The 115,343-nt window shown below is 65.4% G+C and carries 99 protein-coding genes; 41 read left to right on the top strand and 58 right to left on the bottom strand.

Annotated features, from left to right (window positions below; genetic code table 11):
• The first annotated feature begins 89 nt into the window (after positions 1-89).
• Entirely contained in the window at positions 90-1,271 is a 1,182-nt protein-coding gene (locus BDW41_RS11870; RefSeq protein ID WP_074547831.1) for a trypsin-like peptidase domain-containing protein, read from the top strand.
• On the opposite strand, the gene BDW41_RS11865 is transcribed toward BDW41_RS11870, so the two are convergent.
• Complete coding sequence (locus BDW41_RS11865) at positions 1,257-2,366, bottom strand: lytic transglycosylase domain-containing protein (RefSeq protein WP_233496852.1); 1,110 nt, start codon at positions 2,364-2,366, stop codon at positions 1,257-1,259. The genes BDW41_RS11870 and BDW41_RS11865 overlap by 15 nt on opposite strands.
• Before the next feature lie 501 nt (positions 2,367-2,867).
• Between BDW41_RS11865 and miaB the strand changes: the two genes are divergently transcribed.
• The 7 genes from miaB to BDW41_RS11830 all read left to right on the top strand — a co-directional run bounded on the left by miaB (position 2,868) and on the right by BDW41_RS11830 (position 9,709).
• Positions 2,868-4,220, top strand: coding sequence for a tRNA (N6-isopentenyl adenosine(37)-C2)-methylthiotransferase MiaB (gene miaB / locus BDW41_RS11860; protein WP_074547833.1), 1,353 nt, complete (start codon positions 2,868-2,870; stop codon positions 4,218-4,220).
• Positions 4,217-4,711 (top strand): GNAT family N-acetyltransferase, encoded by a 495-nt coding sequence (locus tag BDW41_RS11855; RefSeq protein ID WP_074547834.1) that lies wholly within the window; start codon positions 4,217-4,219, stop codon positions 4,709-4,711. Before miaB ends, BDW41_RS11855 begins: the two co-directional genes overlap by 4 nt.
• A 4-nt stretch (positions 4,712-4,715) precedes the next feature.
• Complete coding sequence (locus tag BDW41_RS11850; protein WP_074547835.1) at positions 4,716-5,702, top strand: PhoH family protein; 987 nt, start codon at positions 4,716-4,718, stop codon at positions 5,700-5,702.
• Entirely contained in the window at positions 5,699-6,175 is a 477-nt protein-coding gene (ybeY, locus tag BDW41_RS11845; protein WP_074547836.1) for an rRNA maturation RNase YbeY, read from the top strand. The genes BDW41_RS11850 and ybeY overlap by 4 nt, the downstream gene beginning before the upstream one ends.
• 43 nt (positions 6,176-6,218) lie before the next feature.
• Positions 6,219-7,481, top strand: coding sequence for a hypothetical protein (locus tag BDW41_RS11840; protein ID WP_199535328.1), 1,263 nt, complete (start codon positions 6,219-6,221; stop codon positions 7,479-7,481).
• A 113-nt stretch (positions 7,482-7,594) separates the two neighbouring features.
• Entirely contained in the window at positions 7,595-8,443 is an 849-nt protein-coding gene (locus BDW41_RS11835) for a transporter associated domain-containing protein (protein WP_074547837.1), read from the top strand.
• 39 nt (positions 8,444-8,482) lie between these two features.
• Positions 8,483-9,709 (top strand): DUF4105 domain-containing protein, encoded by a 1,227-nt coding sequence (locus BDW41_RS11830; protein ID WP_074547838.1) that lies wholly within the window; start codon positions 8,483-8,485, stop codon positions 9,707-9,709.
• Positions 9,710-9,720: 11 nt separating this feature from the next.
• On the opposite strand, the gene BDW41_RS11825 is transcribed toward BDW41_RS11830, so the two are convergent.
• Complete coding sequence (locus BDW41_RS11825; RefSeq protein WP_074547839.1) at positions 9,721-11,688, bottom strand: acyltransferase family protein; 1,968 nt, start codon at positions 11,686-11,688, stop codon at positions 9,721-9,723.
• Positions 11,689-11,830: 142 nt separating this feature from the next.
• Between BDW41_RS11825 and corA the strand changes: the two genes are divergently transcribed.
• On the top strand, positions 11,831-12,826 hold the full coding sequence (gene corA, locus BDW41_RS11820) for a magnesium/cobalt transporter CorA (protein WP_233496851.1): 996 nt from the start codon (positions 11,831-11,833) through the stop codon (positions 12,824-12,826).
• Between the two features lie 260 nt (positions 12,827-13,086).
• Here corA and BDW41_RS11815 read toward each other — a convergent pair whose 3' ends face one another.
• Positions 13,087-15,171 (bottom strand): S9 family peptidase, encoded by a 2,085-nt coding sequence (locus BDW41_RS11815; protein ID WP_074547841.1) that lies wholly within the window; start codon positions 15,169-15,171, stop codon positions 13,087-13,089.
• A 563-nt stretch (positions 15,172-15,734) separates the two neighbouring features.
• On the opposite strand from BDW41_RS11815, the gene BDW41_RS11810 reads away from it, so the two are divergent.
• The 6 genes from BDW41_RS11810 (at position 15,735) to BDW41_RS11785 (ending at position 22,559) form a co-directional block, all read left to right on the top strand.
• Positions 15,735-16,193: a pilin gene (locus tag BDW41_RS11810; protein ID WP_074547842.1), complete on the top strand. Its 459-nt coding sequence runs from the start codon at positions 15,735-15,737 to the stop codon at positions 16,191-16,193.
• A gap of 131 nt (positions 16,194-16,324) precedes the next feature.
• Positions 16,325-16,759: a pilin gene (locus BDW41_RS11805; protein WP_074547843.1), complete on the top strand. Its 435-nt coding sequence runs from the start codon at positions 16,325-16,327 to the stop codon at positions 16,757-16,759.
• A gap of 59 nt (positions 16,760-16,818) precedes the next feature.
• Entirely contained in the window at positions 16,819-18,768 is a 1,950-nt protein-coding gene (locus BDW41_RS11800) for a hypothetical protein (protein ID WP_074547844.1), read from the top strand.
• 97 nt (positions 18,769-18,865) lie between these two features.
• Positions 18,866-20,851: a hypothetical protein gene (locus BDW41_RS11795; RefSeq protein ID WP_074547845.1), complete on the top strand. Its 1,986-nt coding sequence runs from the start codon at positions 18,866-18,868 to the stop codon at positions 20,849-20,851.
• 75 nt (positions 20,852-20,926) lie between these two features.
• Positions 20,927-21,718 carry a class I SAM-dependent methyltransferase gene (locus BDW41_RS11790; RefSeq protein WP_074547846.1) on the top strand — a complete coding sequence of 264 codons (792 nt, stop codon included), beginning with the start codon at positions 20,927-20,929 and terminating at the stop codon, positions 21,716-21,718.
• A 76-nt stretch (positions 21,719-21,794) separates the two neighbouring features.
• Positions 21,795-22,559 carry a TylF/MycF/NovP-related O-methyltransferase gene (locus BDW41_RS11785; protein WP_074547847.1) on the top strand — a complete coding sequence of 255 codons (765 nt, stop codon included), beginning with the start codon at positions 21,795-21,797 and terminating at the stop codon, positions 22,557-22,559.
• Between the two features lie 7 nt (positions 22,560-22,566).
• On the opposite strand, the gene BDW41_RS11780 is transcribed toward BDW41_RS11785, so the two are convergent.
• From BDW41_RS11780 to BDW41_RS11750, 6 genes are all read right to left on the bottom strand, one after another.
• Positions 22,567-23,460: a lysylphosphatidylglycerol synthase domain-containing protein gene (locus BDW41_RS11780; protein ID WP_158536997.1), complete on the bottom strand. Its 894-nt coding sequence runs from the start codon at positions 23,458-23,460 to the stop codon at positions 22,567-22,569.
• Between the two features lie 4 nt (positions 23,461-23,464).
• Positions 23,465-24,571 (bottom strand): glycosyltransferase, encoded by a 1,107-nt coding sequence (locus BDW41_RS11775; protein ID WP_074547849.1) that lies wholly within the window; start codon positions 24,569-24,571, stop codon positions 23,465-23,467.
• 4 nt (positions 24,572-24,575) lie between these two features.
• Positions 24,576-26,417, bottom strand: coding sequence for an asparagine synthase (glutamine-hydrolyzing) (asnB, locus tag BDW41_RS11770; protein ID WP_074547850.1), 1,842 nt, complete (start codon positions 26,415-26,417; stop codon positions 24,576-24,578).
• 5 nt (positions 26,418-26,422) lie between these two features.
• Positions 26,423-27,628 carry a glycosyltransferase gene (locus tag BDW41_RS23020; protein ID WP_083337609.1) on the bottom strand — a complete coding sequence of 402 codons (1,206 nt, stop codon included), beginning with the start codon at positions 27,626-27,628 and terminating at the stop codon, positions 26,423-26,425.
• Between the two features lie 21 nt (positions 27,629-27,649).
• Entirely contained in the window at positions 27,650-28,504 is an 855-nt protein-coding gene (locus BDW41_RS11755; protein WP_074547852.1) for a glycosyltransferase family 2 protein, read from the bottom strand.
• 213 nt (positions 28,505-28,717) lie between these two features.
• Entirely contained in the window at positions 28,718-29,164 is a 447-nt protein-coding gene (locus tag BDW41_RS11750) for a DegT/DnrJ/EryC1/StrS family aminotransferase (RefSeq protein ID WP_074547853.1), read from the bottom strand.
• A gap of 227 nt (positions 29,165-29,391) precedes the next feature.
• Between BDW41_RS11750 and pilB the strand changes: the two genes are divergently transcribed.
• The 4 genes from pilB (at position 29,392) to coaE (ending at position 34,077) form a co-directional block, all read left to right on the top strand.
• Entirely contained in the window at positions 29,392-31,113 is a 1,722-nt protein-coding gene (gene pilB / locus BDW41_RS11745; protein WP_074547854.1) for a type IV-A pilus assembly ATPase PilB, read from the top strand.
• A gap of 158 nt (positions 31,114-31,271) precedes the next feature.
• The gene (locus BDW41_RS11740) at positions 31,272-32,534 is read left to right on the top strand and encodes a type II secretion system F family protein (protein ID WP_074547855.1); all 1,263 of its coding nucleotides are present in this window, start codon (positions 31,272-31,274) and stop codon (positions 32,532-32,534) included.
• Positions 32,535-32,599: 65 nt separating this feature from the next.
• Positions 32,600-33,457 carry an A24 family peptidase gene (locus BDW41_RS11735; protein WP_074547856.1) on the top strand — a complete coding sequence of 286 codons (858 nt, stop codon included), beginning with the start codon at positions 32,600-32,602 and terminating at the stop codon, positions 33,455-33,457.
• Positions 33,454-34,077 (top strand): dephospho-CoA kinase, encoded by a 624-nt coding sequence (gene coaE, locus BDW41_RS11730; RefSeq protein ID WP_074547857.1) that lies wholly within the window; start codon positions 33,454-33,456, stop codon positions 34,075-34,077. The genes BDW41_RS11735 and coaE overlap by 4 nt, the downstream gene beginning before the upstream one ends.
• Before the next feature lies 1 nt (position 34,078).
• Here the strand turns inward: coaE and BDW41_RS11725 are convergent, their stop codons facing one another.
• The 4 genes from BDW41_RS11725 to lgt form a co-directional block, all read right to left on the bottom strand.
• Positions 34,079-35,032, bottom strand: coding sequence for a Nudix family hydrolase (locus tag BDW41_RS11725; RefSeq protein ID WP_074547858.1), 954 nt, complete (start codon positions 35,030-35,032; stop codon positions 34,079-34,081).
• A gap of 12 nt (positions 35,033-35,044) precedes the next feature.
• The gene (locus tag BDW41_RS11720; protein WP_074547859.1) at positions 35,045-35,533 is read right to left on the bottom strand and encodes a dihydrofolate reductase; all 489 of its coding nucleotides are present in this window, start codon (positions 35,531-35,533) and stop codon (positions 35,045-35,047) included.
• A 151-nt stretch (positions 35,534-35,684) separates the two neighbouring features.
• Positions 35,685-36,479: a thymidylate synthase gene (locus tag BDW41_RS11715; protein ID WP_074547860.1), complete on the bottom strand. Its 795-nt coding sequence runs from the start codon at positions 36,477-36,479 to the stop codon at positions 35,685-35,687.
• A gap of 3 nt (positions 36,480-36,482) precedes the next feature.
• Positions 36,483-37,373 carry a prolipoprotein diacylglyceryl transferase gene (gene lgt, locus BDW41_RS11710; protein ID WP_074547861.1) on the bottom strand — a complete coding sequence of 297 codons (891 nt, stop codon included), beginning with the start codon at positions 37,371-37,373 and terminating at the stop codon, positions 36,483-36,485.
• A 353-nt stretch (positions 37,374-37,726) separates the two neighbouring features.
• Here lgt and BDW41_RS11705 point away from each other — a divergent pair, with 353 nt between their 5' ends.
• Positions 37,727-40,600: a TonB-dependent receptor gene (locus BDW41_RS11705; RefSeq protein ID WP_074547862.1), complete on the top strand. Its 2,874-nt coding sequence runs from the start codon at positions 37,727-37,729 to the stop codon at positions 40,598-40,600.
• 193 nt (positions 40,601-40,793) lie between these two features.
• On the opposite strand, the gene BDW41_RS11700 is transcribed toward BDW41_RS11705, so the two are convergent.
• The 4 genes from BDW41_RS11700 to BDW41_RS11685 all read right to left on the bottom strand — a co-directional run bounded on the left by BDW41_RS11700 (position 40,794) and on the right by BDW41_RS11685 (position 43,348).
• On the bottom strand, positions 40,794-41,297 hold the full coding sequence (locus BDW41_RS11700; RefSeq protein ID WP_074547863.1) for a TPM domain-containing protein: 504 nt from the start codon (positions 41,295-41,297) through the stop codon (positions 40,794-40,796).
• Between the two features lies 1 nt (position 41,298).
• Positions 41,299-42,186: a TPM domain-containing protein gene (locus tag BDW41_RS11695; RefSeq protein WP_074547864.1), complete on the bottom strand. Its 888-nt coding sequence runs from the start codon at positions 42,184-42,186 to the stop codon at positions 41,299-41,301.
• A 1-nt stretch (position 42,187) separates the two neighbouring features.
• The gene (locus BDW41_RS11690) at positions 42,188-42,802 is read right to left on the bottom strand and encodes a LemA family protein (RefSeq protein WP_074547865.1); all 615 of its coding nucleotides are present in this window, start codon (positions 42,800-42,802) and stop codon (positions 42,188-42,190) included.
• 174 nt (positions 42,803-42,976) lie between these two features.
• On the bottom strand, positions 42,977-43,348 hold the full coding sequence (locus BDW41_RS11685; protein WP_074547866.1) for a diacylglycerol kinase: 372 nt from the start codon (positions 43,346-43,348) through the stop codon (positions 42,977-42,979).
• 234 nt (positions 43,349-43,582) lie between these two features.
• On the opposite strand from BDW41_RS11685, the gene BDW41_RS11680 reads away from it, so the two are divergent.
• The 3 genes from BDW41_RS11680 to BDW41_RS11670 all read left to right on the top strand — a co-directional run bounded on the left by BDW41_RS11680 (position 43,583) and on the right by BDW41_RS11670 (position 47,295).
• Positions 43,583-45,124, top strand: a complete 1,542-nt coding sequence (locus tag BDW41_RS11680; protein WP_074547867.1) for an oligopeptide:H+ symporter — start codon at positions 43,583-43,585, stop codon at positions 45,122-45,124.
• 234 nt (positions 45,125-45,358) lie between these two features.
• On the top strand, positions 45,359-46,633 hold the full coding sequence (locus BDW41_RS11675) for an ATP-binding protein (RefSeq protein WP_074547868.1): 1,275 nt from the start codon (positions 45,359-45,361) through the stop codon (positions 46,631-46,633).
• Positions 46,634-46,731: 98 nt separating this feature from the next.
• Positions 46,732-47,295, top strand: a complete 564-nt coding sequence (locus BDW41_RS11670) for a response regulator transcription factor (protein ID WP_074547869.1) — start codon at positions 46,732-46,734, stop codon at positions 47,293-47,295.
• Positions 47,296-47,396: 101 nt separating this feature from the next.
• Here the strand turns inward: BDW41_RS11670 and BDW41_RS11665 are convergent, their stop codons facing one another.
• Positions 47,397-48,380 (bottom strand): isoaspartyl peptidase/L-asparaginase, encoded by a 984-nt coding sequence (locus BDW41_RS11665; RefSeq protein WP_074547870.1) that lies wholly within the window; start codon positions 48,378-48,380, stop codon positions 47,397-47,399.
• A gap of 243 nt (positions 48,381-48,623) precedes the next feature.
• On the opposite strand from BDW41_RS11665, the gene BDW41_RS23890 reads away from it, so the two are divergent.
• Positions 48,624-49,982, top strand: a complete 1,359-nt coding sequence (locus tag BDW41_RS23890; RefSeq protein ID WP_074547871.1) for a 3-oxoacid CoA-transferase — start codon at positions 48,624-48,626, stop codon at positions 49,980-49,982.
• A gap of 115 nt (positions 49,983-50,097) precedes the next feature.
• Here BDW41_RS23890 and BDW41_RS11655 read toward each other — a convergent pair whose 3' ends face one another.
• The 3 genes from BDW41_RS11655 to BDW41_RS11645 all read right to left on the bottom strand — a co-directional run bounded on the left by BDW41_RS11655 (position 50,098) and on the right by BDW41_RS11645 (position 52,571).
• Positions 50,098-51,078 (bottom strand): HAMP domain-containing sensor histidine kinase, encoded by a 981-nt coding sequence (locus tag BDW41_RS11655; protein ID WP_074547872.1) that lies wholly within the window; start codon positions 51,076-51,078, stop codon positions 50,098-50,100.
• A gap of 21 nt (positions 51,079-51,099) precedes the next feature.
• Positions 51,100-51,831: a response regulator transcription factor gene (locus BDW41_RS11650; RefSeq protein ID WP_074547873.1), complete on the bottom strand. Its 732-nt coding sequence runs from the start codon at positions 51,829-51,831 to the stop codon at positions 51,100-51,102.
• A gap of 122 nt (positions 51,832-51,953) precedes the next feature.
• Entirely contained in the window at positions 51,954-52,571 is a 618-nt protein-coding gene (locus BDW41_RS11645; protein ID WP_074547874.1) for an arylesterase, read from the bottom strand.
• On the opposite strand from BDW41_RS11645, the gene BDW41_RS11640 reads away from it, so the two are divergent.
• Genes BDW41_RS11640 through BDW41_RS11630 form a run of 3 tightly spaced genes read left to right on the top strand, consistent with a single transcriptional unit; the run spans position 52,570 to position 56,935 of the window.
• The gene (locus BDW41_RS11640; RefSeq protein ID WP_233496849.1) at positions 52,570-53,316 is read left to right on the top strand and encodes an ATP-binding cassette domain-containing protein; all 747 of its coding nucleotides are present in this window, start codon (positions 52,570-52,572) and stop codon (positions 53,314-53,316) included. The two genes, BDW41_RS11645 and BDW41_RS11640, sit on opposite strands and share 2 nt — an antisense overlap.
• A 25-nt stretch (positions 53,317-53,341) precedes the next feature.
• Entirely contained in the window at positions 53,342-55,825 is a 2,484-nt protein-coding gene (locus BDW41_RS11635) for an FtsX-like permease family protein (protein WP_074547875.1), read from the top strand.
• Positions 55,826-56,935 carry an SLC13 family permease gene (locus tag BDW41_RS11630; protein ID WP_074547876.1) on the top strand — a complete coding sequence of 370 codons (1,110 nt, stop codon included), beginning with the start codon at positions 55,826-55,828 and terminating at the stop codon, positions 56,933-56,935.
• 21 nt (positions 56,936-56,956) lie between these two features.
• Here the strand turns inward: BDW41_RS11630 and BDW41_RS11625 are convergent, their stop codons facing one another.
• On the bottom strand, positions 56,957-57,721 hold the full coding sequence (locus tag BDW41_RS11625) for a DUF4097 family beta strand repeat-containing protein (RefSeq protein ID WP_074547877.1): 765 nt from the start codon (positions 57,719-57,721) through the stop codon (positions 56,957-56,959).
• 127 nt (positions 57,722-57,848) lie between these two features.
• Between BDW41_RS11625 and BDW41_RS11620 the strand changes: the two genes are divergently transcribed.
• Positions 57,849-58,391, top strand: coding sequence for a hypothetical protein (locus BDW41_RS11620; RefSeq protein ID WP_074547878.1), 543 nt, complete (start codon positions 57,849-57,851; stop codon positions 58,389-58,391).
• A 201-nt stretch (positions 58,392-58,592) separates the two neighbouring features.
• Here the strand turns inward: BDW41_RS11620 and mazG are convergent, their stop codons facing one another.
• Genes mazG through BDW41_RS11590 form a run of 6 tightly spaced genes read right to left on the bottom strand, consistent with a single transcriptional unit; the run spans position 58,593 to position 62,729 of the window.
• Positions 58,593-59,411: a nucleoside triphosphate pyrophosphohydrolase gene (mazG, locus tag BDW41_RS11615; RefSeq protein ID WP_074547879.1), complete on the bottom strand. Its 819-nt coding sequence runs from the start codon at positions 59,409-59,411 to the stop codon at positions 58,593-58,595.
• Positions 59,408-60,235 carry a 3'(2'),5'-bisphosphate nucleotidase CysQ gene (cysQ, locus tag BDW41_RS11610; protein WP_074547880.1) on the bottom strand — a complete coding sequence of 276 codons (828 nt, stop codon included), beginning with the start codon at positions 60,233-60,235 and terminating at the stop codon, positions 59,408-59,410. Before cysQ ends, mazG begins: the two co-directional genes overlap by 4 nt.
• Positions 60,232-60,789, bottom strand: a complete 558-nt coding sequence (nudE, locus tag BDW41_RS11605) for an ADP compounds hydrolase NudE (protein ID WP_074547881.1) — start codon at positions 60,787-60,789, stop codon at positions 60,232-60,234. Before nudE ends, cysQ begins: the two co-directional genes overlap by 4 nt.
• Positions 60,790-60,808: 19 nt before the next feature.
• Positions 60,809-61,153 (bottom strand): hypothetical protein, encoded by a 345-nt coding sequence (locus tag BDW41_RS11600; protein WP_074547882.1) that lies wholly within the window; start codon positions 61,151-61,153, stop codon positions 60,809-60,811.
• 17 nt (positions 61,154-61,170) lie between these two features.
• Positions 61,171-61,947 carry an inositol monophosphatase family protein gene (locus tag BDW41_RS11595; protein WP_074547883.1) on the bottom strand — a complete coding sequence of 259 codons (777 nt, stop codon included), beginning with the start codon at positions 61,945-61,947 and terminating at the stop codon, positions 61,171-61,173.
• Positions 61,944-62,729: a type II secretion system protein N gene (locus BDW41_RS11590; RefSeq protein WP_074547884.1), complete on the bottom strand. Its 786-nt coding sequence runs from the start codon at positions 62,727-62,729 to the stop codon at positions 61,944-61,946. The genes BDW41_RS11595 and BDW41_RS11590 overlap by 4 nt, the downstream gene beginning before the upstream one ends.
• 62 nt (positions 62,730-62,791) lie before the next feature.
• Between BDW41_RS11590 and bioA the strand changes: the two genes are divergently transcribed.
• Positions 62,792-64,153 carry an adenosylmethionine--8-amino-7-oxononanoate transaminase gene (gene bioA, locus BDW41_RS11585; RefSeq protein WP_074547885.1) on the top strand — a complete coding sequence of 454 codons (1,362 nt, stop codon included), beginning with the start codon at positions 62,792-62,794 and terminating at the stop codon, positions 64,151-64,153.
• On the opposite strand, the gene BDW41_RS11580 is transcribed toward bioA, so the two are convergent.
• On the bottom strand, positions 64,147-64,476 hold the full coding sequence (locus BDW41_RS11580; protein ID WP_110301591.1) for a hypothetical protein: 330 nt from the start codon (positions 64,474-64,476) through the stop codon (positions 64,147-64,149). The two genes, bioA and BDW41_RS11580, sit on opposite strands and share 7 nt — an antisense overlap.
• A 172-nt stretch (positions 64,477-64,648) precedes the next feature.
• Here BDW41_RS11580 and BDW41_RS11575 point away from each other — a divergent pair, with 172 nt between their 5' ends.
• Positions 64,649-65,383: a 16S rRNA (uracil(1498)-N(3))-methyltransferase gene (locus tag BDW41_RS11575; RefSeq protein ID WP_074547886.1), complete on the top strand. Its 735-nt coding sequence runs from the start codon at positions 64,649-64,651 to the stop codon at positions 65,381-65,383.
• 520 nt (positions 65,384-65,903) lie between these two features.
• Here the strand turns inward: BDW41_RS11575 and BDW41_RS11570 are convergent.
• The 7 genes from BDW41_RS11570 to BDW41_RS11540 all read right to left on the bottom strand — a co-directional run bounded on the left by BDW41_RS11570 (position 65,904) and on the right by BDW41_RS11540 (position 77,929).
• The gene (locus BDW41_RS11570) at positions 65,904-66,380 is read right to left on the bottom strand and encodes a chemotaxis protein CheW (RefSeq protein ID WP_074547887.1); all 477 of its coding nucleotides are present in this window, start codon (positions 66,378-66,380) and stop codon (positions 65,904-65,906) included.
• On the bottom strand, positions 66,377-68,170 hold the full coding sequence (locus BDW41_RS11565; RefSeq protein WP_074547888.1) for a chemotaxis protein CheB: 1,794 nt from the start codon (positions 68,168-68,170) through the stop codon (positions 66,377-66,379). Before BDW41_RS11565 ends, BDW41_RS11570 begins: the two co-directional genes overlap by 4 nt.
• Positions 68,163-74,345 carry an Hpt domain-containing protein gene (locus BDW41_RS11560; RefSeq protein ID WP_074547889.1) on the bottom strand — a complete coding sequence of 2,061 codons (6,183 nt, stop codon included), beginning with the start codon at positions 74,343-74,345 and terminating at the stop codon, positions 68,163-68,165. The genes BDW41_RS11565 and BDW41_RS11560 overlap by 8 nt, the downstream gene beginning before the upstream one ends.
• Positions 74,346-74,431: 86 nt before the next feature.
• Positions 74,432-76,462 (bottom strand): methyl-accepting chemotaxis protein, encoded by a 2,031-nt coding sequence (locus BDW41_RS11555; protein WP_074547890.1) that lies wholly within the window; start codon positions 76,460-76,462, stop codon positions 74,432-74,434.
• A gap of 115 nt (positions 76,463-76,577) precedes the next feature.
• The gene (locus BDW41_RS11550) at positions 76,578-77,117 is read right to left on the bottom strand and encodes a chemotaxis protein CheW (protein ID WP_074547891.1); all 540 of its coding nucleotides are present in this window, start codon (positions 77,115-77,117) and stop codon (positions 76,578-76,580) included.
• Between the two features lie 7 nt (positions 77,118-77,124).
• A complete protein-coding gene (locus BDW41_RS11545) occupies positions 77,125-77,496 on the bottom strand; it encodes a response regulator (protein WP_074547892.1) in 372 nt (123 codons plus the stop codon).
• 31 nt (positions 77,497-77,527) lie between these two features.
• Positions 77,528-77,929, bottom strand: a complete 402-nt coding sequence (locus BDW41_RS11540; protein WP_272942656.1) for a response regulator — start codon at positions 77,927-77,929, stop codon at positions 77,528-77,530.
• A gap of 422 nt (positions 77,930-78,351) precedes the next feature.
• Between BDW41_RS11540 and gshB the strand changes: the two genes are divergently transcribed.
• The 6 genes from gshB (at position 78,352) to BDW41_RS11510 (ending at position 84,144) form a co-directional block, all read left to right on the top strand.
• Positions 78,352-79,332, top strand: coding sequence for a glutathione synthase (gshB, locus tag BDW41_RS11535; protein WP_074547893.1), 981 nt, complete (start codon positions 78,352-78,354; stop codon positions 79,330-79,332).
• Positions 79,329-80,195 carry an energy transducer TonB gene (locus BDW41_RS11530; RefSeq protein ID WP_233496848.1) on the top strand — a complete coding sequence of 289 codons (867 nt, stop codon included), beginning with the start codon at positions 79,329-79,331 and terminating at the stop codon, positions 80,193-80,195. The genes gshB and BDW41_RS11530 overlap by 4 nt, the downstream gene beginning before the upstream one ends.
• A 117-nt stretch (positions 80,196-80,312) precedes the next feature.
• On the top strand, positions 80,313-80,888 hold the full coding sequence (locus tag BDW41_RS11525; RefSeq protein WP_074547894.1) for a YqgE/AlgH family protein: 576 nt from the start codon (positions 80,313-80,315) through the stop codon (positions 80,886-80,888).
• Positions 80,885-81,310, top strand: a complete 426-nt coding sequence (gene ruvX, locus BDW41_RS11520; RefSeq protein ID WP_074547895.1) for a Holliday junction resolvase RuvX — start codon at positions 80,885-80,887, stop codon at positions 81,308-81,310. The genes BDW41_RS11525 and ruvX overlap by 4 nt, the downstream gene beginning before the upstream one ends.
• Before the next feature lie 31 nt (positions 81,311-81,341).
• Entirely contained in the window at positions 81,342-82,268 is a 927-nt protein-coding gene (locus BDW41_RS11515) for an aspartate carbamoyltransferase catalytic subunit (RefSeq protein ID WP_074547896.1), read from the top strand.
• A gap of 112 nt (positions 82,269-82,380) precedes the next feature.
• Positions 82,381-84,144 carry a hypothetical protein gene (locus BDW41_RS11510; protein ID WP_074547897.1) on the top strand — a complete coding sequence of 588 codons (1,764 nt, stop codon included), beginning with the start codon at positions 82,381-82,383 and terminating at the stop codon, positions 84,142-84,144.
• Between the two features lie 71 nt (positions 84,145-84,215).
• Here BDW41_RS11510 and BDW41_RS11505 read toward each other — a convergent pair whose 3' ends face one another.
• Positions 84,216-84,959: an MHYT domain-containing protein gene (locus BDW41_RS11505; protein ID WP_074547898.1), complete on the bottom strand. Its 744-nt coding sequence runs from the start codon at positions 84,957-84,959 to the stop codon at positions 84,216-84,218.
• Positions 84,960-85,020: 61 nt separating this feature from the next.
• Complete coding sequence (locus BDW41_RS11500) at positions 85,021-85,809, bottom strand: hypothetical protein (protein ID WP_233496847.1); 789 nt, start codon at positions 85,807-85,809, stop codon at positions 85,021-85,023.
• 418 nt (positions 85,810-86,227) lie between these two features.
• On the opposite strand from BDW41_RS11500, the gene BDW41_RS11495 reads away from it, so the two are divergent.
• On the top strand, positions 86,228-86,653 hold the full coding sequence (locus tag BDW41_RS11495) for a BON domain-containing protein (protein ID WP_074547900.1): 426 nt from the start codon (positions 86,228-86,230) through the stop codon (positions 86,651-86,653).
• A gap of 87 nt (positions 86,654-86,740) precedes the next feature.
• On the opposite strand, the gene BDW41_RS11490 is transcribed toward BDW41_RS11495, so the two are convergent.
• Together BDW41_RS11490 and BDW41_RS11485 are read right to left on the bottom strand one after the other, a co-directional pair.
• Positions 86,741-87,907 carry a PilT/PilU family type 4a pilus ATPase gene (locus tag BDW41_RS11490; RefSeq protein ID WP_074547901.1) on the bottom strand — a complete coding sequence of 389 codons (1,167 nt, stop codon included), beginning with the start codon at positions 87,905-87,907 and terminating at the stop codon, positions 86,741-86,743.
• A 121-nt stretch (positions 87,908-88,028) separates the two neighbouring features.
• Entirely contained in the window at positions 88,029-89,069 is a 1,041-nt protein-coding gene (locus tag BDW41_RS11485) for a type IV pilus twitching motility protein PilT (RefSeq protein ID WP_074547902.1), read from the bottom strand.
• Positions 89,070-89,377: 308 nt separating this feature from the next.
• On the opposite strand from BDW41_RS11485, the gene proC reads away from it, so the two are divergent.
• From proC to BDW41_RS11470, 3 genes are all read left to right on the top strand, one after another.
• Entirely contained in the window at positions 89,378-90,202 is an 825-nt protein-coding gene (gene proC, locus BDW41_RS11480) for a pyrroline-5-carboxylate reductase (protein ID WP_074547903.1), read from the top strand.
• Positions 90,199-90,774, top strand: a complete 576-nt coding sequence (locus BDW41_RS11475; RefSeq protein ID WP_074547904.1) for a YggT family protein — start codon at positions 90,199-90,201, stop codon at positions 90,772-90,774. Before proC ends, BDW41_RS11475 begins: the two co-directional genes overlap by 4 nt.
• A 105-nt stretch (positions 90,775-90,879) precedes the next feature.
• Positions 90,880-92,952, top strand: coding sequence for a M13 family metallopeptidase (locus tag BDW41_RS11470; RefSeq protein ID WP_074547905.1), 2,073 nt, complete (start codon positions 90,880-90,882; stop codon positions 92,950-92,952).
• An 89-nt stretch (positions 92,953-93,041) separates the two neighbouring features.
• Here the strand turns inward: BDW41_RS11470 and BDW41_RS11465 are convergent, their stop codons facing one another.
• The 18 genes from BDW41_RS11465 to BDW41_RS11380 all read right to left on the bottom strand — a co-directional run bounded on the left by BDW41_RS11465 (position 93,042) and on the right by BDW41_RS11380 (position 114,981).
• Positions 93,042-93,488, bottom strand: a complete 447-nt coding sequence (locus BDW41_RS11465) for an NfeD family protein (RefSeq protein ID WP_074547906.1) — start codon at positions 93,486-93,488, stop codon at positions 93,042-93,044.
• Between the two features lie 7 nt (positions 93,489-93,495).
• The gene (locus BDW41_RS11460) at positions 93,496-94,449 is read right to left on the bottom strand and encodes an SPFH domain-containing protein (RefSeq protein ID WP_074547907.1); all 954 of its coding nucleotides are present in this window, start codon (positions 94,447-94,449) and stop codon (positions 93,496-93,498) included.
• Positions 94,450-94,532: 83 nt separating this feature from the next.
• Complete coding sequence (locus BDW41_RS11455) at positions 94,533-95,912, bottom strand: ATP-binding protein (RefSeq protein WP_074547908.1); 1,380 nt, start codon at positions 95,910-95,912, stop codon at positions 94,533-94,535.
• 28 nt (positions 95,913-95,940) lie between these two features.
• The gene (locus BDW41_RS11450; protein WP_146217340.1) at positions 95,941-96,249 is read right to left on the bottom strand and encodes a hypothetical protein; all 309 of its coding nucleotides are present in this window, start codon (positions 96,247-96,249) and stop codon (positions 95,941-95,943) included.
• 57 nt (positions 96,250-96,306) lie between these two features.
• The gene (locus BDW41_RS11445) at positions 96,307-97,644 is read right to left on the bottom strand and encodes a sigma-54 dependent transcriptional regulator (RefSeq protein WP_074547910.1); all 1,338 of its coding nucleotides are present in this window, start codon (positions 97,642-97,644) and stop codon (positions 96,307-96,309) included.
• A gap of 166 nt (positions 97,645-97,810) precedes the next feature.
• Positions 97,811-99,622 carry a DUF885 family protein gene (locus tag BDW41_RS11440; RefSeq protein ID WP_074547911.1) on the bottom strand — a complete coding sequence of 604 codons (1,812 nt, stop codon included), beginning with the start codon at positions 99,620-99,622 and terminating at the stop codon, positions 97,811-97,813.
• A gap of 211 nt (positions 99,623-99,833) precedes the next feature.
• Entirely contained in the window at positions 99,834-101,084 is a 1,251-nt protein-coding gene (locus tag BDW41_RS11435; RefSeq protein ID WP_074547912.1) for an FtsX-like permease family protein, read from the bottom strand.
• Between the two features lie 10 nt (positions 101,085-101,094).
• Positions 101,095-102,426, bottom strand: coding sequence for an ABC transporter permease (locus tag BDW41_RS11430; protein WP_074547913.1), 1,332 nt, complete (start codon positions 102,424-102,426; stop codon positions 101,095-101,097).
• 80 nt (positions 102,427-102,506) lie between these two features.
• Positions 102,507-103,718: an FtsX-like permease family protein gene (locus tag BDW41_RS11425; RefSeq protein ID WP_074547914.1), complete on the bottom strand. Its 1,212-nt coding sequence runs from the start codon at positions 103,716-103,718 to the stop codon at positions 102,507-102,509.
• Between the two features lie 8 nt (positions 103,719-103,726).
• Positions 103,727-105,049 carry an ABC transporter permease gene (locus tag BDW41_RS11420; protein WP_074547915.1) on the bottom strand — a complete coding sequence of 441 codons (1,323 nt, stop codon included), beginning with the start codon at positions 105,047-105,049 and terminating at the stop codon, positions 103,727-103,729.
• Between the two features lie 20 nt (positions 105,050-105,069).
• On the bottom strand, positions 105,070-106,293 hold the full coding sequence (locus BDW41_RS11415; protein ID WP_074547916.1) for an FtsX-like permease family protein: 1,224 nt from the start codon (positions 106,291-106,293) through the stop codon (positions 105,070-105,072).
• A 12-nt stretch (positions 106,294-106,305) separates the two neighbouring features.
• Positions 106,306-107,610, bottom strand: coding sequence for an ABC transporter permease (locus BDW41_RS11410; RefSeq protein ID WP_074547917.1), 1,305 nt, complete (start codon positions 107,608-107,610; stop codon positions 106,306-106,308).
• 31 nt (positions 107,611-107,641) lie between these two features.
• Positions 107,642-108,871, bottom strand: coding sequence for an ABC transporter permease (locus BDW41_RS11405; protein ID WP_074547918.1), 1,230 nt, complete (start codon positions 108,869-108,871; stop codon positions 107,642-107,644).
• Positions 108,872-108,882: 11 nt separating this feature from the next.
• Positions 108,883-110,196, bottom strand: coding sequence for an ABC transporter permease (locus tag BDW41_RS11400; RefSeq protein WP_074548038.1), 1,314 nt, complete (start codon positions 110,194-110,196; stop codon positions 108,883-108,885).
• Between the two features lie 68 nt (positions 110,197-110,264).
• The gene (locus BDW41_RS11395; protein WP_074548040.1) at positions 110,265-111,494 is read right to left on the bottom strand and encodes an FtsX-like permease family protein; all 1,230 of its coding nucleotides are present in this window, start codon (positions 111,492-111,494) and stop codon (positions 110,265-110,267) included.
• Positions 111,495-111,507: 13 nt separating this feature from the next.
• Complete coding sequence (locus BDW41_RS11390; protein ID WP_074547919.1) at positions 111,508-112,821, bottom strand: ABC transporter permease; 1,314 nt, start codon at positions 112,819-112,821, stop codon at positions 111,508-111,510.
• A 59-nt stretch (positions 112,822-112,880) separates the two neighbouring features.
• Entirely contained in the window at positions 112,881-113,603 is a 723-nt protein-coding gene (locus BDW41_RS11385; RefSeq protein ID WP_074547920.1) for an ABC transporter ATP-binding protein, read from the bottom strand.
• Between the two features lie 106 nt (positions 113,604-113,709).
• The gene (locus BDW41_RS11380; RefSeq protein WP_074547921.1) at positions 113,710-114,981 is read right to left on the bottom strand and encodes an efflux RND transporter periplasmic adaptor subunit; all 1,272 of its coding nucleotides are present in this window, start codon (positions 114,979-114,981) and stop codon (positions 113,710-113,712) included.
• 164 nt (positions 114,982-115,145) lie between these two features.
• On the opposite strand from BDW41_RS11380, the gene BDW41_RS23685 reads away from it, so the two are divergent.
• Positions 115,146-115,343, top strand: a 198-nt coding sequence (locus tag BDW41_RS23685) for a hypothetical protein (protein WP_233496846.1), incomplete at its 3' end; no start/stop codon positions are given.

The following is a 115,343-nucleotide window of genomic DNA, read 5'->3' as shown; positions in this document are numbered from 1 at the left end:
CATGGCATGGCTCGTACAATAAAAGCGCCGCGCCTGCGACACCTGTACACACCCCTCTCTAACACCTTGCCGCGAAACGCTTTAACGACATGAAACATGCCGCCGGCACGCTCGCATTCATCGCCCGCTTCGTCGTGCTCGGGCTGGCGGCGGCCTTCGTCATCAGCCTGGCCTGGCCAAACGTGGGCAACCGGCTGCGGGAACATTTCGGGGTGATGCACGCCACCACCGAGCCCGTGAGCACGCCCGCGCCGACGCGTTCGAGCGGCCCGGTGTCCTACGCCGATGCCGTCGCCAAGGCCGCGCCGTCGGTGGTGAACATCTACGCCAACAAGATGGTCACCGAGCAGGCTGTGCAGATGTACACCGACCCGGTGCTGCAACGCCTGTTCGGCGGGCGCCCCGCCGGCCCGGCCTACAAGCGGCGCGAGCAGAGCCTGGGCTCGGGCGTGATCGTGCAGCAGGGCTATGTGCTGACCAACAACCACGTCATCGCCAACGCGGACGACATCCAGGTGCTGCTGTACGACGGCCGCGTGGCCAAGGCCACCGTGGTCGGCGCCGACCAGGAGACCGACCTCGCCGTGCTGCGCATCGACGCCGGCAACCTGCCGGTGATCCACATCGCCGATCAGCGCCCTGCGCGCACCGGCGACGTCGTGCTGGCCATCGGCAATCCGCTGGGCCTGAACCAGACGGTGACCATGGGCATCATCAGCGCTATCGGCCGCCAGTTGAACACGTCCAGCCCTGAGGACTTCATCCAGACGGATGCGGCGATCAACCTCGGCAATTCGGGCGGCGCGCTGGTCAACACCGACGGCGAACTGGTGGGCATCAACACCTTGCTGATCGGCAAGGCCGCCAACGCCGAAGGCATCAGCTTCGCTATTCCCGTGGCCAGCGCCAAGCGCGTGCTCGATCAGATCATCGATTCGGGCCACGTCGTGCGCGGCTGGATGGGCGCCGACTACACCTTCGTTCCCGTCGCGGCCGACAGCGGCCTGCCAGCGGCGGCGCGCGGCGCGCAAGTCACCGATGTCTACCCCGGCGGACCCGCGGCCCAGGCGGGTATCCAGCCGCACGACATCCTGCTACGCATCGGCTCGGAGTACATCGTCGATCCGGCGGACCTGCGCCGGCACGAGGCCGCCATCAAGCCCGGCAGCAAGGTGGAAGTGTCCGGCCTGCGCAACGGCGCGCCGTTCCATACCGAGGTGATCCTGGCCCAGCGTCCGCCGATGACGCCGACGGCCTCACTGGATGGCTGATATGCCGGCCGCCGCCACCGGCGTACGGCCACCGGAGGGACGGATGGCCACCCCGTAGCGCTTGCGCAGCGTGCCGACACGCTCGACGTACACCTGCGTTTCGGCAAAGGGCGGCACGCCGTTGTACTTCTGCACGTTGCCGGGGCCCGCGTTGTAGGCCGCCGTAGCCAGGCGCTCGTTGCCGTTGAAGGTGCGCAGCAGCAGCGCGAGATAGCGCGCGCCGCCACGAATGTTCTGCGCCGTGTCGAAGGCGTCGCTCACGCCCATGTTGGTGGCGGTGGCCGGCATCAGCTGCATCAGGCCCTGCGCGCCCTTGATCGACAGCGCGCGCGGATTGAACGCGCTTTCGGCATGGATGATCGCGCGCAGGAAAGCCTCGTCCACGCCCGATTCCCTGCTCGCCAGCTGGATCACGTCGCCGTATTCCTCCAGGTGCAGGGCGACCGAATCCCAGCGGACATTCGAATGCAGATCGCAGGCTGTGCAGGTCTTGATCACCTCGTAGTAGCCGAACAGCGCGGTCACGGCAGGGCCTTGCTCGCCCGCCGGCTTCACGTTGGTGTATTCGACCGTGCCGTCCTTGCCTTTCACCTTGTAGACCGTGCCGCTCAAGACTCGCGTACCGGCGCTGGCGACCGGCCGTTCGGGTGCCGGCGCGCCCTGCTCGGGCTTGAACTCGCGATAGCCCCCTTGCTCCGGCTTGGCCGCAGGCAATGGGGACGGCTGCGCGGGAGGCACCACGCGCGCGGTGGTATCCACGGAATCCTTCACCCAGGCCACCGACGGGGGCTGGGGAGGCTCAGGCGCGGTCGCCTTGCTTGCCGAGGTACTGACCGAAGCCTTGACCGCGCCCAGCGACGGAGCGGCCGGTGCAGCCGCCTTCTTGCGCGCCGGCTCCGGCGCTCCCGCGATGCGGCTGCATCCCTGGTAACCCGCGGTATTGCTGCTGAAAACCACTTCGCCGGATGAACCCGTGCAGCGGTAAAGCGCGCCCGCATGCCCCGCGCCGGGAAGCACCAGCCAACCCGCCAGGATGGCGCAGGCGGCCACCAGTCGCATCGGCGCAGACAGCCGCGGTGGGGGCAGCCCGGTCACGGACTTCCCTCGGGCCGCCCAGCCTTGGCGACGGCCTCATCCCGGTCAAGCACCGACATCCATCCCCCTTCCTCCACGCCCGGCACGGGTCACAACGGCCGGTCCGCCGGGAAGTGTGCTCCGGCGCCCGTCGCGCGCCAAGCAGGACGAGGCCGATTCGTGCGTCAGCGCCCGTTCTCGGGGCCTGTTCAAAACCTCTCCGGGACACGCATCCCTTCGCCGTCATCCCCGCGAAGGCGGAGGTCCAGCGTCTTTCGCACTTGTCGACGCGCATCAAAAGGCCCTGGATCCCCGCCTTCGCGGGGATGACGGTGAGGTTGGGCGAAGCGATGACGGAGCCGACACCCCGGAAACCTTGAGCAAACGGCAGCGTCGAAGCCGCCTCACGGACACGCAAGTGATTGATCCGGCACGCCCGTTGCAGTGGCGACGGGGCCGCCGAGCGCGTAAACTGTGCGGTTCGGCAAGCACCCAGCCGCCCATGAACCACGGTACCAGCCCATGACCGGCAAGCTTTTCATCAAAACCCACGGCTGCCAGATGAACGAGTACGACTCCGCCAAGATGGCGGACGTGCTCAAGGCCTCGCACGGTCTGGAACTGACCCAGGACGAGTCCGAGGCGGACGTGATCCTGATCAACACCTGCTCCATCCGCGAAAAGGCCCAAGAGAAGGTGTTCAGCCAGCTCGGCCGCTGGAAGGAGCACAAGCAGGGCGGCAAGCCGGTGCTGATCGGCGTGGGCGGCTGCGTGGCCTCGCAGGAAGGCCAGGACATCATCAAGCGCGCGCCGTATGTGGACCTGGTGTTCGGCCCGCAGACGCTGCACCGCCTGCCCGAGCTGATCGAGGCGCAGCGCGCTTCCGGCAAGCCGCAGGTGGACATCAGCTTCCCGGAGATCGAGAAGTTCGACCGCCTGCCCGAGCCGCGCGCGGAGGGCCCGACCGCCTTCGTGTCGATCATGGAAGGCTGCTCCAAATACTGCTCGTATTGCGTGGTGCCTTACACCCGTGGCGAGGAGATCAGCCGTCCATTCGACGACGTGATCGTGGAGATCGCCCAGCTCGCCGAACAAGGCGTGCGCGAAGTCACCCTGCTCGGCCAGAACGTCAACGCCTATCGCGGCCCCACGCACGATGGCGGCATCGCCGACCTTGCCGTGCTGATCCACGCCATCGCGCAGATCGAAGGCATCGGCCGCATCCGCTTCACCACCTCGCACCCGCTGGAGTTCTCCGATTCGCTGATCGAGGCGTATGCCAACGTGCCGCAGCTGTGCAACTTCCTGCACCTGCCGGTGCAGGCGGGTTCGGACCGCACCCTCACCGCGATGAAGCGCGGCTACACGGCGCTGGAATTCAAGCAGAAGATCCGCAAGCTGCGCGCGGTGCGCCCGGACATCTGCATTTCCTCCGACTTCATCGTGGGTTTCCCCGGCGAGACGGACGAGGATTTCGAAAAGACCATGAAGCTGATCGAGGACGTGGGCTTCGACCAGAGCTTCTCCTTCATCTTCTCCGCGCGCCCCGGCACGCCGGCCGCCAATCTCGCTGACGACACCTCCTCGGAAGTGAAGCACGCGCGCCTGTCGCGCCTGCAGGCCAAGCTCAACGACAACGCCCGCCAGATCAACGAGGCTATGGTCGGCACCGTGCAGCGCGTGCTGGTGGAAAAGGTGAGCAAGAAGAACGCGAACGAACTTACCGGCCGCACCGAGAACATGCGCTTCGTGAACTTCCCCGGCAGCACGCGCATGATCGGCCAGTTCGTCGACGTGGTGATCACCGAGGCGATGAGCAACTCGCTGCGCGGCCGCGTCAAGCTGGCGGACGAAGACGTCGCCCTGGCCTCGTGACGCCGGCGCTTTCGATCCGCGAAATCGGGCCGGACGAGTTCACCCTCGTCTGGCCGCTCTTCCGCAGCGTGGTCGCGGCCGGCGACACCTACAGCTATCCACCCGACCTGAGTTTCGAACAGGCACGCGACTGGTGGACCTCGCCGCCCACGCGCTGTTTCGTCGCCGAGCGCTCGAAACTCGTGCTGGGCTACTACATGCTTCGCCCGAACCAGCCAGGGTTGGGCGACCATGTCGCCAACGCGGGCTACATGGTGTCGCCCGCGGCGCGTGGGCAAGGCGTAGCGTCGGCCATGTGCGAGCATTCGATGGCGCAGGCCCGCGACGCGGGCTTCACCGCCATGCAGTTCAACTTTGTCGTCTCGATCAATACCACCGCGGTGCGCCTGTGGCAGCGCCACGGTTTCCGCATCGTCGGACAGGTGCCGGGCGCGTTCCGCCACGCCGCACATGGCCCGACGGACGTCTACGTGATGCACCGGCATCTTTGACCCTATGACCAACGGCCTCAATCAACGCGATTTTTCCCTCGAGCCGGAAGACAATGCCCGGCTGTCCAACCTCTGCGGTCCCTTCGACGAACACCTGCGCCAGATCGAGCTGCGCCTGGGCGTGGAGATCAACCATCGCGGCAGCCTGTTCCAGGTGATCGGCGAGGAAGGCGCCTCGCGCGCCACCGAGAAGGTGCTGCGCGCGCTCTACGCCACGACAGAGCACGAGTCGCTCACCGGCGCGAAGATCAACCTGCACCTGGCCGAATCGGGCATCGACGCCATCGTCAATGACGCGGCCGAAGGCGCGCAGGAAGTCACCATCAAGGTGAAGCGTGGCGTGATCAAGGGACGCGGCCCCAACCAGGCCCGCTACCTGCACGCCATCACCACGCACGACATCAGCTTTGGCGTGGGCCCGGCCGGCACCGGCAAGACCTACCTGGCCGTGGCCAGCGCGGTGGAGGCACTGGAAGCGAACCGCGTGCAGCGCCTGCTGCTGGTGCGCCCGGCGGTGGAAGCGGGCGAAAAGCTGGGCTTTCTGCCGGGCGACCTCTCGCAAAAGGTCGACCCCTACCTGCGCCCGCTCTACGACGCGCTGTACGAAATGCTGGGCTTCGAGAAAGTGGCCAAGCTGATCGAGCGCAACGTGATCGAAATCGCGCCGCTCGCCTATATGCGCGGACGCACGCTCAACGATTCCTACGTGATCCTGGACGAAGCGCAGAACACCACGGTCGAGCAGATGAAGATGTTCCTGACGCGCATCGGCTTCGGCTCGGTGGCAGTCATCACCGGCGACGTCAGCCAGGTCGACCTGCCGCGCAACGTGCGCTCCGGCCTGCGCCACGCCATTGAAGTGTTGCGCGGCGTGGACGGCATCAGCTTCACCTTCTTCACCTCGCGCGACGTGGTGCGCCATCCGCTGGTGGCGAAGATCGTGCGCGCCTACGAGGCGTTCGAGCAGTCGTCCGAGGAGTCGCCGAAGTGAGTGCGGAGCTGAGCCTTTCTGTCGGCTATGCCGCCTCGCGCAAGGGCGTTCCCACCTCCGCCAGCTTCCGCCAGTGGGTGGAGGCCGCGCTGCGCGGCGCGAAGCGACGCAAGGCGACGGAGCTTTCCATCCGCATCGTCGATGCGAAGGAAGGACGTACGCTCAACCGCGACTACCGCGACAAGGACTACGCCACCAACGTGCTGTCGTTTCCCGTCGAGCTGCCGCCGGGCGTGAAGCTGCCGCTGATCGGCGACCTGGTGATCTGCGCACCGGTGGTGGCGCGGGAAGCCGCCGAACAGGGCAAACAGGCGCGTGATCACTGGGCTCACATGACCGTGCACGGCGTGCTCCATCTGCTCGGCTACGACCATATCGAGGACGATGAAGCCGAAGCCATGGAAGCGCTGGAAACGCGCATCCTTGCCGGGCTGGGCATCGACGATCCCTACACGGTCGTTGACGACCGCTGAGTACGGCACGATCGCGGCGCTGATCAGCGCGATGGAGGCAGGCATGCGTAGGCAATGGCGTCTTCTGCTGGGCCTGGGACTTCTGTTGGCGATGGCCGCATCGCTTCCTGCGATGTCCGCCGACACCGCCCGACAGTCGCTGGCCCAGACCACCTGCGGCGCCCTGCATGCCGCGGCCGCGTCGGCGCCGGGCCAGGGGCCGATGCTGCTGCCGAGCTATCCCGGCCTGCCACCGGGTACGGTGCGCGCGCTGGAGAACGTCGCCTTCGTCTACGACAACGCGCTTGCCGGCATTGCGCTCACCGCCTGCGGCGAGCCGGCGCAGGCGCGTCGCATCGCCGACGCCCTGCTGCTCGCCGCATCGCATGACCCGAGCTTCAAGGACGGCAGGCTGCGCAACGCCTACCGCGCTGGCGCCATCACGGACGGAAAGGTCGAGCTGCCCGGCTACTGGCAAACCCAGGGGAATTACTGGAGCCAGGATCCTTATCAAGTCGGCACTGCCACCGGCAATGTCGCCTGGGCCGCCCTGCTGATGCTTACCGTCTACGACGACACCCACGACCGGCGCTACCTCGATGGCGCGGTCGCGCAGTTGCGCTGGATCCAGGCGCACACCCTCGGCACCGCTCCAGCGGCCTATGAGGGCGGTGTGTTCGGTTACGACAACGCCCAACGTCCGCAGCACTGGAAGGCCACGGAACACAATCTGGACGTCCATGCCGCCGCCACCTGGGCAGCGCGCGACAGCGGCGATGCCGCCTTGATGCAGCAGGCAAGGACCGCAGGCGACTTCGTGACGTCGATGTGGGACCCGCGCCAGCATCGCTTCCTGGTCGGTACGCTGGATGACGGCAAGACGCTTTCCCGCGACAAGTCGGCCATCGATGCCCAGGTATGGCCCCTGCTCGCCTTCGACCCGCATCCGGCCGAATGGGACCAGGTGTGGCCCTGGATCGAATCGCAACACCGCAGCGGCGAGGGCTACGGCTATCGGCGCCAGCCCGATGGCATGTGGACGGAAGGAACAGCCCAGGTCGCCACCGCCCTGCTCGCCAGCGGCAAACCGGTGCCCGACACGTTGTGGCGCTTGCTCCTGGCCCAGCGCAGCCCAGGCGGCATGCTCTACGCCACGCCACAGGCACGCATCGCCACCGACTTCGCGATCGGCCCTACCTCCACCTACGCCGACTTCTTCTACTACCACCAGCCACACCTCGGCGCGACGGCCTGGGCGGCCCTGGCCGCCAAGGGCTGGAACCCGTTCACCGGGCGCCCCATCGCCCCGGCGAAGACGGCGCCTTGAACCCTCAGCCGGCCCCGGCTTCCCGGCCCTCCCCCGCCCTTGTTCCTGAATCGTCACGAATTTTCCGCTAGACTGCCCCTTCCGCCCGGTACCGGGCAGCACCCGCACGAGTAATGAACGAGGACCCTGGCAGTACCAGCGGCCCGGCCCACCGCAGTTGGTGGGATCGACTGGGCCACATGTTTTCCGGCGAGCCGCGCAACCGCAAGGAGCTCATCGACGAGCTGCGCACCGCCCAGGCCAACGGCCTGATGTCTCCCGACACCCTGACCATGGTCGAGGGTGCGATCAAGGTCACCGAGCTGAGCGTGGACGACGTCATGATCCCGCGCGCGCAGATCGTGATGCTCTCGGCCGATGCGCCGCTGCGCGAGATCCTCGACACCGTCGTCGAATCCGGCCACTCGCGCTTCCCCGTGCACGGTGAAGACAAGGACGACATCCTCGGCATCCTGCTCGCCAAGGACCTGCTCCGCTTCGTCGGCAACGGCGACCATTTCGACATCGCCAGCGTGCTGCGCCCGGCGGTGCTCATTCCCGAATCCATGCGCCTGAACGTGCTGCTGGCGGAGTTCCGCCACACGCGCAACCACATGGCGCTGGTGGTGGACGAATACGGCGGCGTCGCTGGCCTGATCACCATCGAAGACGTGCTCGAGCAGATCGTCGGCGAGATCGACGACGAGCACGACGACGAGGAAGAACCCTCGCTGATGCACGAACAATCGGGCGGCGGCTGGGCCGTCAGCGCCCTCACGCCGATCGCCGATTTCAACGAACAGACCGGCGCCCAATTCTCCGACGAGGAATTCGACACGGTGGGCGGCATGTGCACCTCCGAATTCGGCCACCTGCCGGAAGTGGGCGAGGAAATCGCCATTGGCGACTACCTGTTCCACGTCACCGAAGCGGACGACCGGCGCGTGCAGGCCTTCCGCGTCACCCGCCTGCGGGAAGGCTGATCGATGCCCCCTCGAGGCAGGACGCCTGTAGCGTCGCTGATGCAACGCCTGATCACCGGTTTCGCCGCGCTGGCCCTTTGCTGCGTACTGCTCTGGCCATCGCACGCCCAGGCGGGCGTGGCCAACGCGCCGGGCAGCAACCTGGAAGTGTCACTGATCACCTACGGGCCGGGCGACACCTACTGGGAGCGCTTCGGACACGACGCCATCGAACTGCGCGACACCGTGAGCGGCGAAGCCGTCACCTTCAACTACGGCGTGTTCGATTTCGACGAGAGCGGCTTCCTGCTGAACTTCGCGCGCGGCCAGATGCACTACCTGATGGACGCCGCGCCATCGGACGTCGACCAGCGCTACTACACCGAAGTCGGCCGCTCGGTAACGCGCCAGCACCTGGCCTTCAGTCCGGCGCAGGCGGCTGACCTGCGCGACTATCTGCTGTGGAACCTGCAGCCGGAAAACGTGCGCTACGAGTACGACTACTACGTGCGCAACTGCGCCACCCGCGTGCGCGACGCGCTGGACAAGGCCCTCGGCGGCACCCTGAAACCCCAGCTCGAAGCGCGCCCGGGCGGCATGACCTACCGCCAGCAGACGGCCCGCCTGATGAGCCAGCAGGCCTGGCTGATGCTGATCCTCGACCTGGGGCTGGGCCCCTACGCCGACCAGCCGCTCAACGCGTGGCAGGAGAGCTTCCTGCCGGAAGTGCTGCAGCAGGAAATCACCCACGTCACCGTCACCGGCAACGATGGCAAGGCGCAGCCGCTGGTCCTGGACCAGCAACTGCTCTCGCCCAACCGCCTTACACCGCCACCGGCCACGGCACCCGACCTTCGCCTGCCGCTCGCACTGGCAGGAGTGATCTTCGCTGCACTGCTGTTCCTCGCCCACCGCTACGCGCCCGCGGTCTACGCCGTGCTGGGCTCGCTCTATCTCGTGCTGGCCGGTTTTGTCGGCGTCGCGCTGCTGATCCTGTGGGGCCTCACCACCCACCACTCCGCCTGGGCGAACGCCAACCTGCTGCTGTTCAACCCACTGGCGTTCTTCCTGCTGCCGGCGCTATGGCGCTCACGCAAGGCGCTCGCCGCATCGCGCTTTGCCAACGCGCTGATCGTCCTGCAACTGGCCGCCGTACTGGTCGCCTGCGCGATGCATCTGCTTCCCGGCGTGGTGCAGCAGAACCAGCCGTGGTTGCTGTTCGCGCTGCCGGCTTGGTTGGCTGTGGCGTGGAGCACGCGCCAGCGACCAATTCCATCCAGTTATTGAGTCGAGCAATCCTAAAGTCCAAGTCGAGCAGACAGCGCCGGTCCCAATGAAGTCGCAAAGCTGGCGGTCAGATGCTGGGCATCGCGGAATACGACCTGGCCGTTACGCTCTGCGCTACAACGCAGCTCCGGACATATCATTCCATTCATGTCTACTATCTGGACATTGGGGAAGCGCGCAGCAGCCTGCTGCAGCCATTGGTAAACCTGTCGCTCGCGCGCGTCGTCGACTACCGATTCACAACCGGCTGCAGAGCCTAACCACTTGGGCCGACCTGCCCGCGAGGCAAGGCAACTTGGACCGTCGAAATCGAGGTGAGGCGTGGTGCGCAACAAATAGACCCGACCAGCCTGTCCACTCAATGCGCTCAAAGAGCGTGCCGTGCCTTCGATCCACTGCGTTTGAGAGAACGATTGTGTGCCGCCCAACCCCATACTGAGCACAACGACATCCGGGTGAAGCGATGCGACCTGATCAACCGCCTGATGTCGCCAGCTTGCGCACTCGGTATATTCCCGGCCAATGCGCGCATAGAAATAAGGCTCATCGACCATGGGGCACGATGACTTGGTCGCGACGACTAGTCGCCAACCAGGCTTCGTCGCCAATGGTAACAATGCAGAAAACCACTGCCCGGCGATACTGTCACCCATCAGCACAAGTGTATGTGCGGCATCGCTGGGACCATAACTGCACAACATTACCCGATCGCTGTAATACCAATCATCGCAACCTCGGGAATAGATTGAAGGCGCATCGAAACGTGCATGGCTGTAACGCTGCATGATCGGGCTCTCGCTATACGCGGCTGCAACGTTGAACCAATGCATAGACACCAAACAAACCGCCACCGTTATACCAAGCGTCCCATACATGGCGGTACGTCGATGCGAAAGCCAGAAATCCTGTTGGCGGATAGGCGTCTCCACAAACCGGTATGACGCCATCGCAAGCCCCAGAGACAACAGCACGGCAACCAAACGGCCACTTGGATCATGGCTCCAATTCAGCGCGTGCCCAAGCACCAGGACCGGCCAGTGCCACAAATACCATGAATAAGAAACGCGACCGACGGCCTGCATCCACCGATACGACAGCAGGCGCGACACACTATGCGTATCATCGGCCCACCCTGCTGCAATGACGGCCATAGTCCCTGCTACCGGCAACACCGCATGCCAACCCGGATACGACATCTGTGTGCCGTAGCTCGCAGCCGTGCCAATGATCATCACCATTCCGGTCCAGCCAAGCCACCGCGTGAACACGGCGCCTTTTTCCCTGGCTACTTCACCAGCACGCATCTTCCCAGAGAACAGCCAGATCAACGCTCCGCCAGCAAACTCCCAGGCGCGCACAGGCATCATGTAAAAAGCGAACTGTGGGGAACGCGGTGTAGCGAGAACGCACACCCCTAGACTGATCGCAAAAATCCCCAACATGATGCTTTTGAGCCGTTGCAACGGAAGTTCACGATGTCCTCGACCGAGCGACCAAAGGAGCAGCGCTGGCCACACCAGATAGAACTGCTCTTCTACGCCCAGCGACCATGTATGCAGAAAAAGGCTGTTCTCCGCACTCGGCGCAAAGTAGTCCGTTTGCGTCAAAGCAAAGGACACATTGCTCAACCACAGAGCCGCCAAGCTCGCCTTGTTGGCTTGCGGCAACTGCTCCTCTGGACCAAGGAGTAGATACGCACTAAGCGATATCAGCACGATCATTAGGATCAATGCCGGCATAAGGCGCCGAAGTCGTCGCAAATAGAAACACGCAAAATCAATCTGGCCGGTGTCTGCCATTTCGCGTAGTAGCAGGCCGGTGATCAGAAAGCCGGAGAGGACAAAAAACACGTCCACGCCAATGAAACCGCCGGCGAGCCAAGGGACACCTGCGTGAGCGGCGATGACAAGCAGTATCGCAACCGCCCGCAACCCCTCTATATCGCCACGGTAGCCCAGCCGATAGTCATTCGACTTCATGAAACGTCATCCCCTGCCCCGTTCAATACCCAACAGTACTGACGGCACGCCCCCCGACCAAAGATCGCTCATACTTTTCAATTGCGCCCGGGCTCCCGTCAAGGCCATCATGAACACCATGACGTCTTCCCGCACCATATCCATGACGACCCCGCCCCCCTCTGCCTCCATGGTCGTCAACTGCGTCGCCTATCGCTTCGATGGGCAGCGCACCGGCGATATCAGCGTCGACGACATCAGCGAAGTGCTGAAACAACCGGACACCTTCGTCTGGGTGGGCCTGCACGAGCCGGACGAGACGCTGCTGGAAAAGCTGCAGGAAGAGTTCGACCTGCACGATCTTGCGATCGAGGACGCGCAGCAAGCCCACCAGCGCACCAAGATCGAAGCCTACGGCGATTCGCTCTTTATCGTCGTGCAGACAGCGCAGCTGGTGAGCGGGCACATCGCCTTCGGCGAAACCCACGTGTTCCTTGGCCCGCGCTACCTGGTGACCGTGCGCCACGGCGCCTCGCTGTCCTACGCACCGGCGCGGCGCACCTGCGAACACACGCCGGAATTGCTGGCCCTGGGGCCTGCCTATGGGCTGTACGGCGTGCTCGATTTCATCGTCGACAACCTGCTGCCCATCGTGCGCGATTTCCGCGAAGAGCTGCAGGAACTGGAGAAGGACATCTTCTCCGACACCTTCAAGCGCAGCACCATCCGCCGGCTGTACGACATGCAGCGCGACCTGATGACGCTGCGACTGGCCGTGGCGCCCATGCAGGACATCATCAGCCAGCTGGTACGCCAGCACCCGCAGCTGATTCCGGACGAATTGCGCGCCTATTTCCGCGACGTGTACGACCACGTGTTCCGCGCCAACGAGTCCATCAGCGCCATGCGCGAAATGCTCGCGGCGGCGATCAACGTGAACCTGTCGCTGGTCACCTTCGGCCAGAACGAAGTGATGAAGCGCCTGGCCGGCTACGCGGCGATGCTCGCTGCGCCCACGCTGATTACCAGCTGGTATGGCATGAACTTCACGCATATGCCGGAGCTCGCCAAGCCGTGGGCGTATCCGGTGATTATCGGGTTGGTGCTTACGATCGTCGTGACGATCTATATCACGCTCAAGCGCAATCGCTGGCTCTAGACGTCTGTTCACGGCCCTGCGAAGTTTATCTCCCCTCACCGTCATTCCGGCGCAGGCCGGAATCCAGTGACGGAAGTGATCGGTTGTCGCATGGCGTCAAAGCATTTGGCTCTCCGGCGAAAACCGGACCAAGCGGTCGCTGGATTCCGGCCTGCGCCGGAATGACGGTGAGGAAATAGGGTACCGCTCGAATATTTTGTTCGGAGCCACAAAAAAACGGCGACCCAAGGGCCGCCGTTTTCAAACCCACTCAGCTGGCTTTATTTGGAGCCCGAAGCAGCCCCACCCTTCGCCGTCCACTCCTTCAGCCACGCATTCACCGTCTCATGCCACTGCACGCTGTTCTGCGGCTTGAGCACCCAATGGTTCTCATCCGGGAAGTGCAGCAGCTTGCTGGGAATACCGCGGCGCTGCAGCGCGGTGAACGCGCCCAGGCCCTGGGTATCCGGAATGCGGAAGTCCTTGGCCGAATGGATCACGAGCATCGGCACGCGCCAATCCTTGACGTGGTTGATCGGGTTGAACTTCTCGTAGTTTTCCGGGTGCTCGTATTGCGTGCCGCCGTTCTCGCGCTCCTCGAACCAGAGTTCTTCGGTGTCGTAGTACATGGCGCGTGCGTCGAACACGCCGTCATGGTCGACCAGGCACTTCCATGGCTGGTTCCACACGCCGGCGATCCAATAGATCATGTAGCCGCCGTAGCTGGCGCCCAGTGCACAGGCGCGATCGCCATCGAGGAAGCTGTACTTGGACAGCGCCGCGGCCCAACCGGCCTTGAGGTCTTCCAGCGGCTTGCCGCCCCAGTCGCCCGAGATCGAGTCGGTGAACGCCTGGCCGTAACCGGTGGAACCGTGGAAGTTGATGGTGACCACGGCGAAACCCTGGCCCGCGTAGGTCTGCGGATTCCAGCGGTAGCTCCACGCGTTGTTCATCGCGCCCTGCGGACCGCCGTGAATGATGAAGGCCACCGGATACTTCTTGCCGGACTTGTAGCCCACCGGCTTCACCACGTAGCCCTGCACCGTCTCGTTGTTCCAGCCCTTGAAGGTGAAGAACTCCGGCTCGCCCATCTGCGTCTTCTTGAGGCGCTCGGCGTTGTAGTGCGTGACCTGCTTGAGCCCCTTGCCCTGCAGGTCGGCCGTGTACAGGTCGGCCGAACGCTTCAGGTCATCGCGCTGCACGAGCAGCGAGGACTTGCCCAGCGAATAGCCGCCCACTTCGCCATTCGTGACGAGCGTGGTGACCATGCCGCTGGCAGCGTCCACGGCGAACAGCGGGCGCTGGCCGTTGTCGTCGGCCGTGACGTAGAGCGTCTTGCCGTCCGCCGACACCTGCATGCCACCAGCGGAGCGGTCCCAGTTCGGGGCCACTTCACGCTTCTCGCCGCTGGCCAGGTCCAGCGCCATGATGCGGAAGCGATCGGCCTCGGACACCGGCACTTTCATGGCGAGGTAGTACAGCGTCTTGCCATCCGGCGACGGCACCGGGGAGGCATCCCACGCCGGGTTGTCGGCGGTCAGGTTGCGCGGCGCCGCCGAACCATCCGCCGGCACGCTGTAGACATCGAAATTGGTCGACCACGGCTCGCTCTTGCCCGCGATGCGCACGTCGAAATACACCGTCTTGCCATCGGGCGAGAAGCTGAATTCGCCATCGTCACCGAACGGCTTGCTCGGCACGTCACCATCGATGCCGCGGGTTAGCAGCACTGGCTGTTCGGACGGGTTATCCAGGTCGGTAATGAAAAGCTGCGCACGGCGGCCGTCCGCCCAGGTATCCCAGTGACGCACGAACAGCTTGTCGTACACCGTGCCCGAGGCCTTGTCCTTCTCGCGGCCGTCCAGGCGCTCCTTGGTGCAGGCCAGATCCGCGCAATCGGTGAACACGCCCAAGGTGAGCAACGCCTTCTTGCCATCCGGCGAGAGCTTGTAGCCATCCACATCGATCGGCGCATGCGTCACCTGCACTGCGACGGCCGACGCCCCGAGCGGGCGACGCCACAGCTGCGACACGCCATCCTTCTCGGCCACGTAGTAAACGGCCGAACCATCCGGCGCCCAACGCGGCGAGGAGGCCTTCTCCACCAGCTTCACCGGCGCACCGCCTTTGGCGAGATCGAGCACGTAAATCGACGTGATGCCCTTGTTCGCGGCGTAATCGGTGGCGCGCACGGTATAAAGCGCCTGGCGGCCATCCGGCGACAGCTGCGGGTCGCCGACGCGATCCATCATCACCAGATCGCGGATGCCAAAGGGATGGGTACCGTGATTTTCGACCTCGGCCGCCACGGCGGAGGTACCGGCCAGCGCGAGCGCCAGCGCCAGCGCGACAAACAAGGGTTTCATGCGTGGGTTTCCTGGGTGTTGCGAAAGGGGTGACGGTAAGTGGCGCGAGGGGCCTGGCGCAAGGCACGGTGCGGCAAGGGCGGAGCCCAGACGGGCGTTTTGAGCCGGTTCCAGTCTCATGCCGCCGAGGTATTTGGCGATGCCGCGAGTACGTGCTTCCCGCCGAAATCCCGGGAAAACACCTTCCCCGCCCCGCCTGCCCGAGCCCGAAAGAGTGACCAACCAGAGCACTTCGAGACGGGCGTCTCACAAATCTGCTGACGCACAGCGTCACTTATTGCCCTGCAAGAGCAGACGGCCCAGGCGCACCGAGACATGCTCGACAATCCTGCAAGAACGTAGGCCGTATCCGGTTGTCGGGGCCCGTGACCCTATGCACAATCCTCACACCCGCATCGCTGCGGGTAACCACCACATGGCAAACGTGGCATAGAACATGCTGCAGATGCCGGGAGCTTCCTGGTCGTTCCAGACCGCGTGAGGGGTCCGTTCCCGCCTAGGGGGATACGGGACCGGGGCTCAGGGGGCACTACCGGTTAGCTAACCAAAACAGAGGAACCACCATGAAGAACGTGCAGAAGGGCTTTACCCTGATCGAACTGATGATCGTGGTTGCGATCATCGCGATCCTGGCGGCTATCGCCATCCCGCAGTACCAGAACTACATCACCAAGTCGCAGTTTTCCGAGTCGCAGACCATCGCTGACGGCATGAAGACCGCGATTGCCGAGTACTACACTCAGGCTGGACAGTGCCCGACGCTTGGCACTACGCCTGGTTTCCCGACTGGCGTCAGCTACGCGGGCAAGTACGTGGCCTCTGCCGCGGTGGCTGCCGGCACCGCCGCCACCAATCCCACCTGCGACATCACGATTAATTTCAAGAACACTGCGGGCTCGATTTCGACCCCGCTGCAGGGTGGCAAGAATGCGGTCTTCAAGGGTGCGAACGTTGGTGGAAACTTCACCTGGGCTTGCACTTCGAACGTCGACGTGAAGTACCTGCCACAGGCTTGCCAGTAAGGCCCGTCTAGTACGCGTTCAAAAAGCCCCTCTACGGAGGGGCTTTTTTTTCAGCTCAGCAAAGAATTGGCGTACCGTTTGCTTGGCCAAGCGATGCGACCCAGGATTGGATTGCCTAAAGGGGGAAGGCAATGAAACGCATAAAGGGCTTTACGCTCATCGAGGTAATGATCGTGGTGGCGATCATTGCAATTCTCAGTGCATTAGCTATCACGATCTATCAGAATTCAGTGGCCAAGGCACAATTGAGCGAGGCATTTACTCTTACCGATGGCCTCAAAACCGACGTCTCCACGTACTACGCCCAAGCCGGGAGCTGCCCGACGCTTGGAGCAAACGGTTTCGCCGCAGCCGCCAGCTATAACGGCAAATACGTGGATAACGTCAAGATCTCCAACAGCGGAGCGGGTTGCGTGATTACAGCCTTTATGCGAAACCATACCGTCGCACCCAGGCTACAGGGCAAACAGGTCATACTCACGATGGGGGGAAGCACGGGCGGCGCCATAAGCTGGCAATGCAGTAGTGATGCAGATCCGGTTTACCTCCCCCAAACCTGCCAGTAGCCTGCGCCCGATATAGCGTCTGGATGGCTACGCCATCTTTCGATCTTCCAGGATTATTGATGTCTGCCCGAATATTTGCCCTGCTCGGGCTAACGGCCGCCTTACTCGTCTGCGCACTTTTGTACTGGCCGGCCATGCACGGCCCTTTTCTGTTTGACGACTTTCCCAATCTAGCAGCGCTAGACAGTATCGATCACGTATCAAGCTGGCGCGACTTAGGCATCTATCTTTCGCAGCCACGCAGCTTCCCTGGCAGGCCGGTGGCCATGCTGAGTTTTCTGCTGCAGAAATCCTCGTGGCCAAGTCATCCGTTCCCGTTCCGCCTGATCAACGTGAGCATTCACTTGCTGAATGGTGCTCTGGTCTTCGCCTTGGTCCGACGTGTTTCGCATCATTGGCTGTCTGGCCGGCTCACGGCAGATTCCCTGGAGGGCCGCGCCTGCCTGACTGCATGCATAGCTGCTGCAGCATGGTTGCTCAATCCTATCCAGCTTTCGGGCGTGGTGCTGGTGGTGCAACGCATGACTTTGCTCATGGCCATGTTCATGCTGCTTGGGCTTCTGGCCTACACGCGAGGCTTATTGGCGGGCCAAAAGCCTATATGGCAACGCGGCGCATGGATGGTACTGGGTTTAGGTGTATGCATGGGACTGGCTTTCTTGAGCAAGGAAAACGGGATCCTGCTACCAATCTATGCGCTAGTGCTTGACGCTACGTTGTTGCGTACAGACGTGCAACGTTTGCCCTCCACACTGTCTTGGCTGCGGCGCCTGTTGATCTGGCCTGCCGTGCTGTTTGTATTAAGCTACTTGCTTTGGACACTCTTTAGCGAGTGGGAGCACACTGGCACGCGAGATTTCACGATAGGCCAGCGTCTGCTGACAGAGCCGCGCATTCTGCTCGACTATCTTGGCAAGATTTTTCTACCGAGATTCGGGCTATATGGCCTATATCACGACGGTTACCCGGTATCACGTAGCCTGTTTTCACCCTGGTCCACGCTACCTGCACTGCTGACAACGATCGGAGCGCTGATCGCTGCCTTGGCGAGCTACCGACGGTGGCCACTCTTTGCGCTGGCTGTACTCTGGTATCTCGGCGGTCAGTTGCTCGAAAGCTCCACCGTGATGCTGGAGTTGTATTTCGAGCACCGCAACTACATGCCACTGATCGGCCCCGTGATGGCTCTGGCACTGATCGTTGCGCGTCAGCCTCAAGGGCGACAGCAACGCATGTTGTATATGGCTTCCTGCATCTGGCTAATGGCGTGCTGTATTACCACGGCGCTGAGCGCAGGCGCGTATGCATCCGAAGACCGGCTTGCCCTGGTCTGGGCCAACACCCAACCAGACTCAGTGCGCGCGCAGACGTATCTCGCTGAGCGGTTGTACAAGCACAGGCAGCTGGACGCTACCCGGCAAGTGTTGGATAAGGCTATTCAACTACACCCGAACACCCCTTCGCTTGCAGAAGATCGCGTTTTGGTTCAATGCGCTCAAGGCGACCTTACACAGAACGATCTGGACAAACTGATCGTGCTCCTTCGCACCGCGCGTTTCGACCAGAGCGGGTTAGAAAGCATAGAAACGCTACGCGCGGCCGCAACCCAAGGCTCGTGCCCAGCACTTACATCCGACGCTTGGTTGAGCATCACCAGCGCATTGCTTTCCAATCCACTATACGTTAATAACCGTTTCGCGACCGGCTATCTTCACTATCAGAGGCACTTCTGGGCCGTCAGCCAAGGCGACCTTAACATGGCCATACACGAACTTGAGGCCACTTACCAGAATGATCCAGACGCCAACATCCCGCGTCTGGAGGCCCAATATCTGGCTAGCGCTCACCTGTATGACCAAGCCGTCGATGTATTGAGCAATACCGATTACCACCGTTTGCCGCTGCTGCGGCGCCTACTTGTGGACGATCGCAGCATAAACGCAGCGGATATCGCCGCAATCAGCCAGATGCGCAAGGATGAACGTAATGCCAGAGGGGAGACTGAGTAGCCTAACCATGGCGCCCCATACGGCACAATAATCGCCCAACTCTCTCAACGTCTATGAAATGAATTCCGCCTGGAAAATACCTGCTGCGCGATGGCTCATGCCCATCTCGCTGCTTATCGTCACAGCGGTCTATTGGCCTGGCCTACAGGGCTACTGGCTCTTCGACGATAACCCCAACATCGTGGACAACCCTGGAGTGCAACCGCGCGAATTAAGCGTACCGGCATTGGTACGTGCCGCGCTGTCCTCGCCGGCCAGCGATTTCAAGCGGCCGCTGGCTTCGCTGAGCTTTGCTGCGAACTATCTGGCGGGAGGCTTAAATCCGTTCGGCTGGAAGCTATTCAACCTCATCATTCACTTGTTGAATGGCATTCTGGTATTCGTGCTCACTCGCCGCCTGCTCGCCATAGCAGGAACGGCTTCATCCGCTCCCAGCAACCATCCGAGCAATGGGTTGGAAGCTTCTTCTATTTCCATCGTTGCAGCTTTGATCGCCACCGGGTGGATGCTGCTGCCCATCAACCTCACCGGCGTGCTGTACGTGGTCCAGCGCGAGGAGAGCATAGCCAACCTGTTTGTACTTCTGGGGCTGACAGGTTACGTGGCAGGGCGTCAATGGATGCAGGCCCGTACCATTCCGGGCAATGAGAGATATTCCGGTTGGGGAGGTTTCTGGCTTTGTGCTGCAAGCCTGACCATCCTCACAACTATTGGTCTGCTCGCCAAGGAAACGGCGGTAATGTTGCCGCTTTATGCTTTCCTTATTGAATGGATCATGTTCGATTTTCGGCGCCAGCGCCAAGCATGTACTGATGGCCATGTGACGCGAAGTCGATACATCATCGGCCTGTTTTTGCTGGTGCTGATTATCCCCATGATCGCTGGGCTAGCTTGGCAAATTCCACAAGTTCTGAATCCAGCCAACTGGGCTACGCGCGATTTCACGCTCGGCCAGCGACTGCTCAGCGAGGCACGGGTCGTTTGCGACTACCTCGTATGGACGTTGCTGCCCACATCGCATGCTCTCTCGTTCTACCATGATGATTTTCACATTTCGACCGGACCGCTTTCGCCTTGGACCACGCTGACCAGCATGCTCTCTTTGGCCACGCTGGCCGTGATGGTTTTCTGGTTGCGGAAGCGGGAATCAATAGCAGCTCTTGGTATTGCCTTATTCCTCGGATGCCAACTATTAACCGGCACGATCCTGCAATTGGAACTGGTGTACGAACATCGCAACTATTTCGCCAGTTTCGGTGTGTTGCTGACCGTTGTGCCCTGGCTTGCCAAGGCGGACAGCTACTCGATAGCCCGATTGTGGATACGCCGCGGGATATTGGCCATTTTGATACTCTGGTGGGCAGCTCTCACGGCTCTCACCGCCCATGTCTGGGGTGACCCCTTACGCCTTGCGCAAGAACTTGCAGAGCGAGCGCCTGGCTCACCACGTGCTCAGTACGAGTTAGGGCGCACTTACATTATCTATTCTCATTACGACCCAGCATCGCCTTATACGAGATTGGCTTACGCCCCGCTGGAAAAAGCGGCGAATCTCCCCGAATCCTCAATCCTGCCCCAGCAGGCGCTGATCTTCATGAATTCACGTATGGGTCTGCCTCTCAAGGCAGATTGGTGGGATAGTATGATCGCAAAACTCCACGCCCGAAAATCGGGCGTGCAGGACGAAAGCTCGCTCGCCGCGCTAGTCGACTGTGCTCGGGACGGTTCCTGCCCTCTTCCCTGTGACCGGATGACACAGGCGTTCGAGGCAGCACTGTCTCATCCCAATCCCAGCGCCCGGCTGCAGGCCACGTACGGCAACTACGCTTGGAACGTGCTAGACAATCATGCGCTTGGGCTTCGCATGATCGAAGGCGCGGTGAACTCTTCGCCCAATGAGCCAAGCTACCGCGTCACACTGGTGCGCATGCTGGCAGCTAGTAGAGAGAACGAAAGAGCACGCAAGGCCCTGGCGCAACTGCAAACCATGAATTTCGGCGGAAGGTTGGACACCACCATTCAATCTTTGGAAACGCTTCTCAGCAAACCTGCGTCGCCGACGTCAGCCGACGGACTGCGATAGCGCTCGTGAACGCAGGCAGAAGCATAGACACCGGTCATAACAAGCATTACGGCACCTTTCGGAAGAATACGATTCATGCGCTTCGCCTTCGGAAAAAACTGGCGCTCCTTCCTGTCCTTGCTGGATGACCACAGGATCGATCAATCACGCGTCGCCATCAGTAAATTACTGGACCGAGAGAATCTGCAGGACTGGCGCGTGCTGGATATTGGCTCTGGAAGTGGTTTATCCAGCCTGGCCATGTATCAGCTCGGCGCGGAAGTAGTCTCCTTCGATTACGATTCTGACTCTGTAAGCTGCACCCAGGAACTGCATCAACTTTACGGCGCGGATGACAAACGTTGGACTGTGATGCGAGGCTCTGTGCTCGATCCGGCATTCATGGAATCGCTGGGAACATTCGATCTAGTCTATTCGTGGGGTGTACTGCACCACACCGGCGCCATGTGGACAGCAGTTGACCTCGCACAGCAAGGGGTGACTCCCAACGGAATACTGTTGATTGCGCTTTATAATGACCAGGGCATGCGCTCCCGGATCTGGCGTGGTATCAAGCGTTTCTACTGCAGCAGCACCCTTGGACGATGGCTGGTAAAGGCAACCTTCTTTCCGCTGTTCGGGTTTTACACGCTGGCGCTGGACATTCGCCAAGGAGAACTTCCGGGCAACCATATCCGCAACTATCCACGCAGGCGTGGCATGTCAATCACACATGACTGGAGCGACTGGCTGGGCGGATACCCGTTCGAAGTCGCCAAACCAGAGGACGTCGTGAACAGGTTGTCCACAAAGGGTTTTGAATTGCAGCGACACGTCCTCACCCACGGACTTGGCTGCAATGAATTCGTGTTCAAGCGGCGCGGTTGACACCGATGAAAGATCCCGCAGTGGCAACGCGCCCTTCCTCCACCAACAAAACATTATCCGAGAGCCGGAACTACTAATGGCGATGATCACCCCTAGCCGCCTTGGCAGAGCCGTAAAATGGTTCATTACGGGCAACCCAGCTCAGCGCAGACGTGTACGCCAAGAATTGGCGCGTGTCGCGGCCGCTGCATTCGGAGATTTCCCAATCAGCGATGACTATAAGCTTTGGCGGGAGGATAAGCAGTTCCTGGACGACTTCAATCGCATGTCGCCCGGCAATCCTTACTCGCAAGATAGAAAGTGGACGCTTCGTGAATACGTGAAGCTTAGCAATGCGTTACCAGGCGATCTGGCCGAATGTGGTTGCTATGTTGGCACTTCCGCCTTCTTTACTGCCCAGGCTTCGACCCACGGGAAGCTTTATCTTTTCGACTCGTTCGAAGGACTATCCGATCCCGACGCAACCGACAAAGACATCGACGCAGACGTCATGCCATGGACTGCCGGAGATTTGTGTACGAGTGAGGCGGTGCTACGAAACAACCTTGCTCCCTACGGTGATTCAATTGTGGTGCTGCCCGGGTGGATCCCTGACCGGTTCCACGAGGTTGCGAATCGTCAATTCCGTGTCGTGCACATCGATGTGGATCTTTATCAACCAACACGCGACAGCCTTGAATTTTTTTACCCTCGCCTTGTAAAGGGAGGCGTGATCGTGATGGATGACTATGGGTTCAAAACCTGCCCGGGCGCCACTCGCGCTGCCGAAGAGTTGGCAGCCACACAGGGCATCAGCATCTTGCATCTGGCTACTGGGCAGGGTGTTATCACCAAGGTTTGACTTGTCCCTAGCCTTCCCGACTTGGCTTGACTACTCCGCAAAGAGCGAGCAGCACGCTACTGGCGACGTTTGAGACCCGTAAAAGCAGTGCAAGCGCGCCCGTCTCGGCCACACTAAGGCCGAATCCATGTCCACCGAACATGTAGATCGCCTCCACCACTCCAAGGTTTCCCGGTAACACGGAGATCATTGACGAGACGTACACTAGGCAGGTCAGCACAAGCGCTTGCCCTATACCAATGTCGGCACCGAATCGGCCATAGACCCAATACAGTACCAGTGTACCTAACACATATTGCGTGACGACCCCCGCCAAGCCACTCGATACAATGCCAGTCGCGGCACGCTGCAATAATTGCTTTCGGTGCGCCAACCATGCGGGACGTGTCCATCGATCCAATAACCGTAGACATAAGCTACGCAGCAAATATATCGCCACCCAAGCCACCCCAAGAAATAGGGCCGGCCAGCGGCCGCGCGAGTCGCCTGTTAGTAATAGTCCGACAGCCAATCCGACCAACGAAATCCAGACGCTGGCAACCAGCTGGCGCCAAGTCGCCAGCAGCCCTTCCGACACGTTCACGCCACAACGCGCCAGCCAAGCGACTCGTACTGCAATGCCAGGCTGCAATGGGGCCACGTAATTCGCAAGTGAGCTCAAGGCCCAGACCTGCGCGAAACGCCAAAATCGCACCGAATGCCCCACGTTAAGAAACACCAAAAAGTTGCGTGTCTGCACCAGCGTGCCGCACATCATGATCACGATGGCGCCCACAAAAGTAAGGGCCTGTTTGCGCCAGATCGCTGCAAGCTCTGGCCACCAGTGGACGACCAACACTATCGCAACGACCACAAGCGCAAAGTACGCGACGTTTCGCACTACTCGCCACGGCCGATTCACGACTTCAATCCTCCAGTTTCCCATCAAGTAAATCGAGGTAGCGCGAGGCGATCATCGGTGAACTGTGGGCGGCGATCACCGCATCACCCGGGGAAGACGGCCGCTCCAATTCCGCATCCATCGCGCCTGCTAGCGCGCCCGCGTCCCCCACTGGCACAAGCCTGCCGTAACGTCCACCATCAAGTATTTCACGTGGACCATGTGCGCAATCCGTGCATACCACTGGAACCCCCAATGCCAGCGCCTCCAGTAGAACATTCGGGCATCCCTCCCAGCGAGAAGAGAGAACGTGCAGCTTAGCTTCTGCAAGCACACGATAAGGATTATCGAGAGCACCCGTGAGCAGGACGCGATCCCCTAGCCCCAAATCATCAATCAGGGCTTCCAGGCTCAAACGCTGTTCACCGGCCCCGACGATGACTAGGCAGTGACTCTCCATCAACGCACTGAGTGCATAAGCTCGCAACAAGGTTGGAAAATCTTTCGCCTCGGTCAAGCGCCCTAGCGAAACAATATATGGCGTTCGACGCTGGACCGCTGGCACCAAACCAGTCTTTGCAAGGTGGCGCAGCCGCTCAACATCAACTGGATTGCGTATGATGTGGATGCGTTCGCTTGCAAGGCCAATCCCTCGTAGGTCTTGCGCCACCCCGGCCGACACGGCGACCACCCCGTAAGCACGCCTGTAGAGCCAGCGCATCGCTTGTCGCTTCATTGAACTTCTGGTGTTGGCGAGACTGGAGGCTTCTCGCAATATAAGCCGTGCACGAACTCGCGCTCGCATGAGCGTCAACGCAACCAACAGATTTGTGCCTGTCATCGTGCTCAACACGGCTTGCGGCTTGATCACACGGATGAGGGACGCCAACCTCGGGAAAGCTTTCCGCGCCAGCGCAAGGCTCTTAGGCGCCTCGCTAACATCGACCAGCTCATGCAACTTTACCGAACCTGGAACGGCGGAGCGCAGCGGACCACCGCCTAACAAGGCCGCTACATGCACTTCACGCCCAGCAGCCTGAAATGCCCCGGCTAATTGCAGAAGTACACGCTCGCCGCCCCCTCGTTCGAGGCTCGGCAAGACCAGCAGGATGCGATCAGCGCGCGTGGCCATCCGGTCAGCCCATGCGCCAGCGAAGGTACGCGTAAGTCAGCCATAGGGGCTGGGAGTGGTCGGCGCGCCCAGCGCGATGCTCATTCAGAAGCTTGCGCACACCTGCTGCATCCACAACGCCGGTATTGTCCGAATCCGTCATGGCCAGCAGGTTTTCTCCCAGCCAGCCGCTCATCCAGTGACTGACCGGCGAGGCAAATCCTTGCTTGCGGCGAGCCCAGATAAAGTCTGGCACGCGGCCGCGCATGGCAGCGCGCAACACGCGCTTGCCTTGCATTCCGGAGAAGTGCCATTGCCAGGGCAGGCGAATCGCGAATTCAAACAGCGCCTTGTCCAGGAAGGGGCTGCGGGCTTCGAGCGAGTACATCATCGTCGCGCGGTCGACTTTTTGCAGGATGTCCTGGGGTAGATAGACCAGACAGTCCATCAGCAGCATGTGCCGCAATTCCGCCGGATCATCGGGCCATGGCCGATCGGGCATCGGATTTCCCACACCCAGCCCGGGTACCAATTGCGCCAACGTTTCCTTGCGAATGGCCGGGGGGCCGATATAGGTATCCCTGTCCTCGCGTGCCAGGCGCACGAAAAGATGTGCACGCTTCAGAAGGCTGCCACTGTGATGCGCATAAGGTTCCGGCGTGGCCAGTACGGCGCGTTCGACGACCGAACGCAACGGGGCGGGCAGCCGATGGTATCGCTGGCGAAGCAGTCGACCCATATAGCGCGCATAGCCACCGAAGATTTCGTCGCTGCCATCACCGCTAAGCACCACCTTGACGTGCCGTGCGGCCACGGAAGCGACCAGTGCGCTAGGGACCAGCGAAGAATCACCGAACGGCTGGCCCATGCGACGCGGAAGCTCGGTGGCGAGCGCCGCGGCCATGTCCGGCTTGATCTCTTCCGCCGTGTGCAATGTATCGAGCTCAGCAGCTGCCCGCGCAGCCGGCGCGCGTTCGTCGTAGGTCGGCTCTGCGAAGCCCGCGGTGAATGTTCGCAGTTTGCCGAAACCCGATTCCTGCGCGAGCGCGCAGACGGTGGTCGAATCGACGCCGCCGGAGAGAAACGCGCCGACCTCAACGTCAGAGGCCAGCTGGCGCCGGCGCACGCCCTGCGTCAACAGCTCGCGAACCTGCTCGGCGGCTTCTTCAAAGCTTCCCGTCCAGGGCTCGACCGAGGGCGACCAATAGCGTTCCTGAACGGCGGAGCCGTCTGCGCGCAATTGCAGCATATGCGCCGGCAGGACTTCGCTTACACCGGACACGCAGGTCGCTCCCGGCAGCGCATAGCCGTAGCGAAAATAATCTGCGATGCCGGCGGCATCTTCGGTAATGGCCACATCCGGTGTCAGCACTTCCAATGCGGGCAATTCGGAAGCGCAAGCGAATATCGCTCCGTGGCGACGATAATACAGGGGCTTTTTGCCGAAGCGATCCCGCGAAAGCAGCATGTCGCCGGAAGCGCGATCATGCAGCACGAATGCCCACATGCCATCCAGGCGCTCGACAAACCTTGCGCCTTCGATGATCAAGCCTGCCAGCAACACCTCAGTGTCGCTGTCGTCCCGAAAATCCCACCGCCCCTGCAACTGGGCGCGCAGTTCCCGGTAGTTGTAGATCTCCCCGTTGAACACCAACACCCAGCGCCCAGCGGGATCGTGCATGGGTTGATGGCCGCCCTTGAGGTCAATGATCGCCAACCGTGTGTGCCCGGCCACGAAATCGTCACCGACAAAACACCCGGTTTCGTCTGGGCCGCGGTGCTTGAGCCGTTGCAGTGCTGCGTCCATGCGCTCGCGACGCTCGCCTGACGATACGGTTGGGGCTCGAAGAAAGGCTATTCCACACATGAAGGTTATTGCCTCTCGTCTGCCGTCAAAACCGCGTTGAACAGCGCTCCATAACAGCGCGCGGTATCCGACCATGTTCCGATATGAGCGCGGGCAAACGTCCGTGCACGTTCGCCACGACGCTGAAGCTCAACGCGATCAATCACAGCATGATCCAGTGCAGCGGCCAGGCCAACGGGATCATCGACGTTGACCAGCCAACCGTTGTCGCCGTTGTCCACCATTCCCTGCACACCGTCCAGATCGGTGGAGATAACCGGCAAGCCACTAGCCAGCGCCTCCACCACGACATTGGGCCGACCTTCCGAACGGCTGGAAAGCACAAACACGTCCGCTTCCGACATGCGTTTGGGCATGTCACTTGCGGGTACGGCCCCGGCAAAGTTAAAGCAGGAAGACACGCCACGGGATGCCGCCAGGGCCAGCAACGGTTCCCGTTCCGGTCCGCTGCCGACGATGGTCACCCGCACCTGCTCGCGGTGACGCGCGCGCGCGACGGCCTCGATCAACACGTCGAAACCTTTCAGCCGAATCAGGTTGCCCACCGCCAGCACCCGCAAACTGGCATCGCCTGAAATCGCTCTATCCACCCGAAAGAATGCCTCATCGGTCCCGTTGAGACAGGCGTGGATATCGGAAGCCCGGCTGGGGAATTGTTCGCGCAGCCGCTCGGCCATCGGTGCCGACACGCATATCAGGGTGCTGCTGTAGCGCACCGCCCGCCCGAGGATCATTCGATCCAGCCGCGAACGCGTCGAGCGCGCCACGTCACTGCCACGCAATGTCGTGACGACAGGCTTTCCCCGCAAGCGTCCGACCACGCCTGCCATGGCCCCGCATATGGACCAGTTGGCGTGGATCAGGTCCGCATCTCCCGCGAGCCGCAGGCAGCGCCAAAACAATCCAAGCAACAAGCATGGCAGCAACCATGCACGCCATGGCGCACGTTGCAGTCCGGTCATCACGCCACCGGCACCCTGCGCGAGGGTACGCCATGCACCGGGCGCATAACGCACGGCATGAACGCGAATATCGGGCGCGACGTCATCAGTAAACGTCGCTTTCAGCGTCTTTGAATCGGCGGGACAGACCACGTCTATCGTGCATACAGCAGCCAGCTGCCGATAAAGGCTTTGCACGAAGATGCCGGCGGAACTCTCGGGTCGCAACGGATAGGACGTCGTCAATGCAAGCACGCGCATCTTTTTCATGACTGCAACACGCAGGTCAGGTCACGCATCGCGCCGGTAGATCAACGACGTGATCTGCTCGGAAACCAAACCGATCAGGAAGACGATCACCGCCGCGCTCCACATCAGCGTGCTCATGTTCGTCAGCCGTCCATCCACGAGGAACGTTCGTGCGTAGTTGACGCAACCCAGCAGGAAGAACAAGGCGCTTGCAGGCGCGAACAGCTTCAACGGCGAGTACAGCGTCGCGATCTTGAAAATGATCAGCAAGAAACGCACACCATCCTTCAGCGGCTTGATGTGGCTCTTACCCACACGCTGCGACGCCGTGATTGGCACGTAAGCCACGGGGTACGCGCTTCGGAAAAACGCCATGGTGCTCGTGGTCGGATAGGAAAATCCGTTGGGCAGCAGGTGCAGGAATTCGCGGAATTTGTCGGCGTGCACTGCGCGATAACCCGACGTCAGATCCGCCACAACGTGCCCGGTCATGCGTGTGGCCAGCCAGTTGTAGATGGTATTGGCCACTCCGCGACCCACGCCCGCCTGGCTGCTCCAGTCGCGGGCGCCGACGACCATGTCGTAGCCCTGATCCAGCTTTTCCAGGAGCCGAGCGATGTCCATCGGGTCATGCTGGCCGTCGCCATCCATGAATACCAGCACGTCGCCGCTGGCGGCGCGGGCGCCGCGCTTGATCGCTGCGCCATTGCCCATGGAGTAGGGCGAGGACAGGCAGCTCACGCCGGCTGCCGTGCAGATGTCCCGCGTGTCGTCGGTCGAACCGTCATCCACCACGATGATCTCTGCCGCGGGTTGAGCCTGGCGCAGGCGTGGCAACAAATCCTTAAGCGCCGCTCCTTCGTTTTTGGCGGGCAGGATGATGCTTAGGCGATTCAAAAGCGTGTCCCCGAGAGTGAGCCGGCATCATAACCTGAGTGTTGCGCCAATCCGCGGCCAACACGGGCCCGCGTGAAATTGCGGGCTCTGGGTCACATCACGCTGTGTCGTGGCAGCGCTCTTTGGTCTTCCCTGGCGCCTTAAAGTCGCGGGATTCCAGGTTTCGCCGGATGACGGTGAGCGAACCCGGGACGCCCGGCGATTTTGACGGCTTCAGGCCAAAAGGACAGAGCGAACCGCCTCGATGACCCGCTCCACGTCACCATCGGACATGGCCGGAGACAGCGGCAAGCTCACGGTCTGTCGCCCCAGGCGCATGGCTTCCGGCCACTGGTCGGGCCGCCAGCCGAAGCGCTGCTGGTAATAGGGATGCTCGGGCACCGACAGGTAGTGGACGCCCTTACCGATGCGATGGGTATTCATGGCCAGGAAGGATCCGGCCATGCCTACGTGCAGGGCCGCGGTGCAGGAATTGACCGCCACCACCTGTGAGGCCTGCACGCCGCGCCAGCGCGCGAAATCCTGCTCGAACTGGGCCACGCGCGGCCCGGTGCCCAGCCAGCCCGAGCGCAGGCAGGCCTCGACCTCGGCGATCTCATCCTCTTCGATACGAGGCGCGCCAAAGACCAGAAAGGGCGTGGAAGTGTCAGGCTGCGTCACGAACGATCCGGTTCTTCGAGGTGGCCGGTCTTTCTATCCCAAGCCCACGGCGGCGTCCACGCCAGTGATCGGAAGGCACATGTGTTGCATGCCCAAGCCTTGGCGCCGGATGCATTAGTGATCTGTGCGCCCCATCACTCCCGGGCCCATGCCCTGATCCCGGCAGGTGACCCACCCCCGCAACTGGGGTAAATTCCCTTCCCATCAGGGGGCTGGACCGTATCGCCATGTCAACGCTAATGCAACCGTCGCTCGCGGGCCTCACCGGCCTCGCGCGCAGGCTGGTATCGGAAGATGTGCTGCCCGAGGCCGACGTGCGCCGGGCAGTCGCCGAATCGACCCAGAGCAAGACCTCGCTCACGGCCTGGCTGCTGGATAACAACCTGGTCGAAAGCGCGCGGCTCACCCGCATCGCATCCGACGAGTTCGGCATGCCGATGATGGATGTCAGCGCACTGGCGACCGCCAACATGCCGGTGAGCCTGATCAGCGAGGCGCTGATCAACAAGCATCATGCATTGCCGCTGTTCAAGCGCGGCAAGCGCCTGTTCGTCGGCATCGCCGACCCCATGCAGTCGCATGCACTGGATGAAATCAAGTTCCACTCCAACTGCATGGTGGAGCCGATCCTGGTCGAGCGGGGCCAGCTGCTGAAGGTGATCGAAACCGCGCTTACCGCCCTGGGCAATGCGGTGCCTGACATGGGCGGCGGGGAGTTCGACGAGCTATCGCTGGAGGGCGGCGACGACGAGGCCGAATCCACCGGTATCGATGCTACCGCGAATGACGATGCACCTGTCGTCAAGTTCGTCAACAAGATCCTGGTCGACGCCATCAAGCGCGGCGCGTCCGACATCCATTTCGAGCCGTTCGAGACGCAGTACCGCGTGCGCCTGCGCATGGACGGCATGCTGCGCGCCGTTGCCAGCCCGCCGATGAAGCTCGCCTCGCGCATTGCCTCGCGCATCAAGGTGATGTCCGGCCTGGACATCGCCGAGCGCCGCGTGCCGCAGGACGGCCGCATCAAGCTCAACCTGTCCAAGAGCCGCTCGGTCGACTTCCGCGTGAGCACCCTGCCCACGCTGTTCGGCGAGAAGATCGTGCTGCGTATCCTCGACGGCTCGGCGGCCAAGCTGGGCATCGATGCCCTGGGCTACGAGGACGAGCAGAAACAGCTTTACCTCAGCGCCATCCACAAGCCCTACGGCATGGTGCTGGTCACCGGCCCCACCGGCTCGGGCAAGACGGTGTCGCTGTACACGGCGCTCAATATCCTCAACACCGCCGAGCGCAATATCTCCACGGTGGAAGACCCGGTGGAAATCCGCGTCGAGGGCATCAACCAGGTTCAGCAGAACACCAAGCGCGGCATGACCTTCGCCGCCGCCCTGCGCTCGTTCCTGCGTCAGGACCCGGACGTGATCATGGTGGGCGAAATCCGCGACCTGGAAACCGCCGAGATCGCCATCAAGGCGGCGCAGACGGGCCACATGGTGCTCTCCACCCTGCACACGAATGACGCTCCGCAGACCATCTCCCGCCTGATGAACATGGGCATCGCGCCCTACAACATCACCTCGTCGGTCACCCTGGTGATTGCCCAACGACTGGCCCGCCGCCTGCACGACTGTAAGCGGCCGATGAACCTGCCGCCACAGGCCTTGCTGGACGCGGGCTTCACCCAGGCGGATATCGACGCCGGCCTTACCATCTACGAAGCCGTGGGTTGCGACAACTGCAACGAAGGCTACAAGGGCCGCGTGGGTATCTACCAGGTGATGCCCATGCTGGAGGAGATCCAGAAGATCATCCTGCAGGGCGGCAACACGCTGCAGATCGGCGAAGCGGCCAGGAAAGCCGGCGTGAACGACCTGCGTGACTCGGCACTGCTCAAGGTCAAGAAGGGCGTGACCAGCCTGGCCGAAATCGACCGCGTCACGAAGGACTGAAGCACCGACGGCGGTCCGGCCGCCGCGGGGATGGGCTGTCCGTCGCACCGAAGTTGCGTCAGGTGCCACGAATTGACCTAGGGGAATGACTTAAGCTGTATCGATTAGACGGTCGCCATCCTGAGGCGGCCCGACCGTACCAGCAGGGGGAAAATGCCATGGCTGCGGCCACCGCTAAAAACGTCAAGTCGATTGGCGCCCAGCGCGCGGAGATCAGCAAGCTGACCACCTACGACTGGGTGGCGCTGGACAAGCGCGGCAAGCGCATGAAGGGCGACATGGCGGCCAAGAACGCCTCGCTCGTCAAGGCCGAATTGCGCCGTCAGGGCATGAACCCGCAGACAGTGAAGGAACGCGGCAAGCCGCTGTTCGGCGCCTCCGGCAGCACGGTCAAGCCCCGCGATGTCGCCATCTTCAGCCGCCAGATCGCCACCATGATGGCCTCCGGCGTGCCGATGGTGCAGGCCTTCGACATCATCGCGGACGGCCAGAAGAACATCCGCTTCAAGAACATGCTGACGGACGTCAAGCAGACCATCGAGGGCGGTTCCGCGCTCCACGAGGCGCTGGGCAAGTATCCCGTGCAGTTCGACGAGCTGTATCGAAACCTGGTGCATGCGGGCGAGGCTTCCGGTGTGCTCGACTCGGTACTGGACACCGTGGCCACCTACAAGGAACGCACGGAAGCCATCAAGGCCAAGATCAAGAAGGCCCTGTTCTATCCTGTCATGGTGTTGGCCGTGGCGCTGCTGGTCAGCATGATCATGCTGCTCTTCGTGGTGCCGGTGTTCGCGCAGACCTTCAAGGACGCCGGTGCCGAGCTTCCCGCACCCACGCAGATCGTCATCAGCGCCTCCGAGTTCATGAAGTCCTATTGGTGGCTGGTCGTTGGCGGCATCATCGGCAGCATCGTCGCGCTGGTGATGGCCAAGAAGCGCTCCGTCAAGTTTGCGCACTTCCTTGATCGCGTGATGCTGAAAGTGCCGGTTATCGGCAGCATCCTCCGGCAGTCCGCCATTGCCCGCTTCGCGCGCACCTTGGGCGTGACATTCCGCGCGGGCGTGCCCCTGGTGGAGGCCATGGACGCGGTAGCCGGCGCGACGGGCAGTGTGGTCTACGGCGATGCCGTCAAGCAGATGCGCGAGGACGTGGCGGTTGGCCATCAGCTGCAGCTGTCGATGCGGCAGACTGGGCTGTTCCCGAACATGGTCGTGCAGATGACGGCCATCGGCGAAGAATCGGGTGCACTCGATCACATGCTCTTCAAGGTCGCCGAGTTCTACGAAGAAGAGGTGAACAACGCGGTCGATACGCTCTCCACGCTGCTCGAACCGCTGATCATGGTGATCCTAGGCGTGCTCGTCGGCGGCATGGTGATTTCGCTCTATCTGCCGATCTTCAAGCTCGCCAGCACCGTGTAAGCTCTTGGACGTCAGGCCCCTCTCCCGCCGGGAGAGGGGCTTTTTTATAGCCTTCGGATGTTCGCATGCTCGCACTTCCCCTCTGGGCCTGGATCCTTGCCGCCGGCGTGCTCGGCCTGCTGGTGGGCAGTTTCCTGAATGTGGTGATCCTGCGCCTGCCCGCGCGCCTCATGGCGCAATGGCGGCTGGATGCCTTCGATACGCTGGCCATGGAGCCCGACGGCCAGAGCCTGCCACCCGGCATCGTGCGTGAGCCGTCCCACTGCCCGCACTGCAAGCATCCGCTCGCGATCCACGACAACATTCCCCTGTTCGGCTGGCTGCTGCTGGGCGGACGCTGCCGCTATTGCAAGGCGCCGATTTCCATCCAGTACCCGCTGGTCGAGCTGCTGAGCGGCGTGGCCAGCGCGGTGATCGTCTGGAAGTTCGGCCCAACCTGGATGGCGCTCGCCGGTCTGGTCTTTACCTGGATGCTCATCGCGCTCGCCGGCATCGATTTTCGCACCCAGTACCTGCCTGACCAGCTGAATTACCCGCTGCTGTGGCTGGGCCTGCTGCTCAGCCTGTTGCCGATGTTCGTGCTTCCCGGCACGGCCATTCTCGGCGCCGCCATTGGCTACCTCAGCCTGTGGAGCGTGTATTGGCTGTTCAAGTTGCTCACCGGCAAGGAGGGCATGGGCTACGGCGATTTCAAGCTGCTCGCCGCATTGGGCGCATGGATGGGGCCGACGGCTCTGCTGCCGGTGATCCTGCTTTCCTCGTTCATTGGCGCCATTGTCGGCGGCAGCCTGATTGCGCTGCGCAAGCACGGTCGCGACATCCCCATGCCCTTCGGCCCCTTCATCGCCGCGGCGGGCTGGGTGTGGTTTGTGGCCGGCGGTTGGCTGATGCAGCAGTACATGCAGCTGACCGGACTGTCATGACCTCGCCCCATCCGGGTTACGTTGTCGCGCTGACCGGCGGCATCGCCGCGGGCAAGAGCGCGGTCTCCCGGCGGTTCGAAGCATTGGGCATCCATGTCTACGACGCTGACGTCGCCGCCCGTGAGGTCGTCGCGCCGGGTTCGGAAGGGCTGGCCGCCATTGCAGCCCACTTCGGCCCCGAGGTGCTCGACGCCGGCGGCGCGCTCGATCGCGCCTCGATGCGCCAGCGCGTGTTCGGCAACGACGCGGAACGACTTGCGCTGGAAGCCATCACGCACCCGCGCGTGCGGGCATGGTTGCGCGAGCGCGTGCAGGCGGACGATGGCCCCTACTGCCTTCTCGCCATTCCCCTGTTCGCCGAGAACCACGATCACTATCGATGGGTGGATCGCATCCTCGTCGTTGACGCGCCCGAATCGCTGCAACTGCAACGCCTCATGCAGCGCGATGGCATCGACGAGGCCCTGGCCCGCCGGATGATCGAACGCCAGGCACGGCGCGAACAGCGGCTGTCGCTCGCCCACGACGTGATCGAGAACAGTGGCGACGAATCCGCTCTCGACCGGGCCGTGGCCGAACTGCACGCGCGCTATCTGGCGTTCGCGCACGCGAAACGCTGAATCACCAGAAGCCGCGGATACCCGCCACGCCCTGCCCGCCCGCCGCTCTCGCCGTGTCGAGCAACGCCAGGCTCATCCCGCCTAGCGCATAGACCGGCAAGGCCGACCCGCTGACCCGCGCCTCGAAGGCCGCCCAGCCCATGGGCGTGACGCCAGGATGTGTCGCCGTGGCGGCGACGGGCGACAAGGTGGCGAAGTCCGCGACTTCCTGGGCCTGCTCAAGCTCATCGTCGCGGTGGCAGCTCGCGCCGACCCATTGCGTGAGTGGCAGCGGCCGGGCGTGGAAAGTCGCCAATTGCGCGGCCTTGAGCTGTACACCCACGCCCTCGCCCAAGGCCAGCGCGCCGTCGACATCGCCGCTCAGCAGCAGATGCGTGCCGCGGTCGCGCGCCTCGGGCAACAGTTCGGCAGCCAGCGCCCGCACCTGTGCCACAGGCCATTGGGGAAAGCGCAGGAGGATCATCCGCTCGCCGGCGGCGATGGCGCCGCGAATGCGCCGGCTCCACTCCCCGGTTTCCTCCACGGGCACATCCGCCGTGATGGCATAGCGTGCCGGCAGCTGAAGTGCGCGCAGGATGTGCCGATCCGCCGGCGCAAGCAGGTTCAGGTCGACGGCGGCAGGGGCGCACCATCGCAGCGCCTGCCCGTCCAAGGAGGCCGGCTGGCCCCGCCAGGAGCGCACTACACGCGCATCCAGCAGCAGCGAGCGCTCGCCGTAGCGCCAGGGCACGCGAATCAGTGGCTCGCCGATGGCCGCATCGATGCCAAGCTCTTCCTGAAGCTCGCGCACCAGGCCATCGGCGGGCGCCTCGCCCGCCTCCAGCTTTCCGCCGGGAAATTCCCACAGGCCCGCCAGGTGCTTGCCCGGGGGGCGTTGCGCCAGCAGCACGCGCCCCTGGGCGTCCAGCATGACGCCGGCCATGACGTGCATGGCGCCGGCCGTCGGAGCGGTCATGCGCTGATCCGCTCAGTCGTTGCGGATGTATTCGACCATGTCGAAGTCGTAGGCGTGGGTCTCGTCCTTCTTGTGATGCACGCGGGAAACCTCGGTCCAGTCACTGAAATGCACGCCAGGGAAGAAGGTGTCCGCCCCGTCCACCGCGGCGTTGACCCAGGTGAGGTACAGGCGTCGCGCCTTGGGCAGGGCCTCGGTGTAGACCTCGCCGCCGCCGATCACCATCAGGCCGGTGCCGCCGGCGCGGGCATAACCCTCGGCGAGGGAGCGCACGGTGATCTGGCCGGGAAACGGCGCCTCGTGCTTGCGGCTCAGCACCAGGTTGGTGCGATCCGGCAGGGGCCGGCCGATGGCCACGGCCGTGTTGTAGCCCATCAGCACGTACTTGCCGAGCGTGAGCTCCTTGAACCAGCGCAGGTCGTCCGGCAGGTGCCAGGGCAACTGGCCCTTGCGGCCAATGGCGAAGTTCTCATCCAGCGCGGCAATCAGCGAAATAGCCATGGAAATCCTTGAATCATCGACGGTATTGACCTCGCGCCGTCCGCCAGGGCCGCCGCGCGGCGCCGATCTTAGCAGGATGCGGGCGCCGCCCTCGCCAGATGACAATCGGCGGGGCACGCGTCCTTCTGTCAGCGCAGGCCCCGTCTTGCCTTTATACCGCCACGGGGGCCTTGATGGCGCCGTGGGGCTCGTAACCCACGATGGCGACGTCCTCGTAGCGGAAATCGAAGATCGAGCGCACGTCCGGGTTGAGCTGCAGCCGGGGCAGCGGACGCGGCTCGCGGGTCAGTTGCAGGCGCGCCTGCTCCACGTGGTTGTTGTAGAGATGCGCGTCGCCCAGCGTGTGCACGAAGTCGCCCACGCCCAGACCGCACACCTGGGCGATCATGTGGGTCAGCAGCGCGTAGCTGGCGATGTTGAACGGCACGCCCAGGAAGATGTCGGCGGACCGCTGGTACAGCTGGCAGCTGAGCTTGCCGTTCGCCACGTAGAACTGGAACAGGGCATGGCACGGCATCAGCGCCATTTTCGGCAGCTCGCCGACGTTCCAGGCGCTTACCACCAGCCGGCGGGAATCTGGGTTGCGCTGGATCTCGTCCACCACCCAGCGGATCTGGTCCACCACGCCGCCGTCGGCGGTCGGCCATGCGCGCCACTGCTGGCCGTAGACCGGACCAAGGTCGCCATGCTCGTCGGCCCACTCGTCCCAGATGCTGACGCCGTTGTCCTTGAGATAGGCGATGTTGGTGTCGCCCTGCAGAAACCAGATCAGCTCATGGATGATCGACCGCAGGTGCAGCTTCTTGGTCGTGACTAGCGGAAACCCTTCCGACAGGTCATAACGCATCTGCCAGCCGAACACGCTGCGCGTACCGGTGCCGGTGCGGTCCGCCTTCTCCGTACCGTGGTCAAGCACGTGCTGCAACAGGTCGAGGTAGGCGCGCACGGCTTACTCCTTGGTCGGCATGGCGACGTTGTACAGGCGCAGGGTCGGCGCGTTGCGCGACATCACCAGCAACACCACGCCGATCACGATCAATGGCAACGACTGGATCTGGCCCATGGTCAGCCAGCCCCACGCCAGGTAGCCCAGTTGCGGATCGGGCACGCGCACGAACTCCACGCCAAAGCGGAAGCAGCCATACATCAGCGCGAACAGGCCGGAAACGAGATAGCGCGGGCGCGGCTTCAGCGACACCAGGAACAGCACCGAGAACATCACCACGCCTTCCAGCAGCATTTCATAGAGCTGCGAGGGGTGGCGCGGCAACCCGCCGAACTGCGCCAGCGCCGCCTGCCACTGGGGATGCGTGGCAGCCCAGTCCACATCGGCGGAGCGTGCATTCGGGAACAGCATCGCCCAAGGCACCGTGCCAGGTTTGCCCCACAGTTCGCCATTGATGAAATTGCCCAGGCGCCCCAGGCCCAGCCCGATCGGCACCAGCGGCGCGACGAAATCGACCGTATCGAAGAAATGCATGTGGTTGCGGCGCGACCACCACAGGCCCGCGGTAAGCACGCCAAGCAGCCCGCCGTGGAAACTCATGCCGCCATCCCATACGCGGAAGATCGCCAGCGGGTCCTGCCAGATCCAGTGGATGTCGGCGTAGAACAGCATGTACCAGATACGTCCGCCGATGATCACGCCCATCATCACGTAGAACGCCAGGTCGCCCAGCGCATCGCGCGTCACCGGCAGGCGTCCGCGCCGGCGGCGGTACTCGGCAAGCAGCCAGGCGCCGAGGAAGCCTCCCAGGTACATCAGGCCATACCAGTGAATCTGTAGCGGCCCCAGCCTGAAGGCGATGGGGTCGAAGGCAACGGTGAAGGGCTGCGTCATGGGCAAGCGGGTAGCGACAAAGCGCCAGTGTAGCCGGCCACGCCATGCTTAGACATGGCGGCGACGATCACCCGCGAACAGGTCCGGATATTCGCGCCCGCGCCGCCTCAACCGGCCTTTTCCGCCCTGCGCGGGCAGTTCTCTCACTCTAAAACCTACTATCACCTGACTGTTGCAGCAGGCTTGCACCTACACGTCACTTTGTTTTAACTTCGGGATTACATCGCCTGTCCCCCAAGCCTGGCGATGCCACGGCACGCCCCCTTTCCCCAAGGCCGGACGCGCCATCCCCATATCCAGATGCCCAGCTCTCGCCGCTGGCTGATGGCTATTTTTTGTTCGGAGTTCCAACAATGAAGCAAAAGACACTGCTGGCTACTGCCATCGCCGCAGCGCTCGTGCTGCAGACGTGGTCGGTGGCCGCACAGGACGCTGCCCCCGCCCAGGCCGATCAGTCCTCGGCCAAGAGCCTCGAGACCGTCACCGTCACCGGTTCGCGCATCCGCAGCGTGGACGTGGAGACCTCTCAGCCCGTCTTCACCATGGACAAGGCCGCCATCAAGGCGACCGGTCTGACCAACGTCAACGACATCCTGGCCCGCATGCCGTCCGCGGGCACGCCGGACATCACCCCGCAGGACACGCTGTCCTCCGGCGCTGACGTCGGCGGCCGCTACGTCAACATCCGCAACCTCGGCTCGCAGCGCACCCTGGTGCTGGTCAACGGTCGTCGCTGGAGCACCAGCCTGAACGGCCTGACCGACCTGTCGACCATCCCGGTCGCGATGATCGAGCGCATCGACATCCTCAAGGATGGCGCCTCCTCCATCTACGGCTCCGACGCCATCGGCGGCGTGGTGAACATCATCACCAAGGAGAAGTTCGACGGCGCCGAAGCCAACGTCTACTACGGCCAGAACGGCAAGGGCGACGGCGAAACGCAGAACTACGACTTCACCTGGGGTCACAGCACCGAGAAGAACTCCATCATCCTCGGCGCGTCCTACCAGAACGTCGACTCGATGTGGAACAAGGAGCGTCCGGAAACCTCCTACGCTCAGGGTCCGCGTCACCCGAACGCCGGCCTGGGCCTTGGCCCGTACGGCCGCGTGGTCGATCCGGCCACGGACGACCAGTACGTGTACAACCACGGTTCGCAGACGACGACCGCCGGTGCGCCCGCGGGCTACCACCTGTACGACCCCAACAGCACCGCCGACAAGTACAACACGCAGAAGGACATGACCTTCCGCGCCGGCACCAAGCTGAAGAACCTGTACCTGCAGGATCGCTACAAGCTCACCGACAACATCACGCTGCACGCTGCCGCCAGCTACAGCACGCGCGACACGTCGAGCCAGCTCGCCGGCTACCCCTTCCAGTCGGGCGCGGCCGATGAGCCGATCCTGATCAGCGGCCAGAACGCCTACAACCCGTTCCCGGGCCAGGACGTCGAGTTCTTCCGTCGCACGGTGGAAATGCCGCGCGTCACGGACACCCAGTCCAAGCTCGCTCACATCGACCTGGGCGCCGAAGGCTACTTCCAGTTCCTCAACCACGACTGGTCGTGGGACGCTGGCTTCACCTACGACGCCAACAAGATCCGCATCCGTGGCACCGGCAACATCTACCTGCCGAACGCGCGCGCGGCCCTGGGCCCGACGACCATGATCGACGGCCAGGTGGCTTGCGCCAGCGCCGCCGACCGCGCTGCCGGTTGCGTGCCGTGGAACATCCTGGCCGGTCCGGGCGCCACGCCGCAGTCGGTGTGGAACTACCTGAACTACCGCAGCACCGATCGCCAGGCCAGCTACACCTCCGACTGGACCGCCAACGTCTCCGGCGGCCTGTTCGACTTGCCGGCCGGCACGGTCAACCTGGCAGTGGGCGTGGAACACCGCGGCGAGAAGGGCAACTTCCGTCCGGACGCCGCCGACTCCGCGGGCCTGACCACCAACCTGGCCAGCGCCCCGACCTCCGGTGCGTACAACACCAACGAAGCCTACCTCGAGCTCGACGTACCGCTGCTGCGTGACCTGCCGGGCGCGCAGGAGCTGGGCGTGAACGTGGCCAGCCGCTACTCGCACTACAGCAACTTCGGCAGCACCACGAACAACAAGTACAGCTTCCGCTGGCGTCCGTTCGCGGACCTGCTGGTCCGCGGTACCTGGGCGCAGGGCTTCCGCGCTCCGACCATCAACGACCTGTACGGCGGTGTCGGCCAGAGCTTCGAAACGTTCCTCGACCCGTGCGATTCCCAGTACGGCGCGGCTGCCACCAATGCCAGCGTCAAGGCTCGCTGTACCGCCGCTGGCGTGCCGGCGAACTACCGCCAGGTCGATCAGACCGGCCAGCAGATCACCAGCACCAACGGTGGTCAGACGCCGGTGGCGTTCCTTTCCGGCTCCAACCCGAACCTGAAGCCGGAAACGTCGATCACCCGTACACTGGGCCTGGTCTACAGCCCGCACTACGTGGAAGGCCTGGACTTCACGGTTGACTACTACAACATCTACGTGAAGAACATCATCTCGTCGGTGCTTGCGCAGAACATCGTTGACTACTGCTACATCAACAACGACCAGAACTTCTGCAACAACTTCAGCCGCACCGGAACGGCCACCTCGAACCTGGCAGCCGGCTCGATCGACTCGCTCAACGAAGGCCTCGCCAACCTCGGCACGCTGAAGACCGAAGGCTACGACGTCGGTATCCACTACCGTCTGCCTGAGACCTCGATCGGCCGCTTCCGCATCGCTTCGGACAGCACCTACCTGACCAAGTACGAGACCGTGTCGGGTCCGGGCGCCGTGGCCAACACGCCGGTCGGCTTCATGAGTGGCGAAGACGGCCTGTACCGTCTGCGTTCCAACCTGCAGGTGGATTGGGACTTCAAGCAGTTCGGTGCCAGCTGGACAGTCCGCTACTACTCGGGTCTGAAGGACAGCTGCTACACCGCGACCGTGGAATGCTCCTCGCCGAACTACACCAACCCCTGGTGGGGCACCTACGGCATGAGCCAGAAGGGTTCGGTGGCGTTCAACGACGCGCAGTTCCGCTACACGGCTCCGTGGAAGGGCACCTTCACTGTCGGTGTGAACAACATCTTCAACAAGAAGGGCCCGTACTACTACTCCGTGACCACCTCGGGCACCGGCAGCGCGCCGTACAACCCGGCGTTCGACATCGACCGTTACTGGTACGTGTCGTACAACCAGAAGTTCTAAGCTCGAAAGAGTGCGGTACTTCGAAAAGCGGGCCTTCGGGCCCGCTTTTTTATGAGCGGCTGCCGTGAAGGGTCGCACGGGCGACACGTATTCCGCGCGACGCCAGACACAAGCAACCTTCCGACATGGACCGGATTATTGGTAAGCCATGCGGATGGAAGTGAGCGGCCGACATACAACGCCGATCCTGTGCTCAGAGCAATACCGGCCTGTCCGGCAACTCGTCCGGCGCATCCTTGTCATTGCCTGGGAAGTGCTTGAGCAAGAGCGCATGCGCCTCGGCAATGCCCTCGAGGCAGCCCTTGCGCCACTCGCCTCGTGCGAAGCTGGCCAGCATGTGATCGCGAATGGCATCCCACTCGGTCTGGGTCACCGCTGCCGCGACGCCGCGGTCGGCGATGATCACCACGCGATGCTCGGCCATCAGCACGTAGAACAGCACGCCGCTGTTGTGCAGCGTGTCCCATACGTGCAGTTGCGCGAAGACCTGGCGCGCGCGATGTTCCGCGTTCATGCCGGCCAGCACGGCGCCGGGCGCAAGCCGCGACTCGATGGCAAAGCACACTTCGCCGCGATGTTCGCGCTCGCCCTGGGCAATCGCGGTGGTCATCTCGTCGAGCAGGCTCTTGGGGAAACGCCGGCGCAACTGGAACCAGCCGTCGAACAGATTCATGAAAAGGCGTTGCGTGCGCGACATGTCACCAGCTCCCTGACGATCCGCCACCACCAAAACTGCCGCCGCCACCGCTGAAGCCGCCACCCCCAAAGCCTCCGCCACCGCCGCCGCCGAAGCCACCACCGCCCCAGCCACCGAAGCCGCCCCAGCCACCACCGCCAATCGAGCGCCCGCCACCGCCGGGCAGCAGCATCATGACGCCGCCGATGATCGCCGCCAGAATGCCCGCCCCTACCGATGCCGCCAGCAGCCACACGATGCCGCCGGCGACCGCCGCGCCCAGGGGCGTGCGCAGCCATACCGTCGTGCCGCCAAGGAAGCTGCGCAGGAAGATCCCGATGAATACGCCGATCAGCAACACCTGCCCGAAGGGCACGCCGCGGCGTTCGCGGTTGCCGCTCTGCACCGGCGGCGGCAACGCCTCGCCGTTGACCAGTTGAGTCAGTGCGCCGACAGCGTCGCTGATGCCGCCGTAGTAATCGTTGGTGCGGAATTTCGGCGCGATGTATTCGCGGATGATGCGCGCCGTGGCCGCATCCGGCACGGCGCCTTCCAGGCCATAGCCGACCTCGATGCGCACGCGGCGATCGTTCTTCGCCACCACCAGCAGCAGGCCGTCGTCGGTGCCCTTGCGGCCGATCTTGTTGGCTTCGGCCACCGCCAGCGAGTATTCCTCGATCTCCTGCGGCTGCGTGGTCGGCACCATGAGGACCACCAGCTGCGCGCCCTTGGTCTTTTCCAGCGACACCAGTTGCGCGTCGAGCTGGTCGACCTGCTGGGGCGTCAACGTGCCGGTGAGGTCGGTGACGTGGCGCGTGAGGGTGGGTAAGGCTTCATCCGCATGCAGCCATGCCAGCGGCAGCAAGGCCACCGCCAGCACGAGCAGCAGGCGCGCAACGCGCCGGGTCACGTCAGTGCGCCGAGGAGGCGGGCGCCGGGCTGCCGAAATCCACCGTCGGCGCCGTGGAAATGGCCTTTTCGTTCTCGACCGAGAAATTCGGCTTCACCTGGTAGCCGAACATCTTGGCGGTGAGGTTGTTCGGGAAGGTGCGGATCATCGAGTTGTATTCCTGCACTTCCTTCACGTAGCGGTTGCGCGCCACGGTGATGCGGTTCTCGGTGCCTTCCAGCTGCGCCTGCAGGTTCTGGAACAGGCCATCGGCCTTGAGCTGCGGGTAGTTCTCGCTCACCACCATCAGGCGGGACAGCGCACTGGACAATTCACCCTGCGCGGCCTGGAACTGCTTGAGCTTCTCGGGGTTGTTCAGGTCGTCGGTGGTCAGCTGCGTGCTGCCCACCTTGGCGCGTGCGTTGGTCACTTCGGTCAGCACGCGCTCTTCGTGCTGGGCATAGCCCTTCACCGTGTTGACGAGGTTGGGCACAAGGTCGGCGCGGCGCTGGTACTGGTTGAGCACTTCGGACCAGGCCGCCTTCACGGCCTCGTCCTGACGCTGGATGGCGTTGTATCCGCAGCCCGACAGGCCGACGGCAACCAACAACACGGCGAGGACGCGAAGAAATTTCATGGGGAAGTGCTCCAATCCGGTGGAGGCGCCATTGCAGCATTCCGTTGTGAATGGCGCAATCTTGCGAAGTCTTAGGAACCTGTTGAGAGGCCTCAACCCTAGCCGCTCGTCATTCCGGCACAGGCCGGAATGACGGAACAGGCTCCTGCGGCAGAGCCAGTCAGGACTGTCGCCTCAGAACCACCGCGGCCACAGGATCAGCCCCCAGGTCAGGGCGGTCATGGCCAGCAGCAGGAACACCGCGGCCGAGCCCATGTCCTTGGCGCGCCCGGCCAGTTCGTGGAACTCCGGGCTGACCTTGTCGACCACCGCTTCCACCGCCGAATTGAGCAGCTCGGCGGAAAGCACCAGTACCGGCGGCAGCACCAGGGCAATCTTTTCCAGCGCGCCATTGCCCACCCACAGGCCCAGCGGCACCAGCACCACGGCGATGCACACCTCCAGGCGGAACGAGGCCTCATGGCGCCAGCCGGCCTGCAGCCCCTTCATGGACCACTTGAACGCGTTCCAGATTTGCCGGGGCCCGCGAAAACCGGTGGCGGCCATGGGTGTCGTCCTCTGTGAGATTGCGGCGCGGCCGCCCCGCGTGCCGCGGGCATAAGTCCGCAATTTTGCCATACCCGCCCCGAGGCCGGCAGATCGCAGTTTCCTGCTTGCGGCAGCGCAACGTTACCTGAATGACGGATAGGTTACGCTTTGCCACTTTGTGACCGATTTCCCAGGTCACGCGAGCCGGCCGCTGCGTGCGGCCGTTGTATGAACCGCAGTACGGACAATTGAATGGCAATCCAGAATCCACCGGTCTCACAGGCCCGCTCGTTCAGCACCGTGTTCCTGATCGAGATGTGGGAGCGCTTCGGCTTCTACGGCATGCAGGTGCTCATGGTCACCTACATGATGAAGAAGCTGGGCTTCGCCGACAGCAAGGCCAACCTCGTGTGGGGCGCGGCCGCCGCGCTGATCTACGCCACGCCCGCCATTGGCGGCTGGGTGGGCGACAAGCTCATCGGCACCCGCCGCACCATGGTCACCGGCGCCGTGGTGCTGGCGCTGGGCTACGCGATGCTGTGGATCCCCTCCAACAATCCGACGCTCACCTACCTGTCGCTGGGCGTGATCATCGTCGGCAACGGTTTCTTCAAGCCCAACGCGGGCAACCTCGTGCGCAAGATCTACGAGGGCGACGATGTGCGCATCGATAGCGCCTTCACCATCTACTACATGGCGGTGAACATCGGCTCGATGGTGTCGATGACGGCCACGCCGTGGATCCGCGACTACGTCGGCGCGCACATGGGCGACGCGATGGGCTGGCACACCGCGTTCGGCGCCTGCGCCGTGGGCCTGGTGCTCGGCCTGATCAACTACTCGCTGATGCATCGCACGCTGGCGCACATCGGCTCGCCCGCGGACGAGCAGGCCCTGCAGGCCAAGCGCGTGCTCGCGCTGGCCGGCGCGTCGCTGGCCATCGTGGCCGTTGCGGCCTTCATCCTGCAGAGCCTGCTGGCCGCCAAGATCTGCGTGTACCTGGCCGGCATCGTGATCCTGGCGATCTTCGTGCACCTGATCCGCAACGCCGAGAAGAGCGAGCGCGCCGGCCTGATCGCTGCGCTGGTGCTCACCGTGCAGACGATCTTCTTCTTCATCTTCTATGCGCAGATGGCGACGTCGCTGAATCTGTTCGCGCAGAAGAACGTCAACCTGCAGCAGGACTTCAACCTGGGCATCACCCAGTTTCACATCACCTGGATCCCGGAGCAGTACCAGAATCTCAATGCGATCTGGATCGTGATCCTGAGCCCGGTGCTGGTGGCGATCTACAACACGCTCGGCCGCGCGGGGAAAGATCCCTCGGTGGCCACCAAATTCGCCTTCGGTTTCGCCGCCGTGGCGCTGGGCTTCTTCATGTACGGCTTCGGCGCGATGAGCGCGGTCGATGGCCAGGTGTCCTCCTGGACCATGATCTGGGGCTACGGCCTCTACTCGCTCGGCGAGCTGCTGGTGAGCGGCCTGGGCCTGGCGATGATCGCCCGCTACGTGCCGGCCCGCATGGGCGGTTTCATGATGGGCGCGTACTACGTGGCCGTGGGCATCTCCCAGTACCTGGGCAGCGTCGTGGCCAACCTGGCCGCCATGCCGGAGAACATCAGCAGCCCGGTCGAATCGCTCAACATCTACGTGAGCCTGTTCAACAAACTCGGCTTCGTGGGCATTGCCTGCACCGTGGTCGCCGTGGTCATGCTGCCGTTGATGAACAAGCTCTCGCGCAGCCATTCCGAAGCGCACACACCGCTGCCGGCGGTGCATAGCGAAGAAGTCTGATCGACCACTGCTCGCCCCGCTCGCCGGGGCGAGTTTTTTTGGGCCTACGCCGCCGCAGCCCATCGCCGTCAGGTCGGCAGTCGCTGAAGGGCTGACCAGCTTTTCGCGACCATCGCCACGCCTCGCATCTGGATTCCGGCCTGCCCCGGAATGACGATAAAAACCGGGACCCATAGCGACGCACCTGCGTACCCTATATCGGGGATGCCGAACAAACCGGCTAGTATCCCGCCCATGAAACGCCCCTCCACGCAGCAACGCATCGGCCCACGCACCCTTTTCCGCAGCCTCGCCTGGCTGCGCATCTGCGCCATCGCCGGGCAGAGCACCGCCGTGCTGGTCTGTGCCCTGTGGATGCACATGGACATCCCGCTGCTGCCCTTGATGGTCGGCATCGGCCTGCTCGCCGTGTTCGCAGTGTTTGCTGCCTGGCGACTCACCCAGCCCTGGCCCATCCGCCAATGGGAAACCATCCTCCACGTGGGCGTGGACACGCTGGTGCTGGGCTATCTGCTGCATTTCACCGGCGGCGCGAGCAATCCCTTTATTTCGCTATTGCTGATTCCCATCGCGCTGAGCGCGGCGGCGCTGACGGTCAACGCGGTGCTCGCCGTCGCGGCCCTGGTGGGCGCGGCCTACGCGGTGCTGTTGTTCTGGTACGTGCCGTTGCCGGTGCCCATGCATTCCACCGCCGAGTTCTCGCTGCACGTGCTCGGCATGGGCGTGAACTTCGTGATCATGGCGGTGCTGCTGGGCTTCTTCATCAACCGGCTGGCGCGCGCCGTGCGCCTGCAGCAGCTGGAAATGCAGCGCGTGCGCGAGCGTGCCTTGCGCGACGAAGGCATTCTCGCCATCGCCACGCAGGCGGCGGGCGCCGCGCACGAACTCAACACGCCCCTGGCCACCATGCGCACGCTGCTGCCCGAGCTGCGCCGCGAGCACGCCGGTGACACCGCACTGGCCGACGATCTGGCATTGCTGGAAGGACAGGTCGACCGCTGCCGCACCATCCTTCGCGAGATGGTCGCCTTCGGCAAGGCGCAGCTCTCGCAGGAACCGGAACAGCTCACCGTGGACAGCTTCATCCACGGCTGCCTGGAACGGTTCCAGCTGTTGCGTCCGGAAGCGGACCTGGCGCTTGCGCTCGACCAGGAGGCCGCGCGCACTGTTTTGCGCACGCCACCGGGCCTGCGCCATGCCCTGCTGAATCTGCTGAACAACGCCGCGGATGCTTCCGCGCTCCATCACTCACAGGCCGTGGCACTCACCGTGCGGCGGGATGGCGGTTGGCTGGAGCTGATCGTGGCCGACCACGGACCCGGCTTTGCCGACCCCACTGGGGAATTGTCTGAACTTGGCCGCTCGCACAAGCAGACCGGACTGGGCATTGGGCTCGCGCTGGCCGAAGCCACCGCCGAACGCCTGGAAGGCGAACTGATCGCGCTCAATACCGGGCATGGCGCCCAGATGCGGCTGCGCCTGCCGCTGGCGGTGATCGCTGCGCCATAATCCCTGCGGCGGATAGCCACAGTGGCACGTGGCCACATAGGCATGCGTTGTCGCAGCGGCGAAAATGCCTACATCGGCACGATGCCGAGGAGAACACCATGAGCGATCAGCAACTACTCATTATCGATGACGACGCCACTTTTGCCCGCGTGCTTGCGCGTGCGCTGAGCTCGCGCGGCTTCGAGGTCATCACCGCCAGCAACGCCGATGAGGCCCGCGCGCTCACCCGCCGCCACCAGCCGCGCTACTGCGTGCTCGACCTGAAGCTCGGCGAAGAGAACGGCCTGCGCCTGATCCCGGAACTGCAGGCCCTGGTGCCCGAAATCCGCGTGCTGCTGCTGACCGGCTACGCCTCCATCGCCACCGCCGTTGAAGCCATCAAGCGCGGCGCGCACGACTACCTCGCCAAGCCCGTGGACGCCGATGCCGTGGTGCGCGCCCTCCTCGACGGCGACACCGCCGCCAGCGAAGACGACGTGATCGACGCACCGGAAGCACCGCTGGCCCTGCGCCGCCTGGAATGGGAACACATCCAGCGCGTACTGACCGAATGCGACGGCAACATCTCGGAAACCGCCCGCCGCCTGGGCATGCATCGCCGCACGCTGCAGCGCAAGCTCAGCAAACACCCGGTACGGGAAAGGCCGGAGAGCGAGGATTGAGAAGCGAGAAGTGAGTGAAGAGAAGTGAGAAGTGAGAGAAAGCCGGCCCGTGCCACGCTCTTCTCTCACTTCTCACTTCTCTTCACTCACTCCTATGTCTTTCACTCACCCTTGCTCTCGGGCAAGGGCTCCGAAGTGCCGTCGTCCTCATCGCCATAAATGGCCACGTGCGGCACGCCATCGGCGCCGATCCAGCCGCGATACATGCCATCGGTATTGAACGGCATCGATACGGTGCCGTTCGCGTCCAGCGCAATGGCGCCGCCATTGCCGCCCATCGACGGGATTTCCTGATTGATCACCTCGGCCGCCGCACGACGCAGCGGCACGCGCATCTGCGTCACACGCATGCAGATCTCATGCGCCGCCACGGTGCGGATGTAGTACTCGCCCCAGCCCGTGCCGGATACCGCGCAGCCTGAATTGGCATAGGTGCCCGCGCCGATGAGCGGGGAGTCGCCGACACGTCCCCAGCGCTTGTCGTTCATGCCGCCGGTGGACGTGCCCGCCGCCAGATGCCCTTCGGCATCGAGCGCAACAGCGCCGACCGTACCGAAATGCCTGGCCGTTTCCGGGTCGGAATGCTTCTCGTGGTTCTCGTCTTCCTTGAGCGCCTTCTGCAACTGCTGCCAACGCTCGTCCGTGCGGAAGTACGCGGGATCGACCAGAGTGACGCCTACTTGCCTGGCGAACTCCTCAGCGCCGTCGCCTACCAGCATCACGTGCTGCGATTTCTCCATCACCGCGCGCGCCAGCAGGATCGGGTTCTTCACGCGATGCACGCCGGCCACCGAGCCCGCCTCCAGAGTCGCGCCATCCATGACGGCGGCGTCCATCTCGTTCTTGCCATCGTGCGTGAAGACCGAACCCTTGCCCGCATTGAAGTTGGGGTCATCCTCGAGCACGACGATCGCCGCCGACACCGCCTCCACCGCGCTCTTGCCGGCCTTGAGCTGCGCATAGCCGCTCTGCAGGGCCTGCGTCAGCGCGGCGCGCACGGCCTTCTCCCTGACCGGTGTCATGTCACGCTTGATCACGCCCGCCCCACCATGGATCACCAACACCGGCGAAGCGGCATGGCTCATGGACGCTATCCCCAGCGCCGCGACAGCGGCGACAAGACGGCTGGACTTCACGGACGGCACTCCCCACAACGTTGGCGGGAGTATAGCCAGCCATTTCCTCCATGCTCATCCGGATGGTGCGACGTCAAGGCTCAAGCCGCTTCACGGCGCCATCCATCCGCCTTGCGACCTTGGTACAGCATGTGCGGTCACCATTCCGTCGTATCCTTGGCAGCTGGCTCTCCCCTGCAAGAAGGCATCGCAATGGACAAGGTTTATGCAAGCGCGGCGCAAGCTCTCGACGGCCTGCTGTTCGACGACATGACCATCGCCGCCGGCGGCTTCGGCCTGTGCGGCATTCCCGAGAACCTCATCGCTGCACTGCTGAAGGCGGGCACCAAGGGGCTCACCATCGTGGGCAACAATGCCGGCGTGGATGACTTCGGCATGGGCCCGCTGCTCAAGACCCGGCAGGTCAAGCGCGTGTATGCCTCCTACGTGGGCGAGAACAAGGAATTCGAGCGCCAGGTGCTGGCCGGCGAACTGGAGCTGCACCTCGTGCCGCAGGGCACGCTGGCGGAGAAGCTGCGCGCCGGCGGCGCGGGCATCCCGGGCTTCTACACGCGCACGGCGTTCGGCACCAAGCTGGCCGAAGGCAAGGAAACCAAGGTCTTCAACGGCAAGGAATACGTGCTGGAAGAGGCCATCCATGCCGACCTGTCCATCGTGAAAGCCTGGAAGGGCGATCGCCTGGGCAACCTGGTGTTCCGCGAAACCGCGCGCAACTTCAACCCGATGATCGCCACCTGCGGCAAGGTCTGCGTGGCCGAGGTGGAAGAACTGGTCGAAGTGGGTTCGCTCGATCCGAACAACATCCACGTGCCGGGCATCTACGTCGATCGCATCATCCAGGGCCCGTCCTACGAGAAGCGCATCGAGTTCCGCACCGTGGCCGGCGCCAACACCGGCAAGGAAAGCCCGATCCGCACGGCCATGGCGCAGCGCGCCGCGAAGGAACTGCAGGACGGTTTCTACGTGAACCTCGGCATCGGCATTCCCACGCTGGTGGCCAATTACATCCCGCCGGGCATGGACGTCACGCTGCAGTCGGAGAACGGCCTGCTCGGCATCGGCCCGTTCCCGGATGAAGCGAACGTGGATCCGGACCTGATCAACGCCGGCAAGCAGACCATCACCGCCCTGCCCGGCTCGAGCTTCTTCTCCAGCGCCGAATCGTTCGCGATGATCCGCGGCGGCCATATCGACCTGTCCATCCTCGGCGGCCTGGAAGTGTCCTGCACCGGCGACATCGCCAACTGGATGGTGCCGGGCAAGATGGTGAAGGGGCCCGGCGGCGCGATGGACCTGGTCAGCGGCGTGAAGCGCGTGGTCGTGCTGATGGAGCACACCGCGAAGGACGGTTCGCCCAAGATCAAGAATCAGTGCGACCTGCCCATCACCGGCAAGGAATGCGTGGACCTGATCATCACCGACCTGTGCGTGTTCTCGGTCGACAAAGGCAAAGGCCTGACCCTGATCGAACTGCACGACGGCGTGACGCTGGATGACGTGAAGGCGAAGACGGGCTGCGCGTTCGCGGTGAGCCCGTCGCTGAAGCAGTGAACCCCTGCTCCTCACCGTCATTCCGGCGAAAGCCGGGATGACGGTGAGGAAGTTGGATACGGCTCGAAGATTTTGAGGTAGGCAGGCGCCGAAGGAGACGCAGCGCCAGGCATGCTCAGGCAGGCAGCGGCGTCGATTCCGGAAAGCGGATGCGCGCTATGTGGCGGCGTCCGTCGTGCGTCTGCAATTCCAGGGGCCACTGGAAACGCTCGCTGATGCGCTGCGCGATGGCCAGTTCGAAACCATGACGGTTGGCGCGGCCGTGCGAGTCGTCATAACGGTGCGTCACCGTCACCATGCCCGGCATCACGGTGATCACTACGGTGCCGCCTTCCGCCTGCTGGCAGGCATTGCGGATCAGTTGCCAGCACAGCACGGCGAATACGCGTGGCGAGCCGTGCAAGGCGAAGCGCGCGGGCTCGTCGAGTTCCAGCGTGATCGGGCGCCCTTCCAGCATTTCCATCACATCCGGCAGCTCGTGGCGGATCACGTCGTTGACGACGAAATCCTCTTCGGTGAGCCCGTTGTCCGATTCGCGCGCCAGGATCAGCAAGGCCTCGACCAGTGCTTCCATTTCGCGCGTGGAGCGCTTGATGCGTTGCACGGAGCGCTGGCCGAACTCGCCCAGCGAGGCGTCGTCGGCCAGCATGTCGGCGGACATCTTGATCACGGTGAGCGGGCTGCGCAGTTCGTGGCTTGCGTCGCGGGTGAAGTTGCGCTCGCGCTGGTTGTATCCGGCGATGCGGTTGGCAAAACCGTAGAGGCTGCTCGCTAGCGTAGCCACGTCGGCGTCGGTGCGGCGCGAGATCTGGTCGGGCCGCCAGCCATCCAGGCCGCTGGATTGTTCGTCCCACGCGCTGACGGCCTGCGCAAGACGGCTGACCGGCGTCCATTCGCGCCGCGCGGCCAGCCATGACAGCGCGCTGATGATGACGATGAGCGCGAGCACCGCGCCCATCGGCGCGACGTCGTAGAAACCCATCAGGCACACGATCACGATGGCCAGCAACTGCAGGCCAAAGATGATCGCCATGCGCCGATGAAAGCGCCCGCGCGGGAAGATCCGCGCGGGCTTGGAACTGCCCCTGCTGGCCATAATCAACTCATGCGGACACGATCATGCCGGCTGCGAGGCCGAGGCCACCTCCGACTCAAGATCGGCAAGGCGATATCCGGCGGAGTGGATGGTATGCAGCAGCGGGCGATCGAACGGTTTGTCGATGACGCGGCGCAGATTATAGAGATGGGACCGCAAGGTGTCCGAATCGGGCAAGGTGTCGCCCCAGATCTCGCGTTCGATGTCGCGGCGGCTCACCACGCGGGGCGATTCGCGCATGAGGATCGCCAGCAACTTCAGCCCGATCGGCGACACGGTGAGCTCCTGTCCGCCGCGCACCAGACGCAGCGTGGCGGTGTCGAGCGTCATGTCGCCCACGGTAAGGATTTCGGTGGATACCTGGCGGCGGTCGCGGCGGATCAGTGCGCGCAGGCGCGCTTCCAGTTCGCGCACCTCGAAGGGCTTGACCAGGTAGTCGTCGGCGCCGGCTTCCAGGCCGATGAGTTTGTCTTCGAGCGTGTCGCGGGCGGTGAGCATGAGCACCGGGGTGGATTTCTTGGCGTCGCGCCGCAGCTTGCGGCACACGTCCAGGCCGTCCATGCCCGGCAGCATCAGGTCGAGCACGACCACGTCGTAGCTGTTGGAAACGGCCAGGTGCAGACCACTGACGCCATCGGCCGCGTAGTCGACCGAGTATCCCCTGCGCTCCAGAAATTCGCCGACCATTTCTGCGATCTGGCGGTTGTCCTCGACCAGAAGGATCAGTCCTGCTTGTTCGTCGCGCGAGCTCATCCGTACCTCCTGAAGCTGACTTCACAAAGGTGAACAGCTAACGACCGCCATCGTGAGGGTCGTGTGAAGGCAGTGACGCCCGATTCACGCGCGGTTGTGATTATCATCACGTACTGCCGTTTTCAGCGCAAAAGCGGCGCCAACTCCTTCCATACGTTGTCCAGCACCAGGGGCTCGCCGGCGGCCACGGGGTGCAGGCCGTCCTCCTGCATCAACTCCGGCTTCAGCGCCACGCCATCCAACAGGAAGGGCACCAGGGCCACGTGCTTGGATTTGGCCAGGTCGGCATACACGGCGCGCAAGCCATCGCGGTACTGCGGGCCGTAATTCACCGGCAGCTCGATGCCCAGCAGCAGCACCCGGGCGTGGGCCTTCTGGCCGGCATCGATCATGGCGGCCAGGTTCTCCTTCAACTGGGCCAGGGGCAGGCCGCGCAGGCCGTCGTTGGCGCCCAGCTCGATCACCAGCACCGCCGGATGGGTCTTTTCCAGCAGCGCCGGAAGACGGTTGCGTCCGCTGAGCGAGGTTTCACCGCTGATGCTGGCATTGACCACGGTCCAACCCGGCTCCATCTTGGCCAGACGGTCACCGAGCAGATGGACCCAGCCGGCCTCGACCGGAATGTTGTGCGCAGCGGACAGCGAATCGCCCAGCACGAGCACGGTTTTCGGCGGCGCCGCCTGCGCGGTGCCGATGACGGCACCCCACAGCACGACCAGGCAGCAAAGGAAACGACGCATGAGTGGCAATGCCTCCGCAATATCCGGGAGCCCGCAACCCGGCCCCAAGGGTGTCCTGTTGGACGCGACCGATGTTAGCAAGTCGGTTCAGGGCCCCGAGGGCCGGCTGGACATCCTCAGCGGTGTGTCGCTGCAGGTGCGCGAAGGCGAAAGTTTCGCCATCGTCGGCGCGTCGGGCTCGGGCAAGACCACCCTGCTCGGCCTGCTGGCCGGGCTGGATACGCCGTCCAGCGGGCATATCGCGCTGGACGGCAACTCGCTAGAACGCATGGACGAAGAAGCCCGCGCGGACCTGCGCCGCCGCCTGGTCGGTTTCGTGTTCCAGTCGTTCCACCTGTTGCCGGCGCTGACCGCCGAGGAAAACGTGATGCTGCCGCTGGATCTGGAAGGCCGCGACGACGCGCGCGGCCGCGCCCGCGAAGCACTGGAGGCGGTCGAACTGACGGCGCGGCGTCGGCACTATCCGGCGCAGCTCTCCGGCGGCGAACAGCAGCGCGTGGCCATCGCCCGCGCCTTCGTGCACAGCCCCCGCCTGCTGTTCGCGGACGAACCCACCGGCAATCTGGACCAGCGCACCGGCCAGCACGTGAGCGATCTGCTGTTCGCACTGAACCACGATCACCGCACGACCCTGGTGCTGGTGACCCACGATCCCCGCCTCGCCGCGCGCTGCGCGCGGCAGGTGACGCTGGACAACGGCCGCGTGCTCGTCGCGCCGCGCGCTTCCGCGGCGGTGGCGCCGTGATGGCCGCGTTGGCGGAATGCCGCGCATGAGGCTGCTGACGCTTTCCCTGCGCAGCCTGCGGCGCGAATGGCACCTGCCCGAGCTGCGCACGCTGGGCGCTTCGCTGGTGCTTGCAGTGGTAGCCCTGGGCGTGGTCGCCACCTTGGCGGCGCGCATGGAGCGCGGCGTGCTCGCCAGCGCCGCGGAGCTGATCGGCGGCGACCTGGGCATCAGCGCGCCGCAATCGCTGCCGGCGACCTATGCGGAGCAGGCCCGGCAGCAGGGCCTGCAGGTCACGCAGGGCGCGAGTTTCCCCAGCGTGGCGTTCGCGCATGAGCAGAGCCAGTTGCTCGACGTGCTCGCCACGGACAGCACCTATCCACTGCGCGGCACGATGGAACTGGCGCAAGGCGCGGGCACCACGACAGCGGGCCATGGACCTTCCGCCGGCACGGTGTATCTGGACCATCGCGCGCTCGTGGCCCTGCACCTGAAGGTAGGCGACAACGTGCAACTGGGCGGGCGCGACCTGCGCATCGCGGCGGAACTGGTCCGCCTGCCTGATGGTGGCGAGCTCGTCGCCATGGCGCCCCGCGCGCTGATGAACATCGGCGATGCCGAGCAGGCCGGGTTGCTCGGCGTGGGCAGCCGCGCGCGCCATCGGTTGCTCGTCGCCGGACAGCCCTCGCCCGTGCAGCACTGGCGCAGCTGGGTGGAGGCACAGACGCTGCCGCAAGGCGCGGAGCTGATCACGCCGGAACAGACGCAGGAACGCATGCGCAGCGCCTTCGACCGCGCCAGCGCCTTCCTTCGGCTCACGGCCCTGCTTTCCGCCTTGCTGGCTGGCGTGGCCATCGCATTGGCCGCCCAGCGCTATGCGCGCCGCAAGACGAACGAAGTCGCGCTGCTGCGCGCGTTGGGCACGCCCCGCCGGCAGGTGCTGGGGCTGCTGATCGGCACGCTCGGCCTGCTCGCCGTGCCCTCGGTGATCGTGGGCGCGCTGCTGGCGCTGGGCCTGGCGCAGATCACCTGGGGCTTTGCCAGCCAGCTGTTCTCCGCCATTCCGACCACGCTGCCGCTGGGGCCGGCGCTGGCATCCGCCGTGATGGGCCTGGCGGTGCTGGCCGGCTTCGCCCTGCCGCCGTTGGCGCGCCTGGCGGAGGTTCCGCCGGTGGCCGTTTTCCGCGAGAGCGCGGCGCGGCGCGTGCGCCGCTTCGATGCGCTGTACCTCGTGCCCGCCCTGGTGGCCCTGCTGCTGATCTGGAGCCAGAGCGGTTCCGCGAAGCTGGCCGGCATCCTCGCGGTCAGCCTGCTGGGCGTGGCCATCGTCGCCGCCCTGCTCTCCGCGCTGCTGCTGTGGACGGCGCGCCGCGTGGCGCCGGGCGCGCATCCTGCGTTGCGCCTGGGCCTGGCGGCGCTGGCTAGGCGCCGCGGCATGAGCCTGCTGCAGGCCACGGCGCTCAGCCTGGGGCTGGTCGCGCTGCTGTTGCTGGCCATCGTGGCGCCGGCCCTGCTGGAAGGCTGGCGGCGCGAACTGCCGGCCGACACGCCCAACTGGTTCGTACTCAATCTGCAGGACGACCAGCGCGAAGGCTTCGAGCAGGCGCTGGCCCGCATCGGCGGCCAGAAGCTCAACATGCTGCCGCTGGCGGTGGGCAAGCTCACGGCCATCAACGGCCAGCCGATCGACCAGATGCACTTCAAGGACGAGCGGGCGAAGGATTGGTCAGACCGCCAGCTGCGCCTGTCCTGGGCGGGCGAGCTGCCGCCGAGCAACGAGGTGATCGCCGGGCAATGGCATGGCGAGCACCCGGCCGAAGCGGAAGTGTCCATCGACACCATGTGGCGCGACATGTACGGCCTGAAGGTCGGCGACATGATGCGTTTCAACATCGGCGAAGGCAGCATCGACGCGCGCGTGGGCAGCATCCGCAAGGTGGACTGGACGTCATTCCGCGTGAACTTCTTCCTGGTATTCGATCCCGCGCACGCCGCGTCGCTGCCGCACACATGGATCGCCAGCTTCTACCTCCCGCGCGGGAACGCCGAAGCCCTGGCCCAGCTCAGCCGCGACTACAGCAACCTGAGCCTGATCGATGTCGACGCCATGCTCGACCGCGTGCGCGAGATCGTGAACCAGGTCAGCGGCGCGGTGCGCTGGGTGCTGGGCTTCAGCCTGCTGGCCGGTGCGCTGGTGCTGGCCGCCGCGCTGGCCTCCAGCGCGCAGGAGCGTCGCCACGAAGCCGCCCTGCTGCGCACGCTGGGCGCGCGCCGCACGCAGCTGCGCATGGCGGCGGCTTGCGAGTTCGGCCTGCTGGGACTGGTGGCCGGCCTTACCGCCGCGTTCGGTGCGGCTGGCACCGGCTGGTGGCTGGGGCATGCCATCTTTCATATCGAACACTTCGTGCCACCGATGGGCTCGCTGCTGCTGGCAGCGCTGGCCGCCGCCATCGTGGTGATGCTGCTGGGGCTGGCCGGCACGGCGCGCGTCAGCCGTACCTCGCCCATGCGACTGCTAAGGGAAGCCTGAGTGCACTGGATCAAACGCCTCGCGCACGAGCGCCTGCTGATCGGCTTCGCCTTGCTGGCGATCATGCTGGCCATTGTCGACCCGCATCCGCTGGCCACTCACCAACGCTGGCTGCAACTGCCGACGCTGGCCGGCCTGCTGGGCCTGATGATCTGCATCCAGGGCATCCGCGACAGCGGACTGGTGCAGCACGCGGCGGCGGCGCTGGTGGAGCGCGTGCACTCGCTGCGCGGCCTGGGCGTGCTGCTGGTGAGCGCGACGGCGCTGCTGTCGATGCTGCTCACCAATGACGTGAGCCTGCTCCTGCTGGTGCCGCTGACGCTTGCCATCGGCGGCATCTCCAACCTGCCGGTGATGCGCACGGTGGTGCTGGAGGCGCTGGCCGTGAACGCGGGCTCCACGCTCAGCCCCATCGGCAATCCGCAGAACCTGCTGCTGTGGCAGTACACCCATCTGCCGCTGCTGGAGTTCGTGCAGAAGATGCTGCCGGCGTTCGGCGCCATGTTCCTGCTGGTGCTGCTGCTGACCCTGGCGTGGATGCCGCGCGGCCGCGTGATCCTGCATGCCGAGGATATCGACGGCCATCCAGTATCGGCATCACAGGCGGTGCTTTCCGTGCTGGCGCTGGGCAGCATGGTGGTGATGATGGAGCACAACCACGCGGTGCTGGGCGCGCTGCTGCTCCTCGTGCCGTTCGCCCTGCTGGAGCGCGGCACGCTGCTGCGCGTCGACTGGCTGCTGCTGGCGACGTTCGCGGCGATCTTCCTTGGGCTCGGGCACTTCGCCGAACTGGCGTGGGTGCAGCACGCCCTGCAAAGCCTGGACCTGGAACATCCGCCCACGCTTTATGCCAGCGGCATCCTCGCTTCCCAGCTGATCAGCAACGTGCCGGCCACGGTGCTGCTGTTGCGCCACGCGCCGGATCCGATAGCGCTGGCCGTGGCGGTGAACGTGGGCGGCTTCGGCCTGGCCATCGGCTCGCTCGCCAACCTGATCGCCTTGCGCCTAGCGAAACAGCCGCGCGGTGCGCGGCTGTTTCATGCGGTATCCGTACCGTTCCTGCTGGTGTGCGCGCCGCTGGTCTACCTCGTCTACCACTGGCTGGGTTGATCAGCAGCGCGGCGCGACTCTTCAATCGTTGCGGTCGCGCGGCAGGCTCACCTTGCCCTTGATGCCCGAATGGCTGACATCGCCGCTGCCCTTGGCGCCGAGCGTCAGATCGCCCTGCACATCGTGCACGCCCAGATCGCCCGAACCCAGGGTGTCCACGCGCACGCTGCCGCTTACATTGCGCAGGCCCACGTCGCCCGAACCGATGCTGCCCACGCGCACATCGCCGCGCACGCCGCTGACCTTCAAGTCGCCCGAACCGATGGAGCCCGCGTCGAGGCTGCCCACGTCCGTCACGTCGACGTCTCCCGAACCCACGCTCAAGGCGAACGGGCCGGCGATCTTGCTGACGTGCACGTCGCCCGAACCCACCTGCGTGTTCAAGCGCTGCAGTCCTGTCACCCAGGCATCGCCGGAACCGACGTTGAGCACTACCGGCATCTGTGCCGGCACCTGCATGTCCAGCTTCAGGCTGGTGGAGCTGTAGCCGAACGAGATCACGTGCCCATGGCCGCCGGCCTCCACGATCAGGCGGTCGCCTTCGCGGCGCTGGGTGACGGTCAGCTCGTCCAGCAGCTTCTGGTCAGACGCGCAGGCGCGGCCTGTAACCGTGCCGCCCTTGGCATCGGTGCCACTCAGATGCAGGTCGTGGCTGTGCAGATCCACCTCCACCTCATGCACTCCGGTGAGATCGAGCGTGAGATTGCGCGGGGCTTGGTACTTGCAGTCGTCCGCATGGGACGCCAGCGGAGCAAGCAGCAGGACGGCAAGGATCAGACGACGCATGGGTGATTCCTCATGGATGGGACAGGGCTTGGATGTGCTCGCGCGGCAAAAGGTTTAGAGCCCATCGTCAACCCGCGCCGCCAACCGACGTTTGAGACTTCACGAACCGACGTGGAGACACCCTGCCATGCAACGCAAGACACTGCTCGCCTCCGTACTCGCCCTGGCTGTTGCCGGCGCGGCCACCCTGGTGGTTGCGCAGGATGTTGCCCCAGGCGCACCGCCTGCCGGCGCTGCGGGCAAGGCAGGGCCCAGGCCGCACGACGGCATAGACGATTTCATGGGTGGTCCGGATGGGATTGGCCCAGGCTTCGGGCGTCCCGGCCCCGGTTTCGGCCGCATGGGTTTCGAAGGTCCGTCATCGCCGGTGATCGGCGATCTCGCCGCGCTGGAACGCCTGTACCGCGAAAGCGGACGCACGAAGGAACTCGCCGCGCTCTACAACGACGTGCTGTCCAAATCGCAGGACCCGCGCGTGCGCACCTACGTCTACCACCAGCTGGCGCGCGTGCAGTCGGCGCCGACCAACACCGACCAGGCCATTGCCACGCTGCGCAAGAGCCTCGACGAAAACCTCAGCAACGAGGCGAAGAAGCGCGCCGAGTTCGACAAGATGCGCAGCGAATGGGAACAGCGCCGCAGCGCGGCCAAGCCGGCATCCCAGCCGTAAGCGAAGAGATAACAAGAAAAGCGGCACTGCCTTCCGCAGCGCTATCGCCTGAGGCACGGGAACCCCAGAGCCCGTGCCTCCTTTTTATGCGTAGAACCTGCTGAACGTCTCCGCGAGGTTCATTTCCCTCAGCGTCATTCCGGCCTACGCCGGAATGACGATCGGGAAATTGGGGCGCTCTCGCGAGATTTTGAACAGGCTTTAAGAGCTTGCGGGCTTTTCCTGCGCTTTGGCCCGCTGCCACAAGGCTTCCTGCGAAGCCAGATCATGCTCGGGCAGCGGTTTGCCGCCGGCATGCGCCAGCTGCTCCATCGCGCGAAAGCGGCGCTCGAACTTGGCGTTCGCATGGCGCAGTGCCTGGGAGAAATCCACGCCCGCGTGCCGAGCCAGGTTCACCACGACGAACAGCACGTCGCCGATCTCGTCCTGCAGGCGCTGCACGTCGCGGCCGTTGGCGAATTCGGCGCGCACTTCGCCCACTTCTTCCAGCAGCTTGTCCAGCACGGGCTGTTCGTCGGGCCAGTCGAAGCCCACCTTCGCGGCGCGCTCCTGCAGTTTCAGCGCGCGCTTCCATTCGGGCAATCCGCGCGAAACGCCGGCCAGCGCGCTGTCGTCGTGCTGCTCACCCTTGGCGGCGCGCTCGGCGGCCTTGATGTCTTCCCAGGCCTGCTTCTGCGCATCGAGGTCGTCGTAGCTCTCGTCGCCGAACACGTGGGGATGGCGACGGATCATCTTTTCGCTGATCGCCTGCGTCACGTCGGCGAACTCGAACAGGTTCGCCTCCTTCGCCATCTGCGCGTGGAACGCCACCTGCAGCAGCAGGTCGCCGAGTTCGTCACGCAGGTCGTGCCAGTCCTTGCGGTCGATGGCGTCGGCCACCTCGTACGCCTCTTCGATGGTGTACGGCGCAATGGTGGAGAAATCCTGCTGCACGTCCCACGGGCAACCGTTCTGCGGATCGCGCAGGCGCGCCATGATGGCGAGCAGATCGTCCATGCCGTGCCGTCGCGCCTCGCTCATGGGACATCCAGGTCGGCCGCCTGCAGGCGCGCTTTCCAGTCGATGGAAAGATCGCCCACGGCGATGAATTCGGGATTGATCAGTGAATCGCCGCGGTTGTAGCGCAGCGGATCGCCGGCAAGGTCGAGCACGGCGCCACCGGCCTGTTCCAGCACGGCTTGCGCCGCTGCCGTGTCCCACTCGCTGGTAGCGCCACGACGCAGATAGACGTCCGCATCGCCACGCGCCACCAGGCAGAACTTGAGCGATGAGCCGAGCGGCATCGACGCGTAGTCGTCGCCGATCAACTGCTGCAGCAAAAAGGTGCCCGACCCGCCGTGCGACCGGCTGCCGGCCACGGCGGGCGGTGCGGCCATACCGCGCGCGGCGATGCGCTGCCATGGCCCGCCCGCCTCGCGCTGCAACCACGCGCCCTCGCCACGCGCGGCGGCGTAGAGCTCGCCCGTCACCGGTGCCAGCACCACGCCCAGCACCGGCTGGTGGTTTTCGATCAGCGCGATGTTCACGGTGAATTCGCCGTTGCGCTTGATGAATTCGCGCGTGCCATCCAGGGGATCGACCAGCCAGTAGCGCTGCCACTCGCGGCGCTGCGACCACGGCGCGGCGCGGGCTTCCTCGGAGATCACGGGAAAGACCTCGTCCAGCTCGCCAAGACCCGCGGTGATCACGCGCTGCGCGGCGAGATCGGCGGCGGTCACCGGCGAGTGGTCCTGCTTGCGCTCGACTTCGAAGTCCTCGCCATACACGACCAGGATGGCTTCGCCGGCATCGCGCGCGATGGAGGCGACCTGCTGCAACAGATGGGAAAAGGGAGCTTGGCTCATGTCGGCGAGAAGCGGCCCGCCAGATACTCGCGGGCCAGAAAGAGTGCGGCGATGGAACGGCCTTCGGTGACGTCGTCCCGCGCGATCAGCGTATGCAGGTCGGCGAGCTTCCAAGGCACCACTTCCAGTTCCTCGGGCTCGTCGCCTTCCAGGCGTTCGGGATACAGGTCCTGCGCGAGCACCACGTGTGCCATGTGCGTCATGTACGAGGGCGACAGCGACAGGTTGTGCAGGATCTTGAGCTTGCGCGCGCCGTAGCCGATCTCCTCCTTCAGCTCGCGGTCGGCGCCCTGCTCTACCGTCTCGTCGCGATCCAGCCGGCCCTTGGGCAGGCCCAGTTCGTATCGACCCACGCCGGCGCCGTACTCGCGCACCAGCAACACCGTCTGGTCATCGATCATCGGCACGATGATGACGGCGCCGAGCCCGCTGCCCTTCAGGCGCTCGTAGGTGCGGCGCTCGCCGTTGGAGAACTCCAGGTCGAGCTGCTCGACGCGCAGGAAGCTGCTGTCATGCACGTCCCGGGTGGCATGGATGATGGGTGGCTTTGGCATCGTTGGATTGTAGCGCGGGTCAGCGACGGGCCGCCGCAGCCGGCCGGCGCCCGCTGAAGGCGCTCCAGAAGAGCAGCGCGAACGCGGTGGCGTGCAGCACGCTCGCGCACATGGCCCAGACGGTGGTGAGTGCCCGCATGCTGGCGAAACCGCCATCGTGCGAGGCGTGCGGCACATACCAGCCGTAGATCGCCGCGTTGGCCACTGTGACCAGCAGCTGCACCACGCAGGCGATCAGCATCAGCATCGCCGGCTTGCGTGCCGTCGGCCACAGCACGGCCGACAGCGCGATGCCGGCGACGGCCGCGATGAACAAGGGAGCGGCGCCCACCAGCATCGTGAAAAAGACCGAGAGTTCTTCCATGAGTGTCCTCCGTGGTGTTACAGCGTGAAGCGCGCGAGCGCCTGCGCGTGAATGGCCGGCGTGCCCGCGAGCACGCTGGTGGTATCGAGCGTCAGCGCATGGCCGTGGATATCGGTGAACACGCCACCCGCCTCGCGCACGATGACGGCGAGCGCGGCCACGTCCAGGATATTCACGTCCGACTCGATCACCAGATCCAGGCTGCCGCGCGCCAGCAGATGGTAATGGCAGAAATCGCCGTAGCCACGGATGCGGTTGCTGTCGCGGATCAGCGCGCCCAGCGCGTCCCAGCGCGCATCGCGGGTCAGCGTCTTGATGTTGCCGGTGGACAGCGAGGCTTTCGCCATCTCGCGGGTATCGGCCACATGGATGCGCTCGCCGTCGAACCAGGCGCCGCCGCCCTTGCTTGCCCACAGCGTTTCGCCGTACACGGGTGCACTCGATACGCCGAGCACCAGTTCGCCGCGATGCATCAGCGCGATCTGCGTGGAGAAGAACGGCGTGCGTCGCACGAAGCTCTTGGTGCCATCGAGAGGATCGACCATCCACAGCAGCTCGCTGCTGTTGCCGTCGCGGCCGAATTCCTCGCCGTAGATCGACGCGCCGGGCAAGGCCTTCTGCAGGATCTCGCGAATCACCAGCTCCGCTTCGCGATCGGCGGCCGTCACCGGCGTGTCGTCGCTCTTGAGTTCCACGGCCACGCCCTTGCGCCAGTAGTGCCGCAACACCACGCCCGCCGCCTCGGCGGCTTCCCGCGCGGCGTCCAGCGCCTTGGGCAGGTTCAGTTCGCTCATCGTTTCTCCCCGCGGATGGCGGCAGCCAGGCCGCCACTGTAGTTGATGTGCGTGACGCCGTCGGCGTCGGTGGTGCCGAAGGCCGTCAGCCAGCTCTGCAGTTCCGGATGCGGCCCCCGTGGCGCGGCGACGGCGTTGAAGCGGCGGGCCAGCGGACTGAGCTGCAGGCGGCCGTCCACGCGCAGCGGGCCGTGGCCGTCGTCCTGCAGGTGTCCTTCGATCACGCCATTCACGGCATGCAGGTCCGCCTGCAGATCGCCCATCGCCAGCGGCCCTAGCGCGGCCGTGCGCAACTCCGCGGCCTGCCACTGCACCTGGGTGTCGAGCGACCAGGGCCAGCCGCCGCGCAGTTCGATGCGCGCGGCGGTCGCGCGCAACGTGCCGCGCGGCCATCCGCCCAGCACCATCGGGCCCTTGCCGAGCACGTCCAGATCGACGCGCATTTGGACGTCCGTCCATGTCGCCTCGGTGGCCTGCCTGCCGCTCATGCTGCCGGCGAAATCCAGGCGTGGGCCATGCAGTTCCACATGCAGGCGGTTGTCGCCCAGCAAGGCGGCGCGCGAAAGCTGCCACTGCAGCGCGCCCAGGTTTTCACCCTTGGGCGTCACCACGCTTCCCGCCTTGCCGTCCCACAGCAGGCCGCTGACATCCTGCAATTGCACGCCGTTCAGCCGCGCCTGCAACCAAGGCATGGCCCAGCGCGCGGGCAGAAACCACAGCAGCACGAAAACCGCCAGCAACAAGGCCACAAGGCCCATGAGTGCGATACGCCAGACCTTCAAATCGGCTCCCTGAGAGGACGCGGGACTTGAGCGTGCACGCTCGAAACCCCGATCATAGCCGGATGAACACCCTTCCTGCTGGCGACGCGCTGGTGCGTCGCGACCTTGGCCTGCTCTGGCATCCCTGCACGCAGATGTACGACCACCGCACGGTGCCGATGGTACCCATCGCCCGGGGCGAAGGCGCGTGGCTGATCGACACCAGCGGCCGCCGCTACCTCGATGGCATCAGCTCGTGGTGGACCAACCTGTTCGGCCACGCCAACCCGCGCCTGGCGGCCGCGCTCGCGGAACAGGCGCACACGCTGGAGCACGTGATTTTCGCGGGTTTCACGCATGAACCGGCGGTGGCGCTGGCCGAGGAACTGGTGCGCGTGACGCCGCCGGGGCTGGATCGGGTGTTCTACGCGGACAACGGCTCGGCCGCCATCGAAGTGGCGCTGAAAATGAGCTTCCACTACTGGCTGAACCAGGGCCACGGCGAAAAGACCCGCTTCATCGCGCTCACCGGCAGCTACCACGGCGAAACCCTGGGCGCGCTGTCGGTCAGCGACGTGGCGCTCTACCGCAAGACGTATGCGCCGCTGCTGCTCACGCCCATCCTCGCGCCATCGGCGGATACGTACGACGCCTTGCCCGGCGAAAGCGCCAGCGAGGTGGCGCACCGTCGTCTTGGCGAACTGCGCCAGTTGCTGGAGCAGCGTGCGCACGAAACCTGCGCGGTCATCGTGGAGCCGCTGGTGCAATGCGCAGGCGGCATGCGCATGTACCACCCCGACTATCTCGCGGGCCTGCGCCAGCTGTGCGATGAGTACGATGTGCATTTCATCGCCGACGAAATCGCCGTGGGCTTCGGCCGCACCGGCACGCTGTTCGCGTGCGAGCAGGCAGGTGTCGTGCCGGATTTCATGTGCCTGTCCAAGGGCCTTACCGGCGGCTTCCTGCCGCTTTCGGCCGTGCTCACCACCGCGAAGGTGTACGAGGCGTTCTATGCCGAATACAGCGCCGGCAAGGCTTTCCTGCATTCGCACAGCTACACCGGCAATCCGCTGGCCTGCCGCGTGGCGCTGGAAACGCTGCGGATTTTCCGCGATGAGCCCGTGCTCGAACGCAACCGCGTGTTGTCGGCGCACCTGGGCAAACGGCTGGAAGCGCTGCGCGATCATCCGCACGTGGCGGACGTGCGCCAGACCGGCATGATCGGCGCGGTGGAACTGGTGGCAGACAAGGCCACGCGCACGCCGTTCCCTTCGACGGAACGGCGTGGCTTACGCGTCTACCTGCATGGCCTGGAGCATCAGGCGCTGCTGCGCCCGCTGGGCGACATCATCTATTTCATGCCGCCCTACGTCGTCAGCACGGACGAGATCGACCACCTGGTCGATACCGCCATCGCCGGCATCGAGCGCGCAGTCGCTCAGTGACCGCCGCTCACGGTGATGCTCGGGTCGAGCTGCTGCAGGGCCGGGCCCAGCGTCGGCGATCCGGTGTTGCGGATGTCCTGCTGGCTGTAGCTGCGCCCCGCCACCGGCAGGCAGGTGCCGGGCTTGGCGGGAATCAGACTGCCGGTGGACTGCAGGCAGTTGCGGTTGCCGGGTTTCAGCGGGCTTTGCGACGTGTTCTGCCTGGCTGCATCCTGCTGGTCTGACTGCACCGTGGCGCCAGCCGCCGGCGGGCTTTCCTGCGCCATGGCAAGCGGCGCCACGCCCAGAGCCATGACAAGAACGAGAAGGGATTTGCTGACCATGATCCACCTCCGGGGGACAGGGGACACTGACATGCTGCGCCGGTCGCGGCCGGCCCGCAAATGCCGCCGCACCGGTTGCGACTCCGCATTCAGCAAACCGGTCGCAAGCCGCATGGGACGGTGCTTCGCCGGTCGGCTATGCTTTTCGTTTCCTCACCCCTGATAACGCTCCATGCGCACGATCCGCATACACGTCGAACTGCCCCTCGCCATCGGCCAGGAACTGAGCCTGCCGGCGCAGGCGGGCGAGCACGTGGCGCGCGTGCTGCGGTTGACGGCCGGGGCGCCCATCACGCTGTTCAACGGCGATGGCCTGGACTATCCCGCCGTGATCCAGGCGGTGGGCAAGCGCGATGTCCAGGTGCGCGTGGAAGCCGCCCAGCCGGTCCGCAACGAATCCCCGCTGCCCCTGACCCTGGCGCAGGGCGTGGCGCGCGGCGAGAAGATGGACCTGATCGTGCAGAAGGCCACCGAACTGGGTGTGGCCCGCATCGTCCCGCTGCTGACCGAACGCTCGGAAGTGAAGCTCGACCCCAGCCGCGCCGAGAAGCGCCTGGCCCATTGGCAAGCCGTGGTAGCCAGCGCCTGCGAACAGAGCGGCCGCGCCCGCCTGCCCGAAGTCCTGCCCGCCCTGCCCCTGGAACAGTGGCTGCGCGACCTGCCCCAGGACGGCGCGCAACGGCTGGCCCTGCTGCCCGAAGGCACCCACCGCCCGGGCGAGCTGCGCTTTTCCACCGCTGGCGGCCTCCTGGTCGTAGGCCCCGAAGGCGGCCTGGGCCAGCGCGACACGGCAGCCCTGACCGATGCCGGCTTTATCGGCCTGCGGCTGGGGCCACGCATTCTGCGGACGGAAACGGCAGGGCTGGCTGCACTGGCGGCGCTGCAGGCCTTGCACGGGGATGTCTAGAAGCGATCAAGCGATAGAGCCCACACTCCGACGCGATGTGCCGCACAGCGGCACGAGCCGTCTGCTCGTGCTCTTGATCTTCCGGGTCCCCGTATGAGGCGGCGGCCGGGTGGAGATCAGGCCCCGCAGGGGTGCCTGGCATGGATGCCAGGCACTTTTCGTCGGGGCAGGATGCCCCGTCGAAAAGCCCGGAACCCGACCGCGTACCTATCGGGCTTTGCCCGATAGGCGCCGATTCCGGGGGGCCCTTCTCTTTGGTTACTTTCTCTTGGGCAAGCAAGAGAAAGTGACCCGGCCTCCGGCAGGAGGTCGGAACGCCCGCCGGGCAGGCGGCCAGGTCGCGGGAACGCTGGTAAAGAGCCAATCACTCTCTACGCGAAAACCAAGCGCAAAGTCACTGGATCCCGGCCTACGCCGGGATGACGGCTAAAGCATGAAGCGGTGGGGCGAGCACCCGCCCCTCACCCCAGCCCTCTCCCCAAAGGGGAGAGGGAGTCAGACGTGCGCAAGTCGTGAGGACTCAGCTAGCGAGATCGAGCAACTCGATCAACTCCGCTTCGATGCCTTCCAGATCCGGAATCACCGCGATGTCATCGCGCACCAATACCTGCGCACGCACCCCCGGCGGCAACGGCGCGCCGTCATGCGTGGGAATGATCAGTTCCGCGTTGAGCGTGGTCAGGCGCGGGAAGCCCTGCGTGACCACCGCGATGAACGGCAGGTCCGGATGTCCGCCCAACGCCTTGAGCACGGCCACGCGCACGGTCTGCTCGCTGTCGCTCTCGCCGGCGCCGGCCAGCGTGTTGAACGAGACCAGCGGCACGCGCCAGCCGCGCCACGCGATGCGGCCCAGCAGCCACGGCGGCGAACCTTCCAGCGGCTCGGGCGCGGGCATGGTGATCACTTCGGCCACGGTGGCATTGGGCAGCAGCAGGCGCAGGTTGCCGACCGGCACCAGTACGCAACGGATTTCACGCGGTAGTGGCAGATCGCTCATCGCCGGCCCTCCATCAACATCTCGTCCACCAGGCGCGCGGCCAGCTCGGCCGGCGTGCCCGAATAACTGTGCAGGCGCTCGGCCTCGATGCCGTGCACCATGTCGGCGTACTGGCCATCGGAAGACTCGATCCACACCTGGCCACCGCGATCGTGGATGGCCTGGCATCCGCCAAGCGCATCGTTGGCCTGCCCCGCGAACACGATGGCCTGCGCGTTGCGGCCGAACACGTTGGCCGCCAGGGTGAAGCTCGCATCGATCGGGGAACTGCGCGTGTCGTTGTTCTCCAACGATTGCAGGTCCACGCGGCCATCCCGGTGCACGCGCGCCTGATGCCCGCCGGGCACCACCAGCACCTCGCCCGCGCGTGCACGCGTACCGGGACCGGCGATGCGCACGGGCAGCTCGCTGTGGCGCGCCAGCGTCTCGCACAACGCCTCGACCGTCTTGCCGCCCAGATGCTGGACGTGCAGCACGGCAACGCGCAGGTCGGCCGGCAGCATCGACAGGAAGGAGCACACCGCTTCCAGGCTGTCTGACGCCGCGCCCAGCACCAGCAGGCGGCTGACGGCGCCGTCCAGGTCGTCGAGCAGCATTTCGGTGCCGCCTTCGTATTCCTTCGGCGCAAGCGCCTCTTCCATCGAGACCAGTTCCAGCTTCATGCCGGGCTCGATGATGGAAGCTTCTTCCTCGCCGCCCTCGGGTGCGAGGAAATCGGCCGCGCTCAGCTTTTCGATGCCGAACTCCTTCGGGGCCGCCGGCGCGGGCGAAGGCGCGGCGGCCGGTGTCTCGCCGTCCTCGACCAGCGACCAGCTCGACGCCAGCCCAAGCATCGAGGCGGACGACGCCTGCCTGGCGTCCGTCGCCGGCATGAACGAGTCGTCCAGCGGCGTCAGCGCCAGGTGATCCAGCTGGAACGCAGGCGTCGACCGGGCCGCGGTTTCGTGCGCCGTCGCGTCGAGCGGCGCGTGCCCCTGGGTGGCCACTGCCTCGACACCGAACAGATTGACGGGCAGCGGCGGCGGCTCGTCGGCGTCGTCGAAGGCCGAGCCTTCGGCACCCTCGTGAGCGTGCGTCGCTGCGCCGAAGTTGCCGTCGTGCAAGGGCGGCAGCTCGTCGTCGGCGCTGAACTTCAGGCCCGAGCCGAAATCGTCGTCGGCGTCGAGCGGCAGGTCGGCCAGCGCCGCGAAGTCGTCGGCATGCAGGGGCTCCTGCTCCTGCACTGCTGCATGGGTTTCGTCGGCCACCGGCTCGTCGGCGGCCATCAGCGCCTCGAGCTCCGCGGCCAGCGATTCGGATTCGACTTCCGTTGCGTCCGCCACATGCGGTGCAATCGGTTCCGCCACGTCGAGAGGCGCGGCGAAACTCGGCGCGGGCTCGTCGGCAACGGACAAGGCGGGCGGCGCGGCCACTTCGGGGATCACCGGCGCGTCGTGCGGACGCGGCGGATCCAGATCGCCCTGGGCCATTACCTTCACCGCGAGATGGCGCGCCCAGCGCGCACGATCCCAGCCGTCCAGGGAACGGCTGGCGGCAGCGTCGTTGAACACCACGCGCGGCCGGTCGCCGTCGATCACGTCGTAGAGGCGGTCGAGTTCGTCCTCGGCCTCTTCGTCCAGATTCACCACCAGCACTTCCGCGCCGGTGGCGTCGAGCATCTGCCGGCTCAGGGTGGACAGCGCACCTTCGTGCACGATCCGCGCACCACGCTCCCGCAGCGCTTCGCGCAGCTGGCTGCCAAGATCCACGTCATCGAACAGCAGCGCTACCGCGGTCGCCGTTTCAGCCATTGAGCGACTCCGTGGTGCGCTGTTCGAGCACTTCGCCGATCTGCGCCAGCAGCTCGGCCTCCTGGTAAGGCTTGCCGAGGTAACGGTCCACGCCGATGTCGAACGCGCGCTGGCGATGCTTATCGCCGGTACGCGAGGTGATCATGATGATCGGCACGTCGCGCAGCCGCGGATCGGCCTTCATGTGCGTCGCCAGCTCGTAGCCGTCCATGCGCGGCATCTCGATGTCGAGCAGCATCAGGTCGGGCACGCGCTCGTGCAGCTTTTCCAGCGCGTCCACGCCGTCCTTCGCGGTGGCCACTTCGTACTCGTGGCGTTCCAGCACGCGGCCGGTGACCTTGCGCATGGTGATGGAGTCGTCGACCACCATCACCAGCGGACGCACGCGCGGCTCTTCCACCACCGGCGTCGCGACCGCGCTGAGGCCTTCCTCCAGGCGCGCCTGGCGGCGGGCGATGCCATGGCGCACCAGCGGGGCCAGATCAAGAATGATCAGCACCGAGCCGTCGCCCATGATGGTCGCGCCGAGGATGCCCGGCACCGAGCTGATCTGCGGGCCGACCGACTTCACCACGATTTCGCGCGAGCCGATCACGGCGTCGATGCGAATGGCGGCGCGCAGGTCGCCCGAGCGCGTCAGCAGCAGCGGAATCTGTTCTTCGTCGCCCGCATGGCTGGCCGAGATGCCCAGCAGGCTGGACAGCTCGTGGATGTCGTAGCTCTCGCCGCCATACGGGAAGGTCGGCTCGGGGTCGGCCATGCGCTCGGCCAGCTCCGCCGGCGTGATGCGCGCCACGCCCTGCACCGAGGTCATCGGGATGGCGAAGGTCGACTCGCCGATGCGCACCAGGATCGCCTGCGTGACCGCGAGCGTGAACGGCAGGCGCAACACGAACGTGGTGCCCTGGCCTTCCTTCGATTCGATCGACAGCGCACCGCCGAGCTGCTTGATTTCGTTGGCCACCACGTCCATGCCCACGCCGCGGCCGGCGAGCTGGGTCACGGTGCTGGCGGTGGAGAAGCCCGGCTGCGTGATGAGGGCGAGCACCTGGTCGTCGCTCAGGCGCGCGTCGGCGCGGACCAGCCCGCGTTCCACGCCGCGCTTGCGGATGGCGTCGCGATCCAGGCCGCGGCCGTCATCCGTCACACGCACCACCACTTCGGTGGCTTCGCGCGCCACGCGGATGCGCACGGCGCCCTCTTCCGGCTTGCCCGCCTTGCGGCGCTCGGCCGGCGATTCGATGCCGTGGGCCACCGCGTTGCGCAGCATGTGCTCGAACGGCGCCTTGATGCGGTCGAGCAGGTTGCGGTCCATTTCGCCGTGGGCGCCTTCCACGTACAGCTGGGCGCCCTTGCCTTCTTCCTGCGCGGCCTGGCGCAGTGTGCGGCGCAGGTTCGGCACCATGGTGTCGAACGGCAGCATGCGCGTGCGCAGCAGGCCTTCCTGCAGCTCCGAACTCACGCGCGACTGCTGGATCAGCAGGGTTTCCGCCTGGCGCGTCAGTTCGTCCAGCATGCCCTGGATGGACACAAGGTCGGACACCGACTCGGCCAGCGCACGCGAGTACTGCTGCAGCTGCGAGAAGCGGTCGAGCTCGAGCGGATCGAACACCGAGATGCCGGCTTCGCGATGCTCGCGCTGGAAGCGCGCGATGATCTGCGCTTCCGTTTCGATTTCCATCATGCGCAACTGGCCGCGCAGACGCTGCACGGTCTGGTCGAGTTCGACCAGGTTGAAGCGGTAGCCGGCCACCTGCTGTTCCAGGCGCGAACGGTAGATCGCCACCTCGCCCGCGTGGTTCACCAGCGAGTCGAGCAATTCGGCGCGAACGCGGATCTGCTCCTGCGGCGTGGACTGCACCTCGTCGCCGCGCTCTTCCGGCAACAGCTCCGGCAGCGGCGCCGTGCGGGCCGGGAACGGCACGACGTTGGCCGGCTCCTGCGCGAGTGGCGCAGCGGCAGCGGTTTCCGTGGCGGATTCCTCGCCCGCCATCGCCAGGAAACGGTCGATGATGGCCTGCGGATAGGGCACGGGCTTGCCTTGCGACACGAGCTGCACCAGGCCGTGCAGCTTGTCGAAGCCCACTTCCAGCGCGGCGATCAGTTCGCCGATGTGCGCCGACTCCGCGTGCAGCGGTTTTTCCAGCGCGGTTTCGATGGCGTGCGTGAGGTCGCCCACCGGCACCATGCCGGCAATGCGCGCGCCACCCTTGAGGGTGTGCAGGTCGCGCTGGATTTCCGCCAGATGCTCGACGGCCGCCGGCTCGGCGCGCCACTGGGCGAGCACGCTGTCGGAATGGTCGAGAATTTCGCGGGCTTCCTCGATGAAGATCTCGAGCAGGTCCGGGTCGATCTGATGCGGCAGCAAGGCGGCTTCGTCGTGCGCATCGACATGCGCCGCCGTTTCGGCCAGTTCCGGCGACTCGGCGTGCAACGGCGCTTCCGGCGCGACTTCCTCGGCCAGCGCGTAGACTTCCTGCGTCTCCGGCTCCGCCTCTTCGACGGGCACTTGGACCACGGGCGCTTCCGTCTCGATCGCTTCGTCCGACACGTGGACGGTCGGCGCTTCGAGCTCGATCTCCTCGATCGGCAACTCGTCGATCGGAGGCAGCGCTTCGATCGATGCCGCGTGCTCGCCGTCGGTCGCTTCGGCGACGTCGGGCATCTCGGTTTCTTCGATGAAGTGATGCGCGATCGCGTCGGCTTCCGGCGCGATCGCCACGTCCTCGACTTCTGCCTCCGGCGTGCCGGCGTGCTCGACGGGCACTTCGGCCTCGTGCGCGACCGGACCGATTTCCAGCGTCTCGGCCTCTCCGATCAGATCGGCGTAGGCCTTGGCGAGTTCGTCGTCCTCCGCGCCGCTCGCCACGTGTTCCGGCTGCGTCGCGTGCGGCAGCTGGTCGGCGGCAGGCAGGTGCGCGTCCAGGTCGTATTCGCCCAGCGCGGCAAGCAGTTCGTCGGCGTAGTCGCCACCGGCGGCCTCGGGCGCGGCGGGCGCCGCCAGTTCGATGTGCTCGACCGGCAGCGAGGCATCCGACAGCGCCTCGTCCAGCGACGCGGCGAGCGATTCCTCGTGGGTCGGTGCTGCGGCGTGCAGCGGTGCCTCGTCCGGCGTGTCGACCGGCGTTTCGAACAGCACGTGCGCGACCTTCGGCTCGGGCTGGCTGTCGCGCAGTTCGGTCAGGCGATGGATCAGGCTGTCCAGGTCCGGCAGCTGCGGCGACGGCGCGTCGAACTGGTTCATCACGTGGTCGACGGCGTCGGCGCTCTGGCTGAGCAGCAGCACGCCTTCCGGCGACAGCGGCTGGCCGGCCGCGCGCAGGCGCTTGAGCAGGCTTTCCAGCGGCGACAGCAGCTGCGTCAGCAGCGGGATGTCGACCATGGCGATGGCGCCATGCAGCGTGTGCACGGCGCGCAGCAGGCTGTCTTCCACGCGCAGCTCGCCGTCGACGCGGTTGATCGCGGTACGGATGGTGGCCAGGTACTGCGCCACTTCGCTGCGCAGGATTTCCAGCAGCACCGGGTCGATCGGCGGCATCACCGGCGCGTCGATGACGTCGTGCGCAGGCGTCGGCGCCTCGGCCTCGGCGGGCGTCGTTTCGATCTCGGCCAGCGTGGCGGCGGGAATCGCTTCGGCGGCCACGCTCACGCGCGGCACGCGGCGACGGACGATGCGGCGCACGGTTTCGGTGGCGCCCGTGGCGGGCACGTCGGCCAGGCGCGCGTCCACCTGTCCCGAGGCCAGGCGCTCGGCGATCTCCATGATGGCCGTCACCGGCACGGTCACCGCGCCTTCGCCCATCAGGGCGGCGCGCAACGGCGGCAACGCGTCGATGGCGGCGGAAACGACTTCCTGCACGCCTTCGTTCGGCGGGACCGAGTGGTCCAGCACGCGGTTGAGCATGTTCTCCACTTTCCACGCGAACTCGCCCAGCAAGGTGGCGCCGACCAGGCGCCCCGAACCCTTGAGCGTGTGGAAGGAGCGGCGGATCGGCGTGAGCGCGTCGAGCTGCTGCGCATCGGCCAGCCAGGTCTTGCGGCTGGCGTGCAGGCTGTCGATCTCTTCCTGCATTTCCTCCAGGAAGATGTCGCGGATGTCGTCGTCGATGCCGGCGGTACTGGTCTGGAAGCCCGCGTCGACGGCGGCCGCGCCGGACACCGGCACTTCCTCGACCACTTCTTCCTCGATCTCGATCCAGTCGCCTTCGTCGGCGCCCTGCACCGGCTCCTGCGGCGTGATGTGCACTGTATCGGCCAGGCGCAGGCCGGTGATCTCCTGCGGCTCGGGCTGCGGCGTGTCGCTACGGCCGACGATCAGGCCGGTCAGGTCCTCGCCATGCGCCACGCTGACGCTCTCGGAGAGATCCGGCTGGTTCGCCAGCGCGGCGGCGAGCGCAGCATCGGCGGCGCGCGCCACGTGTTCCGGCGGCGTGGCATCCAGTTCGTCCTCGGACGGACCGCGCGCAGCCGGCGGCGGCCAGTAGCCCAGGCTGCTGAGGCTGTGCTCGGCCACGTCCAGGATGTGCTCGAGCCCGCCGCGGTGTTCGCGCGCGGCTTCGAGGTAATACTCCAGCGCGGCCAGCGCGTCGGCGAGATGATCCATCTGCGCGGTGCTGGGCACGCGGCGGTCGGTCAAAAGTTCGTTGCCGACGAAGCGGCCGATGCCCTCGGCCAATTCGGCCGGGCGCGGCGCGGACAGCATGCGCAGCGCGCCGGAGACTTCGTCCATCAGCGCGCCGACCTCGGCGAGCTGCTGCGACTGCCAGCCGGATTCGACATACGCGACGATGGCGTCCTTCACCTTGCCGGTGTTGGCGGTGGCCTCGTGCATCAGCGTGGCCAGGATGTGGCGCGCCTCGCTGCGCGGCAGCATGCTGGTCGGCGTTTCGCTGGCCGGCTCGCCGTCGGCGCCCAGGCTTTCGATGTGGTCGTCCAGCGACGCTTCCACGTACAGCAGGGCGCCGGCGACATCGAGCAGCAGCTCTTCGTCCGGCGCGCGCACGCGGCTGACGATTTCGTCGAGCACGCGGCGCTGCTCGTTCACCACGCGGCGCGGCACGCCCAGGGCCAGCATGCCCAGCGTGTCGCCGACGCGTTCGAGGATCTCGGTCTGGCTGGCCAGCTGCGCGGGGTCGGCGTCGGTCTGCCTGAGGAACAGGTCGAGCGACTCCTTCACGCGCAGCAGGTCGTCCTTCAGCGCCTTCGCCACGGAATCGAGCAGGGCGCGGTTGTGGCCGGCCATGGAACCGCGGGCGTGTTCGACTTCGCTCTGCTCGGGCAGCAGCGCGTCGAGCGCATAGGTCTGGCGCAGCTGCTCCATGCGCGGGCTGCCCTGGCGGACCTGGCCCACGACGTAAAGCAGCTTGCGTGCGAGTTCGTCGGCATCGCCGCCACGCAGGCTGGCCTCGCCATGTTCGACCAGCTGGCGGATGCTGCGATCCACCTTGCCGATCAGCTGGCGCACTTCGCCGGTCTGGCTCTTGAGCGCGCCTTGCTGCACGCCTTCCAGCACGCCGGCCGCGATCCACCACAGGCGGCGGCCCGGGACGGTGTGGCAGCGCGCCGTGATGGCGTCCAGCGTCTGGATCATGCCCGCGAGCTGCTGGTCGCCGCCCTGACCACGGAACCACGACAGCAACTGCTGCTGGAAGCGCAGGCGCAGCGTGGTGACTTCGCTGCGCTGGCGCTCGCCGTTGACTTCCTGCAGCGGCGCCGGCGCCTGCGCCGGCAGGGCCACTTCAAGGTTGGGCGTGAACAGCGCCGATTCGTGCAGCGCCTGCTGACCACGGCTGGAACGCAGGTCGTTGAGCAGCGGCAGCAGCACGACGGGCACGTCGCGATGGCCGCCGGAGAGGCGTTCGAGGTAATCGGGCAGCTGCATCAGGCCGCGCATCAGCGCGGCATAGGCTTCCTCGCGGTTGGCGACGTGGTCTTCGAGCAGGGAGATGGCGAGTGTTTCCATCTCCTCCGTGACCATGGCCGCACCGTACAGCTCGACCATGCGCAGGGTGCCGTGCACCTGGTGCAGGCTGTCCGCGCAGGAACGCATCGCCGCCCGGTCGCCCGGGTTGTCGACGTAGGACTCCAACGCCTCGCGGGCCAGGGCGAGCGTCTCGTCGAGCTCGGGCTTGACCCACTGCAGGGTGGTGAAATCGATGTGGTCTTGAAGTCTCATGCGCCCCTCTCAGCAGCCACGTAACGGTTTGTCACGCAACCGGCGAGGTTGCCCCCCGTGAAAATCGTTATCAGCCAACTACTCACTCAACCCGGCAGCTTGAAGTGCGCCACCGAACGGCGCAGGTCGCTTGCGAGCTGGGCCAGGTAACCGATGGAGTCGGCCGTCTGGCTCGCGCCCTGCGAGGTCTGCGAGGTGATTTCCTGGATCGCATTCATCGACACCGAAATATCGGTGGCCGCGGTGGACTGCTGGCGCGCCTGGGTCGAGATGTTCTGAATCAGCGCCGACAAGTCGTGCGACACGCGCTCGATGTCGCCCAGCGCGCTGCCCGCGTCTTCCGCGAGGCGTGCACCGGCCACCACTTCCGCGGTGGTCTGCTCCATCGAGTTCACCGCTTCGTTGGTATCGGACTGAATGGTCTGTACCAGCGTCTCGATTCGCTTCGTCGCGCTCGCGGAGCGTTCCGCGAGGCGCTGCACTTCGTCCGCCACGACCGCGAAGCCGCGGCCCGCCTCACCCGCCGACGCCGCCTGGATGGCTGCGTTCAAGGCGAGGATGTTGGTCTGCTCGGCAATGTCGTTGATCAGTTCCACGATGGAGCCGATCTCCTGCGAGGATTCGCCCAGTCGCTTGATGCGCTTGGAGGTTTCCTGGATCTGGTCGCGGATGGAGTCCATGCCCGAGATGGTCTCGCGCACCACTTCGGCGCCGCGCGATGCGATCTGCACCGAGCGCTCGGCCACGTCGGCGGACTCGGCCGAGTCCTTGGACACCGTATCCATCAGGCTGGCGATCTGGTTGATCGCGGTGGTCGCCGTGCTGATGCGTTGCGCCTGGTTCTGCGCGGACTCGGCCAGGTGGCGCGCGGTGGTCTGCGTTTCCTGGGCAGAGGACGACACCTGCTCGGACGTCTCGTTGATCGTCGTCACCAGGGTGCGCAACTCGTCGATGGCGTAGTTCACCGAGTCGGCGATGGCGCCCGTGATGTCTTCGGTCACGGTGGTCTTGACGGTCAGGTCACCTTCGGCGAGCGAACCCATTTCGTCCAGCAGGCGCATGATGGCCTCCTGGTTGCGCTGGTTGAGTTCGGTCGACTCCTGGAAGCGGCGGCGCTGGTCGGCGATCAGCTGCACCACGAGGACGGCGAGGAACGCGGCCGCGCCGATCGCGCCGAGCACGCCCCACCACAGGTTGGGGAACAGGCGGCGGGTCGGCAGCTTGCTGACCTGGTCGGCCAGTTCGTTCGCGCGCAGCAGCACGTTCTGCGAGTCGAGCGAGGCCTGGTTGCCGGCGCGCTTCACGTCGCTGAGGTTGCCCGCCGCGCTGACCAGCTTGCCCACCGGATCCTGCAGGTTGTCCCACTGAGTCTGCATGTCGGTGAGGATCTTGCGCGCGTTGGCATCGCCCATGGCGCGCACGCCCACTTCGGTGTTGCCTTCGAGCAGGCCCTTGAGCACTGAACCGTAGAGCTGGCCGTCGCGGGCCAGGCCGTCGGCGGCCGGCTGCGAGGCGTCGCCGCCCTGCAGCACTTCCTGCACGCGGCGGATCATTCGGTCAGCCAGCACCATCTGGCGGGCGGAGGTGTAGGTCTGCTCCGCGCTGCCGCCGCGCTGCTGCAGGATGTTCACCACCTGCTCCATGCTGGAATTCAGCAACGGCAACTCGCGGCCCAGGGTGCCGGCGCGCTGCGCCGAATCCACCACCAGTGCCTTGTTGGAGAGGATCTTGCCGATGTCCGCGTCGAGCTGGCCCCAGGCGTTGCTGAGCGCGCTCACGGCACGGCCGGCCGGGGTGGCGTTGTTGTCGGCGTAGGGCTTCATGCCGCCCTTCGCATCGCCCTTGTTGAGGCGCTGGATGGCCGAGTCGATGGTGTTGCGGTTGGTCTCGAGCTCCTTGAAGGAGTCGACGTTACCGTCCGCCGCTTCCAGCGCCAGCTTGGCCGTCTGCTGCGACAACACCTGGATCTGGGTGGTCAGCCCCGTCGCCTGCGCGTCCTCGCGGCCTCGCAAGGTCAGCATGGCGAAGTCGACACCCGTGAAACCGAACGCAATGACCAGCGCAATGATGAGGCCTGTATAGCCCCGCTCCTTGCCCATGCCCCCTGTAGTGCTCATGCAAGTTCACCTCGCCCTTCTACGCCTCGCCGCCCTTGCCGGCGGAGGCGTCGGATCATCGCCCTGATTCCGGCCTTGGAGCAGCGCCGGTCCTACTTATCGTTCAACCGTTGCGTCAGGCCGCGGCCTGACGGAAGTCCGGCGCACGGACCAGCTTGCCCATACTGAACACAGCCAGCCGTGGTTCGCCTACGCGATCGTCCACGAAACGCGTCAAACGCGGATCTTCTTCCTGTTCGGCCTGGCGGCGCTGTTCGGCGTCCACCGTTCGCTGCCCGAACACTTCATCCACCATCAGCGCCACGCTGCCGGCACCCTGGCGCACCACGAGCAGTCGGGTGCGTTCGGTGGACTGCGTGCGCTCGCCAAACAGGAAACGCGCCAGGTCGATGACCGGCACCAGGTTGCCGCGCACGTTCGCCACGCCGAGCAGCCACGGCTGCGTACCGGGCACCGGCGTCAGCGCGGGAACCGCCAGCAGTTCGCTGATCTCGTCGATGCCGCTGACGAACAGGCGGCTGCCGGCGCGATAGCCGATGCCTCGCCAGAGGCCGGGCGCTTCGAGCTTTTCCGGCGTGCCGGAGGCATGCGCGAGCGAAAGACGTTCGTAACGGGCCAGGATTTCAAACGGCGAGAGCGAGACGGTCTGGCTCATGCTCGCCTCATGCCGCGTTGGGCAGCAGGTCGTTGATGCAGGCCAGCAAGTCTTTTTCGTTGACCGGCTTGGTGATGAAGGCGCGCGCACCCTGGCGCAGGCCCCACACGCGGTCCGTCTCCATCGACTTGGTGGTGATCATGACGATCGGAATGCCGGAGGTCACCGGGTCGCGCGTGAGCGTGCGCGTGGCCTGGAAGCCATTCATGCCGGGCATGATGACGTCCATGATGACCAGGTCGGGCTTCTTCGCGCGCACGCGTTCGATGCCCTCTTCGGCATTGCCGATGGAGTCCACTTGATAACCCGCGCGCTCGAGCAGCGTGGTGAACACGCGCACGTCCGTCGGCGAGTCGTCGATGATGAGAATATTGGCCACAGGCCCCCCTCAGATCCTGTAGTCGTCGGATTTAAACCGTAACGACATGTCGATGGATGGCACCAAGCAGCTCATCGCGCGTGAACGGCTTGGTCAAATATTGTTCCGCGCCCACGATGCGCCCGCGCGCCTTGTCGAACAGGCCGTCCTTGGAGCTGAGCATGATCACGGGCGTGCCGCGGAACTGCGGATTGTTCTTGATCAGCGCGCACGTCTGATAGCCGTCGAGGCGCGGCATCATGATGTCGACGAAGATGATCGCTGGCTTCTGGTCGGAGATTTTGGCGAGCGCCTCGAATCCGTCCACCGCCGTGAGCACGTCGCAACCTTCTTTCTTCAGCAAGGTTTCGGCGGTACGACGGATGGTTTTCGAGTCGTCGATAACCATGACCTTGAGGCCGGCCAGGCCATTTCCACTTATGTTCAAGTTCACAACACCCCCCTGCGACCCGCCCCTGGCTCAGGTAAACCATGCGACCGCCAACCACTGGGCTAGCGGTCCCAAATGAAGATACAAAACCGTGCGTCGAGACGACGTACGGCGATCGTTCAGCCGGCAGGCACTCGTGCGTTGCTGTTTACCGCCTGCCCGGCGTGACGTCAAGCTGAAATCTTAGGTAAAGCGCTCTACGTCATTGAATCGAACGGTCCGGCTCCCTGGGCGGCCGATGCTGGGGCTGATCGGCAACGTTTCCCTGCGGAGACAATCCCGGCGATCCGGCACCTTCGGGAAACCTCTTGATCGATGGACTGATCAACGCAATCTCCCGCCTTCGGACGACATACACTGCCCTGCCGCCGCCCGGCCGATGCCGGCCGCGGATAGTGAACATGCACTGCTACCGGAGAATGACGATGGCCCTCAAGGTCGCCGTACTGATGGACCCGATCGGCTCGATCAAGATCGCCAAGGACACCACCTTCGCCATGCTGCTGGAAGCCCAGCGCCGCGGCCACGAGCTGTTCTACCTGGAACAGGGCGACCTGGCCGCCCGCAACGGCGAGCCCTGGGCCCGCCTGGCGCCGCTCTCCGTGCGGGACGATCCGGCCGGCTGGTACATCCTGGGCGAGCCCGAGTGGCGCGACCTGCGCGGCATGGACGTGCTGCTGATGCGCAAGGACCCGCCGGTGGACCCGCAGTTCATCTACGACACCATGGTGGCCGAGCTGGCCGAGCGCGCCGGGGTGGCCGTGGTGAACCGGCCCCAGGCCCTGCGCGACTGCAACGAAAAACTGTTCGCCATGCACTTCCCGCAATGCATGGCGCCGACCCTGGTGAGTCGCGACGCGGCGGAGCTGCGCGCCTTCGTGGCGACCCATGGCGAGGTGGTGCTCAAGCCGCTGGACGGCATGGGCGGGCGCGGCATCTTCCGGGTGAAGGCCGGGGACAGCAACCTCAATTCCATGCTGGAAACCCTGATCGCGGCCGGCCCCAAGGGCGAGCACAGGCAGTTCACCATGGCGCAGAAGTTCATCCCGGAGATCACCGCCGGCGACAAGCGCATCCTGGTGGTGGACGGCGAACCGGTGCCCTACGCGCTGGCCCGCATCCCGCAGGGCAGCGACTTCCGCGGCAATCTGGCGGCCGGCGGCCGCGGCGTGGGCGTGCCGCTCAGCGAGCGCGACCGCTGGATCGTCTCGCAGGTGGCGCCGGAGCTGCGACGGCGGGGGCTGCTGTTCGTGGGCCTGGACGTGATCGGCGACTACCTCACCGAGATCAACGTCACATCGCCGACGTGTGTGCGCGAACTGGATGCCCAATTCGGGCTTAATATTGCCGGTCAGCTCTTCGACGTCGTCGAGCAGAAACGAACCACCGGAACCCGCGCTGCGTGAGCCAACCTGCTGTCCGCACCAGCGCCGACATGTTCGGCGCCACCATGCTTTTCTCGCTGCTGCTGCATGGCGTGGTGATCCTCGGCATTACCTTCACCTACGTGAAAGCCAAGCCCAGCCTGCCCACGCTGGACGTGACCCTGGTGGACGTGGCCAACCGCGAGGCGCCGGACAAGGCGGACTTCCTCGCCCAGGCCAACAACAGCGGCGGCGGCGAAAGCGACAAGGCCGCCCGGCCCTCCCAGCCGGTATCGGGCGCGTTGCCCCGCCCATCGAATGGCGTGGCGCCGCAGCCCGTGCAGGCCAGCGCGCCGCGCCCGCAGGAAGCCACCGACGACAAGCTGCTCACCACCACCGGCAACAGCCATTACAGCGTCAGCACCGACAGCGCGAAGCTGGAGCAGACGCCGCAGGATCTTCCCCCCTCGCCCGACGAGGTGAAGCGCCAGCAGGAAATGGCCCAGCTGGCCGCCGAGGTGCGTGACCGCAGCGAGCAGTACGCCAAGCGCCCGAGGAAGAAATTCATCTCGTCCAACACCAAGGAATACGTCTACGCCGCGTACATGCGCGGCTGGGTGGACCGGGTGGAACGCGTGGGCAACCTCAACTACCCCAACGAGGCCCGCCGCCGCGGCCTGCACGGCGACGTGCTGATGACGGTGACGCTCAACCGCGACGGCTCCGTGAAAGGCATCGAAGTGGTGCAAAGCTCGGGCCAGCCGCTGCTGGACGCCGCCGCGCAGCGCATCGTGCGCCTTGCCGCACCGTTCCCCGCCCTGCCGCCCGACAAGGAGCGGATCGACGAGTTGAACATCACGCGCACCTGGCAGTTCATGCCCAACGACACGCTGCACAGCAAGTGAGCAGGAGCGAGTGAAGGAGAAGTGAGAAACGAGAGAAGAGCGGCCCGCCTTTCTCTCACTTCCCGCTCCTCTTCACTCATTTCTCGCTCCCAAGCTCCCAGGGCTTACAATGCCCCCATGCCTGCTCCCCGACCCCAAGCGTCTTCCCTCGCCGGTCAGTTCCTGATCGCCATGCCCAGTCTGGCCGAGCCGCCGTTCTCGCGCGGCGTGGCTTTCATCTGCCAGCACGACGAGGACGGCGCCGTCGGCCTGCTGGTGAACCAGCTTTCCGAATACCGCCTGGGCGACGTGCTCGCGCAGATGAAGCTCGAATGCAGCGATCTCGAACTGGCCGATGCGCCGGTGCTGATCGGCGGCCCCGTGCAGCAGGAACGCGGCTTCGTGCTGCACCGCGAACCCGGCCATTGGGAATCGAGCTACCGCATCAACGACGAGTGGTCGGTGACCACCTCGCGCGACATCCTCATCGCCATGGCGCACGGCGAAGGTCCGCGCCTCGCCATGATGGCGCTGGGCTACGCGGGCTGGAGCGCCGGCCAGCTCGAGCAGGAGCTGAAGGACAACACCTGGCTCACCGCCGACGCGAGCGAACGCGTGGTGTTCCACACCCCGCTGGAGGAACGCTGGAGCGCCGCCGCCGGCCTGGTCGGCGTCGACCCGCTGCAGCTGCCTGGCTACGCAGGGCACGCATGAGCTGCGTGTTCGGCTTCGACGTGGGCAGCCGGCTGATCGGCGTCGCCGTCGGCAATCGATTCACCAGCAGCGCCCGCGGCCTCGCCGCCGTCGCCGTGCGCGATGGCGATCCGGACTGGTCCAGGATCGACGCCCTGCACAAGGAGTGGCAGCCCGACACGCTGGTGGTCGGCCTGCCGCTGACGCTCGACGGCGAGGAACAACCCGCCAGCAAGGGCGCGCGCCGTTTCGCCAACAAGATCGCCGAGCGCTACAAGCTTCCCGTGGTGCTGACGGACGAGCGCTACAGCTCGCAGGAAGCAGCGCAACGCTTCGCCAGCGCACGCGCCGCCGGACTGAAGAAGAAACGCGACGCCGCCGCCATCGACGCGGAGGCCGCCGCGGTCATCCTGGAACGATGGCTCGCTTCCGCCGACCACTGACACGACACTCCCGACCGGACCTCCGCCCGCCATGAGCTCTCGCCTGCGCCACCTCACCACCCTGGAACACCTGCCCCGCGAGACCATCGAGCGCCTGCTCGACCGTGCGGAGTTCATGCGCGACAGCTGCGCGCACGGCACGCGCAAGCTGGACCTGCTTTCCGGCCGCACCATCCTCAACCTGTTCTTCGAACCCTCGACGCGCACGCGTACCTCGTTCGAGCTGGCCGCCCGCCGGCTGGGCGCCGACGTCATCAACTTCGACATCGGCTTCTCCTCCACCAGCAAGGGCGAGGCGCTGTTCGACACGCTGCACACGCTGGAGGCGATGCACCTGGACGCCATCGTGGTGCGCCACAAGGTGTCGGGCACGCCCGAAGAACTGGTGCGCCACGCCATGAGCGGCGTGTCGGTGATCAATGCCGGCGACGGCAACCGCGCGCATCCCACCCAGGGCCTGCTCGACGTGCTGACCATCCGCCAGCACCGCCCGGACTTCCGCCAGCTCACCGTGGTCATCTGCGGCGACGTCAAGCACTCGCGCGTGGCGCGCTCGGACGTGCATGCGCTCAAGGCGATGGGCGTGAAGGAGATCCGCCTGTGCTCGCCGCAGGCGCTGATGCCGGAACCGTCGGAATTTCCCGGCTGCGTGCTCACCGACGACTTCGACGCCGCCGTCGAGGGCGCCGACGTGATCATCATGCTGCGCCTGCAGAAGGAGCGCATGGCCGCGACCGACCTGCCGGACGAGGCCGCCTATTTCAGCCGCTACGGCCTGGACAACCCCCGCCTGGCCCGCGCCGCCCGGGGCGCCCTGGTGATGCACCCGGGTCCGCTCAACCGCGGCATCGAGATCGCCCCGGAAGTGGCGGACGGCGCGCAGTCGCGCATCCTGGAACAGGTCGGCAACGGCGTGTTCGTGCGCATGGCGGTGCTTGCCGAGGTGCTGGGCCGCTGAGCCGGCACCCGCGGCCGGCGCCGGCCGTACCGGCGCGCCGTGCCGCACCGCGGCATGTCACAAATGCAGGCATAATGCGCGGCGCAACATCACCTCACTCAAGGGATTAGACATGCGATCGACGACGCGCATTGCTGCGCTGGGCCTTGCCGGCGTGCTGCTGGCTGCATGCCATCACAAGGACAAGGACGCGCCCCTCGCCTTCGTGCCGGCCGACACGCCGTACGTGGTGGCCAACCTGGACGTGCTCGACGACGACACGCGCAAGGCGCTGCTGGCCCAGGCCGATGCCCAGCTGCCGTCGGAGCTGACCCAGCTGCGTTCCACCGCCGACGACATGGCCGAGAAGGATCCCGATCTTTCCCGCCTGCTCAAGGCCGTCATCGCCGAGCTGGATGGCAAGACCATCGAACAGTTCGCGCAGAACGCGGGCCTCAACATCAAGGGCCGCTCGGCCTTCTACGGCCTGGGCCTTTCCCCGGTGGCGCGCTTCGAGCTGACCGACCCCAAGGCCTTCGACGCCTTCGTCGGCCGTCTTGAAGCCGCCTACGGCAAGCCGTTCGACACCGCCACCGTGGGTGGCCAGAGCTACCGCAAGCACGTCTCCGCCGATGCCGGCGTGCAGATCGTGCTGGCCGAGGTCGGCAAGCAGGCCGTGGCGGCCATGCTGCCGGCCGACGCGCCGGAAGCCACGCTGCGCCTGGCCTTTGGCCTCGACCGTCCGGAAAAGAACATCCAGGACGACGGCCGCCTCGACAAGCTCGCCAAGGCGAAGGACTACCAGCCCTGGGCCATCGGCCAGGTCGACCTGGCCCGCCTGCTGCCGCTGGCGGCCAGCGGCAAGGACCCGTTGTTCAACGCGCTGATCAAGGCCCGCGCCGAAACGGAATCGGCCAAGACCGGCGAACCGGTGGCCAATCAACTGCAGGTGTCGCCCGCCTGCGAAGCCGATGCCACCCGCATCGCCTCGCGCGTGCCGGCGATCAGCTTCGGCTACACCAAGCTCGACGAGAAGCACCAGGACATCCGCTGGGACGTGGCCCTGGCCGACGACATCACCAAGGCCTTCAGCGGCATGAAGGTGGAGCTGCCCGGCCTGGGCGCCGCCGGCACCGCGCCGTTCGACATCAGCGTGGCCCTGCCCATCGCCCAGCTGCGTCCCTTCTGGAGCGCGCAGGCGGATGCCGTCGCCGCGAAGCCGTTCACCTGCCCGTCGCTCAATGAGCTCAACGAGGGCTTCACCAAGATCGGCCTGATGTCCCAGCAGGCGGCCGTGCCGCCGGTTGGCGACCTGCTCGGCGTGCGCGTGGCGCTGGACAGCTTCGACGCCGGCAGCAACGACACCCTGCCGAAGTTCAGCGGCCGCATCCTGATCGGCACCTCCAACCCGGCGGGCCTCGTCGCCATGGCGCAGATGGCCTCCTCGGGCCTGCAGCAGCTCAAGCTCACGCCCGACGGCAAGCCCGTCGCGCTGCCGCCGGAACTCACCGCGCCGCTGGGTGCGCCGGTGTGGGCCGCGATGGGTCCGAAGTCGCTGGCGCTGGCCGTGGGCCAGGGCGAGGAAGTGAAGATGGGCGAGCTGCTCAACGCCGCCGCCGGCGACGCCGGTCGCCTGGGCCGCCTGAGCCTGAGCGGCGAGATGTACCAGGCCTGGGTCAAGGCCATGGCGCAGAAGGCCGAGCACATCGCCGAACTCACCGCCGAGGCGCAGTCCGACGATCCGCAGGCGCAGGCCACCGCCAAGGCGACGGCCGAACGCTCGAAGGCGCAGTTCGCGTCGATGGAAACTCAGGCCGCGCGCATCAAGTCGCTCAACGGCGACCTGCGCATGACCAGCGACGGCCTGGTGATCACCAGCCAGACCGAACTGAAGTAAGCCCTCGCTACGCGATGGACAAAAAACGGGGCGCCATGGGCGCCCCGTTTTTTTGCGCGATGATCGCCAGCTCAGATCGAAAGTGCGGCGCGCCGCTGCTGCCGCACAATGCTCAGCCCCAGCGCAACGGCCAGCAACACCACGACCACCACGAAAATCGCCAGGCCCAGATGCTCGCCCTGCAGGCCATGCTCGAAGCCGGCCGGCACGGTATCGCCCTGGGTCAGTTCCAGGGCCAACATGCCGGTGTAGTGCATGCCGCACACCGCAACACCCATCACCAGCGCGCTGCCCAGCATCTGCAGCTTGCCACGCAGATTGAAGGCCAGCCACAGCGCGGCCATCGAGGCCACGATGGCGATGGCCACCGACAAGGCCACGATGCCGCCGTCATAGGACACCCACGCCGACGACAGCATGGCCGCCATGCCCAGGTAATGCATGCCGGCCACGCCCAGGCCCATCAGCACGCCGGCGAACAGCAGGTTGATGAAGCGGAATGCGCCGGTACCGACGATCGCCAGCCCCAGCGAGCAGGCGACGATCGCCAGCACCGCCGATGCCGCCGTCAGCAGCACGTCGTACGTCACCTGCGTACCCATGTTGCACGCAAGCATGGCGATGAAGTGCATGGCCCAGATGGCGCCACCACCCATCGCCGTACCCGCCGCGAGAATGGCGCCCCAACGCTGCCTGGCGTTCTGCGCCAGCGGAATGCCCAGGGCGAACTGCAACGCCGTGAACGACCCCAGCACCGAGACGGCATACGACAACCCGACCAGCACTCCGTTGTAATGCTGATGCATGTCTTGCATGTTGCTCCCCTTCGTTGGCTACGGACGCCCAGCCATCACCGCCGTCTTCCCTTGGCGACGATCAGTGGGATATGTCGAACACGCACATGGCCGCGCCATGGCTGTGGCAACTGGTTTCGCGCGTGAACACCGCACGCGAATCCACCGATTCGGCGAGCAGGCCCTCGATGAAACCGCAGAAGAAGCGGCCGCCGGATACGCCACCGGGCTGGCACAGCGGACAGCCGCGCACATGCAACTGGTTGTCGTGATGCTCCACCGTCACCAGTACGCGCAAGGCAGGCAACGCAATGCGGCGGACCGCATCGGCCAGCATCAGCTTTGCGCCCAGCGCGAAGTCGCGCTTGTACACCCATGCGCCCGTGCGGCGGCCGGCAAGATAGAGCGATGCATCGCGCGCTTCGGCCGCCACCGCGTAATCGAGATTGATCAGCCAGGGAAAGATGCGCGGATAGTCCCTGGCCAGATTGGGCAGCATCCGCTCGACGCGCGCCACGTCGGCGCCTGCCGTGATGGGCGCCTGCTCCTGCGCTGCCGCGGGTGCGCGCGCAACGGCGGCCGGCGCTGCCGCCGGCAAGGGCGCCGCGGCGACCGCTGGCGGCGCATCGTCCACCAGTTGTGGGCGCACCGATTCGAAGCTGAGCACGCGCGGATGCGTGCCTAGCGCTTCCTCCAGGGCCAGCTGTCGCTCGTCAGGTCCGCGCAGGATCAGCGTGAGGCAGGCGCCTTGCGCATCCTGCACCAATCGCTGGCGGACAAGTACGTGTCCGTACTCCGTCACCACGCGTCCCAGCTCCACCAGGAGCCCTTCCCTACGCTCGGAAACGACCCGGACTTCCAGATCGGCCATGATTCCCCCCGAAATCAAGCCAGCACATGCTGTGCTTCGCTTTGCAAATTTGCCGTATAGCCGTCTATTTCACAAGACGCCGCGTCGCTTTTCGACATCGTTCCCACAGTAGCGACACGTTTGTATCGAAAGCGTCTACGCATGAGCCTGCAAAACAGCGGCAAACTCACGCTTTCTCACCTGCGCTATGTGATGCGCATCACACCTTGCTCGATCTTAGAGCCTGTTCGCGATCCGAACACTCTTCCAACGCTGCCATGACGCCGCGTTGCCAAGCGTAATGACGCGCTGAACGGGTTCACGTCGCAGCCATCTTCAATTCATGCCGGGGCTGTTGGGATGGCGTCGCGGATGCCGCACGAGCGGCTTCCGCCTGTCTCCACCAAGGACAGCGCTTCCCCACTACAGGAGATTCCCCATGCGCACTACCAACCTGTTTCGCAAGACGCTGATTGCCGTTGGCCTGGCAACTGCCTTCTCGGCCATGCCGTTCGCGCAGGTTGCCGCCCAGAGCGCCGCCTCCCAACAGGCCCAGAACGCCGCGGCCCAGCAGCAGGCCCAGCAGGCGGCCATGCAGGAGAAAGAAACCAGCACGAGCAATGAGACCGTGCCCGGCCGCACCAACGATGCGTGGATCACCACCAAGGTGAAGTCCGAGCTCGCCAGCACCAGCGGCATCAAGAGCAGCGACATCTCCGTCTCCACGACGGACGGCGCCGTGAGCCTGACCGGCACGGCGAGCAGCGCGGCCGAAAAGACCAAGGCCACGCAGATCGCCAAGAAGGTGAAGGGTGTGAAAAGCGTCGATGCCAGTGGCCTGACGGTCAGCGACACGGCCAAGTAAGCTCACGCGCGCCGCAGCGGGCGGCGATGAAAGACGAAGAAGGAGCCCGCGGGCTCCTTCTTCTTGCCGATGTCTTGGCGCTTGCCGTCAGCGGCGCAGCAGCCCGCCGCCGAAGTTCGAGGAATCCTTGGTTTCCTCGATCTCCACGCCCTCCAGGCCCTGCGAGAGCGTGTGCGCGTCGCCGCCCTGGGCAAGCTTGATGCGCAGGCGCACTTCGTTGGAGCTGTCCGCGTGCCGCAGCGCGTCTTCGTAGGAGATCTCGCCGGCGTGATAAAGCTCCACCAGGCTCTGGTCGAAGGTCTTCATGCCCAGGTTGGTGGATTCCTTCATCACTTCCTTGAGCTTGTGGATCTCGCCCTGGCGGATGTAGTCCTGCACCAGCGGCGTGCCCAGCAGCACTTCCACCGCCACGCGACGCGCCTTGCCGTCGGGCGTGGGGATCAACTGCTGCGCCACGATGCCCTTGAGGTTCAGCGACAGGTCCATGAACAGCTGCGAGCGGCGGTCTTCCGGGAAGAAGTGCAGGATGCGGTCCATCGCCTGGTTGGCGTTGTTCGCATGCAGCGTGCACAGGCACAGGTGACCGGTTTCGGAGAAGTTGATCGCGTGCTCCATCGTCTCGCGCGTGCGCACTTCGCCGATCATGATCACGTCCGGCGCCTGGCGCAGCGTGTTCTTCAGCGCGTTTTCCCAGCTGTCGGTATCGATGCCCAGCTCGCGCTGCGTGATGATGCAGCCCTCGTGCTTGTGCACGTATTCGATCGGGTCCTCGATGGTGATGATGTGGCCGGTCGAGTTGGCGTTGCGGTAGCCGATCATCGACGCCAGCGAGGTGGACTTACCGGTGCCGGTGCCGCCCACGAAGATGATGATGCCGCGCTTGGTCATCGCCAGCTGCTTGATCACCGGCGGCAGGCTGAGCTCCTCGATGGTCGGGATCTTCGACTCGATGCGGCGCAGCACCATGCCCACGCAGTTGCGCTGGTAGAAGCACGACACGCGGAAGCGGCCCACGCCCTGCGCCGAGATGGCGAACTGGCATTCGTGGGTCTTTTCGAATTCCTCGCGCTGCGAGGGCGTCATCACGTTGAGCACCATGTCGCGCGACTGCTGCGCGGACAGCGGGCTCTGCGTGATCGGCACCACGCGCCCCTGCACCTTCATCGATGGCGGCACGCCCGCCGTGATGAACAGGTCGGACGCCTTCTTGTGCACCATCAACTTGAGGAAGGAGGTGAAATCGAAGTCGCTCATAAGTCCCTCCGGGACAGGGAATCGAGAATAGGGAATAGAGAATAGGAAAAGCGGGATCTCGCGGCGTGCGATGGCGCTGCACGATTTTGCTATTCCCCATTCCCTATTCCCCCAAAAGGCATCAGCCTTTGAAAATGTCCTTGTTGCGCGCGTAACCCATCGCCTGCTGGCGCGTCACCAGGCCGCGCTTCACCAGGTCCTGCAGGTTCTGGTCCAGGGTCTGCATGCCGTACTGCTGGCCGGTCTGGATGGACGAGTACATCTGCGCCACCTTGTCCTCGCGGATCAGGTTACGGATCGCGGGGATGCCCACCATGATCTCGTGCGCCGCGATACGGCCGCCGCCGACCTTCTTCAGCAGCGACTGCGAAATCACCGCGCGCAGCGATTCGGACAGCATCGAGCGCACCATCGGCTTTTCGCCGGCGGGGAACACGTCGATGATGCGGTCGATGGTCTTGGCCGCCGAGCTGGTATGCAGCGTGCCGAACACCAGGTGTCCGGTTTCCGCGGCCGTCAGCGCCAGGCGGATGGTTTCCAGGTCGCGCAACTCGCCCACCAGCACGTAGTCCGGGTCCTCGCGCAGCGCCGAGCGCAGCGCCTCGTTGAAGCCGTGCGTGTCGCGGTGCACTTCGCGCTGGTTGATCAGGCACTTCTGCGAGGTGTGCACGAATTCGATCGGATCCTCGATGGTGAGGATGTGGCCGTATTCGTTCTTGTTGATGTGGTCGACCATCGCCGCCAGCGTGGTCGACTTGCCCGAACCGGTCGGCCCGGTCACCAGGATCAGGCCCTGCGGCTGCTCGATCAGCTCGCGGAACACGGCCGGCGCGGCCAGGTCTTCCAGCGTGAGCACTTCGGAGGGAATGGTACGGAACACGCCGCCCGCGCCGCGGTTCTGGTTGAACGCGTTGACGCGGAAGCGCGCCAGGCCGGGAATCTCGAACGAGAAGTCGACCTCGAGGAATTCTTCGTAGTCGCGCCGCTGCTTGTCCGACATGATGTCGTAGATCAGCGAGTGGACCTGCTTGTGGTCGAGCGCGGGGATGTTGATGCGGCGCACGTCGCCGTCCACGCGGATCATCGGCGGCAGGCCGGCGGACAGATGCAAGTCCGAGGCCTTGTTCTTCACCGAGAAGGCAAGCAGTTCGGCGATATCCATCTGGTTTCCCCTTGAACCCTATCGTCTGGCTGACTCGTGCCCGGGGCGGGGTTTTCTCCGGACGCGGCAACGGGGCGCGCGGGGCGCCATGCCGTTCGACCGGTCCGTTCCCCGTTCCCCAAGCAGCGGGCCGATACTACTCGCCGCGCGGGCCGGGCGACCAGTCTTTCCTTTGGCCGTAAGCGGCAAACTGCGGACCAGGTTGAAAGATTGCGCCCCAGGCGCCCCGGCGGGCGGCACTTTCGCCACGGGACGCGCGCTCCCGGCTCCGGTAAGGTAAGCCCCCAATAGTAAGGATAGGCTCCTGCATGACTCGTATCGCTTTCATCGGCGGCGGCAACATGGCGCGCAGCCTGATCGGCGGCCTGCTCAAGACCGGCGTGGCCGCCTCGTCCATCACCGTGTCCGAGCCGCGGGCCGAGGCCCGGCAGGAGCTGGGCCGCGACTACGGCATCGCCTGCTACGCGGAAAACCGCCTGGCCGCGGCCGAGGCCGACGTGCTGGTGCTGGCGGTGAAGCCGCAGATCATGCCGTCCATCCACGCCGAACTGCGCGACACGCTGGCCCGCCAGCGGCCGATGCTGATCTCCATCGCCGCCGGCGTGCGCATCGACCAGTTGGAGCGCTGGTTCGGCCACGCCCTGGCCATCGTGCGCTGCATGCCCAATACCCCGGCGTTGATCGGCGCGGGCGCCACGGGCCTGTTCGCCAACCGCCGGGTCAGCCCGGAACAGCGGGCGCAGGCACAACACATCATGGATGCCGTGGGCATCACGCGCTGGGTGGATGACGAAGCGCTGATCGACACCGTCACCGGCATCTCCGGTTCCGGCCCGGCCTACTTCTTTGCCCTGGTGGAAGCGCTGGAAGACGCCGCCTTCGCGCAGGGCATGTCGCGCGAGACCGCACGCGCGCTGGCCGCGCAGACCTGCCTGGGCGCCGGCCGCATGCTCACCGAAACCGGCGAGGACCCCGGCGTGCTGCGCCAGCGCGTCACCTCGCCCAACGGCACCACGCAGGCCGCGCTCGAAAGTCTTGCCGCCGACCATTTCCACCAGATCGTCGCCCGCGCCGTGGCCGCCGCCACGCGCCGGGGCGCCGAGCTGGCTGCCGCACTGGACGACCCATCGTGAGTTACCTCGTCAACGCCCTTTCGTTCCTCGTCGACCTGGCCTTCGGCGCCGCCGCCGCGCTGTTCGTGCTGCGCCTGTTGGCCGAAGCCAGCCGCGCGGACTTCCACAATCCGCTGAGCCAGTTCATCTACCGCACCACCAACGTAGTGCTGGCGCCGATCCGCCGCGTGCTGCCGAACTGGCGTCGCATCAATGTCGCTGCCCTGCTGCTGGTGTGGCTGCTGATGCTCATCAAGCGCATCGTGCTGTTCGCCCTGCTCGGCGTGTTCCCGCACGTGGCGGGGCTGCTGGTGCTGTCGGTGGCCGACACGCTGGACTTCATCGCCATGTTCTACGTGGTGCTGATCTTCATCTGGTCGCTGATGAGCCTGTTCCAGGTCGAGGGCTATCACCCGGTCTACCGTCTGGCCGGCACCCTGGTGGATCCGCTGCTGCGTCCGCTGCGCGGCAAGCTCACCGCCGGCGGTCTGGATTTCGCGCCGTGGGTGGTGATGATCGTGCTGATCCTGGTGCGCCTGCTGCTGGTGTCGCCGCTGGCCGACCTGGGCGCGCGGCTGGCGCTTGGCATCTGAGGACGGCCGGCGCGCACCGCGCAATCTTCCGATATCCCATCCGATGGGGCGTGCCATGCACGCCCCATCGCCGTATCCGACCTGTCCCATGGAGATAAGACCCGCATGAACGCGACTTCGCCCACCCTGCGCCGCCGGCTGCTCGCGCTAGCCCTTGCCGCCGCCTCCGTGGGCGCGGCCCACGCCGCCGCTCCGGCCGCCGCGCTCACCGCCACGAAGCCCGACGTGGTGGCCGACCACATCGATACCTCGGTGAACCCTGGCGTCGACTTTTTCCAGTTCGCCAACGGCGCATGGCTGAAGAGCCATCCGATTCCGGCGGAGGAATCGTCGTGGGGCATCGGCCAGGTCGTGCAGGACGAGCTTTACGCCAAGCTGCGCAAGATCAGCGAGGACGCCGCGGCGGACAAGGCCGCCAAGCCCGGCAGCGACGAACAGAAGGTCGGCGATTTCTGGATCACGGCCATGGACCAGGCCCAGGCGGACACGCTGGGCATCACCCCGCTCAAGGACGAACTGGCGCGCATCGATGCCGTGCATGACGTGAACTCCGCGCTCGACGCGGCCTTCGCCATGCAATTGATCGGCGTCGATCCGTTCTTCGACTTCCAGGTGTCGCAGGACGAGAAGCAGAGCGACGTGATGGCCGTGCACCTGTGGCAGGGCGGCCTGGGCCTGCCGGAGCGCGACTACTACTTCAACAAGGAAGCCGGCGTCGCCAAGGTTCGCGCTGCCTATGTCGCGCACCTGCAGCGCGTGTTCCATCTGCTCGGCCAGCCCGACGCCGAGGCCGCCAGCAGCGCGAAGCAGGTGATGGCGTTCGAGACTGCGCTGGCCAAGGTATCGCGCCCGCTCGCCGATCTGCGCGATCCCGAGAAGAATTACCACAAGATGGCGCCCGCCGACCTGACGACGAAGTACACGCCGTCCATCGCGTGGAACGCGCGCCTCGCCGGCTGGAAGCTGCCCGCCGGCACGGTGATCGTCGGCCAGCCGGAATTCTTCAGCGGCCTGCAGGCCCTGCTGGCGAAGACGCCCACGCCAGTAGTGCGCGACTACCTGCGCGTGCATCTGGTGGACGCGTACGCCAGCTTCCTCAGCCAGGATTTCGACAACGAAAGCTTCGACTTCTATGGCCGCACGCTCAACGGCCAGGCGCAGCAGAAGCCGCGCTGGAAGCGCGCGCTGCGCGCCGAAAACCAGGCGCTGGGCATGGTGCTGGGCCGCATCTACGTCAAGGATTACTTCTCCGACGCGGCCAAGCAGCGCTACAACGCGATGGTGGAAGCCGTGCGCACGGCCTATGGCGAACGCATCGACAAGCTGGACTGGATGAGCCCGGCCACCAAGGCGAAGGCGCATGAAAAGCTCGCCGCCATCACCAAGAAGGTCGGCTACCCGGACAAGTGGAAGGACTACTCCACGCTCACCATCGGCCGCGCGTCGTACGCGCAGAACATGATGAACGCCAAGCGCTGGGAGATCGAAGACATGATCTCCAAGTTCGGCAAGCCGGTGGACCGCGCCGAATGGGAAATGACGCCGCAGACCTACAACGCGTACTACAACCCGTCGAACAACGAGATCGTGCTGCCTGCCGCGCAGTTCATGATCCCGGGCTTCGCCGACGATCAGATCGATGACGCCGTGGTGTACGGCTACGTCGCCGCCTCCACCATCGGCCACGAAATCACCCACGGCTTCGACGACGAAGGCCGCCAGTACGACGCCAAGGGCAACCTGGCCGACTGGTGGACCAAGGAAGACGCCGCCCGCTTCAAGCAGCGCGCCGACGTGATGGTGAAGCAGTTCAACGCCTATGAGCCCCTGCCCGGCCTGCACATCAACGGCCAGGCCAGCCTTGGCGAGAACATCGCCGACTTCGGCGGCATCATGATCGGCCTGGATGCGTTCAAGAAAACCGCGCAATACCAGAGGGGCGAGAAGATCGCCGGCTACACGCCGCTGCAGCGCTTCTTCCTCGGCTACGCGCTGGGCTGGCTGTCGCAGGAACGCGACGAGAAGCTGCGCACGGGCCTGCTTTCCGATGTCCACGCACCCGCGAAGTGGCGCGTGAACGGCCCGCTGTCGAACGTGCCGGATTTCTACGAGGCGTTCGGCGTGAAGCAGGGCCAGCCGATGTGGCGGCCGGAAGACCAGCGCGTGAAGATCTGGTAAGTCCTGAGGATGGCGATGAGGCTGGAGATTCCAGCCTCATCGCTGCGGTGCGTGCTGTCGTGCCGCGTCAACACAGGTGAGGGCAAGAACTACTCCGCCGCCCTCACCACCAGCGTCGTTCCATCCACGCCCACTACTTCCACCATGCTGCCGGCCGGCAGGTCCGGCCCGCGCACCAGCCACAGGCTGTCGCCCACCTTGGCCTTGCCGCGGCCATGCACGATGGGTTCGGCCAGCACGTAGCGCTGGCCGATCTTCTGCTCGCCGCGCCGGTTGAGCAGCGCACTGCCCGGCTCGTCGCGCATCAGGCGCGGACGCAGTCCGTACCAGTACGCCGCGCACGAGAGAAACGCGAGCACCGCGAACACCAGCGCCTGCGCCAGCAACGACATGTCCGGCGCGGCCAGCACCACCACGCCGGTGACGCCGGCAGCGATGCCGATCCACAGCATGAAGTAGCCGGGCAAGATCACCTCGACGGCGATCAGCACCAGCGCCAGGATCCACCACAGGTAATGCAGCGCGATCTGTTCCATGCCCGGTTCAGCCCAGCGACGGTGGCGTGCGGCGGTTGGTGTTGGTCGCCTGCTGCTGGCTCAGCGAATCCTTCGCCAGTTCAGCGATGCCGGCCAGCGAACCGAGGATGCCGGTGGCTTCCACCGGCAGCAGCAAGGTCTTCTGGTTGGGCGAATGCGCCATTTCCTTCAGCGCTTCGACGTACTTGTTCGCGACGAAGTAATTGAGCGCATTGACGTTGCCGTTGGCGATGGCCTCGGACACCATCTTGGTCGCTTCGGCCTCTGCCTCGGCCAGGCGGATGCGCGCCTCGGCCTCGCGGAACGCGGCTTCCTTCTTGCCTTCCGCAGCGAGGATAGCGGATTGCTTTTCGCCGTCGGCCTTCAGCACGGCGGCCTGGCGGAAACCCTCCGCTTCCAGGATGTTCGCGCGCTTCTCGCGCTCGGCCTTCATCTGCCGCGCCATCGAATCGACCAGGTCGCGCGGCGGCGCGATGTCCTTGATCTCGATGCGGTTGACCTTGACGCCCCACGGATGCGTGGCCTCGTCCACCACGGTGAGCAGCTTGGCGTTGATGGCGTCGCGCTGGCTGAGCGATTCGTCCAGGTCCATCGAGCCCAGCACCGTGCGGATGTTGGTCATGACCAGGGCAAGCGCCGCCTGCTCCAGGTTGGCCACTTCATAGGCGGCCTTGGCCGCGTCCAGCACTTGGTAGAACACCACGCCATCCACGCGCACCACCGCGTTGTCCTTGGTGATGACGTCTTGCGAAGGCACATCCAGCACCTGCTCCATCATGTTCATCTTGCGGCCGATGCTGTAGATGAAGGGAATCAGGAAATGCAGGCCCGGCGTGAGCGTGCGCGTATAGCGGCCGAAACGTTCCACTGTCCATTCGTAACCCTGCGGCACGATGCGCACCAGCTTGGCGAGCACGATCACCGCAACCACGATCACTACCAGAGCAAATAGCGAGCCCATTGCCTGCCTTCCCATTCCATGAAGATGGGATCGAGTATAGGCGAGCCCGGAGCATCCAACAGGTGGGGCGCCGATTACGCGAGTTATCTTGGCCCCAGCGGCAGCAGCAGGCTGACCCGCAGGCCGCCCTCCTCGCGGTTGGCGAGCGCGATGCGGCCGCCGTGGGCCTCCACGATCTCGCGCGCCAGCGCCAGGCCGAGGCCGGTGCCGGAACGCTTGGTGGAGTAGAACGGCAGCAGGGCCTGGGCCAGCACGGTCTCGCTCATGCCCGGGCCGCGGTCGGCCACTTCGATGCGCACGTCGCGGCCGATCACCATCAGCGACAGCGATACGCCGTCATCGGGGCTGCCCGATTCGTGCGCGTTCTTCACCAGGTTGATCAGCACCTGCTCGATCTGCGCCGCGTCGAACCAGCCGGGCTGCTCGGGCAAGGCGCTGGCCAGGGTGAACTTGCAGTGCAGCGCCAGGCTGTCCAGGAACGGCTTCCATTCGATGGATGCCAGCTGCGGCGCCGGCAGCTTGGCGAAACTGGCGTAGCCGGCGATGAAGCCGTGCAGGTGCCGCGCGCGCTCGCCGATGGTGGCGAACACGCCCGGCAGGCGCGTGGTATCGCCACGGCGCGCCAGTTCCGCGCCCGAATGGGCGAGCGAGGAAATCGGCGCCAGCGAATTGTTGAGCTCGTGGCTGATCACGCGGATCACGCGTTTCCACGTGGCCACTTCCTGCCGCGACAGTTCGCGCGTCATGCGCCGGAACAGCTGCAGGCGATGCGGGCGACCTTGCAGGCGGAAGCTGCGCTGCGACAGGTGGAAGGTCTCCTCGCCGCCGTCCATCTCCACGGTGAGCAAGGCGTCTTCGCCGCTTTCCACCGCGCGGCGCAGGGCTTCCGGGCTGTCGCTGAGCAGCTCCGCGAAATCCAGGCCATGCAGGGTGCGCCCTTCGTTGAAAAGGTGCCGCGAAGCGATGTTGGCGTAGGTCACGCGGCCGCTCGCATCGGTAAGCACGAGTGCGACGGGCGTGTTCTGCACCACCGTGTCCAGCAGCAGTTCGCGCTGGGCCAGGTTCTGGCGCTGCTCGCGCAGGGTCTGGCCCAGCGCGTTGTGCATGCGGATCAGCTCGCCCAGTTCGTCGCGGCGCGTGGCCGCGATGGAGAAACTGAAGTCGCCGTCGCGGTAGCTCGCCACGGCGCCTTCGAGCGCGCGCAACAGCTTGGTGATGGGCGCGGTCACGCGATGGCCGAGCCACAGCGACAGCGGCAGCAGGAACGCCATCGACACGATCATGCCGCCGTAGAAACCGAAGTGCGCCGGCGTGCCGAGGTTGATACCCACCTGGCGCATCCACACCAGCACCTGCGGCAACGGCCACTGCGTCACACCGGCATAGATGAGCGCACCCGCGATGCCGGCAAACCCCAGCAGCATCACCATGCGCGACTCGAGCGTACGCAAGCCCAGCCGCATCAGTCCTCTCCCTTGCGAACGATGGCCGTCAGTGACACGCCGCACCCGGCCCCATTGGTGCGCAATTGATGTGCGGCCCGCGGCCGTTGTTGATGATCACGCGGATCGGCGTCTGGTCGGGCGGCGCCGTGTCCTTGGCGGGACCGTTGCGGAAATTGAAACGCTGCGCATCGCTGGCGGCGGTGCTGAGCGTGTCGCGATAACCGCTGGCCGCGGTGCTCGCCGCAGCGGGCGGGAGCTTGCCCCAGCGGTCGCTGGGCGAGGCCGGCGCAACGCTCTGCGCGGCGGCGCTGGCGCACAGCAGCGCGGTGACGAGACACAGGTAGCGATAGCGCATGGCGAACTCCATCGACCCTCCCCTCATCATCCTCGGCCATCGCGGCAAGGGCAACGCTTACGCCTGCGCCAGCCCGTAGCGCTCCATGCGGCGATACAAGGCCTGGCGCGACAGGCCCAGCGACTGCGCGGCGCGGCTGACCACGCCGCCGGCCTTGTCCAGGGCCGCCTCCACCGTCTCGCGGCTGGGCTCGTCCAGGTTGCGCGCGCCCGCCACGGCCAGCTGCGGCAGGTTGAGTTGCTCCGGCGTGATGCGGCCATCGGCCGCCAGCAGCGCGGCGCGTTCGATGGCGTTCTTCAGTTCGCGCACGTTGCCGGGCCACTGGTAGGCCAGCAGCGCGTCGCGCGCGGCGTCGGTGAGTTCGGCGCGGCCATCGAGGAAGAAGTCCGCCAGCGGCAGGATGTCGTCCACGCGGTCGGACAGCGGCGGCAGGTTCACCTCGATGACATTGAGGCGGTAATACAGATCCTCGCGGAACGTGCCCGCGCGGATCATCGCCTTCAGGTCCGCATTGGTGGCGCTCAGCACGCGCACCTTCACATGGCGCGTGCGGCCCGAACCCAGGCGCTCGAACTGGCCGGTTTCCAGCACGCGCAGCAGCTTCACCTGGCCCGACAACGGCAGGTTGCCGATCTCGTCGAGGAACAGTGTGCCGCCGTCAGCCAATTCGAAGCGGCCTTCGCGCGCCTTGTTGGCGCCGGTGTACGCACCTGCTTCCGCGCCGAACAGTTCGGCCTCGATCAGCTCGCCCGGCAGTGCGCCGCAGTTCACCGCCACGAACGGGCCGCGCTTCACGCCGGAGTTGGCGTGCACGATGGCGGCGATGCGCTCCTTGCCGGCGCCGTTGGGGCCGGTGATCAGCACGGGCACGTCCGAGCGCGCGACCTGGCAGGCCAGGTCCAGCGTGCGCGCCATCGCCTCGGAGGCGAACACGATGCCGTTGAGGTCGTAGCGGCGCTGCAGGTCTTCACGGCGCTTGCGGCGCTCGTTGCGGGCACGGGTGACTTCGCGCGTGGATTCCGAAAGCTCCAGCAGGTTTTCCACCGTCGCCAGCAGCTTGTTGTCGTCCCAGGGCTTGGCGAGATAGTCCGCCGCGCCGGCCTTCACCAGTTCCACTGCGGTTTCCAGGTGCGTCCACGCGGTGAGCAGGATCACCGGCAAGTCGGTGTGGCGCTGGCGGATGTCGCGGAACAGCGCGATGCCCTCCTCGCCCGAGGTGGTGTCGGCGGTGAAGTTCATGTCCTGGATCACCACGTCCACCCGCTCCGTTTCGAGCATGGCCAAGCCCTGTTCGGGCGTCAGCGCGGTCAGCGGGCGAATCTCATGCAGGGAGAGCGCGAGCGAAAGCGCCTCGCCCACGGCCGGGTTGTCGTCGATGATCAGTACGGTTCGCATTCGTCGCTTGCACATGTAGACGTGGATGCGGCTCCACGCCAAAAGGTTGCATGAATCGTTTCGGTTTGTCGCCAACTAAGGCGGCGACGGCTTTGCCCCGGCACGGGCCGGGACAAAGCCGGTATCTGCGGGCCCGCCCGGTTCCTCCGGGCAGGCCCGCCTTGCGTCAACCCTTCTGCGGCACCGGATGCGCCGGCGCCTTGCCGGCCTTCACCGCGGCGATCCATGCATCGGTACGCGCTTCGAGCACATCCAGCGGCAGCGCGCCGCCATCGAGGATTTCATCGTGGAAGGCGCGGATGTCGAACTTGTCGCCCAGCTCCTTCTTGGCGCGCGCACGCAGCTCCAGGATCTTCAGCTGGCCCATCTTGTACGCCAGCGCCTGGCCCGGCCAGGTGATGTAGCGGTCGGTTTCGGCCTGCACGTCCGGCTCGTCCTCGCTGGAATGCGCGTGGAAGAAATCCACCATCTGCTGGCGCGTCCAGTGCTTGTAGTGCACGCCCGTGTCCAGCACGAGACGGTCGGCGCGCAGCAGCTCGTCGGAGAGATGGCCGTAGTACGACAGCGGATCCTTGTAGAAGCCCAGCTCGTGGCCAAGCTGCTCCGCATACAGCGCCCAGCCTTCGATGTAGGCGTTGTAGCCCGCCTGCTGGCGGAACGGCGGCAGGCCCTTGAGCGTCTGCGCGATGGAGATCTGCATGTGATGGCCTGGGATGCCTTCGTGATAGGCGGTCGACTCGATGGTCAGCACGCTGCGGTTCTGGAAGTCGCCGGTGTTGACGAAGATCTGGCCCGGACGCGAGCCATCCGGCGTGCCCTGGTGGTATTCGGCGGCGGCGGCTTCCTTCTCGCGGAACGGCTCCACCGGCACCACTTCCACCTTGGTCTTGGGCAGCAGGCCGAACAGCTTGGGCAACTCCGGCTGCATGCCGGCCAGGTAGTTGCGATAGCGGTTGAGGATGTCCTCGCGCGAAGTGGCATGCACCTTCGGGTTGGTCTTGAGCGATTCGCGGAAGCTCGCCAGGTCCTTGAAGCCCTGCTGCTTGGCGATCTCGGTCATCTCGCCTTCAATGCGCTTGACCTCGGACAGGCCGATCTCATGGATGCGCTCCGGGCTTTCCTTGGTGGTGGTCATCTGCTCCACTTGGAAGGCGTAGATGGCATCGCCGTTGGGCAGCTGCCACACGCCCGGTTCGCTGCGGCCATGCGGGGCGTAGTCGTTCTTCACGAACGCGCCCAGCTTCTGGTAGGCCGGACGCACCTTCTGGTCGATGGCGGCGAGGATGGCGTCGTGCAGGCGCTTCTGGTCGGCCGCCGACACCGTCTTGGGGAAGCGCTTCAGCGGCTCGGCGAACACGTTGTCCATGCCGGCCGGCGTGCCGATGCTGTCGATCTGCGTGGCGACTTTCTCGAGCAGGTACTTGGGCGGCATCATGCCGTTCTTCAGGCCCAGACGCGCGTTTTCGGTGGCCTGGTCCAGCAGCGTCGGCACGTTCTGCAGGCGCTTGAGGTAGTCGTCGTATTCCTTGGTGTTGTCGAACGGAATGGAGCTGACGAAGCCGGCCAGCTGCAGGTGCACGCCGCTCATCTGTTCCAGCGGCATCTCGTCGAGCTTCAGCTCGTGCGCCTTCAGCGCATCGGTGAGCCTGCGCACCATCAGCTGCTGGTTGAGCTTGTCCTCTTCCGAAAAACCGGTGGTGTCGATGGCCTGGAAGCGCTTGAGGAACGCCTTGTCCGCGGCGTATTCGCGCTCGGCGAAGGCCGGCGAGGCATCCGACCAGCGGTCGTTGTAGCGCAGGTCGCCCAGGATCGTGGCGAATTCCGGCTGCGTTTCCAGCGTGTGCTGCCACTGCTCGGCCAGCAGGGCGTTGAGCGCCTTCACGCGGGTGGGTACGTCCGTGGCGGCGGACTGCGCCCCAGCGACGCACGCCGCCGACATCATCACGCCCGCCAACAGCATTCGCGGTCCGATCTTCATGGGTTCTCCCTCCGGTTGAGATGACGCCTATTCTGCACACCCGCCGCCCGCACGCCCGTGCCGAAGCGCACGGGCACACGTTCAGCTAGGGTCTGTTAGCACTATCGGCAGCGCGCGGCTTGACCTGGCAGCCAGCCAGGCCAGCACCACGCACTACCACCCGCTGACCACGGGCAAGCAACGCGGGCTACGCGAATAGTGCTAACAGGCCCTAGAGCGACCGGGTGGCGACCACCGGCGGCACCGCCGCCGCCCGCCGGGCCGGCGACCACGCCGCCAGCTGGCCCAGCAGCAGCACCAGCGCGCCGCCGATAGGGAGATAGCTCCACGGCAGCCGGGGAAGCTCGTAGTGGCGCATGAGCACGCCGTTGGCGACATAGGCCAGCGCCATGCCGACCAGCACGCCGGCGCCGGCGATAAGCAGGTTCTCCACCATGAAGTAGCGCAGCACCTGCGAACGCCGCGCGCCCAGCGCCCGCTGGATGCCGATCTGCCGCGTGCGGCGCTGCACCCAGAACCCGGTGAGGCCCATGATGCCGATGGCCGTCACCACGATCACCGCCATCGTCACGCCGGCGAACAGCCAAAGGGCCGCGCGTGCGCCGCGTAGCGCGTCGTGGCGTCGTTCGGCGTAGGTGGTGATCTTCACCGGTATGTCTTCGCTCAAGAGTGGGCCGAACGCCTCGTTGATGGCCGCTCGAATGCCGCGCAAGGCGACCTCGCGCATGGCGGGATCGATGCGCACCGCATAGCCCACCATCGCGGTATCCCCCACACGTCTGGCAGTCAGCATGGTGTTGTCCGCACGCCCGTCCGTCGCCAGGGCCAGCTGGTTGCGCATCAGGTGGCGTACCACGCCCACCACCTGGTAGCCATGCCCATCGGGCTCGTCGGGCACCTGCAGGATCTGCCCCACTGCGGGCTGGTCGCCGAACAGCTGCTTCGCCAGCGACTCAGTGATGATGATGGACTCGGTCGAACCGGTGTCCGGAACGCCGCTGGACGGCTGATTGACGCCGAACTCTTGGTATTCCGAAGGCAGGAAATCACGGCCGGCCACCAGTTGCAGTCCCAGCGACTTCACCAGGCCTTCGCCGAAGTAGCCGTTCACGCCGACCTTGACGCCGCGGGGCGACTGCAGGGTGTAGTCGACCATCATGGTGCCGATCATCGGCAGCCCCAGCGCCGCAGAGGCATAACGAACGCCAGGCGTACGGCTCAGCGCCAGCTGGCCGGCACGTACGTCGGCCCCTGTCCATGGACGCACGCGCGAGGTGATCTGGTCGACCAGCACCAGCTCGTCCTCCGCCAGGCCGCTGGGCGCCACCATCGGCTGCACGCGCTGCCAGACGAGGAACAGCACGTTGCAGAGAATGGCGCACGCCAGCGCCACCTGCAGCAGCACCAGCGCGGGCATCAACGCATGGCGACGCAAGACCTTGAGCATCACGGCAAGCGACATCGCATTCTCCTTATGCGCTCTTGACCTGAAGACCCGGCTCCACGCGCGAGGCGCGCCACGCCGGCAACCATCCGGTGATCACGCCCACTGCAAGCGCCAGCGCGAACAAGGCCGCGAACATGGCCGGGTCGAGGTGGGCAAGGTCGGTGAAGCCGCTGTCCTGCAGGCGCAGCGTCCACGGGCCGAACAGCGTGAGCGGCAGGGCGAGCACGCCGCCCAGCAGGCAGATCAGCACCGCCTCGAACACGTGCTGCTGGAAGATCGCGGCGCGTGGTGCGCCCAGCGCGCGGCGTATGCCGATCTCCGCGCCGCGACGCAGGAAACGCGCCGCCAGCAACCCGGCGACGTTGGCCATGCACAGCAGCAGAAACGAACCTGCCAGCCACGCATTGAGCCGCACGTTGTCGGGCACCACGTTCTGCCGGCTCAACCATGCGCCCACGCCGGTGAGCTCCGCGCGCGAGGTCTTGCCATAGCCCGCCAGCGCTTGCTGGTTCTGCACGTAGTGCTGCAGGTAGTCATGAAAATCGGAAGCGGCCTTGCTGTCCGGCAGGCTTACCCAATAGCTGAGCGACGAACAATGCGCGGCGTCCGTCTCGAACAGCGTGGTCTTCTTGGGGCCATCCTCGTCGCAGGCATCGCTGCCTGCCAGGTCCACGCCGGCGTCCAGCAAGGCCGATACCGGTGCGAATACCTGGTCGCGGCGTTGATCGCCGAAGCTGAAGGCCGCAAGGTCATAGAAGTGCGGCTGCAGCGAGAACGGTGCGCTCACGCCAATGACGCGGAACACGCCGTGCCCAAGCCTCAATTCGCGTCCGACGGCGTCGGCCGTGCCATACAGCGTCTGCGCCATCTCGCTGTCGATCACGGCCACCGGCGCGTGCGTCTGGTCTTCCGCGGCGGTCCATCCGCGCCCGCTGCGCAAGGCCACGCCGAACATCGGCATGAACTCGCTGGTGGTGGCGAGCACGTAGTTGCGATGCTTCTTCGCCTGATCGCCTTCGCCCCTGATCTCGGTGAATACGCTCGCCATCGGCGCTTGCCAGATGGCGCGATGGTCATGCAGCAAGGCCTGCGCATCGTCCCACTTGATGCGGTGATAGTTCTGCACGGTGATGTCGTTGAGCGACTGGCTCTGCTGCGGCTTGGCCCGCACCGTGTCCACCCATGCCAGATACAGATGGCCGCTGCGTCCCGGCAACGGATCGGCCGTGAGCTGGTGCAGCAGCGCCAGCGTCGTCATGGTGGCGGCCACGCCCATGGCCACCGTGATCACCGCCAGCACTGTGCTGCGTGGATACCGCTTCAATCCATGCCAGGCCAACGTCAGGTTGTAACGCATGCGTTCCTTCCCTGTTGCGTGTATCGCTTGTCCACGGACTGCGCTATCGAGCGCCGCCCTCCCCCGTTTTTTTCCGTCGATCAGACCGAGCGCGTCGCCACCACCGGCGGCACGCTGGCGGCGCGCAAGGCCGGCGCCAGTACCGACAACTGGCCCAAGCCCCACAACACCAGTGCGCCCAACGGCAGGTAATAGGCCGGCAGGCGCGGCACTTCGTAGAACTTCATCAATACCAGGTTGAGCGCGAACGTCATCACCATGCCGATACCGATGCCCGCACTCACGATCAGGAAGTTCTCCGCCTGGAAGTAATGCAGGATGTCTCCTCGCGTGGCGCCCATCGCACGGCGGATGCCGATCTGCTTGCGCCGCTGCTGCACCCAGAAACTGGCGAGACCGACGATGCCCAGCGCGGTGACCAGCAGCAGGGCGACGATGACGCCGGCGAGCATGCCGACCATGACGCGCGTCTGGCGATAAAAATCCGCGCGAAGCTCCGGCACCGTGCGGCTCTGTTGCAGATCGAGCACCGCCTCCGGCGCGGCCTTCTGGACCACGTCGCGCGCATCGCGCAGCACGCGTGACAACGCGGCCGGGCTTGCGCGCACCGCGTAGACGCCATGGAGCGACTCACCGGGAATCACCGGCACGAACACGGACCACTCACCGCCACTGTCGCCATGACCGCCACCAGGATCGGGAGGCGTCAGGTGCGCCATCACGCCGACCACGCGAAAGTGGTACTTGTCTGACCAGAATTCCTTGCCCAAGGGATCCTGTCCCGGCCACAGGCGTTCGGCGAACGCGCGCGTGATCCATACCGACGTGTTCAGCGGAAGCCAGTTCTCGGCGATCTGGAAATCGTCCGCCTGGAACGCGCGCCCGCTCACTCGTTGCAGCCCAAGCGTTTCCACCGAGCCCGGGCCGCCGGCGTAGAAGTGCGGCACGGCGATGAAGTGCTCGCGGTCCAGGCTGATGCCGGCATAGCCGGCCGGTTGCGCGAACGGCACGGCGTTGACCACCGCCACCGACTCCACGCCAGGCACGGCGCGCAGCGCAGCAGTCACGCGTGCATTGAGGTCGGCGCCCTTGCATCCGTCGCAGTCCAGGCTGATCACCGCCAGTGAGGATTCATCCACGCCGCTCGTGATGTGCAGCAGGCGCAACTGTTCCGCGATAAGGAAACAGGCGTTGCACAGCACCGCGCACGCCAGCGCGATTTCCATGGCGATCAGCGCGGTCGCCAGACGGTGGCGCCGCAGGGCGGAAAGGATGGGAGCGAAATTCGTCATCGTCGACCTCACAAGGTCTTGAGCTGCCATGCCGGCACCACCCGGCACGCGCGCACCGCCGGAAGCATTCCGGCCAACAGGCTGGCGCCGATCGCGGCAACGAAAGTGAGCAGGAACATCGGCACATCCAGGCGAACCAGATCCGCATAGGCGACCGGTTGCTGCCGGATCAGCCACAGGCCGACCAGGGTAAGCAGCCAGCCGAAAGCGCCGCCGATCAATCCGATCAGGCCCGATTCCACCATGTACTGCGCGAACACCGCCGCGCGGCTGGCGCCGAGTGCGCGGCGCAGGCCGATCTCGCCGCTGCGCCGCAGGAATTTCGCAAGCAGGAGCCCCACCATGTTCACCAGGCAAATGACGAGGAACGCCACCGCCAGCCAGGCCTGCAGGCGCACGTTGCCGGGCAGCACGCCGTTGAAGTCCAACCAACCCATCAAGTCGCGCAAGCGCGTGTTGCCTGCATGGGTAAAGCGGCCTATCGCCTGCTGCTGTGCCGCATAATCCGCCACGAAGCGCCGATAGGCGGCAACCTGCGCGGCATCCTTGATCTGCACCCACAACGCGACCCACACGCAAGGCGCGTCTTGCAGGTGTCCGGGACGCGCCGGCATGTGCCAGCAGGTGAACTGCTGGAAATTGCCGTCGTTGATGTCCAGCCCGGTGAAGAACGGCGTGATCACGTCTTCCGGCCTGGCATAGAAGTCGCTGGTGTCGCCCGCCGCGAAACGGCCACCGCGCACCGCGTAGAACTGCGGCGACGGCCGCCATGGCTTGAGCACGCCGACGATGCGCACGTCACTGTCGCGCAAGCGCAGGGTGCGACCCACGCTGTTCCCGCCGGCGAAAAGCTTCTGGTTGAGGTCGTCGCTGATCACCGCCAAGCGCGCGCGGGATGCGTCGTCCTGTTCGCTCCATGGGCCGCCATAGCGGAACGGCACGTCGAACATGGTGAAGAAATCCGTCGTCGCCGAAAGCATCATCGTCATCACGGCAGGCTTGCCGGCATCCGCCGTGTTCAAGCGCACCTGGCTCTGCACCAGCAAGGCCTGGCGATCGGCGCGTCTCGCGCTCCACAGATCGACGGCCGAACGGTAGTCGAGCATGTCCAATGGTTCGTCGCTGTCCTTGCCCTTCGGACTCGCATCCACCTGCGGATAGAAAATGGTATGGCTGCGTCCCGGCAGCGGATCGCCCGACAGCAGATGCACCACGGTGAGCGTGGTCATGCTGGCCCCGATGCCCACGGCGATGGCGAGCACCATCAGCGCCGTGAGCACCTTGTTCCGGCGCAGGCTGTGGACGGCGAGATCGAGGTAGTAACCGAACATTCCCTTGTCCTCGGCGTGGCTCAGACCGAGCGCGTGGCAACCACCGGCGGCACTGCCGCCGCCCGCATGGCGGGCCCGAGCACCGCCAGCTGGCCGATGATCCACAGCAGCACGGCGCCCACCGGGAAATAGATGCCGGGCAGGCGCGGCAGCTCGTAATGCACCATCAGCATCAGGTTGATGCCATACGCCAGCACCATGCCCACGGCGATGCCGATGGTCGCCAGCAGGAAGTTCTCCGTCTGGAAATAACGAAGGATGTTCGCGCGCGTGGCGCCCAGCGCACGGCGCACGCCGATCTGCCGGCGACGCTGCGCCACCCAGAAGCTGCCCAGGCCCACGATGCCCAGCGCGGTGACGACCAGCAAGGCGACGCACACGCCCACCAGCAGGCCGGCCATGGCGCGATCGTTCTGGAAGAAGTCCTCACGCATGTTGCTCAGCAGATGCTGCTTGAGCACGATGCGGTGCGGGTTGATCTCCTTGAGCCTGGCCACCGCCGCCTGCAGCACGCGCTCGCGGTTCTTCGGGTCGTCCACGCGCACGATGTACTCGTTGTTGGCCACGCGCACGGGCATCACCATCGAGTAGCTCTTGGCCGAATCGTCCCAGATGGACGGCCGGATCAGTTCCTTGACCACGCCCACCACGGTGAACGCGTAATCGGCCATGTAGAGCTGCTTGCCCAGCGCGGGCTGGCCTGGCCACAGCCGCTCGGCCATGTTCTGCGTGATCACGACGACATGCGGAACGCCCTTGGCTTCCTTCGCGGTCGCCGCGTTGACCACCTGATCCATGTCCATGTAGTCGGCCGGCTGCAGTTCCCGGCCCGCGATCAGCTGCGTACCCAGCGTCTGCGTCACGTTCTCGCCGAAGTAGTCCGTGGCGTTGAGCGTGGCCAGGCGCTGCTTGGGATCGAGCTTGATGCTGCCGTTGGAGGAGGAATTGCCGAACGGCACCTCGTTCACCGAGGCCACCGCGACCACGCCGGATATCTGGCGCAGCGCGGCGAGATCCTCGTCGCGGCGCGCCTTGTCGTCCTTGGTCACGCCGATGTTGGTGAGCGCGATGTGCAGCAGGCGCTGCTCGTCCACGCCGCTCTGCATGTGGATGCGCTCGATGCGCTGGTTGATGATGAATACCGCGTTGCACACGATGGCGCAGGTCAGCGCGATTTCCGCGATGACCAGAAAGGCCGTGGTCTTGTGGCGGCGCAGCGTCGAGAGAATGGGCAGGATGTCCATGGAAGAGGCTCCTTACTGGCTCTTCAGTTGCAGCGCGGGTGTGATCTGGCAGGCGCGCCAGGCGGGCAGCAGGCCGGCAAGCAGGGTGGCGCCCACGGCCAGGACAAAGGTGACCAGCAACATGCCCAGGCTCATGTGCGCGAGCGAGGCATAGTCGGAGGGCTGCTTGCGCACCAGCCACAGGCCGACAAAGGCCAGCAGCAGGCCGAACAGCCCGCCCGCCAGGCCGATCACGCCCGACTCCACCAGCAACTGGGTGAACACCTCGCGCCGCGAGGCGCCCAGCGCGCGGCGCACGCCCAGCTCGCCGGCGCGGCGCAGGAACTTCGCCAGCATCAGGCCCACCGTGTTGACCAGGCAGACCAGCAGGAAACCCAGCGCCAGCCACGTCTGCAGCCGTACGTCGCCCGGCACCACCTTGTTGATGTCCATCCATTGCATCAGGCCAGGCAAGGCCACGTTCACCGGACGCTGGAAGCGCCCCAGCGCCTTCTGCTCCTGCGAGTAATGCACCAGGAAGTCGTGATACGCGGCCACCTTGTCCGCGCCGTCGAGCTGCACCCAGAACTGCAGCCAGGTGCAGGGCGAGGTCTCCGCATGCTCGCCGTCGCCACCGCCCGTTCCCCAGCAATCGGTGGAGCCAGCATGCTCCAGGTGCGCGTCGCGCGAGCTACTCAGCGGAACGAAGACATCCTCCACCGAGCCGTAGCTTTGCATATAGATGTCGTAGAAGCGCGGCGTCGGCTTCCACTCGTCCAGCACGCCGATCACCTGGAAAGCCGTGTCCTTCATGCGCAGGGTCTGGCCGGTGCTGTCCTTTCCGCCGAACAGCTTCTCGTTGAGCTTGCGGCTGATGACCACCACGCGGGCGCGGCCGTTGTCCTCCGCCTCGGTCCACGGACGGCCATAAAGAAACGGCACCTTGAACATCGGGAAGAAGTCGGCCGTGGTGTAGCGCGCATCGCTGAAGAACGGGTCGATGTTCGACTGCGCCGGCTGTACCGGCACCGCGCCGCCGGTCATCAGGGCCTGGCGGTCCGCGCGCTTGGCGTGTAGCAGGTTGTTGCCGTCCGTCCAGGTCACCTGGTCCGGCGGGCGCTTGCCTTCCTCGTAGCCGTCCATGTCGCGCGGATCCACCTGCGGATAGAACAGCGTGGCGCTGCTGCCGGGCAGCGGGTCGCCCGACAGCACGTGGAGCACCGTCAGCGTGGTCATGCTGGCGCCGATGCCCAGCGCGATGGCCAGCACCATCAGCGCGGTGAGTATCTTGTTGCGCCTCAGGCTGCGCAGCGCCAGGTCGAGGTAATAGCCGAACATGGTCGTCCCCTTTATGAATTCGGTCCCGCCGTCACACCGATCGCGTCGCTTCCACCGGCGGCACGCGCGATGCGCGCAGCGCCGGCGCGAGCACCGCGCCCTGCCCCAGCAACAACAGGATCACCACGCCCGTCACCAGATAGGACAGCGACAGGCGATGCATCTCGAACCGCGTGACCATCCACAGGTTCATGGCGATGGCGAGCACGGTGCCCACCAGCACGCCGGCGCAGCTGATCAGCAGGTTTTCGGTCATGAAGTAATGCAGGATGTCCTGCCGCGTCGCGCCCAGCGCGCGCCGCACGCCGATCTGCCGGCGGCGCTGGCCCACCCAGAAACTGGTGAGGCCCACGATGCCCGCCGCGGTGACCGCCAGCAGCACGATGCTGATCACGCCCATCAGGATCGCCATGCCGCGATCGCTTTCGTACGCGCGCGAACGCACCTCGCTGAAACTGAGGAGGCCGTCGTCGTCGGCGATCACGCGTCGCGGGTTCTGCGCGAACAAGGCCTTGCCCGCCGCGCGCATGGCGGCGTCCAGCTGCCCCGGCCGCGCGCGTACGATGTAGAACGAGCCCAGCGACAGGGTCAGCCGCTCGGGAATGATCACGGAGCGGTACGCGAAGTCCGACGCCCAGCGTTCCACGCTCTGCGCCTGCAGCAGGTCGACCACGCCCACCACGGTGGCGGGGCCGCCGATCAGGTAGATGGTCTTGCCCACCGCCTGGCCGCCCGGAAAGAGCTTGTCGGCCAGGGCGCGGGTGATGATCACCACCGGCGGCGCGAGCTTGTAGCGCATGTCCATGTGGCCGATTTCGTCGGCGCGGAAATTGCGGCCCGCGATCAGCTTCAGGCCCAGCGTGTCGATGAAGTGCTCGTCGGCAAAGTAGATGGTCGAGCCCGAGCTGTCCTGCAGCTGGTCCGGCTTGAGCTTGACGCCGTCGTCCCAGCCGCTGCCGCGCAACGGATACGAATTGCTCGGCGTCGCGTCCTGCACGCCCGGCACCTGTCGCAGCGTCTGCAGGTCCGCGCGCATCATCGCGTCCACCCGCGCGGAATCGGGCGCGCCGACCCACTCGTTCTTGACGATGAAGATGTTGGCCTCGTCGATGCCGGTGGGCTCGGACAGGTGCGCCACGCGCTGGTGGATGATGAACAGCGCGTTGCAGACGATGGCCAGCGTGAGCGCGATCTGCATGGCGATCAGGAAGGTGCCGGCCTTGTGGCGGCGCAGCGCGGAGAGAATCGGCTTGATCTGCATGGGCTATCCCCTCAATTGGACTTGAGCTGCCAGGCCGGCTGCACTTGCGCCGCCCGCCAGGTGGGATAGAACGCCGCGAACACCGTGGCGGAAATCGCCACCAGCAAGGTCAGCAGCACCAGCGAAACATCCAGATGCGCGAGGCGCGCGATCTGCGGTTCGAACACCATGCCCAGACCCAGCATGCCCACCGCCGTCAGCACCAGGCCGAGCACGCCGCCGGCCACGCCGACCATGGCCGCCTCGGCCAGGAACTGGCGGTAGATGTCCGCGCGCGACGCGCCCAGCGCGCGACGCACGCCGATCTCCGGCGCGCGGCGCATGAACTTGGCCAGCAGCAGGCCGATGGTGTTGACCAGGCAGATCACCAGGAAGCCCAGCGCCAGCGACAGCGAAATGCGGCTTTCCGGCGGCACGGCATGCTGGTAGTCCAGCCACTGGCGCACGTCGCGCAGGCGATTGTTCGGCGCCCAGTTGAAGCGGCCGGCCTCGCGCTGCTCGCGCGCATAGCCGTCGAGGAACTGCCGGTACGCCTGCACCTGCGCGGCGTCCTGCAGCTCCACCCACGGGCTGATCCACACGCATTCGCCGTGCAGCCAGCCGTCCCAGCTATCGCCGCGCTTGCCGTCGCTGCCGCAGTTGTTGTTGCCGTAGGTGTCGATGCGCTGGCCGATCGCATAGGTGAAGGGGATATAGATCTGCGACGGATCGGCGTAGAGGTTGCCGTCGAAGATGTCGAAGAAGCGCGGCTTCGGATCCCACATGTCGGTGACGCCCACGATGCGGAACTGGCGGTCGTCCAGGGTGATGCGCCGGCCCACGCTGTTCTCGCCACCGAACAGCTTCTGGTTGAGCGCGCGGCTGATCACGATCACCGCCTCGCGCGATTCGTCCTGATCGTTGTCCCAGGCGCCGCCGTACTGGAACGGTACGTCGAACATGCCGAAGAAGTCGCTGTAGGTGGCATAGCCCACGGCCTTGAACGGCATGCGGTGCGGGTCGTCCGGCATGACCGAGAGGCCCACCGGGAACAACATCGTCTGCCGCACCGCCTTGTGCGCGCGCATCAAGGCCATGGCGTCGGTGTAGGTCAGCGCGGACGGCGGCTCGCCGTGGCGGTTGTACTGCGGCCCGCGGTTGTCGATCAGCGGCACGAACAACGTCGACGACTTCTGCGGTATCGGATCACCCGATACCGCGCGGAACACGGCGAAGGTCACCATCGACGCCGCGACGCCGAAGCCGATCGACATGATCATTAATGCCGTCAGCAGGACGTTGCGCCGAAGGCTTGCCGCGCCCAGTCGCAGGTTGTGGACAAACATGCCGCTCATGAACACCTCTTTCCGCTCACACACACCGCACTACGCTTGCTTCTCTATCCCGCGCCCGGTCACACCGAGCGCGTGGCTTCCACCGGGGACACGCGCGACGCACGCAGCGCCGGCGCGAGCACCGCGCCCTGCCCCAGCAGCAGCAAGGCGACCACGCCCACCAGCACGTACACCAGCGACAGCCGCGCCATCTCGAACTGCGTGACCAGCCACAGGTTCATGCCGATGGCGAGCAGCGCGCCGATCGCCACGCCGGCCACGCCGATCAACAGGTTCTCCGTGAGGAAATAGCTCAGGATGTCGCGCTTGGTCGCGCCCAGCGCGCGCCGCACGCCGATCTGCTTGCGCCGCTGGCCCACCCAGAAACTGGTAAGGCCCACGATGCCCGCCGCCGTGACGCCCAGCAGCACCAGGCACACCACGCTCATCAGGATCGCCATGCCCCTGTCGCCCTTGTAGGCGTCGTCGCGTATCTGCGCAAAGGTGCGCACGCCGCGTTCGCTCGGGATCACGCGCAGGCGGTTCACCTTCACCAGCGCGGCCGGTGCCGCCTTCATCACCTCGGCCAGCTGGCCCGGCTTGGCGCGGATCAGGTAGCTGGTGTATGGACTGGTGAGCTGGACCGGCAGGATCAACGAGTTCTCGTAGAAATCGTCGGACCACATGGCGTTCCAGGGCACGCCCAAGCGTTCCACGATGCCGATGATGGTGGTCGGCTTCTTGGTGTCGCCGATGTAGATCGGCTTGCCCAGCGCGGAGCCGTCCGGATACAGCTTGTCGGCCAGCGCCTTGCTCACGATGACCATGGAAGGATCCGGCACCGAGCGCGGATCGGCTTCCACGACTTCGTCCGAACGGAAGTTGCGCCCGGCGACCAGGCGCACGGCCATGGTCGACAGCACGTGATCGTCGCCGAAGTACTGCGTGGTATGCGCCTTGGAATCCTTCGCGTCCACGTCGGTGCGCACGCCGGTGGACCAGCCACCGCCACGCAGGGGATAGGAATTGAGCGACACGGCATCCTGCACGCCCGGCAGCTGGCGCAGGGCCTGCAGATCGGCCTTGATCAGCGGCCCGCCCTGGTTGTCTCCCATGCCGACGAACGCGCTGTGGATGGCCATCAGGTCGGTTTCCACCATGCCGGTGGGCCGCTGCACGCGTTCCAGGCGCTGGTGGATGATGAAGATCGCATTGCACACGATGGCCAGGGTCAACGCGATCTGCAGCGCGATCAGGATGGTGCCGGCCTTGTGCCGCTTGAGCGCGGCGAGAATGGGCTTGATGTGCATCATCGTCGTCGCCTCAGTTGGATTTGAGCTGCCACGCCGGCTGCACCTGCGCGGCACGCCACGTGGGATAGAAGGCCGCCAGCACCGTGGTCAACACAGCCACCAGCATGGTCAACAGCACCAGGGACACATCGAGCTTGGCGAGCCTGGCGACATCCGGCTCGAACACCAGCGACACGCCCATCACGCCCAGGCCCGTGAGCAGCAGGCCGACCACGCCGCCGGCCAGGCCCACGGCCGCGGCCTCGATCAGGAACTGCAGGTAGATCTCCTTGCGCGGCGCACCCAGCGCCCGGCGCACGCCGATCTCCGAGGAGCGGCGCATGAACTTCGCCAGCAGCAGGCCCACCGTGTTCACCAGGCAGATCAGCAGGAAACCCAGCGACACCATCAGCGATACCTTGGCTTCCTGCGGCACCACCTTCTGGTAGTCCAGCCATTCGGTGACGTTGCGCAGCCGAGTGTTCGGCGCCCAACGGAACCGACCGGCGCGCTGCTGCTCGGCGGCGTAGCCATTGAGGTAGGCGCGATACGCATCGGCTTCGGAGGTGGTCGGCAGCTCCGCCCAAAAACCCAGCCAGACGCATTCCGAACGGATCCACGAATCCCAGCCCTTGCCCGGGTCGTGGCTGCAGTTGTTGTTGCCATTGGTGTTGGTCTGGAGCTCCACGGCGCGCGTGAAGGGGATGAACACCTCGATGGGGTCATCGAAACCGTTGGTGTTGATGACGTCGTAGAACACCGGCTCGGGGTTCCACTTGTCGGCCACGCCGACGATGCGATAGTCGCGGCCGTTGATGCTGACGTTCTTGCCCACGCTGTTGGCGCCGTTGAACAGCTTGTCGTTGAGCGCCTTGCCGATCACCGCCACGGCCGCGTGCGACTCGTCCTCGTCGGCCGTCCAGGCGTGGCCGTAGAGGAAGGGAATGTCGAACATGGCGAACGCATCGGCATACCAGGCGTAGCTGGTTTCGCGGAACGGCAGCATGGACGGGTCGGTCGGCACGATGGAGATCGCCGCCGGGTACAGCGCCGTCTGCCGCTTCGCGCGCTTGTCGCGCATCAGGTTGATGGCGTCGGTGTAGGTCATCGCGTTCGGCGGCTCGCCCTTGTTGTCCTTGCTGGCGTCCGGGCCCCAGTTGTCGATCTGCGGCACGTACAGCTGCGAGGACTTGTCCGGGATGGGATTGTTGGACGTCGCGCGGAACACCGAGTAGGTGGTCATCGACGCGGCCACGCCACAGCCGATCGCCAACACCATCAGCAGGGTCAACAGCGGGTTTTTCCTGAGACTGCGCAAGCCAAGCTGGAGGTAGTAGGCGAACATGGCGGTCCTTCGAGGAGGGAGCCGCCTCCCGCACGCGCGGGAGGCATCGGTGGCGTGGTTCAGGCCGGCGAGTTGGCGCGCGCGGCATGCACGGCATGGTGGAAGCGCGGGTCTTCCGCCAGATCCACCACCTGGCCGTCGATGATGTGCACGTTGCGCTGCGCGCGCGCGGCCAGTTCCGGATCGTGCGTCACCATGACGATGGTGGCGCCTTCGCGATGGATCTCTTCCAGAAGTTCCATCACGCCGCGGGCCATCTGCGTGTCGAGGTTGCCGGTGGGTTCGTCCGCCAGCAGCAGGCGCGGCGAACCGGCGAGTGCGCGGGCGATGGCGACGCGCTGCTGCTGGCCGCCTGAGAGTTCCGCCGGATAGTGCTTGGCGCGCGAAGCCAGGCCCACGCGTTCCAGCGAGTTCATGATGCGCTCCTTGCGCTCGGCCGCCTTCATGCCGCGATAGCGCAGCGGCACTTCCACGTTGTCGAACACGTTGAGGTCGGGAATGAGATTGAACGCCTGGAAGATGAAGCCGATCTTCTCGTTGCGGATACGCGAGCGCTCGTTGTCGTTGAGGTTGCTCACCTCCACGCCATCGAGGTGGTACTGGCCGCCAGTGAAGGTTTCGAGCAGGCCGGCGATGGTGAGGAAGGTGGTCTTGCCCGAGCCGGAGGGACCGGTCACGGCCACGAACTCGCCTTCGTTCACGTTGATGTTGAAATCGCGCAGCGCATAGGTCTCCACCACTTCGGTGCGGTAGACCTTGGACAGATGGGTCATCTTGAGCATGGTTGTGTCCTTTGTTCGCCAGGGAATAGGGAATCGAGAATAGGGAATAGGAAGAGCGCGGCCCGTGGCTTTTGCTATTCCCTACTCCCCATTCCCTATTCCCGGTTTAGTTGGAGATCGCGACGCGCTGGGCGCCCTTGAAGCTGTCGGTACCGGAGATCACGATGTTGTCGCCTTCCTTCAGGCCATCAAGGATCTCCACCTTGTCGATGCTGCTCGCGCCGACGCGGATGGTGTGCTTCTCCGCCACGCCGTCGCGCACGAGGTAGGCGTAGCTGCCGCCCGATTCGTCCACGAAGGAGCCGCGCTGCACGGTGAGCACGTTGTCGCGCTTGTCCAGCAGGATGCGCACGGACAGGCGCTGGTTCTGGCGCAGCTGCTTGGGCGTGGCGCCGTCGAAGCGCAGGCGGGCGGAGACTTCGCCATTCACCACTTCGGGCGAGATGGCGCTGACCAGGCCCTTCCAGGTGCTGCCGTTGCCGCTGATCTCGCCGGTCATGCCGATGCCCAGATCACGCGCGAAGCTTTCTGGCACCTTCATCTCCACTTCCAGCGCGGAGAGATCGATCACGCTGAGCAGTTGCGCGTCCTTGGCGACGGTGGCGCGCTCGGCGATGAACAGCTGGCCGACCTGGCCGTCCACCGGCGACTTCACGTTGAGGTCTTCGACCTGGCGCTGCAGGTCCTTCACCAGCAGCAGCTGGCGCTCGTGCGCGAGCTTCTTGGACTGGATGTCGAAATTGAGGCTGTCGGTGTTGGTGGCCAGATCCGCCTTGGCGTGCTCCAGCGTGATGCGCATCTTCTCCAGCGTGTCCTTGGCCTTGTCCACGTCCATGCTGGGCACGGCGCCCTGCGAGAACGCTTTCTGATAACGCGCCAGGTCGCGCTGCGCGCCCTGTTCGTCGATGTTGGCGTTGTCGTAGGCCTTCTGCAGCTCGCCGCGCGTCTTGCGCGCATCGATCTGCGCACGCAGGTAGTCCACCTGCATGGCATCGGCAGCACTCTGTTCCTGCGCGAGCTTGTTGGTCAGCTCCGGGCTGTCGACCACGGCGAGCACCTGCCCCTTCTTCACCGCATCGCCCGCATGCACCTTCAGCGTCACGGCGCCGCCATAGGTGGCATAAAGCGTGGGACTGACCGCCGCCACCACCTTGCCCTCGGCGGCGATATCGCGGACGAAGGGCCCGCGCTCCACCGTGGCAAACGCCAGGCGCGAACTGCTGACCGAGGCATCAGCCGAGAACAGCCGTCCAATACGCGGACCGAACAACGCCAGCAACGCGAGCACGGCCACGCCGCTGCCGATCAGCACGGCCCGGCGCTTGCGATTGGGTTTGACCTCGACCAGGCGGTCTTGTGCGGAGGTATCGCGAATCATCGATGGGTCCCTGGCCGCGGACAATGCGGCCCCTGACCTACGTCAGCAATCCGCGTGCCAACCCGGAAATCCCTATTTACCCCCTATTTTTCAGCCACTTGAGATAAGCCGCCGCCGAGGACGGCTGTCCGCGGACACTGCCACGGACAGACGGACAAGCGTCCGTGGACACTTGGCAAGGCAGACCCGACGCCTACGCCCCATCCACCGCTTTGGCTTTGGCTTTGGCTTTGGCTTTGGCTTTGGCTTTGGCTTTGGCTTTGGCTCTGGCTCTGGCTCTGGCTCTGGCTCTGGCTCTGGCTCTGGCTCTGGCTCTGGCTCTGGCTCTGGCTCTGGCTCTGGCTCTGGCTCTGGCTCTGGCT

Source organism: Dyella sp. AtDHG13, from assembly GCF_003201105.1.
Lineage (GTDB): Bacteria > Pseudomonadota > Gammaproteobacteria > Xanthomonadales > Rhodanobacteraceae > Dyella > Dyella jiangningensis_B.
Note: the sequence above shows the minus strand (reverse complement) of the source record. Positions and strands in the feature narration are given on the sequence as shown.

What these genes read in the sequence shown, in the direction of transcription:
- BDW41_RS11870 (WP_074547831.1), top strand. Translation starts at nt 90, where the DNA reads ATGAAACATGCCGCCGGCACGCTCGCATTCATCGCCCGCTTCGTCGTG.
- miaB (WP_074547833.1), top strand. Translation starts at nt 2,868, where the DNA reads ATGACCGGCAAGCTTTTCATCAAAACCCACGGCTGCCAGATGAACGAG.
- BDW41_RS11850 (WP_074547835.1), top strand. Translation starts at nt 4,716, where the DNA reads ATGACCAACGGCCTCAATCAACGCGATTTTTCCCTCGAGCCGGAAGAC.
- BDW41_RS11840 (WP_199535328.1), top strand. Translation starts at nt 6,219, where the DNA reads ATGCGTAGGCAATGGCGTCTTCTGCTGGGCCTGGGACTTCTGTTGGCG.
- BDW41_RS11835 (WP_074547837.1), top strand. Translation starts at nt 7,595, where the DNA reads ATGAACGAGGACCCTGGCAGTACCAGCGGCCCGGCCCACCGCAGTTGG.
- BDW41_RS11830 (WP_074547838.1), top strand. Translation starts at nt 8,483, where the DNA reads ATGCAACGCCTGATCACCGGTTTCGCCGCGCTGGCCCTTTGCTGCGTA.
- BDW41_RS11825 (WP_074547839.1), bottom strand. Translation starts at nt 11,688, where the DNA reads ATGAAGTCGAATGACTATCGGCTGGGCTACCGTGGCGATATAGAGGGG.
- corA (WP_233496851.1), top strand. Translation starts at nt 11,831, where the DNA reads ATGACGACCCCGCCCCCCTCTGCCTCCATGGTCGTCAACTGCGTCGCC.
- BDW41_RS11815 (WP_074547841.1), bottom strand. Translation starts at nt 15,171, where the DNA reads ATGAAACCCTTGTTTGTCGCGCTGGCGCTGGCGCTCGCGCTGGCCGGT.
- BDW41_RS11810 (WP_074547842.1), top strand. Translation starts at nt 15,735, where the DNA reads ATGAAGAACGTGCAGAAGGGCTTTACCCTGATCGAACTGATGATCGTG.
- BDW41_RS11805 (WP_074547843.1), top strand. Translation starts at nt 16,325, where the DNA reads ATGAAACGCATAAAGGGCTTTACGCTCATCGAGGTAATGATCGTGGTG.
- BDW41_RS11800 (WP_074547844.1), top strand. Translation starts at nt 16,819, where the DNA reads ATGTCTGCCCGAATATTTGCCCTGCTCGGGCTAACGGCCGCCTTACTC.
- BDW41_RS11795 (WP_074547845.1), top strand. Translation starts at nt 18,866, where the DNA reads ATGCCCATCTCGCTGCTTATCGTCACAGCGGTCTATTGGCCTGGCCTA.
- BDW41_RS11790 (WP_074547846.1), top strand. Translation starts at nt 20,927, where the DNA reads ATGCGCTTCGCCTTCGGAAAAAACTGGCGCTCCTTCCTGTCCTTGCTG.
- BDW41_RS11785 (WP_074547847.1), top strand. Translation starts at nt 21,795, where the DNA reads ATGGCGATGATCACCCCTAGCCGCCTTGGCAGAGCCGTAAAATGGTTC.
- BDW41_RS11775 (WP_074547849.1), bottom strand. Translation starts at nt 24,571, where the DNA reads ATGGCCACGCGCGCTGATCGCATCCTGCTGGTCTTGCCGAGCCTCGAA.
- asnB (WP_074547850.1), bottom strand. Translation starts at nt 26,417, where the DNA reads ATGTGTGGAATAGCCTTTCTTCGAGCCCCAACCGTATCGTCAGGCGAG.
- BDW41_RS23020 (WP_083337609.1), bottom strand. Translation starts at nt 27,628, where the DNA reads ATGAAAAAGATGCGCGTGCTTGCATTGACGACGTCCTATCCGTTGCGA.
- pilB (WP_074547854.1), top strand. Translation starts at nt 29,392, where the DNA reads ATGTCAACGCTAATGCAACCGTCGCTCGCGGGCCTCACCGGCCTCGCG.
- BDW41_RS11740 (WP_074547855.1), top strand. Translation starts at nt 31,272, where the DNA reads ATGGCTGCGGCCACCGCTAAAAACGTCAAGTCGATTGGCGCCCAGCGC.
- BDW41_RS11735 (WP_074547856.1), top strand. Translation starts at nt 32,600, where the DNA reads ATGCTCGCACTTCCCCTCTGGGCCTGGATCCTTGCCGCCGGCGTGCTC.
- coaE (WP_074547857.1), top strand. Translation starts at nt 33,454, where the DNA reads ATGACCTCGCCCCATCCGGGTTACGTTGTCGCGCTGACCGGCGGCATC.
- BDW41_RS11725 (WP_074547858.1), bottom strand. Translation starts at nt 35,032, where the DNA reads ATGACCGCTCCGACGGCCGGCGCCATGCACGTCATGGCCGGCGTCATG.
- BDW41_RS11720 (WP_074547859.1), bottom strand. Translation starts at nt 35,533, where the DNA reads ATGGCTATTTCGCTGATTGCCGCGCTGGATGAGAACTTCGCCATTGGC.
- lgt (WP_074547861.1), bottom strand. Translation starts at nt 37,373, where the DNA reads ATGACGCAGCCCTTCACCGTTGCCTTCGACCCCATCGCCTTCAGGCTG.
- BDW41_RS11705 (WP_074547862.1), top strand. Translation starts at nt 37,727, where the DNA reads ATGAAGCAAAAGACACTGCTGGCTACTGCCATCGCCGCAGCGCTCGTG.
- BDW41_RS11700 (WP_074547863.1), bottom strand. Translation starts at nt 41,297, where the DNA reads ATGTCGCGCACGCAACGCCTTTTCATGAATCTGTTCGACGGCTGGTTC.
- BDW41_RS11690 (WP_074547865.1), bottom strand. Translation starts at nt 42,802, where the DNA reads ATGAAATTTCTTCGCGTCCTCGCCGTGTTGTTGGTTGCCGTCGGCCTG.
- BDW41_RS11685 (WP_074547866.1), bottom strand. Translation starts at nt 43,348, where the DNA reads ATGGCCGCCACCGGTTTTCGCGGGCCCCGGCAAATCTGGAACGCGTTC.
- BDW41_RS11680 (WP_074547867.1), top strand. Translation starts at nt 43,583, where the DNA reads ATGGCAATCCAGAATCCACCGGTCTCACAGGCCCGCTCGTTCAGCACC.
- BDW41_RS11675 (WP_074547868.1), top strand. Translation starts at nt 45,359, where the DNA reads ATGAAACGCCCCTCCACGCAGCAACGCATCGGCCCACGCACCCTTTTC.
- BDW41_RS11670 (WP_074547869.1), top strand. Translation starts at nt 46,732, where the DNA reads ATGAGCGATCAGCAACTACTCATTATCGATGACGACGCCACTTTTGCC.
- BDW41_RS11665 (WP_074547870.1), bottom strand. Translation starts at nt 48,380, where the DNA reads ATGAGCCATGCCGCTTCGCCGGTGTTGGTGATCCATGGTGGGGCGGGC.
- BDW41_RS23890 (WP_074547871.1), top strand. Translation starts at nt 48,624, where the DNA reads ATGGACAAGGTTTATGCAAGCGCGGCGCAAGCTCTCGACGGCCTGCTG.
- BDW41_RS11655 (WP_074547872.1), bottom strand. Translation starts at nt 51,078, where the DNA reads ATGGCCAGCAGGGGCAGTTCCAAGCCCGCGCGGATCTTCCCGCGCGGG.
- BDW41_RS11650 (WP_074547873.1), bottom strand. Translation starts at nt 51,831, where the DNA reads ATGAGCTCGCGCGACGAACAAGCAGGACTGATCCTTCTGGTCGAGGAC.
- BDW41_RS11640 (WP_233496849.1), top strand. Translation starts at nt 52,570, where the DNA reads ATGAGTGGCAATGCCTCCGCAATATCCGGGAGCCCGCAACCCGGCCCC.
- BDW41_RS11645 (WP_074547874.1), bottom strand. Translation starts at nt 52,571, where the DNA reads ATGCGTCGTTTCCTTTGCTGCCTGGTCGTGCTGTGGGGTGCCGTCATC.
- BDW41_RS11635 (WP_074547875.1), top strand. Translation starts at nt 53,342, where the DNA reads ATGAGGCTGCTGACGCTTTCCCTGCGCAGCCTGCGGCGCGAATGGCAC.
- BDW41_RS11625 (WP_074547877.1), bottom strand. Translation starts at nt 57,721, where the DNA reads ATGCGTCGTCTGATCCTTGCCGTCCTGCTGCTTGCTCCGCTGGCGTCC.
- BDW41_RS11620 (WP_074547878.1), top strand. Translation starts at nt 57,849, where the DNA reads ATGCAACGCAAGACACTGCTCGCCTCCGTACTCGCCCTGGCTGTTGCC.
- mazG (WP_074547879.1), bottom strand. Translation starts at nt 59,411, where the DNA reads ATGAGCGAGGCGCGACGGCACGGCATGGACGATCTGCTCGCCATCATG.
- cysQ (WP_074547880.1), bottom strand. Translation starts at nt 60,235, where the DNA reads ATGAGCCAAGCTCCCTTTTCCCATCTGTTGCAGCAGGTCGCCTCCATC.
- nudE (WP_074547881.1), bottom strand. Translation starts at nt 60,789, where the DNA reads ATGCCAAAGCCACCCATCATCCATGCCACCCGGGACGTGCATGACAGC.
- BDW41_RS11600 (WP_074547882.1), bottom strand. Translation starts at nt 61,153, where the DNA reads ATGGAAGAACTCTCGGTCTTTTTCACGATGCTGGTGGGCGCCGCTCCC.
- BDW41_RS11595 (WP_074547883.1), bottom strand. Translation starts at nt 61,947, where the DNA reads ATGAGCGAACTGAACCTGCCCAAGGCGCTGGACGCCGCGCGGGAAGCC.
- bioA (WP_074547885.1), top strand. Translation starts at nt 62,792, where the DNA reads ATGAACACCCTTCCTGCTGGCGACGCGCTGGTGCGTCGCGACCTTGGC.
- BDW41_RS11580 (WP_110301591.1), bottom strand. Translation starts at nt 64,476, where the DNA reads ATGGTCAGCAAATCCCTTCTCGTTCTTGTCATGGCTCTGGGCGTGGCG.
- BDW41_RS11575 (WP_074547886.1), top strand. Translation starts at nt 64,649, where the DNA reads ATGCGCACGATCCGCATACACGTCGAACTGCCCCTCGCCATCGGCCAG.
- BDW41_RS11570 (WP_074547887.1), bottom strand. Translation starts at nt 66,380, where the DNA reads ATGAGCGATCTGCCACTACCGCGTGAAATCCGTTGCGTACTGGTGCCG.
- BDW41_RS11565 (WP_074547888.1), bottom strand. Translation starts at nt 68,170, where the DNA reads ATGGCTGAAACGGCGACCGCGGTAGCGCTGCTGTTCGATGACGTGGAT.
- BDW41_RS11560 (WP_074547889.1), bottom strand. Translation starts at nt 74,345, where the DNA reads ATGAGACTTCAAGACCACATCGATTTCACCACCCTGCAGTGGGTCAAG.
- BDW41_RS11555 (WP_074547890.1), bottom strand. Translation starts at nt 76,462, where the DNA reads ATGAGCACTACAGGGGGCATGGGCAAGGAGCGGGGCTATACAGGCCTC.
- BDW41_RS11550 (WP_074547891.1), bottom strand. Translation starts at nt 77,117, where the DNA reads ATGAGCCAGACCGTCTCGCTCTCGCCGTTTGAAATCCTGGCCCGTTAC.
- gshB (WP_074547893.1), top strand. Translation starts at nt 78,352, where the DNA reads ATGGCCCTCAAGGTCGCCGTACTGATGGACCCGATCGGCTCGATCAAG.
- BDW41_RS11525 (WP_074547894.1), top strand. Translation starts at nt 80,313, where the DNA reads ATGCCTGCTCCCCGACCCCAAGCGTCTTCCCTCGCCGGTCAGTTCCTG.
- ruvX (WP_074547895.1), top strand. Translation starts at nt 80,885, where the DNA reads ATGAGCTGCGTGTTCGGCTTCGACGTGGGCAGCCGGCTGATCGGCGTC.
- BDW41_RS11515 (WP_074547896.1), top strand. Translation starts at nt 81,342, where the DNA reads ATGAGCTCTCGCCTGCGCCACCTCACCACCCTGGAACACCTGCCCCGC.
- BDW41_RS11510 (WP_074547897.1), top strand. Translation starts at nt 82,381, where the DNA reads ATGCGATCGACGACGCGCATTGCTGCGCTGGGCCTTGCCGGCGTGCTG.
- BDW41_RS11505 (WP_074547898.1), bottom strand. Translation starts at nt 84,959, where the DNA reads ATGCAAGACATGCATCAGCATTACAACGGAGTGCTGGTCGGGTTGTCG.
- BDW41_RS11500 (WP_233496847.1), bottom strand. Translation starts at nt 85,809, where the DNA reads ATGGCCGATCTGGAAGTCCGGGTCGTTTCCGAGCGTAGGGAAGGGCTC.
- BDW41_RS11495 (WP_074547900.1), top strand. Translation starts at nt 86,228, where the DNA reads ATGCGCACTACCAACCTGTTTCGCAAGACGCTGATTGCCGTTGGCCTG.
- BDW41_RS11490 (WP_074547901.1), bottom strand. Translation starts at nt 87,907, where the DNA reads ATGAGCGACTTCGATTTCACCTCCTTCCTCAAGTTGATGGTGCACAAG.
- BDW41_RS11485 (WP_074547902.1), bottom strand. Translation starts at nt 89,069, where the DNA reads ATGGATATCGCCGAACTGCTTGCCTTCTCGGTGAAGAACAAGGCCTCG.
- proC (WP_074547903.1), top strand. Translation starts at nt 89,378, where the DNA reads ATGACTCGTATCGCTTTCATCGGCGGCGGCAACATGGCGCGCAGCCTG.
- BDW41_RS11470 (WP_074547905.1), top strand. Translation starts at nt 90,880, where the DNA reads ATGAACGCGACTTCGCCCACCCTGCGCCGCCGGCTGCTCGCGCTAGCC.
- BDW41_RS11465 (WP_074547906.1), bottom strand. Translation starts at nt 93,488, where the DNA reads ATGGAACAGATCGCGCTGCATTACCTGTGGTGGATCCTGGCGCTGGTG.
- BDW41_RS11460 (WP_074547907.1), bottom strand. Translation starts at nt 94,449, where the DNA reads ATGGGCTCGCTATTTGCTCTGGTAGTGATCGTGGTTGCGGTGATCGTG.
- BDW41_RS11455 (WP_074547908.1), bottom strand. Translation starts at nt 95,912, where the DNA reads ATGCGGCTGGGCTTGCGTACGCTCGAGTCGCGCATGGTGATGCTGCTG.
- BDW41_RS11450 (WP_146217340.1), bottom strand. Translation starts at nt 96,249, where the DNA reads ATGCGCTATCGCTACCTGTGTCTCGTCACCGCGCTGCTGTGCGCCAGC.
- BDW41_RS11445 (WP_074547910.1), bottom strand. Translation starts at nt 97,644, where the DNA reads ATGCGAACCGTACTGATCATCGACGACAACCCGGCCGTGGGCGAGGCG.
- BDW41_RS11440 (WP_074547911.1), bottom strand. Translation starts at nt 99,622, where the DNA reads ATGAAGATCGGACCGCGAATGCTGTTGGCGGGCGTGATGATGTCGGCG.
- BDW41_RS11435 (WP_074547912.1), bottom strand. Translation starts at nt 101,084, where the DNA reads ATGTCGCTTGCCGTGATGCTCAAGGTCTTGCGTCGCCATGCGTTGATG.
- BDW41_RS11430 (WP_074547913.1), bottom strand. Translation starts at nt 102,426, where the DNA reads ATGCGTTACAACCTGACGTTGGCCTGGCATGGATTGAAGCGGTATCCA.
- BDW41_RS11425 (WP_074547914.1), bottom strand. Translation starts at nt 103,718, where the DNA reads ATGACGAATTTCGCTCCCATCCTTTCCGCCCTGCGGCGCCACCGTCTG.
- BDW41_RS11420 (WP_074547915.1), bottom strand. Translation starts at nt 105,049, where the DNA reads ATGTTCGGTTACTACCTCGATCTCGCCGTCCACAGCCTGCGCCGGAAC.
- BDW41_RS11415 (WP_074547916.1), bottom strand. Translation starts at nt 106,293, where the DNA reads ATGGACATCCTGCCCATTCTCTCGACGCTGCGCCGCCACAAGACCACG.
- BDW41_RS11410 (WP_074547917.1), bottom strand. Translation starts at nt 107,610, where the DNA reads ATGTTCGGCTATTACCTCGACCTGGCGCTGCGCAGCCTGAGGCGCAAC.
- BDW41_RS11405 (WP_074547918.1), bottom strand. Translation starts at nt 108,871, where the DNA reads ATGCAGATCAAGCCGATTCTCTCCGCGCTGCGCCGCCACAAGGCCGGC.
- BDW41_RS11400 (WP_074548038.1), bottom strand. Translation starts at nt 110,196, where the DNA reads ATGTTTGTCCACAACCTGCGACTGGGCGCGGCAAGCCTTCGGCGCAAC.
- BDW41_RS11395 (WP_074548040.1), bottom strand. Translation starts at nt 111,494, where the DNA reads ATGCACATCAAGCCCATTCTCGCCGCGCTCAAGCGGCACAAGGCCGGC.
- BDW41_RS11390 (WP_074547919.1), bottom strand. Translation starts at nt 112,821, where the DNA reads ATGTTCGCCTACTACCTCCAGCTTGGCTTGCGCAGTCTCAGGAAAAAC.
- BDW41_RS11385 (WP_074547920.1), bottom strand. Translation starts at nt 113,603, where the DNA reads ATGCTCAAGATGACCCATCTGTCCAAGGTCTACCGCACCGAAGTGGTG.
- BDW41_RS11380 (WP_074547921.1), bottom strand. Translation starts at nt 114,981, where the DNA reads ATGATTCGCGATACCTCCGCACAAGACCGCCTGGTCGAGGTCAAACCC.